This window comes from Testudinibacter aquarius (assembly GCF_004342725.1).
Classification (GTDB): Bacteria; Pseudomonadota; Gammaproteobacteria; order Enterobacterales; family Pasteurellaceae; genus Chelonobacter; species Chelonobacter aquarius.
This window is the reverse complement of sequence record NZ_SMCP01000008.1, coordinates 1-115,343: the sequence shown is the minus strand read 5'-3', so window position 1 is coordinate 115,343 and position 115,343 is coordinate 1. Positions and strand designations below refer to the sequence as shown.

Annotated in this window: 96 protein-coding genes (1 of these 96 running past the window's edge); 52 read left to right on the top strand and 44 right to left on the bottom strand. The window is 44.2% G+C overall.

Translation table 11 applies throughout. The features are described from left to right. Together EDC16_RS09360 and mfd are read right to left on the bottom strand one after the other, a co-directional pair. A protein-coding gene (locus EDC16_RS09360; protein WP_165894232.1) for an exo-alpha-sialidase crosses the window boundary here: on the bottom strand, window positions 1–231 show its start. Its footprint begins 5,814 nt before the window's first position; the window shows 231 of its 6,045 coding nt (coding positions 1–231); its start codon is at window positions 229–231; its stop codon lies beyond the left edge, outside the window. 485 nt (window positions 232–716) lie between these two features. After that, complete coding sequence (mfd, locus tag EDC16_RS09355) at window positions 717–4,157, bottom strand: transcription-repair coupling factor (RefSeq protein ID WP_132967590.1); 3,441 nt, start codon at window positions 4,155–4,157, stop codon at window positions 717–719. A 212-nt stretch (window positions 4,158–4,369) separates the two neighbouring features. Between mfd and smrB the strand changes: the two genes are divergently transcribed. Continuing rightward, a complete protein-coding gene (gene smrB, locus EDC16_RS09350) occupies window positions 4,370–4,921 on the top strand; it encodes an endonuclease SmrB (RefSeq protein ID WP_132967589.1) in 552 nt (183 codons plus the stop codon). Here smrB and minC read toward each other — a convergent pair. After that, entirely contained in the window at window positions 4,914–5,585 is a 672-nt protein-coding gene (minC, locus tag EDC16_RS09345) for a septum site-determining protein MinC (protein ID WP_132967588.1), read from the bottom strand. The two genes, smrB and minC, sit on opposite strands and share 8 nt — an antisense overlap. 101 nt (window positions 5,586–5,686) lie before the next feature. Between minC and EDC16_RS09340 the strand changes: the two genes are divergently transcribed. The 15 genes from EDC16_RS09340 to EDC16_RS09265 all read left to right on the top strand — a co-directional run bounded on the left by EDC16_RS09340 (window position 5,687) and on the right by EDC16_RS09265 (window position 27,060). Further along, window positions 5,687–5,971, top strand: coding sequence for a YcgL domain-containing protein (locus EDC16_RS09340; RefSeq protein WP_132967587.1), 285 nt, complete (start codon window positions 5,687–5,689; stop codon window positions 5,969–5,971). A gap of 29 nt (window positions 5,972–6,000) precedes the next feature. Next, complete coding sequence (locus EDC16_RS09335) at window positions 6,001–7,071, top strand: lytic murein transglycosylase (RefSeq protein ID WP_132967586.1); 1,071 nt, start codon at window positions 6,001–6,003, stop codon at window positions 7,069–7,071. Between the two features lie 87 nt (window positions 7,072–7,158). Next, window positions 7,159–7,815, top strand: coding sequence for a fumarylacetoacetate hydrolase family protein (locus EDC16_RS09330; RefSeq protein ID WP_132967585.1), 657 nt, complete (start codon window positions 7,159–7,161; stop codon window positions 7,813–7,815). 376 nt (window positions 7,816–8,191) lie between these two features. Continuing rightward, the gene (locus EDC16_RS09325) at window positions 8,192–9,907 is read left to right on the top strand and encodes a ShlB/FhaC/HecB family hemolysin secretion/activation protein (RefSeq protein ID WP_232517232.1); all 1,716 of its coding nucleotides are present in this window, start codon (window positions 8,192–8,194) and stop codon (window positions 9,905–9,907) included. 65 nt (window positions 9,908–9,972) lie between these two features. Continuing rightward, the gene (locus tag EDC16_RS09320) at window positions 9,973–19,854 is read left to right on the top strand and encodes a two-partner secretion domain-containing protein (RefSeq protein WP_132967583.1); all 9,882 of its coding nucleotides are present in this window, start codon (window positions 9,973–9,975) and stop codon (window positions 19,852–19,854) included. After that, complete coding sequence (locus EDC16_RS09315) at window positions 19,854–20,420, top strand: ankyrin repeat domain-containing protein (RefSeq protein WP_416069087.1); 567 nt, start codon at window positions 19,854–19,856, stop codon at window positions 20,418–20,420. The genes EDC16_RS09320 and EDC16_RS09315 overlap by 1 nt, the downstream gene beginning before the upstream one ends. A 28-nt stretch (window positions 20,421–20,448) precedes the next feature. Further along, a complete protein-coding gene (locus EDC16_RS09310) occupies window positions 20,449–21,822 on the top strand; it encodes a hypothetical protein (RefSeq protein ID WP_132967581.1) in 1,374 nt (457 codons plus the stop codon). Beyond that, on the top strand, window positions 21,803–22,405 hold the full coding sequence (locus tag EDC16_RS09305; RefSeq protein WP_132967580.1) for a hypothetical protein: 603 nt from the start codon (window positions 21,803–21,805) through the stop codon (window positions 22,403–22,405). Before EDC16_RS09310 ends, EDC16_RS09305 begins: the two co-directional genes overlap by 20 nt. Continuing rightward, entirely contained in the window at window positions 22,406–23,203 is a 798-nt protein-coding gene (locus EDC16_RS12760) for a ribonuclease domain-containing protein (RefSeq protein WP_198362765.1), read from the top strand. Further along, complete coding sequence (locus EDC16_RS09290) at window positions 23,194–23,484, top strand: barstar family protein (protein WP_132967579.1); 291 nt, start codon at window positions 23,194–23,196, stop codon at window positions 23,482–23,484. The genes EDC16_RS12760 and EDC16_RS09290 overlap by 10 nt, the downstream gene beginning before the upstream one ends. A 73-nt stretch (window positions 23,485–23,557) precedes the next feature. Next, on the top strand, window positions 23,558–24,985 hold the full coding sequence (locus EDC16_RS09285; RefSeq protein WP_132967578.1) for a hypothetical protein: 1,428 nt from the start codon (window positions 23,558–23,560) through the stop codon (window positions 24,983–24,985). A 1-nt stretch (window position 24,986) separates the two neighbouring features. Beyond that, window positions 24,987–25,358 (top strand): Imm8 family immunity protein, encoded by a 372-nt coding sequence (locus EDC16_RS09280; protein ID WP_132967577.1) that lies wholly within the window; start codon window positions 24,987–24,989, stop codon window positions 25,356–25,358. Between the two features lie 44 nt (window positions 25,359–25,402). Continuing rightward, entirely contained in the window at window positions 25,403–25,900 is a 498-nt protein-coding gene (locus tag EDC16_RS09275; protein ID WP_132967576.1) for a hypothetical protein, read from the top strand. Window positions 25,901–26,068: 168 nt separating this feature from the next. Continuing rightward, entirely contained in the window at window positions 26,069–26,650 is a 582-nt protein-coding gene (locus tag EDC16_RS09270) for a hypothetical protein (RefSeq protein ID WP_132967575.1), read from the top strand. Between the two features lie 44 nt (window positions 26,651–26,694). Further along, on the top strand, window positions 26,695–27,060 hold the full coding sequence (locus EDC16_RS09265) for a hemagglutinin repeat-containing protein (RefSeq protein WP_157330504.1): 366 nt from the start codon (window positions 26,695–26,697) through the stop codon (window positions 27,058–27,060). Between the two features lie 8 nt (window positions 27,061–27,068). Here EDC16_RS09265 and yfaE read toward each other — a convergent pair whose 3' ends face one another. The 6 genes from yfaE to asnS all read right to left on the bottom strand — a co-directional run bounded on the left by yfaE (window position 27,069) and on the right by asnS (window position 33,968). Next, window positions 27,069–27,326, bottom strand: coding sequence for a class I ribonucleotide reductase maintenance protein YfaE (gene yfaE / locus EDC16_RS09260; protein WP_132967573.1), 258 nt, complete (start codon window positions 27,324–27,326; stop codon window positions 27,069–27,071). A 72-nt stretch (window positions 27,327–27,398) separates the two neighbouring features. Then, window positions 27,399–28,529 carry a class Ia ribonucleoside-diphosphate reductase subunit beta gene (gene nrdB / locus EDC16_RS09255; RefSeq protein ID WP_132967572.1) on the bottom strand — a complete coding sequence of 377 codons (1,131 nt, stop codon included), beginning with the start codon at window positions 28,527–28,529 and terminating at the stop codon, window positions 27,399–27,401. Between the two features lie 46 nt (window positions 28,530–28,575). After that, the gene (gene nrdA / locus EDC16_RS09250) at window positions 28,576–30,846 is read right to left on the bottom strand and encodes a class 1a ribonucleoside-diphosphate reductase subunit alpha (RefSeq protein ID WP_132967571.1); all 2,271 of its coding nucleotides are present in this window, start codon (window positions 30,844–30,846) and stop codon (window positions 28,576–28,578) included. A 336-nt stretch (window positions 30,847–31,182) separates the two neighbouring features. Further along, entirely contained in the window at window positions 31,183–31,974 is a 792-nt protein-coding gene (locus EDC16_RS09245) for an MOSC domain-containing protein (protein WP_132967570.1), read from the bottom strand. Window positions 31,975–31,994: 20 nt separating this feature from the next. Beyond that, complete coding sequence (locus tag EDC16_RS09240; protein WP_132967598.1) at window positions 31,995–32,501, bottom strand: DUF2301 domain-containing membrane protein; 507 nt, start codon at window positions 32,499–32,501, stop codon at window positions 31,995–31,997. 63 nt (window positions 32,502–32,564) lie between these two features. Beyond that, window positions 32,565–33,968: an asparagine--tRNA ligase gene (gene asnS / locus EDC16_RS09235; protein ID WP_132967569.1), complete on the bottom strand. Its 1,404-nt coding sequence runs from the start codon at window positions 33,966–33,968 to the stop codon at window positions 32,565–32,567. Window positions 33,969–34,216: 248 nt separating this feature from the next. Between asnS and EDC16_RS09230 the strand changes: the two genes are divergently transcribed. Both EDC16_RS09230 and bioD read left to right on the top strand, forming a co-directional pair. Continuing rightward, the gene (locus EDC16_RS09230) at window positions 34,217–35,422 is read left to right on the top strand and encodes an ROK family protein (RefSeq protein ID WP_132967568.1); all 1,206 of its coding nucleotides are present in this window, start codon (window positions 34,217–34,219) and stop codon (window positions 35,420–35,422) included. Window positions 35,423–35,521: 99 nt separating this feature from the next. Continuing rightward, on the top strand, window positions 35,522–36,247 hold the full coding sequence (gene bioD, locus EDC16_RS09225; RefSeq protein ID WP_132967567.1) for a dethiobiotin synthase: 726 nt from the start codon (window positions 35,522–35,524) through the stop codon (window positions 36,245–36,247). A gap of 113 nt (window positions 36,248–36,360) precedes the next feature. On the opposite strand, the gene EDC16_RS09220 is transcribed toward bioD, so the two are convergent. Together EDC16_RS09220 and matP are read right to left on the bottom strand one after the other, a co-directional pair. Next, window positions 36,361–37,764, bottom strand: coding sequence for a Do family serine endopeptidase (locus tag EDC16_RS09220; protein WP_132967566.1), 1,404 nt, complete (start codon window positions 37,762–37,764; stop codon window positions 36,361–36,363). A gap of 160 nt (window positions 37,765–37,924) precedes the next feature. Next, window positions 37,925–38,371 (bottom strand): macrodomain Ter protein MatP, encoded by a 447-nt coding sequence (gene matP, locus EDC16_RS09215; RefSeq protein WP_132967565.1) that lies wholly within the window; start codon window positions 38,369–38,371, stop codon window positions 37,925–37,927. A 123-nt stretch (window positions 38,372–38,494) separates the two neighbouring features. Between matP and EDC16_RS09210 the strand changes: the two genes are divergently transcribed. The 7 genes from EDC16_RS09210 to EDC16_RS09180 all read left to right on the top strand — a co-directional run bounded on the left by EDC16_RS09210 (window position 38,495) and on the right by EDC16_RS09180 (window position 46,010). Beyond that, window positions 38,495–40,306: an AAA family ATPase gene (locus EDC16_RS09210; protein ID WP_132967564.1), complete on the top strand. Its 1,812-nt coding sequence runs from the start codon at window positions 38,495–38,497 to the stop codon at window positions 40,304–40,306. A 144-nt stretch (window positions 40,307–40,450) separates the two neighbouring features. Beyond that, a complete protein-coding gene (gene fabA / locus EDC16_RS09205) occupies window positions 40,451–40,978 on the top strand; it encodes a bifunctional 3-hydroxydecanoyl-ACP dehydratase/trans-2-decenoyl-ACP isomerase (protein ID WP_132967563.1) in 528 nt (175 codons plus the stop codon). Between the two features lie 156 nt (window positions 40,979–41,134). Continuing rightward, a complete protein-coding gene (locus EDC16_RS09200) occupies window positions 41,135–41,458 on the top strand; it encodes a hypothetical protein (protein ID WP_132967562.1) in 324 nt (107 codons plus the stop codon). A 243-nt stretch (window positions 41,459–41,701) separates the two neighbouring features. Beyond that, the gene (gene pheS, locus EDC16_RS09195; protein ID WP_132967561.1) at window positions 41,702–42,691 is read left to right on the top strand and encodes a phenylalanine--tRNA ligase subunit alpha; all 990 of its coding nucleotides are present in this window, start codon (window positions 41,702–41,704) and stop codon (window positions 42,689–42,691) included. Between the two features lie 61 nt (window positions 42,692–42,752). After that, window positions 42,753–45,140, top strand: coding sequence for a phenylalanine--tRNA ligase subunit beta (gene pheT, locus EDC16_RS09190; protein WP_132967560.1), 2,388 nt, complete (start codon window positions 42,753–42,755; stop codon window positions 45,138–45,140). Between the two features lie 3 nt (window positions 45,141–45,143). Further along, entirely contained in the window at window positions 45,144–45,437 is a 294-nt protein-coding gene (locus EDC16_RS09185; protein ID WP_132967559.1) for an integration host factor subunit alpha, read from the top strand. A gap of 72 nt (window positions 45,438–45,509) precedes the next feature. Beyond that, window positions 45,510–46,010, top strand: coding sequence for an NlpC/P60 family protein (locus tag EDC16_RS09180; RefSeq protein WP_132967558.1), 501 nt, complete (start codon window positions 45,510–45,512; stop codon window positions 46,008–46,010). A 250-nt stretch (window positions 46,011–46,260) separates the two neighbouring features. On the opposite strand, the gene can is transcribed toward EDC16_RS09180, so the two are convergent. Continuing rightward, window positions 46,261–46,962 (bottom strand): carbonate dehydratase, encoded by a 702-nt coding sequence (can, locus tag EDC16_RS09175; RefSeq protein ID WP_132967557.1) that lies wholly within the window; start codon window positions 46,960–46,962, stop codon window positions 46,261–46,263. Window positions 46,963–47,059: 97 nt separating this feature from the next. On the opposite strand from can, the gene EDC16_RS09170 reads away from it, so the two are divergent. The 3 genes from EDC16_RS09170 (at window position 47,060) to chrA (ending at window position 50,231) form a co-directional block, all read left to right on the top strand. Further along, a complete protein-coding gene (locus EDC16_RS09170) occupies window positions 47,060–47,992 on the top strand; it encodes an ABC transporter ATP-binding protein (RefSeq protein ID WP_132967556.1) in 933 nt (310 codons plus the stop codon). A gap of 2 nt (window positions 47,993–47,994) precedes the next feature. Then, window positions 47,995–48,762 (top strand): ABC transporter permease, encoded by a 768-nt coding sequence (locus tag EDC16_RS09165; protein ID WP_176551960.1) that lies wholly within the window; start codon window positions 47,995–47,997, stop codon window positions 48,760–48,762. Window positions 48,763–49,025: 263 nt separating this feature from the next. Continuing rightward, window positions 49,026–50,231 (top strand): chromate efflux transporter, encoded by a 1,206-nt coding sequence (chrA, locus tag EDC16_RS09160; RefSeq protein WP_132967554.1) that lies wholly within the window; start codon window positions 49,026–49,028, stop codon window positions 50,229–50,231. 37 nt (window positions 50,232–50,268) lie between these two features. Here chrA and ppnN read toward each other — a convergent pair whose 3' ends face one another. Together ppnN and queF are read right to left on the bottom strand one after the other, a co-directional pair. After that, on the bottom strand, window positions 50,269–51,627 hold the full coding sequence (gene ppnN / locus EDC16_RS09155) for a nucleotide 5'-monophosphate nucleosidase PpnN (protein WP_132967553.1): 1,359 nt from the start codon (window positions 51,625–51,627) through the stop codon (window positions 50,269–50,271). A 68-nt stretch (window positions 51,628–51,695) separates the two neighbouring features. Further along, window positions 51,696–52,538 carry an NADPH-dependent 7-cyano-7-deazaguanine reductase QueF gene (queF, locus tag EDC16_RS09150; RefSeq protein ID WP_132967552.1) on the bottom strand — a complete coding sequence of 281 codons (843 nt, stop codon included), beginning with the start codon at window positions 52,536–52,538 and terminating at the stop codon, window positions 51,696–51,698. Between the two features lie 135 nt (window positions 52,539–52,673). Here queF and EDC16_RS09145 point away from each other — a divergent pair, with 135 nt between their 5' ends. The 5 genes from EDC16_RS09145 to EDC16_RS09125 all read left to right on the top strand — a co-directional run bounded on the left by EDC16_RS09145 (window position 52,674) and on the right by EDC16_RS09125 (window position 58,104). Continuing rightward, window positions 52,674–52,997 (top strand): YqcC family protein, encoded by a 324-nt coding sequence (locus tag EDC16_RS09145; protein ID WP_132967597.1) that lies wholly within the window; start codon window positions 52,674–52,676, stop codon window positions 52,995–52,997. Window positions 52,998–53,046: 49 nt separating this feature from the next. Next, entirely contained in the window at window positions 53,047–53,781 is a 735-nt protein-coding gene (gene truC, locus EDC16_RS09140) for a tRNA pseudouridine(65) synthase TruC (RefSeq protein WP_176551961.1), read from the top strand. 182 nt (window positions 53,782–53,963) lie between these two features. Beyond that, window positions 53,964–54,923 (top strand): TAXI family TRAP transporter solute-binding subunit, encoded by a 960-nt coding sequence (locus tag EDC16_RS09135; protein WP_132967550.1) that lies wholly within the window; start codon window positions 53,964–53,966, stop codon window positions 54,921–54,923. An 87-nt stretch (window positions 54,924–55,010) separates the two neighbouring features. Further along, entirely contained in the window at window positions 55,011–57,662 is a 2,652-nt protein-coding gene (locus EDC16_RS09130; RefSeq protein ID WP_132967549.1) for a TRAP transporter permease, read from the top strand. 16 nt (window positions 57,663–57,678) lie between these two features. Continuing rightward, window positions 57,679–58,104 (top strand): universal stress protein, encoded by a 426-nt coding sequence (locus EDC16_RS09125; protein ID WP_132967548.1) that lies wholly within the window; start codon window positions 57,679–57,681, stop codon window positions 58,102–58,104. 363 nt (window positions 58,105–58,467) lie between these two features. On the opposite strand, the gene EDC16_RS09120 is transcribed toward EDC16_RS09125, so the two are convergent. The 7 genes from EDC16_RS09120 to EDC16_RS09090 form a co-directional block, all read right to left on the bottom strand. After that, a complete protein-coding gene (locus EDC16_RS09120; protein ID WP_132967547.1) occupies window positions 58,468–58,938 on the bottom strand; it encodes a Dps family protein in 471 nt (156 codons plus the stop codon). A gap of 251 nt (window positions 58,939–59,189) precedes the next feature. Next, window positions 59,190–60,152: a universal stress protein UspE gene (gene uspE / locus EDC16_RS09115; protein ID WP_132967546.1), complete on the bottom strand. Its 963-nt coding sequence runs from the start codon at window positions 60,150–60,152 to the stop codon at window positions 59,190–59,192. A gap of 94 nt (window positions 60,153–60,246) precedes the next feature. Next, on the bottom strand, window positions 60,247–61,002 hold the full coding sequence (locus tag EDC16_RS09110; RefSeq protein ID WP_132967545.1) for an FNR family transcription factor: 756 nt from the start codon (window positions 61,000–61,002) through the stop codon (window positions 60,247–60,249). A gap of 300 nt (window positions 61,003–61,302) precedes the next feature. After that, window positions 61,303–61,821, bottom strand: a complete 519-nt coding sequence (ftnA, locus tag EDC16_RS09105; RefSeq protein WP_132967544.1) for a non-heme ferritin — start codon at window positions 61,819–61,821, stop codon at window positions 61,303–61,305. Window positions 61,822–61,844: 23 nt separating this feature from the next. Continuing rightward, entirely contained in the window at window positions 61,845–62,330 is a 486-nt protein-coding gene (ftnA, locus tag EDC16_RS09100) for a non-heme ferritin (RefSeq protein WP_132967543.1), read from the bottom strand. A gap of 739 nt (window positions 62,331–63,069) precedes the next feature. Continuing rightward, the gene (locus EDC16_RS09095) at window positions 63,070–63,489 is read right to left on the bottom strand and encodes a hypothetical protein (RefSeq protein WP_132967542.1); all 420 of its coding nucleotides are present in this window, start codon (window positions 63,487–63,489) and stop codon (window positions 63,070–63,072) included. A 51-nt stretch (window positions 63,490–63,540) separates the two neighbouring features. Next, window positions 63,541–64,395, bottom strand: coding sequence for a hypothetical protein (locus tag EDC16_RS09090; RefSeq protein WP_132967541.1), 855 nt, complete (start codon window positions 64,393–64,395; stop codon window positions 63,541–63,543). 217 nt (window positions 64,396–64,612) lie between these two features. On the opposite strand from EDC16_RS09090, the gene EDC16_RS09085 reads away from it, so the two are divergent. After that, a complete protein-coding gene (locus tag EDC16_RS09085) occupies window positions 64,613–65,071 on the top strand; it encodes a flavin reductase (RefSeq protein WP_132967596.1) in 459 nt (152 codons plus the stop codon). A gap of 22 nt (window positions 65,072–65,093) precedes the next feature. Here EDC16_RS09085 and yfbV read toward each other — a convergent pair whose 3' ends face one another. Next, a complete protein-coding gene (yfbV, locus tag EDC16_RS09080; RefSeq protein WP_132967540.1) occupies window positions 65,094–65,522 on the bottom strand; it encodes a terminus macrodomain insulation protein YfbV in 429 nt (142 codons plus the stop codon). Window positions 65,523–65,717: 195 nt separating this feature from the next. On the opposite strand from yfbV, the gene EDC16_RS09075 reads away from it, so the two are divergent. The 3 genes from EDC16_RS09075 (at window position 65,718) to recN (ending at window position 71,016) form a co-directional block, all read left to right on the top strand. Then, a complete protein-coding gene (locus tag EDC16_RS09075; RefSeq protein WP_132967539.1) occupies window positions 65,718–66,923 on the top strand; it encodes an acetate kinase in 1,206 nt (401 codons plus the stop codon). Between the two features lie 59 nt (window positions 66,924–66,982). Then, a complete protein-coding gene (gene pta, locus EDC16_RS09070; protein WP_132967538.1) occupies window positions 66,983–69,121 on the top strand; it encodes a phosphate acetyltransferase in 2,139 nt (712 codons plus the stop codon). 218 nt (window positions 69,122–69,339) lie between these two features. After that, window positions 69,340–71,016: a DNA repair protein RecN gene (gene recN, locus EDC16_RS09065; protein ID WP_132967537.1), complete on the top strand. Its 1,677-nt coding sequence runs from the start codon at window positions 69,340–69,342 to the stop codon at window positions 71,014–71,016. Here recN and pdxR read toward each other — a convergent pair. Beyond that, a complete protein-coding gene (gene pdxR, locus EDC16_RS09060) occupies window positions 71,013–72,461 on the bottom strand; it encodes a MocR-like pyridoxine biosynthesis transcription factor PdxR (protein WP_132967536.1) in 1,449 nt (482 codons plus the stop codon). The genes recN and pdxR overlap by 4 nt on opposite strands. Window positions 72,462–72,622: 161 nt before the next feature. Here pdxR and pdxS point away from each other — a divergent pair, with 161 nt between their 5' ends. Then, entirely contained in the window at window positions 72,623–73,510 is an 888-nt protein-coding gene (pdxS, locus tag EDC16_RS09055; RefSeq protein WP_132967535.1) for a pyridoxal 5'-phosphate synthase lyase subunit PdxS, read from the top strand. After that, window positions 73,510–74,112, top strand: coding sequence for a pyridoxal 5'-phosphate synthase glutaminase subunit PdxT (gene pdxT, locus EDC16_RS09050; protein ID WP_132967534.1), 603 nt, complete (start codon window positions 73,510–73,512; stop codon window positions 74,110–74,112). Before pdxS ends, pdxT begins: the two co-directional genes overlap by 1 nt. Here the strand turns inward: pdxT and EDC16_RS09045 are convergent. Next, on the bottom strand, window positions 74,071–76,848 hold the full coding sequence (locus EDC16_RS09045) for a cation transporter (RefSeq protein WP_132967533.1): 2,778 nt from the start codon (window positions 76,846–76,848) through the stop codon (window positions 74,071–74,073). The genes pdxT and EDC16_RS09045 overlap by 42 nt on opposite strands. 94 nt (window positions 76,849–76,942) lie before the next feature. Here EDC16_RS09045 and cueR point away from each other — a divergent pair, with 94 nt between their 5' ends. Continuing rightward, window positions 76,943–77,347, top strand: coding sequence for a Cu(I)-responsive transcriptional regulator (gene cueR, locus EDC16_RS09040; RefSeq protein WP_132967532.1), 405 nt, complete (start codon window positions 76,943–76,945; stop codon window positions 77,345–77,347). A gap of 81 nt (window positions 77,348–77,428) precedes the next feature. On the opposite strand, the gene EDC16_RS09035 is transcribed toward cueR, so the two are convergent. The 10 genes from EDC16_RS09035 to rlmN form a co-directional block, all read right to left on the bottom strand. Then, a complete protein-coding gene (locus EDC16_RS09035) occupies window positions 77,429–77,905 on the bottom strand; it encodes a ClpXP protease specificity-enhancing factor (protein WP_132967531.1) in 477 nt (158 codons plus the stop codon). Window positions 77,906–77,915: 10 nt separating this feature from the next. Next, complete coding sequence (locus EDC16_RS09030) at window positions 77,916–78,548, bottom strand: glutathione S-transferase N-terminal domain-containing protein (protein WP_132967530.1); 633 nt, start codon at window positions 78,546–78,548, stop codon at window positions 77,916–77,918. A gap of 226 nt (window positions 78,549–78,774) precedes the next feature. Then, a complete protein-coding gene (locus EDC16_RS12755) occupies window positions 78,775–79,431 on the bottom strand; it encodes a hypothetical protein (RefSeq protein WP_176551945.1) in 657 nt (218 codons plus the stop codon). 241 nt (window positions 79,432–79,672) lie between these two features. Continuing rightward, on the bottom strand, window positions 79,673–80,497 hold the full coding sequence (gene dapD / locus EDC16_RS09020; protein WP_132967529.1) for a 2,3,4,5-tetrahydropyridine-2,6-dicarboxylate N-succinyltransferase: 825 nt from the start codon (window positions 80,495–80,497) through the stop codon (window positions 79,673–79,675). Between the two features lie 35 nt (window positions 80,498–80,532). After that, complete coding sequence (locus tag EDC16_RS09015; protein ID WP_132967528.1) at window positions 80,533–81,156, bottom strand: YfgM family protein; 624 nt, start codon at window positions 81,154–81,156, stop codon at window positions 80,533–80,535. Window positions 81,157–81,187: 31 nt separating this feature from the next. After that, on the bottom strand, window positions 81,188–82,468 hold the full coding sequence (gene hisS, locus EDC16_RS09010; RefSeq protein ID WP_132967527.1) for a histidine--tRNA ligase: 1,281 nt from the start codon (window positions 82,466–82,468) through the stop codon (window positions 81,188–81,190). A 33-nt stretch (window positions 82,469–82,501) separates the two neighbouring features. Then, window positions 82,502–83,626, bottom strand: coding sequence for a flavodoxin-dependent (E)-4-hydroxy-3-methylbut-2-enyl-diphosphate synthase (ispG, locus tag EDC16_RS09005; protein WP_132967526.1), 1,125 nt, complete (start codon window positions 83,624–83,626; stop codon window positions 82,502–82,504). A gap of 17 nt (window positions 83,627–83,643) precedes the next feature. Beyond that, window positions 83,644–84,708 carry a RodZ domain-containing protein gene (locus EDC16_RS09000; protein WP_132967525.1) on the bottom strand — a complete coding sequence of 355 codons (1,065 nt, stop codon included), beginning with the start codon at window positions 84,706–84,708 and terminating at the stop codon, window positions 83,644–83,646. A gap of 404 nt (window positions 84,709–85,112) precedes the next feature. Beyond that, window positions 85,113–85,682, bottom strand: a complete 570-nt coding sequence (pilW, locus tag EDC16_RS08995; protein ID WP_132967524.1) for a type IV pilus biogenesis/stability protein PilW — start codon at window positions 85,680–85,682, stop codon at window positions 85,113–85,115. A 50-nt stretch (window positions 85,683–85,732) separates the two neighbouring features. After that, window positions 85,733–86,860, bottom strand: a complete 1,128-nt coding sequence (gene rlmN / locus EDC16_RS08990) for a dual-specificity RNA methyltransferase RlmN (protein WP_132967523.1) — start codon at window positions 86,858–86,860, stop codon at window positions 85,733–85,735. Between the two features lie 316 nt (window positions 86,861–87,176). Here rlmN and htpX point away from each other — a divergent pair, with 316 nt between their 5' ends. Both htpX and EDC16_RS08980 read left to right on the top strand, forming a co-directional pair. Further along, the gene (gene htpX / locus EDC16_RS08985) at window positions 87,177–88,031 is read left to right on the top strand and encodes a protease HtpX (RefSeq protein ID WP_132967522.1); all 855 of its coding nucleotides are present in this window, start codon (window positions 87,177–87,179) and stop codon (window positions 88,029–88,031) included. Between the two features lie 100 nt (window positions 88,032–88,131). Next, window positions 88,132–88,668 (top strand): elongation factor P hydroxylase, encoded by a 537-nt coding sequence (locus EDC16_RS08980; protein WP_132967595.1) that lies wholly within the window; start codon window positions 88,132–88,134, stop codon window positions 88,666–88,668. 278 nt (window positions 88,669–88,946) lie between these two features. Here EDC16_RS08980 and EDC16_RS08975 read toward each other — a convergent pair whose 3' ends face one another. Beyond that, a complete protein-coding gene (locus EDC16_RS08975; protein WP_132967521.1) occupies window positions 88,947–90,368 on the bottom strand; it encodes a cytochrome c peroxidase in 1,422 nt (473 codons plus the stop codon). 214 nt (window positions 90,369–90,582) lie between these two features. On the opposite strand from EDC16_RS08975, the gene EDC16_RS08970 reads away from it, so the two are divergent. Then, window positions 90,583–94,806, top strand: a complete 4,224-nt coding sequence (locus EDC16_RS08970) for a S6 family peptidase (protein ID WP_132967520.1) — start codon at window positions 90,583–90,585, stop codon at window positions 94,804–94,806. 91 nt (window positions 94,807–94,897) lie between these two features. Here EDC16_RS08970 and serS read toward each other — a convergent pair whose 3' ends face one another. Continuing rightward, window positions 94,898–96,187 (bottom strand): serine--tRNA ligase, encoded by a 1,290-nt coding sequence (gene serS / locus EDC16_RS08965; RefSeq protein WP_132967519.1) that lies wholly within the window; start codon window positions 96,185–96,187, stop codon window positions 94,898–94,900. 300 nt (window positions 96,188–96,487) lie between these two features. On the opposite strand from serS, the gene aldA reads away from it, so the two are divergent. The 5 genes from aldA (at window position 96,488) to EDC16_RS08940 (ending at window position 102,759) form a co-directional block, all read left to right on the top strand. Then, complete coding sequence (gene aldA, locus EDC16_RS08960) at window positions 96,488–97,927, top strand: aldehyde dehydrogenase (RefSeq protein WP_132967518.1); 1,440 nt, start codon at window positions 96,488–96,490, stop codon at window positions 97,925–97,927. Window positions 97,928–98,177: 250 nt separating this feature from the next. Beyond that, window positions 98,178–99,758: an L-lactate permease gene (locus EDC16_RS08955; RefSeq protein ID WP_132967517.1), complete on the top strand. Its 1,581-nt coding sequence runs from the start codon at window positions 98,178–98,180 to the stop codon at window positions 99,756–99,758. Between the two features lie 129 nt (window positions 99,759–99,887). Then, window positions 99,888–100,607 (top strand): (Fe-S)-binding protein, encoded by a 720-nt coding sequence (locus EDC16_RS08950; protein WP_132967516.1) that lies wholly within the window; start codon window positions 99,888–99,890, stop codon window positions 100,605–100,607. 9 nt (window positions 100,608–100,616) lie between these two features. After that, window positions 100,617–102,023 (top strand): LutB/LldF family L-lactate oxidation iron-sulfur protein, encoded by a 1,407-nt coding sequence (locus tag EDC16_RS08945; protein WP_132967515.1) that lies wholly within the window; start codon window positions 100,617–100,619, stop codon window positions 102,021–102,023. Between the two features lie 31 nt (window positions 102,024–102,054). Then, complete coding sequence (locus EDC16_RS08940) at window positions 102,055–102,759, top strand: LutC/YkgG family protein (RefSeq protein ID WP_132967514.1); 705 nt, start codon at window positions 102,055–102,057, stop codon at window positions 102,757–102,759. A 45-nt stretch (window positions 102,760–102,804) separates the two neighbouring features. Here the strand turns inward: EDC16_RS08940 and dapB are convergent, their stop codons facing one another. The 4 genes from dapB to EDC16_RS08920 are packed head-to-tail and all read right to left on the bottom strand — an operon-like array spanning window position 102,805 to window position 106,054. After that, window positions 102,805–103,620, bottom strand: coding sequence for a 4-hydroxy-tetrahydrodipicolinate reductase (dapB, locus tag EDC16_RS08935; RefSeq protein ID WP_132967513.1), 816 nt, complete (start codon window positions 103,618–103,620; stop codon window positions 102,805–102,807). After that, window positions 103,602–104,732 (bottom strand): 23S rRNA (cytidine(2498)-2'-O)-methyltransferase RlmM, encoded by a 1,131-nt coding sequence (gene rlmM / locus EDC16_RS08930; RefSeq protein WP_132967512.1) that lies wholly within the window; start codon window positions 104,730–104,732, stop codon window positions 103,602–103,604. Before rlmM ends, dapB begins: the two co-directional genes overlap by 19 nt. A 4-nt stretch (window positions 104,733–104,736) precedes the next feature. After that, a complete protein-coding gene (locus EDC16_RS08925) occupies window positions 104,737–105,147 on the bottom strand; it encodes a DUF423 domain-containing protein (protein ID WP_132967511.1) in 411 nt (136 codons plus the stop codon). 19 nt (window positions 105,148–105,166) lie between these two features. Further along, window positions 105,167–106,054, bottom strand: a complete 888-nt coding sequence (locus EDC16_RS08920; RefSeq protein WP_132967510.1) for a transcriptional regulator GcvA — start codon at window positions 106,052–106,054, stop codon at window positions 105,167–105,169. 366 nt (window positions 106,055–106,420) lie between these two features. Between EDC16_RS08920 and EDC16_RS08915 the strand changes: the two genes are divergently transcribed. The 4 genes from EDC16_RS08915 (at window position 106,421) to EDC16_RS08900 (ending at window position 111,469) form a co-directional block, all read left to right on the top strand. Beyond that, entirely contained in the window at window positions 106,421–106,879 is a 459-nt protein-coding gene (locus EDC16_RS08915; RefSeq protein WP_157330510.1) for a MarR family winged helix-turn-helix transcriptional regulator, read from the top strand. A 48-nt stretch (window positions 106,880–106,927) separates the two neighbouring features. Then, window positions 106,928–107,959 (top strand): branched-chain amino acid aminotransferase, encoded by a 1,032-nt coding sequence (locus EDC16_RS08910; RefSeq protein ID WP_132967508.1) that lies wholly within the window; start codon window positions 106,928–106,930, stop codon window positions 107,957–107,959. A 371-nt stretch (window positions 107,960–108,330) separates the two neighbouring features. Then, a complete protein-coding gene (gene ppc, locus EDC16_RS08905; RefSeq protein ID WP_132967507.1) occupies window positions 108,331–110,973 on the top strand; it encodes a phosphoenolpyruvate carboxylase in 2,643 nt (880 codons plus the stop codon). Between the two features lie 181 nt (window positions 110,974–111,154). Next, window positions 111,155–111,469, top strand: coding sequence for an HI1450 family dsDNA-mimic protein (locus EDC16_RS08900; protein WP_132967506.1), 315 nt, complete (start codon window positions 111,155–111,157; stop codon window positions 111,467–111,469). A 180-nt stretch (window positions 111,470–111,649) separates the two neighbouring features. On the opposite strand, the gene EDC16_RS08895 is transcribed toward EDC16_RS08900, so the two are convergent. The 4 genes from EDC16_RS08895 to dinB form a co-directional block, all read right to left on the bottom strand. Further along, on the bottom strand, window positions 111,650–111,877 hold the full coding sequence (locus tag EDC16_RS08895; RefSeq protein ID WP_132967505.1) for a zinc ribbon domain-containing protein: 228 nt from the start codon (window positions 111,875–111,877) through the stop codon (window positions 111,650–111,652). Window positions 111,878–111,895: 18 nt separating this feature from the next. Beyond that, complete coding sequence (gene ndk, locus EDC16_RS08890) at window positions 111,896–112,318, bottom strand: nucleoside-diphosphate kinase (protein WP_132967504.1); 423 nt, start codon at window positions 112,316–112,318, stop codon at window positions 111,896–111,898. Window positions 112,319–112,493: 175 nt separating this feature from the next. Further along, window positions 112,494–113,798: an aminopeptidase PepB gene (pepB, locus tag EDC16_RS08885; protein WP_198362761.1), complete on the bottom strand. Its 1,305-nt coding sequence runs from the start codon at window positions 113,796–113,798 to the stop codon at window positions 112,494–112,496. Between the two features lie 102 nt (window positions 113,799–113,900). Next, complete coding sequence (gene dinB, locus EDC16_RS08880; RefSeq protein ID WP_132967503.1) at window positions 113,901–114,992, bottom strand: DNA polymerase IV; 1,092 nt, start codon at window positions 114,990–114,992, stop codon at window positions 113,901–113,903. Window positions 114,993–115,343: the final 351 nt, after the last annotated feature.

Sequence of the window (115,343 nt, the reverse complement as noted above, 5' to 3'; positions counted from 1 at the left end):
AGTGAAGGTATCCGTGACATTAACTGGAGAACTAAACGGTGTTAAAGCACTGTAAGTAAAAATGGATGGGATGGTATTGCTTACAGTTGATGATACTAATGTTTCGGTTTTTTGTATTGTGGTTAGGGATTCTGCAAAAGCACCGGTAGCAAAAAAGGAAGAAATTAAAATTGCAAGTGAGGATTTTTGTAGTAAATGAATTGATGAGTTCAAAATAGATGTATTGTTCATAAAACACCTCATAGAGTGAGCTAATAAAGAGAAGTTTATCGAAAAGCAATGGAACTGGCTTTGATTGATAGTAAACATTTATATATCACTCCAAAAACGGAGCGGGTAAGTATGCAGGAATTTGTGAGAGCGATCAGGGATTGCATAACTTTAAAAATAAGAATTGTGATCAAGCTCAAATCGAAAAAGAAGTTTTAGATTGGAATTTGGTGTTGTAATTTAATTAACTAATAAAAATAAAAAGAATGATTTGTTATAATGATAAAAATAAAATGGCGTAATGTATAACTTTGGCGCAATTGATTGAAATCTAACCGTATTTATGCGATTTTTGAGATCTAAATCTCATTTATTTTATTTTAATATTATTATTTTAACCCAAACTAAATTTCTTAGTTAAATAAAAACAAATATAAATTTAAGTAAAAGAGCAGAAATCAATACTCAACCGCACTTTGAGTATTGTTATCTGCTTATTATTTTGTCTAATCTAACAAACTTTTCACCAACTCCTCCACAAAAGCCAACCGCTCTTGTGCGGTTTCGGTGGTTTTGGTGAAACGAAATTTAGTTGGGCCGTCGAAGCGGAAGATGTTCGGCTGTTGTTTGATTAAGGCTAAGAATTTGAGCGGATCCAGTTCGGCGTTGGCTTTGAATTCCAATGCGCCGCCTTGGGCGTGGGCTTCGATTTTTTGCACGGCGAGCGGTTTTGCCAATAAGCGCAGTTCGGCGATTTGCAGTAGGTTTTTGCCGGCTTGCGGCAGTAAACCGAAGCGGTCGATCAGTTCCACTTTCAATTCGTCCAGCTCTTGTTGGCTGGCAGCGCTGGCGATACGTTTGTAGAATGACAGCCGCATATTGACATCGCCCAGATACTCCTCCGGCAGCAGGGCAGGAATCCGCAAGTCGATTTCTACTTGCTGCTGAGTCAGTTCGTCCAATGACGGTTCGCGCCCCTCTTTCAGGGCGTTGACCGCACTTTCGAGCAGTTCCATGTAAAGCGAGAAACCGATCGATTCGATCTGTCCGCTCTGTTCACTGCCAAGCAGTTCGCCGGCGCCACGGATTTCCAAATCGTGGGTTGCCAGCACGAAGCCGGCGCCGAGATTGTCCAGACTTTCCAACGCTTCCAAGCGTTTCAACGCATCTTTGGTCATGCGTTTCGGGTTTGGGGTCAACAGATAGGCATACGCTTGGTGGTGCGAACGCCCGACACGGCCACGCAGTTGATGCAGTTGCGCCAAGCCGAATTTATCGGCACGCTCGATAATAATGGTGTTGGCTGTCGGCACGTCGATACCGGTTTCGATGATCGTAGAACAGACCAACAGATTGTAACGCTGATGATAAAAATCGCTCATCACCCGTTCCAGATCCCGTTCGCGCATCTGCCCGTGTCCGATCACAATGCGTGCTTCCGGTACCAGTTTTGCCAGCTGTTCGGCACAATTTTCAATGGTGGCGACATCGTTATGCAAGTAATAAACTTGTCCACCACGCAGAATTTCTCGCAGCACCGCTTCGCGAATCAGCAGATCATCGTTTTCACGTACAAAGGTTTTAATCGTCAAACGGCGCGCCGGTGGGGTAGAGATAATCGATAAATCGCGCATGCCGCTCATCGCCATATTTAAGGTGCGCGGAATCGGGGTGGCGGTCAGGGTTAGGATATCCACATTGGCACGCAGTTGTTTGATCCGCTCTTTTTGCCGCACGCCGAAACGGTGTTCTTCATCAACCACCAACAAGCCCAAATTTTTAAATTTCACATCGGATTGCAGTAATTTATGCGTGCCGATCAGAATATCGATTGTGCCTTGTTCCAATTGCTGCAAAATCACTTTCTGTTCTTTGGCGGTCTTAAAACGCGACAACATTTCCACATTGACCGCCAAGTTGGCAAAGCGGTCTTTGAAATTGTCGTAATGTTGCTGTGCTAACAGTGTTGTCGGCACGAGAATTGCCACTTGACGGCTGTTGTTCACCGCCAAAAATGCGGCACGGATCGCCACTTCGGTTTTGCCGAAACCCACATCACCGCACACCAGGCGATCCATCGCTTTCGGCAGACACATATCGCTGATCACCGCATTGATCGCCATTTGCTGATCAGCGGTTTCTTCAAAATTAAAGGTGTCGGCAAACTGTTTAAATTCTTCTTTATTATACTGAAAAGCAAAGCCTTTTTGTGTTTCGCGCTTGGCATAGACATCCAGCAATTCCGCTGCCACATCACGGATTTTTTCTGCGGCTTTATGCCGTGCTTTCACCCAGGCATCGCTACCCAGTTTGTGCAACGGTGCAGTTTCTTCATTGCCGCCCACATAGCGGCTTAATAAATAGAGAGATGACACCGGCACATACAGTTTTGCTTGGTTGGCGTAATCTAAAATCAGATATTCGGCAGTGATGCCACCGGTTTCAAGTGTTGTCAAACCACCATAACGCCCCACACCGTGCTCAAGGTGCACCACCGGCTGTCCGGTTTTCAATTCGGCCAGATTGCGGATCAGGGTATCCGGGTTCACGGTTTTACGTTGATCGCGTTTGCGCTGCTGCACCCGTTCGCCCAATAAATTGGTTTCGGTGATCAGTGCCAGCTGGGCGTGACTGTCACAATCTAAAATAAATCCGTCATCCAATCCGCTAATCATCAGGTTATGACGATTTTCAAATGCTTGTGACAGGGTTCGGGTCAAGTGCGGTTTCAGCTTTAATGGACGTAATAATTCGAGTAAGGTTTCACGCCGTCCTTCGCTTTCCACCGAAAACAACAGTTGTCCGTCAAACTGTTCATCAAATTGGCGCAGCAGTTTCAGCGGCTCTTTCTGTTGGGCGTTAATCGTCAATGTTGGCAATGCGCTGACCGGCAAATTGCTCTGGCGAGCCGAATTGCGCAATTTTTCGTTATGCAGCGTTAAGCGCGGGTAGTGTTTCAATTGGCGATTGATGTCGTCAATCCGTAGCCATAACTGATCCGGTGGCAACAGTGGGCGCATCGGATCAACTTTGCGGCTTTCAAAACGTTGCTGAGCATCTTGATAGAAGCGCTCCGCACGCTCAGCGTTGTTGTGATAATCAATAAACAGGCTGTTTTCAGGCAGGTAATCAAACAGCGTTGCCATCTGCTCAAAAAACAGGGTTTGCCAATATTCAATCCCGGAAACCAGCGTGCCTTTGCTGATTTGTTGGTAAATATGCTCCGGATCGCGACGGATTTCAAAACGTTCACGGAATTGTCCACGAAAAAACTCAATCGCTTTGTCGTCAGTCGGAAATTCATGCGCCGGCAGCAGATTAATCTGTTCGATTTTGTTCAGGGTGCGCTGTGTATCCACATCGAAAGTACGGATCGAATCAATTTCATCATCGAAGAAATCCAAGCGAAACGGCTCGTCACTGCCCATCGGAAACAGATCCAGCAATGAACCGCGCACCGCATATTCACCGTGTTCCAGCACTTGCTCCACTGCGCGATAACCTGCGTTCTCCAGTTGTAAGCGCAATTTGTTTAACAACACCTTGTCACCTTGCTTAATCAGCAATACGTTATTGCTTAAAAAGTGCGGTGGGCACAGGCGTTGCATCAAGGTGTTAATCGGCAACACGAAAATGCCTTGTTGTGGTTGTTGCAGGAAAAACAGCGCACTTAAACGAGCGGAAATAATATCTTGGTGCGGTGAAAAACTGTCGTAGGGCAAGGTTTCCCAATCAGGGAAAAAACAGACGTTTTGTGCGCTGAAGCGGCTGAGTTTTTTTTCTAAACTGAGGGCGTAGCGAGTATCGGCGGTCACCACCACGGTTAAACCTTGATGTTGACTTGCGGCTTGGCTGATCGCCAGCACATCGCTATCGGCGATGACATTACCGAGTAATTTGTGATCGGCGGCTTGTTGCGGCAGATTTAAGGTGAATAGTGGATTCATAACTTTTCAGATTGCTTGAAACAAAATAAGCGCTTAGTGTAACCAACATTGCGCCGCTATGCCAGTGGCGGTTGATTATTGTAGGGTCTGTTGATCTTTGTTTATATTTTGTTGGTAAAGACAAAAGTGCGGTTTGAAGGCATTTTCGTGTTATATTAGCGCCGAATTTTAAGCATAAACAGCAAGAGAGTAAGGACCGTCAGGCAAATCCGATGAATTTAGAGCAAGATGATATTCAGCTTTTTCGACGCGAGATCCGTGGGGCGAAAAAGTTGAAGCAAGATACCTATGTGGAACCAAGAATAGTGGAGCCAAGAAAAGTGGCAGCAAGAATAAAAACAGCCGCAGCGAAACAAAAGCAGCAAAATAACGAATTGGTGCAGCAACAGGATATCAGCTTCTATTTTTCCGATCAGTACGAACCGTTATTGGAACAGGACAGCAAAGTGCGGTATCTGCGTGCAGGCGAAGATTCTCATTTGCTGAAACAATTGCGGCGTGGTGATTTTGCGCCCGAGCTGTTTCTGGATCTGCACGGACTAACGCGAGAACAGGCAAAAGCTGAGTTGGCAGCATTGTTGTACGCTTGTGAGAAAGAGAATGTGTTTTGCGCCAGTATTATGACCGGCTACGGCACGTTTGCATTAAAACAACAGATTCCGCGCTGGTTGGTGCAACACCCCAAAGTGCGGGCGTTGCATCAAGCGCCAAAGGCCTGGGGCGGTGATGCGGCATTTTTGATTCTGTTTGAAACGGTCACTTGATGTAATGATAGCTTAATGTATTGGCACCGGCTTCGATGCGCACTGCTTGCAGCAAATAGTCGATCGGAATTTGAGCTTTATACACAAAACGTTTGCAGACCGACAGAAACTCTGCATCCAAATATTGGGTGTAAACGCTGCAATCATTGTGTTCTGAATTAACCCCCGCCATGGCACGCCCCCACAGTTTGCCGTAGATGTGAATATTGCCGTCGGCAGCGACTTCGGCACCTTGTGCCACGTCCCCGTGAATAACCAAATCACAATGTTTGGCATAGATCACCTGTCCGGCAGCAACATTGCCTTGAACCACTTTCGGTTTGACATAACGAAACTGTGGCATAATTTGATCCAAACTGGTGCTTTTGCCCAGCGCCGGCAGGTTATGGCTCAGTACCAGCTCTTTTTCCAGATTATTGTGCCAATTGCTGACTCCGATCAGCTGAATCCCGAACTCTGTCAAGAGTTGCTGCAACTTGAACAGATCCACTTTTTGCAGATGTTGATTAAATTCTAGGATCACCGGTACATTTTGAAAGAAAAGCGGGGATTTTTGCACTTTATTGGTCAGCGCTTTTTTAATTGCCACCAGGCTGGAGCTGTTGATCGTCAGCAAAATCGATGAGAATTGTCCGGTATGTAGTTCAATAATATTATTTGCCATAGCGTGCAAGAGGTCTTTAACATAAATTTAGTATTCTGATTATAGTATAAATTTCGTATAATTACGATGATTGAATCAGATGAATAGAGGAGCAGTGGTTGATGTTATGTGCGATTTATAAAACACGTCGTCATGCCGGAATGTATTTATACCTTGCTAAACGTGATGATTTTTCAGCGGTGCCACAGGTTTTGCTAGCGCGTTTCGGCACCCCGGAATTGTTGATGTTGTTTAATCTGCATGGCGATAAACCGTTGGCATTGGCGGATAATGACAGCGTGAGCCAACAGCTTCAAACCCAGGGATTTTATCTGCAAATGCCACAGCAGGAACCCAATTTATTATTAGCGCTTAAATCTCAAAATGATTTAGCCACTAAGCTGTAATTTTTTAAATGTGTTAACAGGAAAGCAAAATGTTGAAAAGAACTCTCTTAATCACCAGCCTATTGTTGGCAGGTTGTAGCTCGAATCCAACAACCTATCACGGACAGCCGTTCGCCAAACCGAGAACCTTAGATAATTTTAACGATTATATCCGTTATTTAGAGCAAAGAGCGGTTGCCGAAGGAGTAAGCAGCCGAACGATTACACAAAAAGGGCAAAATGTCCGCTATATTGCTAAAGCCGTTGAGTTAGACAACAGCCAAGCAGAACGAGCGCAGCGCAACCGTAATCAGCCGGCGGCGCCGAATCCTAATGGCGTAACCAACTACCTTAACCGCGTCTTAACACCGCAAAAAGTCAACATCGCCGAACAGCGCTATTGGCAGCAACTGCCGGCACTGAATCAAGCCAGCCGCCAGTATGGCGTGCCGAATCACTATATTATGGCGTTGTGGGGCATGGAGAGCAGCTTTGGGTACTATCAAGGCAATTATGATGTGTTGTCGGTCTTGGCGACGCTGGCATTTGACGGACGGCGTGAAACCTTATTTGCGCAAGAATATGTGAACGCACTAAAAATTTTGCAACAAAATGTGATTTCGCGTGAGCGCATGAAAGGCTCTTGGGCGGGGGCAATGGGGCAGTCGCAATTTATGCCGTCTTCATTTTTAAGTTATGCGGTTGATGCCGATGGTGACGGCAGTAAGGATATTTGGAAAACCCAAACGGATGTTTTTTCCTCAATCGCCAACTATCTGTCAACCGTAGGGTGGGACAAACGACTGCCGTGGGGTGTTGAAGTGGTGCTGGATAGCCCGATGTCGTTGGATCTGGCCGGGATCGAAAGTGGCAAAAAACGTTCGTTGGCAACTTGGCAAGCGATGGGCGTGCGCTTGAAGTCATATGACGATGCGGCTTTGCAACGCTGGCAACAGCTTGCCGGTGCCGATTTGTGGCTGGTACGTCCGAATAAAGAAGTCGGCAGGGTGTTTTTGGTGACGAATAACTACCGCACTTTGCTCAATTGGAACAATTCTAACTATTTTGCCTTGAGCATCGGCATGTTTGCCGACCAAATTGCTGCGCGTGTAAATCAATAAAAAACTGCCTATCTTTTAAAAAGGGAATATGTTACAAATGAAGTCACTAGCGGTGATGGTGGGTTAAGCAACGAACGGGAGAAGTGTATGTATCAACATAGAGATATTAAAGGCAGTACCTTGGATTTGCCGGTGAATAAGGTGGTGTGTGTCGGGCGCAATTATGTCGGACACATTAAAGAGATGAACAATCCTGTAATCCAAGAGCCATTACTTTTTCTGAAGCCAAATACCGCACTTTGCCCCTTAAATAAGCCGTTGGATATTCCTAAAAAATGGGGACGGGTGGATCATGAACTTGAAATTGCGGTGCTGATCGGATCAACGCTGTCCAACGCCTCACCGGGACAGGTAAAAAATGCAGTTGTCGGTTTTGCCGTTGCATTGGATCTGACCTTGAGAGATATGCAACAAGAGTGTAAAGAAAAAGGCTGGCCATGGGCAAAAGCCAAAGGCTTTGACAACTCCTGTCCGATTTCACATTTTATCCCGGCGGCCCAATGCCCCGATTGGGATAAAATTCGCTTCAGTTTGAGTGTCAACGGCGAATTACGACAAAAAGGCAAATCCGCTCAAATGATGACCCCGATAGCCCAATTGATCAGCTACGCCAGCCGCTTTTTTACCTTACAAAAAGGCGACATCGTCCTCACCGGCACCCCACAAGGTGTCGCCTCATTACAAGAAGGTGACCGCTTGGAGCTGACATTGGAAGATTATCGAGTGAATACGGTGGTGATTTGATTCTTCATGCGCCAAAAAGGCGTGGCATAACCCAATGATAGTTAAATGGTATAGCCAAATAGCTTAATTAAATGGTTTAACAGGGCTGTGAATATAGGACTGCCTGATCTTATTTGAAACGAATTACGCTCCAATTCGATTGAATTTACACTGGCAAAATTTAACAAATCAACATATACTTCTACCATTCATATTCTGTCAATTTATTTTGTCAATTTTAGCCAGGTACAGTATTTTGCGACTTAAAAGCTCAACACTCTTTTTTAGCCGTGTTCGACTCAATTTTACTTCTTCAACCTTTGCTTTCATAACACTTGCTGTTCCAATGTTGGCTTTTCCGACTAAGGTCTTCGCCGACACAAACAATTCATCAACAGTGAGTGTAAGCGATTTACAATTCGATGCCCAACAGCAACAACGCCAACAACAGCAGAGCCAAGCGCTGCAACGCCAGCAAGTCCACACTCCCGAAGTGCGGTTTCAGACCGAGAGCGATAGTACCGAACAACGCCCCTTGTTAATCCCCGAAGCCCAATGCCTGACCATCTCTCAACTCTATCTGACCGACCTTGACCTGAACACCCCCGATTTAAACGCCTATGCCGCCAAAGACACCCGACCACCGATAAGCCAATTTGATTGGGCGTTGGATGCGGTGTATCAAGCACAGGATTTCTCGTTGCCACATTGTGTCGGCGGGGAGGGGATCGGTATTTTAATTAAACGGGTTCAAAATGCGATTATCGAAAAGGGTTTTGTGACCACACGGGTGTTGGTGCAACCACAGGATTTACGTTCGGGCAAACTGATATTGACAGTGGTGCCGGGGCGAGTGAGTCAGATTCAAATGCGGGATAACAGTGCCTTTCGCAAAGTGACACCGGCAACGGTGTGGTTTGCTTTGCCGATGAGCAGCGGCGAACTGTTGAATATTCGTGATATTGAGCAAGGGTTGGAAAACCTGAAACGACCACCGCATGCGGATGCCAATATTCAAATTGTTCCGGCGGAGGAAGGCGCTAATCCGGGCGACAGCAATTTGCTGATTGATTTTGAGCAGCGCTTTCCTTACCGTTTAACCTTGGGGCTGGATGATGCCGGCAGTAAATCGACCGGTCGGCTGCAAGGCAGTGTCACGGCATCGATTGAAAATATGCTGTCACTCAATGACCTGTTTTACACCTCACTTACCCGCAGTTTTAAGCGTGGTAGTGATGATAACGGACAACGAGGCAGTAAAAATATCAGCCTGTATTACGGCGTGCCGTGGAAAAACTGGATGCTGAGCGTGTCCGGCTCGAAACAGGATTATCACCAGCAGGTATTCGGGGCGTTTACCGACTATCGTTACGCCGGTGAAAGTACCACGATGAACGCCACCCTGTCACGTTTACTCTATCGTGACCAACAGCGCAAAACCACGGCGAGTCTGGGGGTGTGGCACCGACGTTCGGCCAACTACATTGATGATGCCGAAGTAGATGTGCAGCGTCGCCGCATGGCAGGTTGGCAAATCGGTCTCCAGCACAAAGAATATATCGGCAAGGCGACCTTAGATATCAGCCTCAATTACAAACGTGGCACCGGTGCCAACCGCTCGCTGGCAGCACCGGAAGAACAGTATGGCGAAGGCACATCACGCCCAAAAATCATCAATGCGGATATCAGCTTAACCCTGCCGTTTGCACTGGGGCAGCAACCGTGGCGTTATATCACCGCTTGGCGGGCACAATGGAATAAGACCCCGCTGATTCAACAAGACCGCTTCAGTATCGGCGGACGTTACACCGTGCGTGGTTTTGACGGCGAGTTGACACTGTCCGGTGACCGAGGTTGGTTGTGGCGCAATGAATTGGCGTGGAATGTGATGGCAAGCGGGCATGAGCTGTATGTCGCCATCGACAAAGGCGTGATACGAGGACGTGGCACCGAGCAACTGTTAGGGCGTCATTTGGTGGGCAGTGCGCTGGGGCTGCGTGGCAATTTGTGGGGGCTGAATTATGAGTATTTTGTCGGCACCCCGATTCACAAACCACAGGGCTTTCGTACCAGCCATGTGACCACCGGCTTTAATCTGAGTTATCAGTTTTAATTCAATCGCCATAAACAAATTCAAAATAGATTTAAAATAGACACAGAAAGTAAAAGGAATCCCCGATGAACAAGCATCTCTACCGCCTGATTTTCAGCAAAACCCAACAACGTTTGGTGGTGGTCTCTGAAATTGCCACTCGTGAGGGCAAAGCCAAAGGCGAGGGCGGGCAGATGGCTGCGGAAGGGGTGAGCCGTTTTACGTTAGGCAAAGGCTGGCGGCTAAGTGCGGTTAATGTCGGTTTGTTCAGCCTGTTGGGTTTGCTGTTTTGTGCAACGGCGAGTGCCAATGAAATGCAAATTCGTGCCGACCAAAGCGCACCGAAAAATGAACAGGCGATTATTCTGCAAACCGCCAACGGCGTGCCGCAAGTTAATATCCAAACCCCGAGCGCCCAAGGGGTATCTAAAAACAGCTATACCCAATTCGATGTGGCGAATCAGGGCGCTATCCTCAATAACAGCCGCAGCAACACCCCAACCCTACAAGGCGGTTGGGTGCAAGGCAATCCGTATTTGGCGACCGGCGAAGCCAGGGTGATTGTCAATCAGGTCAATTCTGCTGACCCCAGTCGATTGCACGGCTATGTGGAAGTGGCAGGACAACGAGCGGAGGTGATTATCGCCAACCCCTCAGGCATTGAATGCCAAGGCTGTGGCACGATTAATGCCGGTCGCACCACCTTGACTACCGGCAAAGTCGAGATGAGCAATGGCGATGTCAACGGTTTTACCGTAGAAAACGGCAAAGTGGTGGTTAGCGGTCGTGGTATGGATACCTCAAGTTCAGATTACACCGATATTATTGCCCGAGAAGCCGAAGTCAATGCCGGTATTTGGGCGAAAGCGCTGAAGGTGACCACGGGCAAGAATAAAGTTTCTCGTGATAACCGCAGTGTTGAAATTCTGCATACCGGTGGCAACACAGAGCCAAACCCAACGGTGGCGCCACAAAAAATGCGGTATGCGGTGGATGTCTCCGAATTGGGCGGGATGTATGCCGGCAAAATCCATCTGGTTGGCACGGAAGACGGCTTAGGCGTGCGCAATGCCGGACATATCGGTGCCACCCAAGGCAATGTACAGATTGATTCACAAGGGCAGATTGTCAACACCGGTTTTGTCGGCGCACAACAAGACGTCAAAGCCAGCGCCAAACAGCAGCTGGAAAACCGCGGCACGGTGTATGCGCAACAGGGCGATGTCCAATTGCAAAGTCGAACCCAAGGTATTCAACAGCACGGCAGTGTTATTGCCAAGGGGAATGCACAAGGAAAAGGCAAAGTGCGGTTGCAAGCGAACGGCAAGATAGCGCAACAGGGCGAAACCTTCGCTGAGGGCGACATCGGTTATCAAGCCAAACAGATTGACACCGAAAAAACCGCGGTACTTGCCGCCGGCGTGCGGTTTGAGCAAACCGACAACGGCGAACGTAAAACCCTGAATGCCGCCAGCGAAAACGGCAAAAACCTCACCCTGACAGCCGAGCAAAGTGCGGTGGCGCAGGGGCAGAATTTGGCGTCGGGAAAATTGCAGGTTAAGGCAAAAGCAGTCAATTTAAATCATGGCCAAACCAAAGGTTATAATATTGATATTCAAGCAAGCAATGGCAATGTAAACGCAGACAGTGCGGTGTTAAGTGCGGTCAAAAATCTGACGATTAACACACCGACCACACTTTCAACTCAGGGTAGCCAATTAACTGCTGAACGCATTCAAACGACGCAAACCGATTTATTTAACCAAAAAGGCAGTTGGCAACAAACCGGCACTGATGATTTTAACCTGAAGGTTCGTCATATTCAAAATCAAGGCGGTACGTTGAGTACAGGGGGCAATTTTCATCTGAATGCCGATGAGGTAGAGAATACTGAAGGGCGGTTAATTGCCGGTCAAAATTTAGTAATAAATGCCGTCACTAAGTTTAATTCGGCAAGAGGTACGTTATTTGCGAACAACTCTCTTAACCTACAAACTAATCAATTGACGAATACCAATGGTCTAATTAAAAGTCTCGGCAATATGCATATCAATACCAATAAGGGAGACATATCTAATCAGCAAACCAATATTAGTGACAGTACACCAAAAGGCATTATTGCTTTAGGTAATTTAGTCATTAACAGTGCGACATTGAATAATACGCTCGGTTTTATTGCCAGCAATCAAAATATAACGATAAATGCCGATACGCTTCGAAATGATTCAGGGAAACTTTATGCCGCTCAGCAAGCAGAATTACAGTTAAACAATGGCTATTACAGCACACAAGGAAAATTACAAGCTGACTCGTTATCTATCAGCGTGCCGATAATCGAACAACATCAATCGAATATAACGGTGAATAAGCAACTCACTATTGTAGGCGATAGCCTAGTATCAGCGGATAAGAGTACTGTTTCAGCCAACGAAATTAATATCACACTGGCAAAATCGTTAGATCACTCTGAAAGTACTATTTTAGGCAATCAGTCAGTTACCATTGATGTACAAGGTGGATTGCATAATTCAAATTCAACAATTGCCAGCCGATATCATGATTTGATTATAGAAACTAATAACACTACGTTAAATAACGCAAGCGGTACGCTTTTTGCTCAGGAAGATCTTCGTCTTAATAGCGGGAGTCTGAATAATAATGACGGTATCATTCAAGCTAAATTAAATGCTGTCTTGCAAACAACCGAACTCAGTAATCAAAACGGTGTTGTCATGGCGAACAATGCTGATATTATCAGCGGCGGAATTAATAATGTAAATGGTACGCTATTTACCAATACCGCACTTAATATTATTTCAGATGCGCTAAATAATAGTGCAGGAATGATTGATAGCCAAGGCGAGCTGGCTATCAATACGCAGGGAGCTGCATTAAATAATCTTCAAGGTCGAATTTTTTCAAGTAACACTAGATTAAATTCCGGCGCGATTAATAATCAGCAAGGTTTATTGCGTGGAGATAAAACGCTTACTATTGATACTAATAATCAACATCTTGATAATCAGAATACTCAACAAACAAATCAAGGTATTATTGGGTTAGGTTCAGTTGTATTAAATAATATTAATCGACTTAATAATACGCTGGGTAAAGTGGCGGCGGATCAAAACTTAGCTATCAATGCTCAAACACTGACAAATATAAACGGCATTATTAATACACAACAGCAAGCCGTCATACAAGCAGAACAAATTGATAACCAAATGGGTGCGATTTGGGGAACAAATACGCACCTGAATGCGACGACGATTAATAATCAGCAAGGTGGCCAACACGGTTCATTGATTGGTGCAACTGATATATTGAATATTACCGCAACACAGCTTAATAACCAACAAACTGTTGCAACTGGAATCAAACCAACCCAAGGATTGCAAGCTAAAAATATTCAACTCAATATTGCTGAGTTAAATAACCAGCAAGGTGGCGTTTATGCTAATAATATCGTATCTGCCACAATTAAAAATCAGCTCAATAACCAAGCGGGTGAGTTTTTAGCAGGACAAATTGTACAAATTCATGCACTGGACAATAATTTAGTGGTTGATAACCAAGAGGGTACGATTGAAGCCGGACAACAGCTGAATTTGAGTGCTAAAACCTTACAAAATGAAGGTAAAATTAAAACCCAAGGGAATGCCGAAATTGCACTCAGCGACAGTTTTACCCTAAATCAAGCTTTCCAAATAGGAAATAACTTAGTTTTCAGTACACAGGGTGATTTTGTCAATAATGTCAAACAAGTTGTTGGTAATCAAGCTTCATTCGCAGCTAATAATTTGATTAATAATCAAAACTCTGAGATTTCATCAAATCATACATTAATCAATGCCAATACGGTCACCAACTACGGGCTATTAGACGGTACGCAAAATATTATTAAAACCGATATATTAAATAATCTCGGTAGCGCTCGGATTTACGGTGAGCATTTAGCGATTCAAGCAGAGAGCCTGAATAATCTCAATAACGGTGAAAAATCTGCAACGATAGCCGCACGTGAACGTTTAGATTTAGCTGTAGGCACGTTAATTAATCGTGATCACAGTTTGATTTTTAGTGTCGGTGATATTGCTATAGGTGGTCAATTAAATGAGCAAAATCAAGCGACCGGCTATGCCAAATTCGTGGATAACGGCAGTGCAACCATTGAAGCCTTGGGGAATGGTGAAATTAGAACGGAACGATTATTAAACCATGATCTTTATTTAAAATTAGGGGAATATCATACTGATGAGCATATTATTGAATATGCGCCATCAAACAGTTCAACACGTTATGCTTTGCTCAATAAAAACGGGGGTGAAGGTTCATTTGAACTAAAAAATAATGATAAGCATGATTCCAACTCTTATTTTATTTTAAAAGACGGCACCAGAATTGCCTCTCGTTACTGGACAAACTGGGATTATAATCGCCATACCGTCACCAGTACAATTGAATATCGCGATCCGGCTAAAATCCTGATCGGTGGTGATCTATTGCTTTCAGGCTCAGATTTAGAAAATAACGCTTCTACACTATCCATCGGTAAAACATTAGTATTGGGTGATCGTATTTTCACCCGTAATGAAAATAACAGTGATTTAACGGCCGATGGAGTGACCTTAAAAAATATTGATATTCAAGGCACTATAGATATTATGGATACTGGCAGATGGAGCAGTTTTGGAAAAGAATATCGCCGTTATGGATCCCTTGGTAAAAAGCGCTGGGCGGTTTATGGCAACGGCTCAGGTAATGTCAATGAAATACATCCGACACAATATTTTACATTTGATAAAGTTTTAAATGAAATCGGTAGTGAAGTTACCGGTACCAATACCATAATTGATAATCAATCATATGCGGATACTGTTGCATTAAAAACCATTACCACATCAGGATTATCGACATCAGTCGGGCAAGAAAATATTGCAGCGCCTACGGTAAATGTAGTCATATCCGGGCAGACTTCCACGATCTCCCCTGAAAACTTGGGTAATAGTGTGCCACCCGTTATCAAAACTCATGTAGTAGAAATCATCTTGCCGCAAGCCAGTCTGTATCAAATTAATCCAGCTGCACCAAATGGCTATTTAGTCGAAACCGATCCGCAATTTGCCAACCGTCGCCAATGGCTGAGTTCGGATTATATGTTTACAGCCTTGCGCAGTGATCATAACAACATGCATAAGCGTTTGGGTGACGGTTTTTATGAGCAACGCTTGATTAATGAACAGGTTAATCAACTGACCGGACGCCGTTTCTTAAATAATTATCAGTCGGACTATGATCAATACAAAGCCCTGATGGATAGCGGGATCAAATATGCGGCACAGTTTGGCTTGATTCCGGGCGTAGCGCTGAGCGAAGCGCAAATGAAAGAGCTGACGACCGATATGGTTTGGTTGGTCAATCGTGAAGTGCGCTTGGCGGATGGCAGTGTGACCACAGTATTGGTACCGCAAGTGTATATTGTGGCGCGGGATACGGATGTGAGTTCGCGTGGGGCGGTGATTTCAGCCAATCAGATTATTGCCAATACCCGCGGTGATATTGAAAACAGCGGTGTGATTGCCGGGCGGCAGCTGACCGCACTTTCAGCGGAGAATATCCGTAATCTGGGCGGCGTGCTGCAAGGTGAAAATGTCTTGTTACAGGCACAGAATGAACTGCTGAATTTGGGGGGCAGCTGGTCGGCAGATAAAAAATTGGTTGGTGTGGCCAATACCATCCGGATTGAAAGCACCCTGTCTGAAACTGAAGATACCGGTGAGTTTTATAAAAAAGGCTTAAATCAACTGGCCAAAGTGCGGTTAAACGATCGCAATGGCGAACTGATCCTCCGTAGCCAAGACGATATTACCATTAAAGGCGCAAATTTTGATATTGCCGGCAAAACAGCAATCAATGCGGGTAATCATCTGAATTTAGGTACGTTGACGACGGAAAATAAAGAACAATATAACGCTAATCAAGACAATTATTATCGTCTGCATCAAACGGCAGAAGTGGGTAACCAGTTGAATTTTAACGGTGACACGATATTGACCGGGGAAAATGGCGTGGCTATTCGTGGTAATCAGATTCACGGCGACGGGAAACTGCTTGTTACTTCACAAGGTAATATTCAAATTGAGGAAGCTCGCCAAACAGAGCAACTCGCCTCTGCCTCTAAAACCAGCAGCAAGAGTTTGTTGAGCAAAACCACGGAAATCAGAAAACACGATCACGATTATAATTTGGCAGTCGGCTCACAAATTGATGCGAAAGAGATATTGATTCAGTCCAAACAAGGTGATGTCAAAGTTATTGGCAGTGATGTCGTTGCTGAAGAGACGATGTTGATTCAGGGTAAAAATGTGTCGATTGTCGAAGCGGAAAATCGAATGAAAGAGGAGAATTTCAGCCAAACCACGAAAAAGGGACTGATGAGCAGCGGAGGATTTGGTTTTACGATTGGTTCACGCCAAACCACGTTGGAAACGGATAACCGTAAATATTATTCTCGTGGCAGTCAGGTCGGCAGTTTGAATGGCGATATGCTGGTGGTTGCCGAAAATGACTATTTGCAACGTGGCAGCGCCGTGACCTCGCTCGCCGGTGATACTCAGGTTCAAGCCAAACGGATTGATATTACTGCTGCGGATGATCGATATGAAACCGATCAAAAATACACCTTTGAACAAAAAGGCTTGACGGTGGCCGTGAATGTGCCGGCGTTACAAGCCGTACAAAGTGCGGTAGAAACGGTGAAAAATGTCGGTAGCAGCAAAAATGATCGCATTAATGCAATGGGGGCGGCCAATGCGGCTTGGGACAGTTATAAAGCCGGTAAGGATTTAAAAGCATTAGGGGAAGGTCTGGCAAATGGTGATATGTCCGCACAAAATGTCAGTGTCTCCATCACCTATGGCGAACAGAAAAATGTGAATCAAACCCATACAGAAGGCAACACCGCAAACAGCAGTAAGCTGCATGCCGGCGGCAAAGCGTTGTTGATTACAACGGGCGAAAAAGACACCTCGCATATTAACATCAAAGGCTCGGATGTCGCCGGGCTTGAGGGAACGGTGCTGCAAACCGCAGGTAAAATTGCGATTACGGCGGCTGAGCAACATCATCAAGAACGGAGCAAAAACAGTTCGCAAGGTTGGAATGCGGGCGTTGCCGTCAGCTATGGCAGTGATGGTTTTGCTTTTGGTGTGACAGCCGGAGGCAACCTAGGAAGAGGTTACGGCAATGGCGATGAACGCAGTTGGGTCAACAGCCATGTTGGTTTGCAAGAGAGTAACACGACGATAATCAGCGGCGGTGACACGAATATTGTCGGCGGTGTGGTGCGTGGCAAAGGGATTCATACTGACATTGGCGGCGATTTAGCGATTGCCAGCTTACAAGACAGTTTGCAGTATACCGGCAAGCAGCAAAATATCAGAGGTCAAGTCACGGTAGGCTACGGCGTATCAGGCTCAGCGAGTTATAACCAATCGAAGATGAATGCGGATTATGTCAGTGTGCAAGAACAATCCGGACTGTTTGCCGGGGATGACGGTTACCAAGTGACGGTGAAAGGGCATACTGAGTTGGGTGGCGGCTTAATCACTTCAACGGCACAGGCGGAATCAGAGGGGAAAAACCGTTTCCGCACCGGCACAATAGATTATCGAGATATTGAAAATCATGCCAATTACAGCGGAAGTACGCTTGGCGTGAGTAGTGATTTCAGTGTCGGCGGCGGCGAGAGTGCGAAAGAAATCGGCGGTGTGAAGTTAGCATCGCAGGGGCAGAATTATGCCCGGCAAGAGGGTGACCCGAATAGCGGTAAAGGCAAAACTGAAGTCAGTATGGGCATCGGTTTTGGTTCAGACAGCAGCCGTGCTAGCGATGTCACCCGCAGTGGTATCAACACCCGCAATATTGAGATAACCGACAGTGTTGCACAGCAAGCCCGGACGGGAAAAAGTGCAGAAACAGTATTGAGCGGTGTGCAAACGGATATCACCACCGAAAGTGCGGTAGCACACTCAGGCAGGGTGAACAATCAATTTGATAAAGACGCTTTGCAAAAAGAGCTGGATATTCAACGGACGACGACGGAAGGTTTTGGCAAAACCGCAGCACAGGGCGTGGCTTATACTGCTGAAAGATTGGGCGATGTCAAAGCCTATGAGCTGACGGAAGGGGTTAAAGCGCAAGCGGAGCAAGCGCTCAAGCACGAAACTGACCCGAGCAAACGTGCGGCGCTGAAAAACAAGATTGCACAGGCAGATGCCTATCTGGAACAGAACCGAGCGAACTACACCTTATGGAAAGAGGGCGGCGCAGGAAGAACCGCACTTCATGCGCTTGCAGGCGGGATGTTAACCGGCAATGTCAGCGGTGCCGTGGCAAGCGGCACAACCTCGGCTGCCGCCCCGCACTTGAATATATTGGGTCAAGAATTGGGCGATGTGGGCAAAGCGGTATTGGATATCGGTGCGGGCATGGCGATAGGGGCGGCAACCGGTGGCGGCACAGCAGCGGTGAGTGCGGGCGGCAATACCGATTGGTATAACCGTCAGTTGCATCCGAGTGAGTTGGATTGGATTCGGAATAATGCGGAAGCTTTTGCCAAAGAACAAGGTATTAGTGTGGCAGAAGCGGAGCAGCGTTTGATTGAGCGGGCGGCACAACGGGTGGATTATGCCTGGTCGAAGATGATAGACAGCCAAGATGCGGCGGCGGATAGTTTCCTGTCCTCGGCGTCGGCTATGAAAGGCGATGTGCCGTCATCAAGTGCGGTGAGCTTTATCAACAGCGACGGCAAAGCACAGAACCTGTTTAGTGCCTCAGGAGATGAGTATTACTCAATAGGAAAATATTCAAATTTAGCGGCAAAATATAATCGAGAAAACAATCAGTTTTTGACGAATATTCTTGTGCCGAAAGTGAAGAATAACCTTGTTTTTGAGGGGGTGAAAGACGGTGGTAATGCGCTTAGTGAGGCAGCAAGAACAGTGTTAGATTCCCCGATAGAAACCAGCAAAAATGTGGTGAAAACAGTCCAACATAGCCTGTCGGACTGTTTAAAAAATCCGCGGGCTTGCGCAACAGAAAAATGGGCGACCTTTGATACATCTTCGGGCGACTTACTGAGAACGCATTACAACCAGGCTGATGTTAATGCCTTATACGGCAAAGATATGCGTGCCGAAACCGCACTTGTGTCGTTAATCAGAGGCGGAACGGTGGTGGCGGAAGTGCTGCCGGTGGTAAAAGGTGCGAGTGTTGTTGCGAAGACGGTTGATAATATTGCGGGTATAACAGATAAGTTAGCCGCAGCTAGCCAGGTTGCAAAACATAATTTAGAAGAAGTAGTACTGCGTGGGGCTGATGGACGCTTAGAGAAATATAGCTATATTGGTGAAGGTATATTTGAAGCTCCAAGTGGCGGCAAACTGATTGCGACGGGTCAAGTTGACCCTGTCAGCGGTTATCCGGTTTTCCAACGAATAAATTCGGACGGGAAATTATATGAGAGTTATTTGACGGTAAAAACCGATGGTACTCAACTGAATAATATAGGTAAACCGGAAGCGTTAAAGGTACAGCCAACAGTAAGCGATGCGATTGATGGCTTATACGATAGAAGTTATCTACGTTCGGAGACGATGAAAAATATTTTAAGTCATTATGAAGCATTACCGAATGGTGATTATCGTAATATTGCAACTGAGGCTGTTATTAAAGGTCCGATAGATATTGGTCATGCCTATGGTTGGGAGCATCGACGTTTATCGCTAGCAGCTCATGAATTAAATTTTTCCCGACAAGAATTTAATGATTATGTGAATGCCAGACCGGAGAATTTTAGGTTGGAAAATATGTCGATTAACCGTAGTCATGTGGATGAAATGCCGGGTAATGGGAATCTAAATGATATTATTGATGATATGAAAAAGTTTAGAGCAACAGGAGAATAATTATGGCTAAACAAAATAAAAATCAGACCTTTGAAGAAAGATATCAAGAATTATATGAAAAAGACTTTGACTTACAAGCTACAGCAGCAAATAGAGAAGAAGATTTATCATTATTAAAAAAATTATTTTTTGAAGAAAAAAAGTTGGATATCTTGGAAAAAACGCCAAAAGAAAAATGGAATTGGCTACACCGCTGCAACCTTTTATCTGCGGCACCGCTCAGTGTGGTTCAATTTTATATTGATCATGGCGTGGAGGTGAATGCCCAAGATATGTATGGCATGACCCCATTACATTATGCAATGCGTTCAAAGAATGTAGATGGAGCGATTGCGTTATTAAATGCGGGGGCTGCTCCTAATATTCCTAATCGAGACGGGTTAATTCCATTATCAATGATAGGATATATACGTGAACATTTAGATGTTTTAGAACTTATGTTAAAAAATGGTGGAGATGTACATTATGAATATCAAAATGAAGGTTCTGTGTTGGAGCGTTACAAACCTAGAGGTGATGAAACAAGAAATATAGCGATCTATGACATGATGTTGAAATATAGCTAGAGGCACAACCTCGGCTGCCGCCCGGTACTTGAATGCACTGGGTCAAGAATTGGGTGATGTGGGCAAAGCGGTATTGGATATCGGTGCGGGCATGGCGATAGGCGCAGCAACCGGCGGCGGCACGGCAGCGGTGAGTGCAGGCGGCAATACCGACTGGTATAACCGTCAGTTGCATCCGAGTGAGTTGGATTGGATTCGGAATAATGCGGAAGCTTTTGCCAAAGAACAAGGTATTAGTGTGGCAGAAGCGGAGCAGCGTTTAATTGAGCGGGCGGCACAACGGGTGGATTATGCCTGGTCGAAGATGATAGACAGCCAAGATGCGGCGGCGGATAGTTTCCTGTCCTCGGCGTCGGCTATGAAAGGCGATGTGCCGTCATCAAGTGCGGTGAGCTTTATCAACAGCGACGGCAAAGCACAGAACCTGTTTAGTGCCTCAGGTGATGAATATTACTCAATAGGAAAATATTCAAATTTAGCGGCAAAATATAATCGAGAAAACAATCAGTTTTTGACGAATATTCTTGTGCCGAAAGTGAAGAATAACCTTGTTTTTGAGGGTGTGAAAGACGGTGGTAATGCGCTTAGTGAGGCAGCAAGAACAGTGTTAGATTCCCCGATAGAGACCAGCAAAAATATGGTTCAAACAGTTGAACATACCCTATCGGACTGTTTAAAAAATCCTCTGGCTTGCGCAACAGAAAAATGGGCAACTTTTGATAGTGCATCAGGGGATTTACTGAAAACGCATTACAACCAGGCGGATGTTAACGCCCTGTACGGCAAAGATATGACTGCCGAAACCGCACTTGTGCCGTTAATCAGAGGTGGAACAGTGGTGGCGGAAGTGCTGCCGGTGGTAAAAGCCGGGTCAGTTGCGGTTAAATCAGTCGATAATATGCTATCGCCTTTAGTGAAAGGTGTTGATGCGAATGAGAAATTGCCTGTTGTTGGGGAAATTGAAGGATATAATCAAACAACGACTTATTTTAGAGTTGAAGGTGGGGGAGAGGGATACAAAACAAGCGTAAATCGAATTAATGTAAACAATGATGGAACTATTACTATAAATTCTGGTTGTCAAGGGCAGCTATGTGTTAGTGCAAAAAGCCCAAATCACGCATTGTATTATCTAACAGAGAAGCGTAAAAATGGAACAGTAGTAGTATTTGAAGTGGATAAAAGTTTGCACCAAGAAATCCTTGCTACAGCGATTCCACAAAAACCAATACCGGGGATACCTAGAAATCCAAATGCTCCTAAGATTGTTGATGAAGCTAAAGGTAATCCAAGCATTAATTTAGAACTACCAAAAGTATGGGATAGGCTAATTGAGAAACATTCTTCAAAAGCACGTGTTTTAACTGAAAAGGAGTTCAAAAATGAATTTGGTAAAGAGTGAGATAATAAAGAAAATATTTGACGGTGAGTTAGATATTGCTATTTTCACAATAAACTCTAATCAATATTTTATATTTGATGATAAGGAGAATTATACAGTTGATATTAAGCCTTTTTATAATGATTATCTTAATAGGAATATTATTTCACTTGAACAGTATAAATATGCAATTGTTAATTATAGGGGAGGGGTTCATGAATTAACCAAGGAGAACGTTTTTAATTATTTTGATACCCTATTTATTCCACCTAGGGATTCTAAATGGATGAGTTCTTTTTTTATGGATGGATATGATATAGATGAATTAATATCAATCTATAAATATATTGAAAAATATTTATTATCATCATCAGAAAAACAGATTGATCTATTAGATTGGAAGATTTTAGAGGCTAGGTTGCCTAGATTTTATCTTAATTTAGATAGACGAATTTTTATGCATACATGTTGGGATAGATCATTTGAAAAAGATATACCCAATAATTGGAGTGGTGAGGCATCAAGTCGATTCTGGTCATTGATTCCTGATAAAGATAGTTATTGGCTTGTTAATAATATGAATTTTTGGAAGTTATATGGGTAGTTGAATATAATTATTCAACGGACAACGACGGAAGGTTTTGGTAAAACCGCAGCACAGGGCGTGGCTTATACCGCCGAAGATAACCTGTTTGACTGTTTAAAAAATCCGCTGGCTTGCGTAACAGGCAAATGGGCGACCTTTGATAGTGCGTCAGGGGATTTACTGAGAACGCATTACAATCAGGCTGATGTTAATTCCCTATACGGCAAAGATATGACTGCCGAAACCGCACTTGTGCCGTTAATGAGAGGCGGAACGGTAGTTGCAGAAGTGCTGCCGGTGGTAAAAGCCGGGTCAGTTGCGGTTAAATCAGTCGATAATATGCTATCACCTTTAGCGAAAGGTGTTAGTGCGAATGAAAGCTTGCCTGTTGTTGGGAAAACAACGGATTACCCATTAACTGAGTTTAATCATCAAGCACATAATGCCGCAATCTATGAAGCATTAAAATTAGATTTAAAAACTCAGCAAGCGGCTAATCATTTGATTGATAGCTTAAAGAATACTGGGAAATTGCCTGATAATTATGTAACTAAAGATATTGCTGAAAAAGTATATAGTTGGCAATCTGGGAAACCATTTAAACAGGGACAGCTAGGTGGTGATATTTTTGATAATAATCTTAATTTATTACCATCTGCACCAGAAAGAATATGGTATGAGGCAGATATAGGGATAGATAATAATATAGGAAGAAACAAACAGCCTGGCACAAGGTTACTATATTCTAATGATGGTTACTTATATATGACAACAGATCATTATAAAACTTTTAAGGAGATTGGTAAGTGGAAATAGTATTAAATGGGGATAATATTTCTTGTGAAACGGATTTTTATAATGAATTATGTAGTCAGAATCCGGATTTTGGATTCTATTTTGGTAGAAATTTAAGTGCGTTAAAAGACTATATAGGTCTATTGGATGGTTACACGATCAAATGGTTAAATCATAATCGATCTAAAAATAAATTAATGGGTGATTACGATAAGATTATTAATATATTTCTTGATAGAAATGAAAATATATTGAAGAAAGAATTGGGTGAACATAGGATAATTAATTTGATACTTTGCTGATTTAATTTTCCGATACGTCTTATGGAAAGAGGGCGGTGCAGGGCGCACCGCACTTCATGCGCTAGCAGGCGGGATGTTAACCGGTAATGTCAGCGGTGCCGTGGCAAGCGGCACAACCTCGGCTGCCGCCCTGCACTTGAATGCACTGGGTCAAGAACTGGGCGATGTGGGCAAAGCGGTATTGGATATCGGTGCGGGTATGGCGATAGGGGCAGCCACTGGTGGCGGCACGGCTGCGGTCAGCGCAGGCGGCAATACCGATTGGTATAACCGCCAGTTGCATCCGAGTGAGTTGGATTGGATTCGGAATAATGCGGAAGCTTTTGCCAAAGAACAAGGTATTAGTGTGGCAGAAGCGGAGCAGCGTTTAATTGAGCGGGCGGCACAACGGGTGGATTATGCCTGGTCGAAGATGATAGACAGCCAAGATGCGGCGGCGGATAGTTTCCTGTCCTCGGCGTCGGCTATGAAAGGCGATGTGCCGTCATCAAGTGCGGTGAGCTTTATCAACAGCGACGGCAAAGCACAGAACCTGTTTAGTACCTCAGGCGATGAGTATTACTCAACAGGAAAATATTCAAATTTAGCGGCAAAATATAATCGAGAAAACAATCAGTTTTTGACGAATATTCTTGTGCCGAAAGTGAAGAATAACCTTGTTTTTGAGGGGGTGAAAGACGGTGGTAATGCGCTTAGTGAGGCAGCAAGAGCAGCGTTGGATTCTCCGATAGAAACCACAAAAAATGTGGTGAAAACGGTTGAACATAGCCTGTCAGACTGTTTAAAAAATCCGGCAACATGTGCAACAGAAAAATGGACGACCTTTGATACATCTTCGGGCGACTTACTGAGAACGCATTACAACCAGGCGGATGTTAATGCCCTCTACGGCAAAGATATGACTGCCGAAACCGCACTTGTGCCGTTGATGAGAGGCGGAACAGTGGTGGCGGAAGTGCTGCCGGTGGTAAAAGCCGGGTCAGTTGCGGTTAAATCAGTCGATAATATGCTATCACCTTTAGCGAAAGGTGTTGATGCGAATGAAAAGTTGCCTGTTGTTGGAAAAACAGAAGGGTATGAGAATCAGACTAGTAAAATTTCAAGCAGTGCAGAAAATATTGCTCTTTATCCAAAATTAAAAGAGCAATTACAGGCAGAAAACTTACAAAATATTGCTAAATTAGATCCTGTATTAGGGGAGATAGTGAATTCTTTGGGTAAAGAATTAAATTATGGTATTTCTAAGTTAATGTCTGCTAAAGAAGCTGAAAGATTGGGAAGATTGTGGGTAGGATATAATTTTACTGAGGTAAAAGTGAAGAATACTGTAATAGGTTGGAATAGTGTAGATAGATTGAGAGGATATAGATTTCCTAGTGTAAAAGAATCTGACTATGCTGAAACTGGAGTTCAAGCCAACTTTGAAACATATAAAATAAATCCTGTTACAAATCAAAAAGAAAAAGTTGGAAATGCGCATTTAAATATTATAGAGAATTAGTATGAAAGCTGAATTAAAATTAATAACTGATTTATTTGGTGAGTTCTCACCAGCAGAATATATTCCTGTTAATGATGATGTTTTTCATATAACATTGTTATTAGGTATTGGTGGGGTTGATAGTGAGGCAATGGATTATTTTGATGTGTCTATATGTACATTGGAGTGGGTAAGGTTAAATAATGTTAAACCAGTTATTTTAAATAATACCATTTTAGTTGATAATTATGATTTTAACGAAATCTTGAAATACATAAACGAATGCATTAATCTTTGTGATGGAAAAAACTGGCATGAGGTTGCTAATAATTTATCTAAATTTTTCCTCTGGGAATATGATAGGTATAAGACTTTGTCCGCAGTTAAGGAATAGTATCGATAGAATATTTATCAACAGCTTTTTTCAAGTAAAAAAATGTGGTGAAAACAGTTGAACATACCCTATCGGACTGTTTAAAAAATCCAGTGGCTTGCGCAACAGAAAAATGGACGGCTTTTGATACATCTTCGGGCGACTTACTGAGAACGCATTATAATCAGGCGGATGTTAATGCCCTGTACGGCAAAGATATGACTGCCGAAACCGCACTTGTGCCGTTAATCAGAGGCGGAACAGTGGTGGCGGAAGTGCTGCCGGTGGTAAAAGCCGGGTCAGTTGTGGTTAAATCAGCCGATAATATGCTATCACCTTTAGCGAAAGGTGTTGATGCGAATGAGAAGTTGCCTGTTGTTGGAGATTCTACAGGATATTTGCTTAATGAGGTTAAAGTAAACGGCAAAAATATTACGTTAGGCAACTTTAAAGGTTCAACAGCAAATTCATTGGAAAGATTTAATAATTATTTAAGCGATGCGATTGATACTACGGCTGGCAGCGGTGTAAAAATGCCAAGAAACCAGCAGGCGTATCAATAGAAAAAGATTGGGAAAATTTAACTAAAGATGCCAAAATCACATATTCTAATGATAGACGAATTGCAGTTTTTCCATCAGGAGAAAGGGCTATTTTTAGACCTAGTAAAACAGGTCCTATGACAATTGAGTTGCAGCGTCCAGATAGAAAGAAAATTATTGAGGTCCGTTATGAAAATAATTAGAGTTGAACCTTGGTATGAATATTGCGATCCTTATCTGGATTTAAATGAAAAAGATTTTAATTTGAATGAATTTGAGCTTAATAATATAGTGTCATTTTATAAAAAAATTATAAACTTTGAATGTGAAGAATATAACACTGAATTTATTCTAAGGGATTTTAATTTTATTGATTTTCTAAATTTTGATTATGATGACGAAGCAATTATGAAAAATTATATGGAGGACATAATTTCTCGATTTAAATTTTTTTATGCTATCCCATTGATTTTTGATGAAAGTGAATTTAATATTATATTAAATTATTTTAAACCAAGCGCGATAGCTAAATTAAAGTCAAGTATTTTCAATTATAATAGAGTTTTTGGTTCAATGATCTCGGATTACTCTGGAGAATTTTTTGTTATATTTAATGATTTTAAAGCTTTTTGCATTGTAAAAAATGGACATTATTTAATGAGATTCCATAATATTGAAGAAATATATATTGATAATTGGTCAAAATTAGAATCAAAAGAAATTGAACTATATGATTATGACAGAAGGGTTATAACTCAATTTCAAGCCTAAATTCAAGAATTAATTGTAGGAAAGTAAAAAGGAAAAAATTAAATTTGAACAAAACAAACCACCGTATCATATTCAGCCAATCCCAACAACAATTTATTATTGTATCGGAGTTGGCAAAATCTAAAACGCCTTCTGAGCGTAGAAGTGCGGTAGGAGATTGTATTCGGTTCAGTGATGGTGTGAATATCAACCTGGAATCGGTGCAAGACACCTATTCCAACCGCAGCGACAATAAAAACAGCGGTTGGAGTGCGGGTGGTTTTATCGGGGTTAGCGGCAACAGCTCCGGCATCGGGCTGGAGGCGTCGGCGAATAAAGGCAAGGGGCATGAAAACAGCGACAGCGTGACCCAGAAAAACACGGTGCTGAACACCGACAACCTGACGATTAGCAATTGCGATGTGGAATAAAACATGAGCTAAAACTCAATCTCCAAATCGCTTTCCACTGTACAACAACATAATAAAATCTCATTGGCAGATAAAAACGCCAATGGCGTTTCTGCATAACTCACTTTGCCATTCAGCAACTTCACCCGACATGAGCCGCAGTAGCCGGAGCGGCACTGGTATTCATGCAAAATTCCGTGATTTTCTAAGGTTTCCAGCAGGGAAGTGCGGTTGTCGTGTTCGACGGTGCGCTGTTGCTGCGGTAGGGTGATTTTATGGATTTTCATAGTGAAACAAAACCGCTCTTTTGCTGTTAACCATTGGATTCAACATAACAAAAGAGCGGTATTGAAAAGAGATTACAAGTTGAAATCGCCGAAATCGTCAGCGTCGATTTTGGAATCGATTTGACCGACCAGATACGAGCTGACTTCCACTTCTTGTGGCGCGACCTGCACGTTGTCGGACACCAGCCAAGCGTTAATCCACGGAATCGGGTTGGAACGGGCTTGGAACGGGAGTGGTAAACCGACTGCCTGCATCCGGATATTGGTGATGTATTCGACGTATTGGCACAGAATATCTTTGTTCAAGCCAATCATTGAGCCATCTTTGAACAGGTAATCCGCCCACTCTTTCTCTTGCTCCGCCGCCGCCACGAACAGATCATAAGCCTCTTGTTTGCACTCTTCGATGATTTCGCCCATTTCCGGATCGTCTTGTCCTGATGCCATAATGTTCAAAATATGCTGGGTGCCGGTCAAATGCAGGGCTTCGTCACGGGCGATAAATTTGATGATTTTGGCATTGCCTTCCATCAGGTTGCGCTCGGCAAAGGCAAACGAGCAGGCGAACGAAACATAAAAACGAATTGCTTCCAACGCATTAACGCTCATCAGGCACAGATACAGTTGCTTTTTCAAACTGCGCAAGCTGACTACGCATTCTTTGCCGTCCACGGTGTAAGTGCCTTCGCCATACAAGGTGTAAAGCTGGGTATCACGGATAAAGTCATCATAATAGATAGAAATGTCTTTAGCGCGTTTGATGATCTCTTCGTTGGTGACGATGTCATCGAATACCACCGACGGATCGTTGACGATATTACGGATAATATGCGTATAAGAGCGTGAATGAATCGTTTCTGAAAACGTCCAAGTTTCAATCCAGGTTTCCAGTTCCGGCAACGAAACCACCGGCAGCAAAGCCACGTTCGGGCTGCGGCCTTGAATTGAGTCCAACAAAGTTTGATATTTTAAGTTACTGATAAAAATATGTTTTTCATGTTCAGGCAAGGCTTGATAGTCGATGCGGTCTTGCGATACGTCGATCTCTTCCGGTCGCCAGAAAAACGACAGTTGTTTTTCAATCAGTTTTTCAAACGTTTCATATTTTTGTTGATCGTAGCGTGCTACGTTCACGTTTTGACCGAAAAACATCGGCTCTTTCAGTTGATCATTTTTAGTTTGCGAAAACGTGGTATATGCCATGTTGACCTCTATTGATTAAATTATGCTAAAAGGATTATTAGCTGAATTAAATTTTGCACGCACCACCGGAGCAGCTGTCGTCAATATCATCTTGATTGTCGTCAGCACCGTCGCGCGTGTTTTGATAATACAGGGTTTTTAATCCGTATTTATATGCCGTCAATAAATCGCCCAACAAACGTTTCATCGGCACTTTTCCGTCTTCAAAGCGTTTCGGGTCGTAGTTGGTGTTAGCTGAAATCGCTTGATCGACAAATTTCTGCATAATACCGACTAATTGTAAATAACCGTCATTGCTTGGAATATCCCACAATAATTCGTAATTTTCACTTAAATTTTCATAATCCGGCACCACCTGGCGCAAGATTCCGTCTTTGGAGGCCTTGATACTGACATGGCCGCGCGGTGGCTCGATACCGTTGGTCGCATTGGAAATCTGCGACGAAGTTTCCGACGGCATCAGTGCGGTCAGGGTAGAGTTGCGCAAACCGTGGGTTTTAATCTCTTGACGCAAACTTTCCCAGTCGTAATGCAGCGGCTCTTGGGTTAAACCGTCGATGTCTTTTTTATAGGTATCGATCGGTAAAACTCCTTGTGCGTAGGTGGTTTCGTTAAAATAGCGGCAAGGTCCGAGCTCTTTTGCCAATTTGTTTGAGGCTTTCAATAAGTAGTATTGAATCGCTTCAAAAGTGCGGTGCGTCAGATCGTTGGCGCTGCCGTCGGAATAACGCACGCCGTGTTTCGCCAGATAATAGGCGTAGTTGATCACGCCGATACCCAGTGAACGGCGCCCCATTGAGCCGATTTCGGCGGCTTTGATCGGGTAATCTTGATAATCCAACAACGCATCTAATGCGCGCACTGCCAGCTCTGACAACGCTTCCAATTCGTCTAAATGCTCGATTTTGCCTAAGTTGAACGCCGACAGGGTACACAGTGCAATTTCGCCGTTTTCATCATGGAAATGTTGTAACGGTTTGGTCGGTAGGGCAATCTCCAAACACAGATTGGATTGACGCACCGGTGCAACTGCCGGATCAAACGGTGAGTGGGTGTTGCTGTGATCGACGTTATGGATATAAATCCGTCCGGTTGAGGCACGCTCTTGCATCAGCAGCGAAAACAGCTCACTGGCTTTAACAGTGCGTTTGCGAATTGAATCGTCCGCTTCATATTTTTCATACAGTTCGTCGAAACGATCTTGATCGGCAAAAAACGCTTCATACAAGCCCGGCACATCAGACGGGCTGAACAGGGTGATATTGCCGTTTTTGATCAAACGTTGATACATCAATTTGTTCAGTTGTACCCCGTAATCCATGTGACGCACTCGGTTGTCTTCCACGCCGCGGTTGTTTTTCAACACCAACAGGCTTTCAACTTCCAAATGCCAGAACGGGTAATACACCGTTGCCGCACCGCCGCGTACTCCGCCTTGCGAGCAGGATTTGACTGCGGTTTGGAAATGTTTGTAAAACGGAATACAACCGGTGTGAAATGCTTCACCGCCGCGAATCGGGCTGCCCAGCGCACGAATAGCGCCGGCGTTGATGCCGATGCCGGCACGCTGCGAAACATATTTAACGATAGAAGCAGCGGTCGCATTAATCGAATCCAAGCTGTCGCTGCACTCGATCAACACACAAGAGCTGAATTGACGGGTCGGTGTGCGCACGCCGGACATAATCGGGGTTGGCAGTGAAATTTTAAAGGTGGAGGTCGCATCATAGAAGCGGCGCACAAAATCCAGACGGGTCTCTTGCGGATATTGGCTGAATAGACAAGCCGCAACCAACAAATACAAAAATTGCGCCGACTCATAAATTTCGCCGGTGACACGGTTTTGTACCAAATATTTGCCTTCCAACTGTTTCACAGCAGCATACGAGAAGTTCATATCACGCCAGTGGTCGAGGAAGCTGTCCATTTCGTCCCATTCTTCGCGACTGTAATCTGTCAGCAGCGCTTCATCATATTTACCCATCCGCACCAATTTTTTGACGTGATCATACAGACGCGGCGGATCGAAATGGCCATAGGCTTTTTTACGTAAATGAAATACCGCCAGACGTGCCGCCAGATATTGGTAATCCGGAGAATCTTTGGTGATTAAATCGGCAGCCGCTTTGATAATGGTTTCATGAATATCCGAAGTGCGGATACCTTCGTAAAATTGAATATGTGAACGCAATTCTACTTGTGAGACCGATACATTATCCAAACCTTCGGCTGCCCATGTAATAACGCGGTGGATTTTATCTAAATCAATCGGCTCCAAACGCCCGTCACGTTTGGTGACCATCAATGCTTTATTCATTTGATTACCTATATCCCATCAATTTTTGAGTCTATTGAAATAAGTGTATTGAAAGTAGTTGAAGATGATTATTTGAACACTATATGTGGTGTTCAGTTAAAAACGAAATACAAGATAATGTGTCCAATAGGAAATATCAAGTATAAAATTTGCAGCAGAAAAGGATAAAAAAGATTGACATTGAGCGAGTGACCGAAAACTCAAGGGTCGCGCGATCCTAGCTTTTTAGATAAGCCAAATTTATTTAAAAAATTGTGAGCGACAGCACAAAATAACAGCGAAGATAATCTACACGGCACTTAAAAAATAAAGTGCGGTTGGCAACCGCACTTGAAGCTATTCCAAGATTTGCAGTGAATCACCAATTCTGATCATCCCGCAATTTAGCGGCACCAGATTGATGCCGAATACCGGCTGTCCCTGCGAATCGGCAAAATGTTTTTTGAGGGTACGAAACGGTTCCATGTTACGTTGTAACTCTGCGGTTTGCGGATCGCGCGTGGTCAGAATACAGCGAATGCAAGGCTTGGCATTGATAAATTCCACTTCGCCAATGCGAATTTTCTGCCATTGGTTTTCACTGAATGCCGCTGCGTTGTCGATCACCAGATTGGCTCGGAATTGTGCCATGCTGATCTCGACGGAGCAGTGTTGTTGCACGCTGGCGAGCGATTGTAAATTGGTCATCAATAACGGATAACCGTCGGCAAAAGACAGTGCTTGTTCGGGATAGCGTTTGATGCGGCGTTGCGGCTCAAAACCGAGCCAGCGCAGTTGAACCGCTCTTTGCAGCTTTTCGCTGAACCAGTTATTGATGTTGTCGTTGGCAAGCAACGAATCAAAATGGTTGCCCCAGACTTGGCATTCAGCTTGCCGGCTGAAATCATGATAAAGTGCGGTTACACTGCTGCCGTCTTGATGGTGAATGTGTAATCCTTGTGCGCTCGGTACGGCGCTAAAGGCAAACAGTTCACCGTCTTTGCGGGCGCTGATAAAACTGCCGTCCGGTTCGGTCAACATAAAAGTGCGGTCAAATTCTAAACCGTAGGGCTGTACCAACGCTTTGGAAACCGTGATGGGCTGGGTGGATTTGATCGGATAAAGATTGATTTGGGTAATATGACTCATATTCTTTGCCTTTTCTTGCCTTAAATCTGATATTTGGTTTTATCGCCGATATCAAAATGCAGCGGCATCCGCCATTTTTGAATACTTAAAATCAGCAATAACAGCGTGGCGATTCCGGAAAGCATCTGTGCCGCTAGCGTGGCTTGCATGACTAAACTCAACCACAACAAGGCTAAAAACAGGGGTTGTAAATTTAAGCCGAACACTCGAAAACAAAAGTACTCTTTGAAACACAAACCGCCAAGGGTAAAAAATGCCGCACCCAGCCCCAGCCACTGCCAATCCAGCACAAAACAGAGTGCCGCCACCCAAGTGGCAAATTGTAGTAATAACCGAAAATGTTTCAGGTAGATATGCAGTGAAGAGGCACAAAGCACTGCCGCCAGTAAGATGCCCTTTGTCGCCCAATCGAAATGATAGGGTAGTAATGCCACTGACGGCACGGCAAGCACAAAGCCACAGCGATACAGAATCACTGTTAAGTAATCCCAAAAATCCATTGGCGATTGAATATGTGGATCTGCCATCATGACCTCTCTTTGTTGGTAGGAAATAAAAAACAAAACCCCGCCGCAGCGGGGATTGAATACTTAGAATGAGGCGTTGCGCGGATAGCGCGGGAACGGAATTACGTCACGAATGTTTTGTACCCCGGTGACATAAACGATCAAGCGTTCAAAGCCGAGACCGAAGCCGGAATGTGGCACGGTGCCGTAACGGCGCAAATCACGATACCAGCTGTAATCTTCTTGGTTCAAGCCCATTTCAGCCAAACGTTGATCCAACACGTCCAACCGCTCTTCCCGTTGTGAACCACCGATGATTTCGCCGATGCCCGGCGCCAAGACGTCCATTGCCGCCACAGTTTTGCCGTCGTCATTAAGGCGCATATAGAACGCTTTGATGTCTTTCGGATAGTTTTTCACCACCACCGGCGAGTTGAAATACTCCTCAGCCAGATAGCGCTCATGTTCCGAAGACAAATCAATGCCCCATTCCACCGGGAATTCAAATTGTTTACCGGATTTCAGTAACACTTCAATCGCATCGGTATAGTCGATTTGGGCAAAATCAGAGGCGATGAATTTTTGCAGACGGCTGATCACGTCTTTATCAACCCGCTCTTCAAAGAATTTGAGATCGTCGGCACGCTCTTGTAAAACGGCTTTAAACACATATTTCAATATCGCTTCGGCAAGTGCGGCATTGTCGGCTAAATCAGCAAAGGCGACTTCCGGTTCAACCATCCAGAATTCCGCCAAATGACGGGTAGTATTGGAATTTTCTGCACGGAAAGTCGGACCAAAGGTATAAATTTTACTCAGCGCACAGGCGTAAGTTTCACCGTTTAACTGCCCGGAAACAGTCAAAAAGGCTTCTTTGCCAAAGAAATCTTGTTTGAAATCGACCAAGCCATTGTCACCACGCGGCAAGTTTTCTAAATCCAGCGTCGAAACCCGAAACATTTCACCGGCGCCTTCGGTATCGGACGCTGTGATGACCGGTGTAGCCACCCAATAAAAACCTTGTTCATGGAAAAAGCGGTGAATCGCTTGTGCTAAACAGTGGCGTACTCGCGCCACCGCACCGATTAAATTGGTGCGTGGGCGCAGATGTGCCACCTCACGCAAGTATTCAACGCTGTGGCGTTTCGCTGCCATCGGATAGGTTTCAGGATCGTCGACCCAACCACAAACCGTGACATCGTCGGCTTGCAGTTCAACCGCTTGTCCTTGCCCTTGTGAGGCAGTGATTTTTCCGCGCACAATCACTGAACAACCTGCGGTAAGATTCAACACCTCGTCCTGATAGTTCTTCAGTTGGTTGCTGACCACGGCTTGAATCGGGTCAAAACAAGAACCGTCATACACCGCTAAGAATGAAAATCCCGCTTTGGAGTCGCGGCGGGTTCTGACCCAACCACGAACTGTAACCTGTTCGCCAACGGCGATTTTACCTTGCAAAACATCACTGATTGATGAAATTTTAGCCATTTTTTCCTCAAATTATTCAGATATAAAAGTATCGCTTTAGTTTACTGATTCTTATCTAAAATACAACGATTTGAACTGAAATAAGCCGTCGGATGAGTAAATATTTGTTTGTGATTAAATTATTGTAGAATCGTGAGCTGATTAGCAGAATTGAGATTATCTTATTGTAAATCAATAAATAAATGCGTATAAAGAACAATTGATTAAAAACGTTATTGACCTTTACCATAAAATATAAAAGAAAAATTATGCCTAAGATAAAACAAGATGGCGCCAACCGCGTAAATTTACAGCATTTAGGTTCAGTCTACCGCTTGATTGAACAGTTTGAGTTGATTTCCAGAATCGATTTGTCAAAAATCTCCGGCTTTGCACCGGCGAGCATCACTAATTTAACCAGAGAATTGATTCATTCCCACTTTGTGATCGAAAGAGCGGTACAAAATACAATCGTACGCGGACGCCCGGCAGTGGGGATCTGCCTGTCACCATTTTATTGGCAGTATTTGGCGGTGACTTTAAGCGAAAAAAGCTTGGATATCAGCCTATGTGAACTTAACGGTAAACAGTTGCGTCAGCAACTTTATAGTCTGGATAAAACGCTGCCGTTAGAAAGCTTTATCAGTCGCGGAATAAGCTATTTTTTACAGCAAAACAGCGATATCACTCAGCATATTTTAGCTTGTTCCTTATGTATTTTAGGGCGGATCGATAAATTTGAAAAACGGGTTTATCTGGGGGCGGAAGAGCTGAATCCGGACTTGCAGGAAGTGCTGCAAAGTGAGTTTAAATTCCCGATTATTGTCGCTGAACACTTTGCGATGTGGACTTTTGCCGAGAGCCATTTGGGCAACGCCATCAATAGTAACAACGTTATTTTCTTGCAGTTTGACGACGCAATCAATATCAGTGTGTTAAGTGAAGGCAAGATGATCAAAAATGAAAAGCAGAAACGCATGAATATTGATAATGTCACGTTGCCGAAACTCAGCGAGTTGAGTGATAAAATTGCCCAAGATGTGCCGGAAATGGAACGCCACTATCTGTATAATCAGGTTAGTAATAAAGCGATTTATCAATTGGTCGATCTGTTATTGCCGAATCAACTACCGAATGACGAGAGTAAAATTCAATTCTTGTGCGAACAGGCACAGCAAAACCAGCCGGATGCAATTACCATCATCCACCACTTGGCGGATAATGTCTCTTATCTGTTGATGTATTTGACGAATATTTTTGCTTCTGAAAAAATCATGATCAATACCCGTTTGCTGTCGGTGAAAGAGATTTTTCTGCAACGTTTGGCGGACAAATTGCAAGACGCCTTGCTGTCGGATGAACAACAGGTGGAGATTATCACCTCTAAATTTAGTTGGAATGACCCAACAATAGCTTCCTCTGCCATCAAGCAACAGCTCTATAATGGTGAATTATTTAGCGAACATATCCGTTGACGGAAGCGTTAATTGATAAAAACTTGTGTTAGCTCAATAAATTGATTTCTGTTTTTGCTTACAATCCCTCTCGTGCAGTTTATATGTAGAGGGAAGATTATGAGTTGTTTTTTTGTTACCGGCACAGATACCGGTGTGGGCAAAACCGTTGCCAGCCGAGCTATAATTCAGGCATTGCGCAAGCAATCATGTCAAATTGTCGGTTATAAGCCGATAGCCTGTGGCGACGGTGGATATCATCCCTATTTGGAAGCGACACCGGAGCCACAAAATCAGCAGAATATTGACGTATTGACCCTGCTGGAGAGCAGTGGCGAGTCGTTGCAATATCAGGATATTAACAGTTATACCATGCCGTTAGAGCAAGAGCCGGGGCTGAATGATTTTTTGGAACAGCCGCAATTAATTAATATTGATAAGCTGAATCACGATCTAAAACGTTTATCATTGCGCTATCAAACCGTGCTGGTCGAAGGTACGTTCGGCTGGCTAACCCCGATCAATCGCGAGCTGGATTTTTCTGATTGGGTCAGTCAACACCAAATGCCGGTGGTATTGGTGGTCGGGATTAAAGAAGGCTGCATCAACCACGCCCTGCTGACGGTGCAGGCCATTGCCAAGAGCGGTGTGCCGTTAATCGGCTGGGTTGCCAATCGGATTAATCCCGGCTTGAGTAATTACAGCGCAATTATCGAGTTGCTTTCCAGCAAAATTGAAGCCCCGTTGCTAGGGCAGATTCCGTATTTATATCATCCTGAAAAACAAGATTTGTCCGGTTTTATGAATAATATTGACCGTTTGAGCTATTTGCAGACTATCCGTTGACATCCCCCGCTGTGCCAAAGTAAAGCCGGGGGAATACCCACCCGGCTCACCTCGCAAAAATCCCGAATAATATCGGGATTTTGGGCGCAAATTATTTGCAATTAAAGTGCGGTTTATGGAATCAATAAATAAAAGTTATTATTGCCGCGCGTGATATTCAGCGCTACGGCTGATGGTTTATTATCCAAAATTTTACGCAATTCACCGATGTTACTAATTGCTTGGCGGTTGACGCCGACAATCACATCGCCGGCTTGCAAACCAAGCTGTTCGGCAGAAGATTTGGCTTCTACTTTTAAGATTTCAACACCTTTACGCCCGTCTTTGTCATAGTTGCCCAAATCAGCCCCATTTAAACCCGGAATCAGGCTATTAGCACTGGTTTGCGCTTGATCGTCAGATTGCAGTACCACATCGGCTTTTTCCGTTTTGCCTTCACGCAGATAGGTTAAATTAACGGTTTTTCCGGCGCCGGTGGTGGCAATTTTGGCACGCAGTTCAGCAAAGCTGTTGATGGGTTGCCCATTAATTTCAGTGATTACATCACCGGCTTTTAAGCCCGCTTTGGCAGCGGCAGAATTGGGTAGCACTTCACTGACAAAGGCGCCTTTTTTGGAGTCAATACCAAAGGCTTTTGCCAGATCTGCGCTCAATTCACCGCCTTTGATACCCAAAATACCGCGACGAACCTCGCCAAATTCCACAATTTGATGTACTAGGCTGTTTGCCATGTTACTTGGAATCGCAAAAGCAATACCGACATTGCCGCCGCTTGGGGCAATAATCGCCGTATTGATTCCAATCAGCTCACCACGCAGGTTGATTAAAGCGCCGCCGGAATTGCCTCGATTGACTGCGGCATCGGTTTGAATGTAGTTTTCATAGCTTCCGCCATCCATACCGGTCGAGCGTCCTAATGCGGAAATAATACCGGACGTCACTGTTTGTCCTAAACCAAACGGATTACCGATGGCAACGGTGTAGTCGCCAACGCGGATTTTATCTGAATCCGCCAGTTTAATTGCGGTTAAATTCTTTGGCTCTTCGATTTGCAGCAACGCCACATCAGATTGAGCGTCGGTGCCTAATAATTTGGCTTTCACTTCTCGTCCGTCTTGCAGTGAAAGGGTGATATTATCAGCGTTATCGATCACATGATTGTTGGTTAATACATAACCTTTTTCTGCATCGATAATCACGCCGGAACCTAATCCTTTGAATTCGCGTGGTGCGCTGTTGCCGAACATATCACGCCCGAAAAAGAACTTAAACTCTTCCGGAATCATCGAATCTTGTTGGCTTTGCGTGCCGGTAACATTCACCGTCACCACACTTGGCAGCACTTTTTCTAACATCGGCGCCAAACTTGGGGTTTGTTGGTTGAGGTAGGATGGTGCTTGCAGCAAGGTCTCGGTTAAGGTTGTACTTGGGGTGCTTTCCGTTTGCGCCATTGCCGGCAAATTAAATAAACTCAAGCCCAGAATTGCGGCTGATAAAATAAATTGACTCTTTTTCATCTTCATTAAATCTCATAAAAATATTGTGTTGAACATGACATACAGGGAAACAATACAACCTGTTTGCCTGAGGTAGTATTAAGCTTAATCTTTACAGTAAGACAGATATTTTGTGCAAATGTTCCGTAATCTGTAGCAAATAGATGGTATTGTTCAAATGTTATTCAAGGAGTTCCTGCAAATTTTTTTTCATCAGGTCAACCTGACTAGCATACAAATCTTTGTTTTCGGCTTCGTCAATCATGTACATAATCGTTTCGGACAGGGTCATCCGCATTTTGCGCGAATGCTTGGAGAGTCTTGACCAAACAGCGTATTCTAAATCAATTGATTTCTTTTTGGTGGCGCGTTTTTCTGCATTGAAAAAGCGTTTGCGTCTGGCTCGAATGGCTTGATCTAACTTAATCACCAATGTATTGGCTAAATGTTGGCGAATCCAATCTTCAATTAATGCCGGATAATGTTGCAGTTGCAGCAGTTCATTGGCTTTTTCGTCTTCCAGACTGCGTTCCTGATAACGGCTGATCGTTTCGCCGTTGCGGACTTTTTTTGCTAGGTATAGCCATTTCCAATGCGCTTCCTGATTTTCTAATTTCTGGTATTTCATCTGGTTTTCCCTCGCAATTTGCTCAGTATGCTCAAGTTATGTTCACACATAATGTTACATTGTCACGTTTGAGTGTACTCTTTTTTCCGCGCAAAGTGAACAACTTGTTTAAATCAGGGTATAATGCGGTTTAATACGATAATAAGAGAGAAAAATGTGAAGGTAGATAGCTTAAACTGGCGACAATTGACGCCGCAGCTCAATTTTGACGGCTGGCATAAAAAAACGGTGACGCCACTGGCGTTACAAGATAGAGCTTTGACGGCGCTTACCACCTTTCTGAATGCAGAAAGTGGCTCGGTACTGGTGTTAAAAACCGATGAGCAGCGTGATTATGCCGATATTTTGCAAGATTATATCCGCCATCACAGCCTGCCAAATCATTCGATCAGTGGCGTCAACTATATAATCGAGCAAGCGGACTCCTTTTCGTTCCCTGTCATTGAAGCCTGTCCGGCAATGACGCTTGACGATAATTTTGCTGCTAAAAGTGCGGTGGAATACGCCTTGTATTTTGATTCGGCACGTTTATTCGGGCAGGTGTTACAACATCCGATATCCCATGATTTGAAACTACAGCCGGGATTAGTACATCAGGTCTGCAATGGTGTACTGATTTTGGCGGTTAGTCCACTGTTGAGCAACCCGACATTGTGGCAGCGATTAAAACATCTTTTATCCAGCGGCTATTTTGAATGGTTATCGCCTAATCCGTTGAAACCGATGAATTATCAGATTCCGGGTTATCAACTGCCGTTGAAAGTGATTCTGCTTGGCGATCGCGAAACGCTGGCGGAATTTTCCCTGCTAGAGCCTAATTTATACGACATTGCCCAATATGCAGAAGTTGACAGCTATTTTCTTACCGACAGTGTTGAAGCACAGCAATTATGGATTAACCATCTGTATTGGCAGATTGAGCGCTTGGGTTTGCCGGAGTTCAGCCATGGTGCGCTGACTGCACTTTTCCGTCAGGCGGTGCGCGAAAGTGAAGACGGCTTACGCCAAACGATTAATCCGTTGCAATTAAAAAATTGGTTGACTGCCATTGCCAAAACGAAGCCAGCAGCAGAGCAACTGCAAGCGCAAGATGTGGAACACTATTTTCAACAGTTAGATTATCAACGTGCCGCTTTGCAAGCATATAGCCGGCATGAAATTTTACGCGAACAGATTTATATTTGCAGTGAAGGGCAGTTTGTCGGCGAAATCAACGGCTTATCGGTGATTGAATATGTCGGCACTCCGGTCAGCTATGGAGAGCCAAGCCGGATTACCTGTACTGTACAATTTGGTGATGGCGAAATTATTGATGTTGAACGTAAAAGTGAGCTGGCAGGCAATATTCACGGCAAAGGCACACTGTTAGCGCAAGCTTGTTTGAGTAATCTGCTGGATCTGCCGGCACAATTGCCGTTTTCGGCGTCGATTGCCTTTGAACAATCGTATGCGGATATTGATGGTGACAGCGCTTCGTTGGCGCAGTTTTGCGTGTTGGTCAGTGCGTTGGCGAATGTTGCCATTGAACAGGGGATTGCGATCACCGGTGCGATTGATCAAGGGGGTTTGGTGCATTCGGTCGGCGGGGTTAATCTCAAAATTGAAGGATTTTATGCGATTTGTCAGGCACGCGGCTTAAATGGCAAGCAAGGCGTGATTATTCCGGCAACCGCGGTCGAGAACCTGAGTTTGCAGTCTGCTGTGGTGGAAGCCGTAAAGTGCGGTCAGTTCCATATTTGGGCGGTAGAAAATGTGCAACAGGCCGTTTATCTGCTGACCGGCAAACAGTTGTTGCCTGAAAAGGAGTCCGATGAGGGAGAACAGAGTCTTGCCGAGATTATTTCACAACGTATCGAAAATAAGATTGAAACACTGGTAGTACCGCCATTCAGCAAGTTTTTGGCTTGGGTCAAATCGATGAGAAATGGCAAATAAATTCCAGCTTACAGTTGTTAGCTATTTTATTCTTCGATTAACTTTGTTAGAATCCGTTAACTTTTTTGGCTGCACGTTATTGCTATCTTTAGCTATGTTTTAAATAACAACGTTTTTCAATAGTAAAATGGAGAGAAAGAAAATATGAGCACTGTTCCCAATAAAAAACCGTCTTACAGCTATGAAGATCTATTGGCATCCGGGCGTGGCGAATTATTTGGACCGACCGGGCCACAATTGCCGGCACCGACGATGCTGATGATGGATCGAGTGAATCTGATGACTGAGGATGGCGGAAATTTCGGTAAAGGTTACATTGAAGCAGAACTGGATATTCATCCTGATCTCCCGTTTTTCGGTTGCCATTTTATTGGTGATCCGGTGATGCCGGGCTGTCTGGGATTGGACGCGATGTGGCAATTGGTTGGATTTTTCCTTGGTTGGATTGGTGGCGAAGGAAAAGGACGTGCGTTGGGCGTAGGCGAAGTGAAATTCACCGGACAAATTCTGCCGACAGCAAAAAAAGTCACCTATCGTTTGCACATGAAACGGGTGATTAACCGTAAGTTAGTGATGGGCGTTGCCGACGGCGAAGTTGAAGTCGATGGTCGGGTGATTTATACGGCTACCGATCTGAAAGTGGGGCTGTTCCAAGATACTGCGGCATTCTAAAACGTTTCTTATCAGCTCTTCAACCGCACTTTAAAAGTAAAAAGTGATATAAAAGTGCGGTTTTGCTTTCTTTATTTTTCTGCTGTTCCTATAATTCTAATCAATGAACCCAGATCGGGTTGCTGTCACAGTTAAGCAATAAGTAAGGAAATAAGTATGCAAAAAATATTAAATAGCAGACTAATCAAAGCGTTATTACTATCAACCGCGATATTGGGCTTATCGGCGTGCAGCAGCCGTCCGGCTCCACAAACCGTATCAGTGTATCCTAATCCACATATGACACCACCGACGCAACCGGTGCCGTCGCCGCCGGAGCAGGACGTTCGGAATGCCAGCGATAATCGGCAAAAAATCGATTACAATCAGCGAAATATCCCTATTCGCCCTGCAGTATCGGTCGGTTATGGCTATCATCGCGGTTGGGGTTCGCATCGACAGCACCATGTTGGCGCTGGTTTTTATCCCGGCTATTGGTAAGAAAACACAATAAGCAGGTGATTTTTAAGGGCGAATGTATTATCATGGCTCTGTTTTTGAATAACCGTTATTGATATGCGAACACAACTGTTTTTTGACCGATTTTTTCGCTTTAATGTTACCGCCAAACGATCTGGACGGGCTTTTAAGTTTGCTAAAAATCGGCAATAAATCCTGAAAGCCTCCGTTCGGAGGTTTTTTTGTATAGTCGCTATCTGTGAGACGTCCTAATTGGAGATAAAAATGCAACAGCTACAAAACATCACGGCACAGGCATTACAGGCCGTGGAACAAGCAAATGATATCACGACACTGGAAGCCGTTCGGGTCGAATATTTTGGTAAAAAGGGGCATTTCACTGCCTTAATGCAAGGTTTGCGTGATGTCTCACCGGAAGAGCGTCCGGCGGTCGGACAGCGGATCAATGAGGCTAAACAACAGGCGCAAACCGCACTTAATGCTAAAAAAACCGAATTGGAAAGTGCTAAATTAAACGCGCAATTGGCTCAAGAGAAAATTGATGTCAGCCTGCCGGGGCGCAGAATAGAAAGTGGTGGTTTGCATCCGGTGACCATCACCATTAATCGAGTGACCAAATTCTTTGCTGAATTGGGATTCAGTGTAGAAACCGGACCGGAAATCGAAAGTGATTATTATAACTTCGATGCCTTGAATATTCCGGCACACCACCCGGCAAGAGCTGACCACGATACGTTTTGGTTTGATGTCAATCGTTTGCTACGAACCCAAACCTCAGGTGTACAGATTCGTACCATGGAAAAACAGCAACCACCCATTCGGATTATGGCGCCGGGCAGAGTGTATCGTAATGATTATGATCAAACCCATACGCCAATGTTTCACCAGATTGAATTGCTGTTTGTCGATAAAAAAGCGAATTTCACCGAACTGAAAGGCTTGCTGCATGATTTCTTGCGTAACTTTTTTGAAGAAGATTTACAAGTGCGGTTCCGCCCATCTTACTTCCCGTTTACTGAACCGTCTGCCGAAGTCGATGTGATGGGTAAAAACGGAAAATGGTTGGAAGTGTTGGGTTGTGGCATGGTGCATCCGAATGTCTTACGCAATGTTGGAATTGACCCGAATGAGTATTCCGGTTTTGCGGTCGGCATGGGCGTTGAGCGCTTGACAATGCTGCGTTACAACGTCACTGATTTACGGTCATTCTTTGAGAATGATCTGCGTTTTCTGAAACAATTTAAGTCACTATAAACTACTGTAGCTCTTAAGCAGATTGAGCAAATTAAGCAGAATAAGCGGAGAAAATAACGAGATGAAATTTAATGAATCATGGCTACGGGAATGGGTTAATCCGGCCATCAGCACTGAACAATTAGCAGAACAAATCACGATGTTGGGCTTGGAAGTGGACGGCATCGAAGCGGTTGCCGGACAGTTTGACGGGGTCGTGGTCGGCGAAGTCGTCGAATGCGGACAGCACCCGAATGCCGATAAATTGCGTGTGACCAAAGTCAACGTTGGCAGCGAACAGTTGTTGGATATTGTTTGTGGTGCGCCAAATTGCCGTCAAGGCTTAAAAGTGGCGTGTGCTGTTGTCGGCGCGACCTTGCCGGGCGATTTTAAAATCAAAAAAGCCAAATTACGTGGCGAACCGTCAGAAGGGATGTTGTGTTCTTTCAGTGAACTGGGAATAACTTCCGACGCCGACGGTATTATCGAATTACCTGCTGATGCGCCGATCGGTATGGATATTCGCGAGTATCTAAAACTCAATGACCAGATTGTTGAAATTAGTTTAACCCCTAACCGTGCCGACTGTTTGAGTATTCGCGGTGTGGCGCGTGAAGTCGGTGTGGTTAATAAAGCGGAAGTCGTTGAGCCTGAGATAACACCGGTAGCGGTCAGTATTGCCGACAAAGTCGAAATCAAACTGTCGGCGCCTGAGGCTTGCCCACGCTATTTGTTACGGGTGATCAAAGGGCTGAATGTGCAAGCAGCGTCACCGCTCTGGCTGCAAGAGAAATTGCGCCGCTGTGGGATTCGTTCTATCGATCCGATTGTCGATGTCACCAACTATATTTTGTTGGAATTGGGACAGCCGATGCACGCCTTTGATAGCGCAAAAGTGGCACAACCGATCGAAGTGCGAATGGCGAAAAACGGCGAAGAATTGGTTTTATTAGACGGTACGACAGCAACATTGCGCGATAATACCTTAGTCATTGCCGATCAAAACGGTCCGTTGGCTATGGCGGGTATTTTCGGTGGAGAAAACAGCGGTGTCAACAGTGAAACAACCGATGTAATTTTGGAATCCGCTTTTTTTGCGCCACTCGCGATTGCCGGGCGCGCTCGTCAATATGGTTTACATACGGATTCTTCACACCGCTTCGAACGCGGAGTGGATTTTGAGTTACAACGTCACGCAATCGAGCGGGCGACCGCACTTTTAATTGAAATTTGTGGTGGCCAAGCTGGTGAAATTTGTGAAGTCGTCAGTAAGCAAAATTTGCCGCAAATTCAAACCGTTACTTTACGTCGTAGCAAATTGGATTCATTGTTAGGTCACCACATTGCCGACGAAACCGTCACCGATATTTTAAATCGTTTAGGCTTCAGTGTGACTTTTGCCGATGAGGTGTGGACAGTGACGCCGACCAGCTGGCGTTTTGACATTGAAATCGAAGAAGATCTCATTGAAGAGGTCGCACGGATTTACGGTTATAACAGCATTCCAAACAATGCACCGTTGGCGCATTTGAATATGCGTGTACATAAAGAAACGGATGTCGAATTGGCACGGATTAAAACCGCACTTGTTGATCGCGATTACCAAGAAGCGATTACCTATAGCTTTGTTGATCCAAAGCTGCAAGCCTTGTTGCACCCAGAGCAGCAGGCGTTGGTTCTGCCAAATCCGATTTCTGTAGAAATGTCGGCAATGCGTTTATCACTCATTCCGGGGCTGTTGGGAGCCTTACTTTATAATCAAAACCGTCAACAAACCCGTGTGCGTTTGTTTGAAACGGGGTTGCGTTTTATTCCGGATACCAGTGCGGAATCGGGTGTTAAGCAGCAATTTGTGCTAAGTGCGGTCATCAACGGCAGCCGAAAAAACGAGAGTTGGGCTGAAAAAACGGAAGTTGTTGACTTTTTTGATCTAAAAGGTGATCTAGAAGACATTTTATCGCTAACAAGTGCTGGAAATAAACTCAATTTTGTAGCAAAATCATATACAGCATTACATCCGGGACAATCTGCGGCGATTATGGCGGAAGATCAAGAAGTTGGCTTTATCGGCACATTACATCCGCAAATTGCACAAAAACTGGGGTTGAGCGGAAAAACGGTAGTCTTCGAAATCTATTGGGATGCCATTGCAACTCGTAACATGGTGCAAGCCAAAGCAATTTCGCGTTTCCCGGCAAACCGCCGTGATATTGCGGTTGTGGTTAGCAACGATGTCGCTGCTGCGGATGTAATTAGGGCCTGTCGTGCAGTTGCCGGGGAAGTATTGACCCATGTGAACTTGTTTGATGTTTATCAAGGTAACGGGGTTGCAGACGGTTATAAGAGTCTGGCTATCGGTTTGACACTTCAGGATAATCAAAAAACGCTTGAAGAGGAAGATATCACTAAGGTGATATCAAATGTAGTATCTGAATTAAAGCGGAATTTCAATGCTTATTTGAGAGATTAGACTATGACATTAACGAAAGTAGAAATTGCAGACAGTCTCATTCAGAAATTCGAACTGACCAAGCGTGAAGCAAAAGATTTGGTCGAAAGCTTTTTTGAGGAAATTCGGGTTGCTTTAGAAAGTGGAGAAGACGTTAAACTGTCCGGTTTCGGCAATTTCCAACTGCGTGACAAAAAATCTCGCCCTGGCCGAAATCCAAAAACCGGCGAAAGCGTAGCCGTTTCTGCACGTCGGGTGGTGGTTTTCAAACCCGGTCAAAAATTGCGTGCACGTGTCGGACAGAATCTTAAAAAATAATGCGCTGTTTCTGTGTTGAACAGATTCAGCCAAGAGGGTTGAAAACAGATAAAATTGGATAGCTGGATTTTGATGGTAAGAACAAAAAATTTGTTCGGTTTCAAACCGGGCATAGGATTATTGATTTGCTTGGCAGCATTTGTACTGTCGGGGTGTTCTTCTTCGTCCTCTTCCCGTTACCAAGGTCGTTTGCCTGATCCGCTGTATACTATGGCGCAATTGAGTGAACAGCAGTACCAGTGGGGCGGTACGCCGTATATTCTGGGTGGTAACAGCCGACGAGGCGTTGATTGTTCCGGCTTTGTTATGCGTACTTTTGCTGATCGTTTTGATATTTCGTTGCCGAGAACGACTGCAGCACAAGCGAAAGAAGGGGTCTATATCGAACGTGGTGACTTGCAGACTGGCGATTTGGTGTTTTTTAAAACAGGGCGCGGTCCCAATGGCTATCATGTCGGAATTTATGTTAAAGATGATCAATTTTTACATGCGTCAACCAAAGGCGGGGTAATTTACTCTTCATTAAATTCTGCCTATTGGAAAAAAGCGTATTGGCAAGCCAGACGTGTTTAATCACACCATCGGGTGTTGGTTATACAGTGAATAAATTTTTATTAAACCGAGTTAATTTAACTTGGCCATTTACTAACTTGGAGGTTGAATATGAGTGATTTCAGTTATGCAATGTTGACGGTCGTTTTCTCATTAGCAATGATTGTTTATTTAGCTTTTTTGATTTTTTGATTTTTTAACCTAGCACTTAAACAGTAAAAAACCATGTTTCATTGAGGTGATCGGTGAGACATGGTTTTTTAATTTCAATTTATTCTTTACTTTTTAGATTAATCGGCTTTTCAGTTTCCAGAAATCGACGTTCATTCGATGACACCAAACGGGCAATGGCATTCAAATAGGTGATCTCTAAGGTTTCTCGACTAGTGGCAATCACGCCTAAATCATTTAAAAAGCCGTCATTGACATCATATACCCAACCATGAATCGACAGTTTTTTGCCACGAGCCCAAGCAGAACGAACTATCGACGATGACCCTAAATTATACACTTGCTCAACCACATTGATTTTAGTCAACATATCTGCTCGTTTTTCCAATGGCAGCGTGCCAAATAGGTTGCTATGTTTCAGCCAAATATCACGAATGTGCAGCAGCCAGTTATCAATCAAGCCTAACGTATTATTTTCCATTGCAGCCTTGATGCCACCGCAATTGGTATGACCACAAATAATAATATGTTCAATATCCAACGCATCGATGGCGTATTGCACCACAGACAGACAATTTAAATCAGTATGAATCACTTGGTTGGCAACATTACGGTGTACAAACAGTTCCCCCGGACCCAGATTCGTGAGCTTTTCTGCCGGCACTCGGCTGTCTGAGCAGCCAATCCAGAGGTAGCTTGGTTTTTGTTGACCCGCCAACTCTTTAAAATAATTAGAATTTTCCTGTTGCATTCGAACTGCCCAACTATGGTTGTTGGCGATCAATTGCTCTATTTTTTTCATAGCTTATCCTTGTTATATGTTTGCCTTTGCTCTGTTATAATACGCCAAATTGTTTTTTTTTATTATTCATTTTTAAAATAAATAGAGTGATTATCTTATGTATGCACTTGAAATAAAGGACTTAACCAAGTCATATCCCAATGGTTTTAAAGCATTGCACGGTATCAATTTGAATGTGCAAGAGGGAGATTTTTATGCACTGCTCGGTCATAACGGCGCAGGAAAATCAACGACAATCGGCATTGTCAGCTCGTTGGTCAATAAAAGTAACGGTAGCGTCAAGGTATTCGGCTATGATTTAGACAGCCAACTGAGTGAAGTGAAAAAGCAGATTGGCATTGTTCCGCAAGAGTTTAATTTTAACCAGTTTGAAAAAGTATTAGATATTTTGGTTAATCAAGCGGGTTATTATGGTGTAGAACGCAAAGAAGCAGTGCAACGAGCTGAAAAATGGCTGAAAAAATTGGATTTATGGGATAAGCGCGATCAGAAATCAATGCGCCTCTCAGGAGGGATGAAGCGCCGTTTGATGATTGCTCGTGCTTTAATGCACCGTCCACGCCTGCTGATTTTGGATGAACCAACCGCCGGCGTTGATATTGAATTGCGCCGCTCGATGTGGCAGTTTTTGCAAGAACTGAATTTGCAAGGCACGACGATTATTCTGACCACGCACTATTTGGAAGAAGCGGAGTTACTCTGTCGCCATATCGGCATCATTCAGCAGGGCAGATTGGTGATAGACACGTCAATGAAAGATTTGTTGAGTAAGCTTGAATCGGAAACCTTTGTACTAGATCTTGCCAAATACAGCGCCGTGCCACAAATTGAGCATTACGCAAGTCAGTTAATTGATACGAATACATTGGAAGTGGAAGTGCGGCGTGAACAAGGTCTGAACAACCTATTTCATCAGCTCTCCGAACAAGGCATTCAAGTATTGAGCCTGCGCAATAAAACCAATCGACTGGAAGAGTTGTTTGTACGCATGGCGTTAAATAAACCGCATGATGAAACACAAGGAGAGTAGTGATGTCACTGTCTTGGATTGCATTTAAAACTATTTTAAACAAAGAGATTCACCGTTTTATGCGGATTTGGGTACAAACATTAGTACCGCCGGTCATCACCATGACGCTCTATTTCGTGATTTTTGGGCAGCTGATCGGCAACCGCATCGGTGAAATGGGCGGCTACAGCTATATGCAGTTTATCGTGCCGGGCTTAATCATGATGTCGGTGATCACCAATTCATTTTCCAATGTCGCCTCTTCGTTTTACAGCACTAAATTTGCACGCAATGTTGAAGAACTATTGGTTTCACCAACCTCAACTCATATTATTATCTGGGGCTACGTTGCCGGCGGTATGACGCGCGGTATCTTAGTCGGCAGTTTAGTCACTATCGTTTCGTTGCTGTTTATTCCGTTGGAACTTCATTCTTGGCCGGTTGTGATTGTAACACTGCTGATGACCAGTGCTGCCTTTGCCCTTGGCGGACTGATCAATGCGGTGTTTGCCCGCTCGTTTGACGATATCAGCATTATCCCAACGTTTGTGTTGACACCGTTGACCTATCTGGGAGGCATCTTCTATTCGATTTCACTGCTGCCGGCATTTTGGCAAGGCGTATCGAAACTGAACCCGATTGTGTATATGATCAACGGTTTCCGTTATGGCTTTTTGGGTGTCAGCGATATTGCGTTGTACTACACCTTTTCGGTATTAATTTTGTTTATCTCCTTACTTTACGGGTTTGCCTATTATTTGATTAACCGAGGTATCGGTTTGAGAAACTAACCATACCAAGTGCGGTTTGACTGAAAAGTTGACCGCACTTTTTTGTATTACTGATTTATAGAAACGGCAGATTGTAGCAAACACTTTTGTTTGTTAGCATCAAACAAAAGTGTTCGATGGTATCAAACAAAACTCAATTAACACATCAGAGCAAGGGAAGGTAAAATACTTATCAATCAGAAAATTATTGAGATAATTCCATTTCACCTTTTTTTCGCCTCATAAATTAAGAGCGTTAATCCTAATAAAATAAGGTTATGATCATGTTTAAGAGAAAACAAGATTCCAAATCTAGCATCAAAACCATTTTTTTGACATTTTTAGTTCTAGGCTTAACCTCATTCGGCGGACCGATTGCGCATTTAGGCTATTTTCGCGAGGCATTTGTCACGCGTCAAAAGTGGTTAAGTGAAAAAGATTATGCGGATTTAGTTGCCTTATGTCAGTTTTTACCCGGCCCAGCCAGCAGTCAGGTTGGTTTTGCGATTGGCTTGTTAAAAGGCGGATATCCAGGTGCTATTGCGGCTTGGCTTGCTTTTACCTTGCCGTCGGCTACCGCGTTAATGCTCTTTGCCGTCGGCATCAATCATTATGGTAATCTGTTGCCGAGCGGGGTTTTACACGGCTTGAAAATTGCTGCGGTAGCGATTGTGGCGCACGCCATTTGGGGTATGGGAAAAAATTTGGTAACCGATCGAATTCGAGCCACAATCATGATATTGTCTGCCATCGCGGTATTGTTATTAGCGAATGCATGGGGGCAAGTCGCTGTGATTATCGTTGCCGCCGTTATTGGCAGCCGTTTTCTGCCAACTGTAACAGATAATGCAGTTCAAGCACTGCCACAAGTGCGGTCAACACAGCAACATACCGCACTTGTGATCTTTAGTGTATTTTTACTGCTGTTAATTGGCTTACCGTTATTGGCAGCGTGGAGCGCGAATCCTTGGCTGCAAATGGCAGATTCGTTTTACCGCGCCGGTTCATTGGTATTTGGCGGCGGGCATGTTGTATTACCTTTACTACAAGCTGAAATGTTGGGCAATGGTTGGCTGAGTGATGATACCTTTTTAGCCGGTTACGGTGCGACGCAAGCGGTTCCCGGTCCGTTATTCACCTTCGCTGCCTTTTTGGGCAGCGCTATCGGTGCAGACGGTTCACCTTGGTTAAGCGGTTTGTTTTGTCTGGTGATGATTTTTATCCCGTCATTTTTACTGTTAATTGCCGCCTTACCGTTTTGGGAAAAACTTCGTCACCAGGCGCAAGCCCAAGCCGCACTTGCGGCGGTGAACGCTGCAGTAGTCGGCATTTTATTGGCGGCGTTTTACCAACCGATCTGGCAGAAAGCCATTTTTGATGCGATGGATTTCAGTATTGCGTTGTTGGCATTTTTATTGCTGAACTCTTGGAAACTGCCGGCTTGGGCGTTGGTGCTAGGGTGTGGCGTGATTGGTGGGATTGTGTTGTAACCGCACTTTCATGGTAAAAGTGCGGTCAGCGAGAAAGCTATTTAATAATGCGATAACAAGGCTGATAGGCCTCGCCGCCCGGCAGTTTCATGCGGTGCTGATCGACGAAATCTTGTAGCACTCGATCTATTTTCTCCATTAAAATCGGGTCGCCGTGCAGTTCAAACTCACCATGTTTTTCAATCAGCTCTATGGTATCCGGTTTGATATTGCCTGCTACAATCCCCGAAAATACACGACGCAGATTGGCGGCAAGGCTTTCTTTGCTTTGTTCCAAATGCAAATCCAGATTGCTCATATTCTCATGGGTCGGCTCAAACGGATTTTGGAAATCCGCTGGAATCGTCAATGTCCAGTTGAAACCGTAAGAATCGTTGGTTTGCGCCCGCACTTTTTTGATGGTTTTCATGTGCGCACTGACTTTGCGCGCAATTTGTTCCGGATCGTCGATAATAATTTCATACAAGGCTTGCGCTTCGGCACCAAAGACTTCGCCGATAAAGCGATCAATGGTGTTGAAGTAATCCGCGCTTTCTTTCGGGCCGGTTAAAAACAGCGGCAGTTGCGCGTCTTTATTTGCCGGATTGAGCTTGATCCCGATTAAATAGAGCAGTTCTTCAAATGTGCCCGGGCCGCCCGGAAAAACCAGAATACAGTGTCCCATGCGCACAAAGGCTTCAAGCCGTTTTTCAATGTCCGGCATGATAATCAGCTCATTCACAATCGGATTTGGCGGCTCAGAGGCGATAATCGACGGTTCGGTGATGCCGATAAAACGGCTGTTTTTGAAACGTTGGTTGGCATGTCCGATTGCCGCGCCTTTCATTGGCGCTTCCATCACGCCCGGTCCGCAACCGGTGATGATATTGAGTTCACGCAGCCCCAATTGCAAACCGACTGCGCGGCAATAGCGGTATTCAATCTCATTAATCGAGTGCCCGCCCCAGCAGACCACCAATGACGGATATTCGCCGACAATCAGCGCTTTGGCATTACGCAGAATGGTAAAAATATAATTGGTAATGTTATTTGAATTTTCAGCTTGTTGAAACGAATGTTGTTTAGTGATGACATTGACAAATAAAATATCCCGCAGTACCGCAAACAGATGATACTGAATATTGCGGATCACCTTATCATCCACAAAAGCCGATTCTGGCGGATTGTGCAACAATAACGAAACTCCGCGCTCTTTAGCGATCAATTCAATTTCAAAGTCTTCGTACATTCCCAACAGAACACGGCTGTCGTCGGTAATTGCACCGGAATTCAGCACTGCCAAAGAGCAGTTACGATAGAGTTGATAGAGATTACAAACACCATTTTTCAGCAATTCAACTTCAAGATGGGAAAGTTGATCCATGCTGCCTTTCGGGTTCACAATGTGTGAGCTCATGTTTTCTCCTTTTGTATTCACATTATTTATTGTTGGGTTTTTTATGTTTGAAACGCCTATTAAGACGATTATTGACGTGCTAACCGCTGATTTTGCAGCTCAAGCGGGTAGTTTGCCCGATAAGGATTGATGTCCAATCCACCACGTCGGGTATAACGGGCATACACTTTCAGCTTCGTGGGTTTGGCATAGTGCACCAGATCACAAAAAATCCGTTCGACGCACTGCTCGTGAAACTCATTGTGCTGGCGGAACGATACCAAATAACGCAGCAACGCCTCGCGATTGATTTTAGCACCTTGATATTCAATTTGTACGCTGCCCCAATCCGGCTGATTGGTAATCAAGCAGTTGGATTTCAGCAGATGGCTGACCAACACTTCATCAACCTGTTCTGCTGTCGTACAATGTTGCAACAACTGCGGTTGGAATTCATAGCTGTCAATCTCAATATCTTGATAATCAATACATTCGCCTTGAAAATAATCGATGGTTTGATTTTGATAGGCATCTAATGGGCGTAACCGCACTTGGACTTCACCTTGGGCACAAACGGCTAAATCTTGTTGAATCAGACTTTCTACCTGTTGCAGGCTGTCAAAACGGCTTTGATTGAAGCTGTTTAAATAGAGCTTAAAACTTTTCGATTCGATAAGATTTTTACTTTGAAAATTCAAATAAATATCACCGATTGCCACTTGTGGTAAGCCTTTGGCATTCAGCCACGAAATTTCATAGGCAGTCCAAATATCAGCACCACAATTAAACGGCTGCTGCGAACTGATCCCCAAACTATCTCGGTTTAAACTACGGGGTACCGCTTGTAGTAAACGCGGATCATATTCACTGTGATAATCGGTTTGTTTGCCGAGTGTTAGTTGATCTAAACTGCTGTGGTGATAGGTTGCCATCTGATTCCTTGTTGACGTTTCTGATTGAAATTGGACGAAATTGTAACATAAAGTTTGGCTTGGCTCTCTTTTTTTGCAGAACTTGCGCAATAGTTGAATTACAATAGGCATACCAAATTTTAAGGAGAAAGCATGATGTCGCAAGAGGATAAAGTACGCCAACATTTGCAGCAGTTGCAACATAATTTACAGCAATTGGCTTTATGGCAAAGCTCACCACCGGAACAAGAGCGGTTGCAGAGCGAGCAACCGTTCCATTTAGATACTTTGGAGCCGTATGAGTGGCTGCAATGGATTTTTATTCCGCGTATGCACGCGTTGTTGGATGCTGAGGCGCCACTGCCTAGCAAAATTGCCATTACGCCTTATCTGGAAGAGGCAATGAACGATATTGCCCAACTTGAGTTGTTGTTATCCCCATTAATCGACATAGAAAGTCTGCTAAATGAGCCAGCATAAACCGCACTTTGACTTTGACAGTGGAGAGCAGACAACAGCACCGTCGCCGATTTTGCAAATTTTGTATTGTGACGAGGACATTATTGCTGTCAATAAACCGGCAGGCATGCTAGTACATCGCAGCTGGCTGGATAAGCATGAAACCCGTTTTTTGATGCAGACCTTGCGTGATCAAATCGGGCAACACGTTTATACGGTTCATCGTTTAGATCGTCCGACATCCGGTGTATTGGTGTTGGCGCTGAATCAAGAGTCTGCTCGTTGTCTCAGCCGACAATTCGAACAAAAACAAATTGAAAAAAGCTATTTGGCGGTGGTGCGGGGTTTTTTGTGCGGGCAGGGCAGAATTGATTATCCGTTAAAAGAGCAGTTGGATAAAATTGCCGATAAATTCAGTCAGCCGGAAAAAGCGGCTCAAAGTGCGGTCACCGATTACCAAACTTTAGCGCAAATCGAAATGCCGTATCCTGCCGGACGCTATGCCAGCGCCCGTTATAGTCTGGTGAAATTGTTGCCGCAAACCGGTCGTAAACATCAATTAAGGCGTCATATGAAGCACTTGCATCATCCGATCATCGGCGATTCGGCTTATGGGGATTTACGCCAAAACCGCACTTTTAGTGAGCATCTGGGGTGCAGTGGCTTAATGCTGCATGCGCATAAAATCTGCTTTGAACACCCGATAAGCGGGCAGAAAATAACAATTTGTGCCGAGGTTGATCAAAATTGGCAACGGATGCTAAATATTTTTAAATGGAAAATTAATGATCACGATATTTATTAAATTATGACTAAATAAATAGCAAATTCATTGTTAAAACAAATCCTGTTTTGCAATTGTAGTTGCAATTTATATAACCTTTGTATATGTTAGCAGGCAAGTCGCACTGCCGCTGACTTAATGCTATGCAATTACACTTATAAATCTGTATTTTGACAGATCACAATTTAGAAGGAGTGCTATACATGAAACAACTTTTTAAATTATCGTTCGTTGCCGGATTAATGGCGTCATCTACCGCTGTTATGGCTGCTGAACAATTTGTTACCATCGGAACCGGCGGACAAACCGGTGTTTATTATGTCGTGGGACAATCCATTTGCCAGTTGGTTAACCGTGATTCAGCGAAAAGCGGCATCAAATGTAATGCTCCTTCCACCGGCGCCTCAGTTGCTAATTTAAATGCGATTGCCGGAAAGCAATTAGATATGGGGATTGCTCAATCAGACTGGCAATATCATGCCTATAACGGCACCAGCTCGTTTGAAGGCAAGAAAAATGATAAGTTAAGAGCGGTGTTCTCGATTCACCCAGAGCCGTTTACGGTGATGGCGCGTGACGACTCCGGTATTCAATCCTTTGATGATCTGAAAGGAAAACGTGTCAATGTGGGTGATCCGGGTTCCGGCACGCGGGCAACCATGAACGTAATTTTAGCTGCTAAAGGCTGGGACGATTCTGCATTTAAAGTCGCTTCCGAATTGAAGCCGGCAGAAATGGCATCAGTGATGTGTGATAACAATCTCGATGCAATCACTTATAACGTTGGCCACCCGAACGGGGCACTGAAAGAGGCTGCGGCATCTTGTGCGGCGCATTTAGTGCCGGTTGAAGGCGAAGCGATTGACAAATTGGTTGCCGATCACAGTTATTATGCTAAAGCAGTGATTCCGGGCGGTTTGTATGCGGGCTCGGATAACCCGACCAATACCTTTGGGGTTTATGCGACGTTGGTGACGTCTACCGATGTGAGTGATGATCAGGTTTATGCGGTCGTGAAAGCGGTGTTCGATAATTTTGATCGCTTTAAACGTTTACACCCGGCATTTGCAAACCTGAAAGAAGATGAAATGATTAAAAATGCACTGTCTGCGCCATTACACGATGGTGCGGTGCGTTATTATAAAGAAAGAGGCTGGATGTAATTTTTCTTAGCTTGCTTCATTTTATTAAAGGCAGGGGATTTCCCTGCCTTTGCTGTTTAAACCTACAACTTAACAGGGAAAAGGACTATGTTAGACAAAACCAATAAAACCTTTGACCAAGACGATCTGCAAGACATGGTGGCGGCAAACGACTCCGGCGGTCGCAATCCCTATGGCTTTACAAAAAAATTGATTTTTGCGGTTGCCATTCTTTGGTCGTTATTTCAAATTTATTATGCTTCCCCTTTGCCGTTTGTGTTTCAAGAAATGCTACGTTCAGTAGGATTGGGTTCGATCAACGTGGTGTTTGATGATACTAAAGCTCGCTCAATCCATCTGGCATTTGCGCTGTTTCTAGCCTATCTCTCCTATCCGGCGTTTAAATCTTCACCAATCCACCATGTACCGATTTTAGATTGGATTTTTGCTTTTGCTGCCACCTTCTGTGCCTCCTATTACCTGTTTTTTTATGGTGAACTGGTGACACGTTTTGGCTCGCCGAATACGCAAGATATTATTGTCGGGATTGTCGGGATTTTATTATTGTTGGAAGCCTGTCGTCGTAGTTTAGGCTTGCCATTGGTGATTATTGCCAGTGTATTTTTGCTGTATAACTATTTTGGACAATACTTTCCGTCCAGCTGGATTGTCAGCCACAGAACCGGCAGTTTGTCGCATATCATCAATCAACAATGGATCACCACGGAAGGAGTATTTGGCGTAGCACTTGGTGTTTCCACCAAGTATGTGTTCCTGTTTGTATTATTTGGTGCGTTGTTGGATAAAGCCGGGGCAGGAAACTATTTTATCAAAACCGCCTTTGCCTTTTTAGGGCATTTTCGTGGTGGACCGGCAAAGGCGGCGGTGGTAGCCTCCGGCTTGACCGGCTTGATCTCCGGTTCTTCAATTGCAAATGTGGTAACCACGGGAACCTTTACCATTCCCATGATGAAACGGGTCGGTTTTTCTGCAGAAAAAGCGGGGGCAGTAGAGGTGGCATCTTCGGTCAATGGGCAAATCATGCCGCCGGTGATGGGCGCTGCTGCATTTTTGATGATTGAATATGTCAATATGCCGTACAGTCAGCTGATTACCCACGCTTTCCTGCCAGCGATTATTTCTTATATTGCCTTAGTGTATATTGTACATTTGGAAGCCTGCAAAATGGATCTGAAAGGTTTGGAAAGAGCGGATGCCGCCAAACCTTGGGTGATTAGCGTATTACGCGGATTAGGCAGCTTTATTACTATCTGTGTCGTGTATTTTATCATTGAGTATGGCTTGTCATGGATAAAAACGCTATCGCCAGATCACGCTTTAGCCATTGTATCAACCTTAGTGGGGCTGGTTTATCTCCTGTTATTAAAACGGGTGGCTAAATTTGACGATTTGGAAATTGATGATCCGAATTCGCCGGTAGTGAAATTGCCTTCGGTTAAACCTACCGTGAACGCCGGACTGCATTTTTTATTGCCGGTGGTGATTTTGATCTGGTGTTTGATGGTTGAAAGAATGTCACCGGGGCTGTCGGCGTTTTGGGGCAGCTTAGCGCTCTGTTTTATTCTATTGACACAAAGACCGATTTTACAGTTATATCGCCGCCAAGGTGAAATTGCGGCGGCAACCAAACAGGGATTGAATGATTTGATCACCGGTTTGGAAAGTGGTGCTCGCAATATGATCGGTATCGGGATTGCGACCGCAACCGCCGGGATTATCGTTGGGGTGGTGGCATTAACCGGTTTTGGCGTACAGCTATCCAGCATTATCGAATTTTTATCCATGGGTAATATTCTGTTAATGTTGGTTTTGGTCGCGATGTTCAGCTTGATTCTGGGGATGGGCTTGCCGACAACCGCCAACTATATTGTGGTATCGTCCTTAATGGCAACCGTGATTGTGGAAGTTGGGCGTCAAAACGGTTTAATAGTGCCATTGGTCGCAGTGCATCTCTTTGTTTTCTACTTCGGAATTATGGCGGATGTGACCCCGCCGGTCGGTTTAGCTTCTTTTGCGGCGGCAGCGGTATCCGGTGGTAATCCGATCAAGACCGGTTTGGTGGCATTCGGTTACAGTTTGCGTACCGCTATTTTACCGTTCTTGTTTATTTTCAATACGGATTTGTTATTGATTGATGTTGGTTTTACCAAAGGTATGATGGTGTTTATTATCGCCACAATAGCCATATTGGCATTTACCGCAGCTTCAATGCGCTACTTCTTTGATCATACCAAGTGGTGGGAAACTGTATTATTGCTGCTAATCACCTTTATGCTGTTCCGCCCTGGGTTCTTCATGAATTATATTTCGCCAACTGAACGTCATATTGAGCCAATCAACATTGCGCAGGAAATTGCCCATGCGCCAGTAGGGGAGTCGATGACCTTAAAAGTCGCAGGCATCAACCAATATGGTACACCGATTGAGTTTTTCGCAAAATTGAATGTTCCACAGGGCAATAGCGGAGAAGAGCGGATCCAGAATCTGGGCTTAACCTTATTAGATACGGGAGAGCAGATTGAAGTTGATGGCGAAATGACGCATAAAATCATCATTGATGAGGCACAAATGGATTCAGCAGCAGAAAAAGCCGGCTTAAGCTGGGATCAAACTATTTTGTATGTTGCGTTACCGCGTCACAATACACTCGCCAAAGAATGGATGTTTATTCCGGCATTATTGTTATTATTCGGCTTAGGATTCAATCAAATCCGACGCCGTCGTAAAATCGAATCGTAAAAGGGAGAGTGAATTGATGTTTAAGAATATCTTAATTGTGATTGATCTGGGGTATATTCCGCTAGCCAAAAAATTGGCGGAAACCGCACTTGAAATGACGAGGAATAATCCAGATACTATTTATCGTGTTGCCGGTATTGTGTCGGCACCGAGTAACAGTATTGTTTCCTCGTTTTTACCTACTAATTTTGATAAAGAAGTGCTGGCGGAAGCCAATAAAAAATTGCATGAATTTACCCGAGATGTGTTCCCACAAGAGAGTAAAGTGCAACATATCGTGGCTTACGGTACAATTTATGAAGAAGTGAATCGAGTTGCTGAAGAAAAAAATGTCGATCTTATTATTATGATGGCATCGAAAGATGATAATAAAGAAGGGCTAAGTTCAAACACGGTTAAAGTGGCACGTTACAGCCGCAAACCGATCTTGATTCTGCGTTAATTTAGCCATAAACATTAGGGTCTGTTGATCTTTGTTTATAATTTGAGCTATAGACTATTTTTCGCCACTATTTTCGCCAATAATAAGGCAAAAGTTGTGAAGTTTAGTGATTCTAAACGAACGGCTTTTAACGCCGTAGTGGCGAAAAAGCGTCATAGTCCTGCGGATTGTGTTTAAAATAAGCACACTCGTCGTTGTAACCCTCATCAATAGTCCCGCTATTGATTTCGGCTTACGCCTAGATTGTGCTTATTTTAAACGACAACTCAAAATATAAACAAAGATCAACAGACCCTATTAGTCAAAAAAAGAGGCGTAGTGATATCACCACGCCTCTTTTTTAGTTATATTATCTTGTTTAAATTAGCGTACAGAAACTGCATTCAACATCCAAATAAGTTTTTCCTGCTCTTTGATATAGTCACTCATTTGTGAAGCTGTCCCCTCATCATCCGCTTCACCGGCTAAAAACAAAATATCCCGCTGTAGCACTAATAATGCTTTAAAACCGTCCAACGTACCTTGCAAGGTTTGCGTGTCGGTAACCGCATTGGTGTGAGACTGAATGCCGGAGATTGCCAAGTAGTCTTGGAAAGAGTGCAACGGACGTTGCCCCAGCGTTAAAATCCGCTCAGCGATTTCATCAATTTTGATCACCAAGTTATCATAAATCTCTTCAAATTTAACATGCAATTCGAAAAAGTTAGGACCGGTAATATTCCAGTGATAGCCACGTACATTCATGTAAAAAACTTGATAATTTGCCAGTAAAACGTTTAATTTTTCGGCGAGGGCTTGTGACTTTCCCACATCTAATCCAATATTTGTTGTCATAATATTTCTCCTTAATAAATAGTAATATGTTATTCACGCATAAAGTATAGGTGTTAGCTTCTTTTGATGCTAATCGCAATTATGGATAGCTATGATAGGCGTTGACTAATAAATAATCAGTTATTGATAATTATTAGCAATCAAAGTGCGGTTGCGGCAAAATACATTAGAACACAGACCCTAGAATAGTCTTGAATTTAAGCAGAAATACAAAAGCTTCCGGGAAAGGAAGCTTTTGCAGAAATATCGAATTAATCCTGACTATTGTTCATCTGTTCCAATTCATAAGGATCGGGTTTTATCGCCAGCACATCACAATTCAAACGACCAATAACATGCTCAGCAGTATTGCCCAAAAACGCAGCCGATAAACCGGTACGTCCAATCGTGCCCAAAACCACTAATTCTGCTTTAATTTTTTCAGCAACTTGCGGAATAACCTCTTCCGGTAGCCCTTCTTCCACATGCGTATGATCTTCGTTAATGCAATAATGCTGACGTAATGCTTTCATGTTAATCAAATGCTGACCACGGATGCTGTCTGTATAGGCATTCGGATTAAATTCAGGCAGATCGATCGCCATATTGACCGGTGTAGTAGGGTAGGCAGTCGCCAGATGAATATTGCCTGCCGCCAATACCTTAGCCAAATCAAGGCTGGCATCAACCAATTTTTTATTCAGGATATCATGGTATTCTTCGTCATCAGCAACGTTCACTGCAACCAGAATCCGACCTTCGGGTTGCCATTCATGTTCTTTGACAATCAGAATAGGGCAAGGGCATTTACGCAATAGTTGCCAGTCGGTTGGCGTGAAGATCAGCGCATCCAAACCTTCAGCCGGTTTTGCCACTTTAACCACCAAATCGTGATTTTTCAGTTTAACCTGTTCAAGAATCGCTTCATAATCGCGGCTTTTCCATACTACCGTAGTGTCAATTTCAATGCCTGAATCTGCCGGGATAGTTTGTTGAATTAGTTCTTCCAGCCACTCTTTTTTCTGACTGATAATACCTTCGTGCATGCTTTCCCGCTCTTCAGCAGATAGCATGGCACTCATTTCAAACGAAAAATCGTAGAGAGATAAGAACAGTGTTAATTTAGCGCGGATATCGGCTTTTTTCAGCTGTTTTGCCAAATGTAATGCACGCAAAAGGCTAGGCTGGGTTTCCAGCATCGGATCGATAACCACTAAGATATTATTGAAACGCATACAAATCACCTCCGAGTTCTAATGGGAGAACACTAAGGAGGATATTTTACTACACTTTTAGCACACAACAATGTATATCGGGTAATTTTTTCGATTATGAGCCTTTACATTTGGTAGAATCGGCTAACGCACGAAGCTTTTCAAGGTCAGTAATCGTAATAAATTTCCCCTGTACTGAAAGGATACCGTTCTTTTTAAAACGTCCTAATAAACGGCTGATGGTTTCGACAGTCAGTCCCAAATAGTTGGCAATATCACCGCGGGTCATCGTCAGCCCGAATTCTTTAGACGAAAAGCCGCGTGCAGAGTAGCGCTGAGATAAATTATTGATGAAGGCGGCTAATCGTTCTTCGGCATTCATTTTTGATAACAACAGAATCATCGCCTGATCGCTTTTGATTTCGCTGCTCATTAAACGCATGATTTGTTGTCTCAATTTTGGCATTTTTCCGGCGAGATCATCTAGAATATCAAACGGAATTTCGCATACCATCGCGGTTTCCAATGCTTGAGCAAAACTTGGATGCCGCATATCGGTAATGGCGTCAAAGCCGACTAAATCGCCGGGCAAGTGAAACGAGGTGATTTGCTCTTCACCTGTTTCGCTGATGGTATAGGTTTTGATGGTACCGGAGCGAATCGCATATAGTGAACGCAATGGATCACCGGCTTTAAACATGATTTGCGATTTTTGAATCGGTTTTTTGCGCTCAATAATATTATCCAGTTGATCCAGCTCTTGATTATTCAGAGTGAACGGAATGCAAAGTGTGCTGATACTACAGTCCTGACAATGAATAGCACAGCCACCGGATTGAATACGTACCGCAGAAATATTGGTTGAGGGCATTTTTATTACACCTTTATTGAGAAATAAATTGATCTATCTCAATAATTCTAGCATTATTCAATCTATATAAGAAGTATTAAAATAGAGAGTTTGTGGAGATAAAATGGCGGCGGAGAAATTAACCAAAAAAAGACTGTTCCAACTACTGATTGCACTGGCAATTTTGTTGGCTGCGTTTTTATACCGCACTTATTGTTATCAGTAGGTTATTATCAATACTATTTTGAATAAATAGGCATAATAAAAGGGTAGTGCCTGACGGTTCTACCCTTTTTAGTACGTATTATTGTGACAACGTCACTATTGTGTCACTTCGCTAGCCGTAGTTTCTACCGCTAATCCAGCCAAATCAGCATCAATGTGATATAAACCGCGTCCATCAGTGCCGACTAGGTTAAATTTATCTAAAATGCCGCTAAATAATTTTTCTTCTTCGTGCTGTTCTGCTACATACCATTGTAAGAAATTGAAAGAAGAGAAGTCTTTTTCTTTAAATGTGGTATCGACCAATTCATTAATTTTCGAGGTGACTAGTTTTTCATGTTCGTAGGTCAATTCGAAAACTTCTTTCAGAGAAGAAAACTGTTGTTGTGGTGCTTCAATTTTACCAATTACCGCCAAGGCGCCTGTTTCGGTTAAATAAGTGAATAAACGACGCATATGTTGCATTTCTTCATCAGCATGCGCCAATAAAAACTGAGCGGCACCAGGAAAGCCTTTCTTTTCACACCATGCGCTCATTTGTAGGTATAAATTGGAAGAAAAGAATTCCAAATTAAGCTGTGCGTTCAGATCATCAATAATTTTTTTCGATAACATAATATAATCTCCAAGGTTCAGTTTTACAGGGCTGCCAATTCTTTATCCAAGAAATACAGGGATAAGCCTGAATCACCTAATAAATTGAATTTATCTAAAATACTGTTGAACAGTTTCTCTTCTTCATGTTGTTCTGCTACATACCATTGCAAGAAATTAAAACTGGACTGATCACCGCATTCAAAGGTGACTTCCACCAGTTTATTAATTTTTTTAGTCACTAACTTTTCATGTTCGAGTGTTAATTCGAAAATTTCGCGCAAAGAGGAGAAGTCGGCAGGTGGTGCATCCAATTCGCCTAACACAGGCATGATGCCAGTGTCATTCAGGTATTGAAACAGCTTTTGCATGTGTTGCATCTCTTCATCGGCATGTCTCAACAAAAATTGAGCTGCACCTTCGAATCCTTTTTGAGAGCACCATGCGCTCATCTGTAGATATAAATTGGAAGAGTAGAATTCCAAATTTATCTGTTCATTTAGCTTATTGATTACTTTTTTCTCTAGCATATTGATGTCCTTTTGAAAAATTTATTTTGAATCAATTATTTAAATAAAACTATCAAATTTATGTAATGTGATAGTAGGAACTTTATTGATGATACGCCAAAAAAAAGTAAAAAGATAGCAGTTTAAGGGTAAGTAATTAATATATAAAGAAATCATAACTATTCTTATTTTATTAAAATCGAACAATGGCATTTTATATTTTTAGGCTGAATTGAGGGCATATCGTAATAGCGGATAAAACGGTACTCGGATTTTATTTTGGGCAGTTTTAGTTATCAACATAACTTCATAATCCGTTGTTTTAGCTAACGCATATTTCATCTTGATCCAGTCTGATTTGGATTCGATATCAAACCGTTATTTTTGCGAATAACAGCGGTTATCCAATTACGGCATCAACAGGGCAATCGATGTGACATAAAAGTGACTTACTGTTTTATTAAATTTAACATAATATACATTATACGAAATGAGTTATACGGTTAGTAACCGCTACGGATTAAATAAATCACAGAGTTACACACAAGCATAAAAATCAACAAAAGGCACTTTGGAAAGGCGCCCTAAGCGATTTTTGGGATGAAAATAATAGATGGTTATTAAACGGAGATAATGGTTGTAAGGAAGGCTTAAAGATGTTTTTCACTACCGCGCTTGCTTTATTGAACGCTAAAAAATACGCCTTTTTTTGGCGTATCTTTTTATTCTAAGTTTTTAATTCTACGGTTTTTATCAAATCCTATAAATAACCTTGCATGCTAAAGTTATATTGCTTAATTTGTTCTGCTGTCAGTAACCCTTGTTTACCTAATTCTTCCGATACCCATTTCCAATCTACGCAAGGTCGATTAAAGTGACAGTGTAATTTTTTAATTCCTAACGAGATGTCATCAATGAGCAAATCTCCATAGGCTTTAGGTGAACGGGTAAACTTATGCTGTTCTGGATTCACATTGATTCCATAAAGTTTAATTTTGTTTTTCTGAAACCAATCCAAGGCCTCATCCAGATAGCAATCTTCTGCTCGCATGGTAAATAAAATCAAATTATGCCCGTTTTTTACTAAATCTCGTAAAACTTGCGCTGCACCAACTTCTTCGCCTATTTGCGGAAATTGGTGAGTCACACAGGTTCCGTCAAAATCAATAAGGATATTCATATTTTTCTCTCATTTTAAACATAATCCGCAGGACTATGACTCTTTTTCGCACTACGGCGTTAAACTAGTTTTTAAATATTCCATACCATTTAAACGCATTTCGGCACCTACAGGCGCACCAATGGCATTGCATAAATGATGTTTTAGCGAATGGGCAAAATTACCGGTATACAGCTTTATGCCTTGATGGCTCAAATTGGATTGGCAATCAATATAAACTTTGCCGCCCATCTGTCGCCACAGATAGCAAAAACCGTAATCTTCCGATAAATATCGCCGACTTTCCGGTTCAACCATCACATCAAATAAGCGGTAGTGAAAACCGTTATCCTCTACCCCGATAGAATCAGGCACATATTTTAGCGCCGGATAAAATGCCATCATTTGCTCAAAAACCGAACGCTTAATCGACATAAACCCCGTCGGTGCTTCAGCCATTTCAAGAAAACCACTCGGAAGAATATTCAAATTCACTTGATTGTTTTCATCTGCTTTATCGATATTGATGGTATAGCGAGTGCTGGCGCTTTCAAATTGTTGGCGGCTCATTTCTGGAAAAATATGGCTAGGAAACTGTTCGTGCTTTAACGGATAAACACCGGCAGCAATCTCATAATCGGATAATAACAAACGGAAAAAAGCATTGGGTTCAAAACCAATATCGGAATCAATCCAGCACAAATGCGTCCATGTCGGATTTGCCATAAATTCCGCAACGGCATTATTGCGCGCTCGAGTGATTAAACTCTCACCGCGCTGCATTAAAACCTGAAATCGAAGTCCGACAGAATGTGCATGTTCGGTTAAATTGAGTAATGAGGTGACATAATTATGAAAATATTTACCATCATGGCTTGGCGTGACGATAAGCGGGTACATCTGTGTTAATGCACTGTGATCTAACATTTTTTACCATCATAATGAATTTATAACATGCTATAATCATACTTCATGTTCAAAAAATACACCAATTAAAAAAGCCGTTTCTTTGGTTGTATTTTTGTTATAATTTGGTTAATTTTAAACGACAACTCAAAATATAAACAAACATCAACAGCCCCTAAAATTGGTGGATTTTACTTTGGATAGATTGAATTCAGAACAACAACATTTTCGCAATGCCATGGCAAACCTAGCTTCGGCAGTCAGCATTTTAACCAGCGCCGGAACGGCCGGTACGGTAGGATTGACGGTTTCTTCCGTCTCTTCTGTCACAGACTCCCCCGCTACGCTGTTGGTTTGTATCAATCAAGGCAGTGAGCTACATGACATCGTTAGGCAAAATCGGAAGGTGGCAATTAATATTCTCAACGCCTCACAGCAGGAATTGGCACTACATTTTGCAGCAATGGGTGATAGCAGTATGCAAGAGCGGTTAGCCTGGGAGGTGTGGCAACATTCTGAGCACGGTGCTCCCATTTTAAAACAAGCCCTCGCAATTTTAGAAGGAGAAATTGTAGAAGAAAATCAAATCGGTACGCACAGCGTTTTTTTTGTGCGAATTGAGCGGATTAAAGTTACACAAGGCGATGCCTTGATCTATTTTAACCGCACTTTTCATCGACTGCCTTTCAGGCTATAACATCAGAGCCTGTTTTTTATAGCTATAACGTATCCCAAAAATCAGCCGATAAATATTTGTCGGCTTTCTTCAGACATTGTGCTAAATCCATAAAAGTCGGTTGTGATACGGCCTGATATTGAGTATGCGCTGCCAGTTGTTTAACTATTTTTTGATAGGCTTGCTGCGTGCTGTCAGGCAGTGGTTGTGCTGAGCGTTTTCCAAGCCACCACAATCCTTGTAAAGGAATACTCAACGCGAAAAGTGCGGTTAAAACCGCAGCGGCAAGCGCCATTTGACTACTTGGCAGAGTTATTTGTTGCCACACGACCGTTAATACCGCAACGGCCGGCATCGCTTTTTGTGCAAAACGCACAGCACGTATAACCCGATTCTCAGGGAAAATGCTACCTAATTTCGCTTGCATCGGCCAGCTTTCCAGATAACGCTGCCCTCGTTTTAATGTTCTCATTTTGTCTTCTTAAAAATACCTGCTTTGGTCGTATTAATGTGGTTAAAGTGCGGTTAAACGGTATAAAATCAAGTTTTGCTCGGTTTTCTCCGAATTGCAATTTATTTTATTCTATCAAAAGTGTATCCTATTAAAGATAATTTTCTTGCGCTTCACGCGCCTTTCTTTAATCAACATGAAAATAGGTTAATCATTATGTCACAAAACTTGATCCTGGTGCTCAATTGCGGCAGCTCATCTTTAAAATTTGCGATTTTGGATCCTCAATCCGGCGATGAAAAATTGTCTGGTTTGGCGGAAGCGTTTCATTTGGATGATGCGCGTATCAAATGGAAACTGAACGGTGAAAAAGGGAATGCCGATTTGGGCGCCGGCGCAGCACATAGCGAAGCGCTGGACTTTATCGTGAACCAGATTTTACCACAAGACGCAGGATTAAAAGAAAGTATTGTTGCGATCGGACACCGTATTGTCCACGGTGGCGAGCAGTTTACCCGCTCTACGTTGATCAATGACAGCGTTATCGAAGGTATCCGTAATGCCGCACAATTTGCACCACTGCATAATCCGGCACATTTAATCGGTATTGAAGAAGCTTTTAAAGCTTTCCCGGAATTGAAAACAAAAAATGTCGCTGTTTTCGACACCGCTTTCCACCAAACGATGCCGCAAGAGGCTTACTTATATGCCCTGCCTTATTCTCTATATAAAGAACACGGCGTTCGTCGCTACGGCGCACACGGTACCAGCCATTACTATGTCAGTCGCGAAGTAGCGAAAGAATTGAATATTCCGGCGGACAAAGTCAATGTGATCACCTGCCATTTAGGCAACGGCGGCTCGGTTGCTGCGATTCGTCACGGTGAATGTATCGACACCTCCATGGGTCTTACCCCGTTGGAAGGTTTGGTAATGGGAACGCGTTCCGGCGACATCGATCCTGCAATCATTTTCTATCTATACAATACGCTAGGGATGAAAATGGAAGAGATCGAAACCACATTAACCAAAAAATCCGGTTTATTGGGCTTGACCGAAGTCACCAGCGATTGTCGTTATGCGGAAGATAACTACCAAGCCAAAGAGGATGCGAAGCGTGCGATTGATGTTTACAGCTACCGTCTTGCCAAATATATCGGTTCTTATATGGCGGTTATTGGTGAGCGTTTGGATGCAGTGGTATTTACCGGCGGCATTGGTGAAAACTCTGCGTTGATCCGCGAGTTAACCTTAGCGCACTTGAAACTGTTTGGCTATGAATTGGATCAAGAACGCAACTTAGCGGCACGTTTCGGCAAATCCGGTAAAATCACCAGCGACAACTCCCCTGTTTCTTTGGTGATTCCAACCAATGAAGAATTGGTTATTGCCCAAGATACTGCCCGTTTAGCAGTAAAATAAAATATCTCTACTGCCGACCTAGTCGGCAGTTTTCATTCGATCATTTAAAAGGCTTTATTATGTCCCGTACTATCATTTTAATCCCAGTCAGTGCCGGCGTCGGTTTAACCAGTGTCAGCTTGGGTCTGGTGCATGCACTAGAACAAAAAGGCGCCAAAATTGGGTTTATGAAACCGATTTCGCAACCGAGCAGCGGAGAAGATAAAATTGACCGTACTACCTCAATTTTACGCAGTAGCTCAACTTTGGATATCGCCGAACCGATTATGCTGAGTGAAGCGGAATACCTGATTGGTCAAAATCAATCGGATATTCTGTTAGAAAAAATTGTGGCACGTCATCAGCAATTAAGTGCTAAAAACGAACTGATCATTGTCGAAGGTTTAATTCCAACTAGTAAAAGTGCGTATGCCACTGGGGTAAACTATGAAATTTCACAAGCGTTAGATGCTGAAATTATATTAGTTGCCGCACCGGGCACCGATACTCCGAGTCAGCTGATTGAACGTCTTGAAGCGACAGCAAGCAGTTTTGGTGGGCGCAACAATCCGAATTTATTAGGGGTTGTAGTCAATAAATTTAATGCGCCGGTCGACCAAAGTGGACGCACCCGTCCAGATCTCAGCGAAATATTTGAGTCTTTCAAAGAGAACGAAAGTTCAATTAACGAAGTTCGTCACCTGTTCTCCAAAAGTCCATTGTCACTCATTGCCAGCATTCCTTGGAATGCGGAGCTGATCGCAACACGTGCGATTGATATTGCTAAGCATTTGAATGCGCATGTGATTTATGAAGGGGAAATCAAAACCCGTCGTATCAACGGCATCACCTTCTGCGCTCGCAGCTTGCCAAATATGGTGGAACATTTCCGTGCGGGTAGCTTGTTGGTGACTTCAGCCGACCGTCCGGATGTTTTGGTGGCAGCTGCGTTGGCGGCTATGAACGGGGTGAAAATCGGGGCATTAGTACTGACGGGTGGTTATAAAATCGATAATCAAATCAGTAAGTTATGTCAGCAAGCCTTTGAAACCGGCCTGCCGGTCATCCGCGTAGAAGGCAACACTTGGCAAACTTCACTCAATTTGCAAAGTTTTAATTTGGAAGTACCACCGGACGATGCAGAACGGATTGAAACCATTAAACAGTTCACCAGTGAGCAATATAATGCCCAGTTCATCGACAGCTTGGTCGGTACTTCGCCTCGTTTACGTCGTCTGTCACCGCCGGCATTCCGCTATCAATTGACTGAATTGGCGCGCAGTGCCAAAAAACGGATTGTGTTGCCGGAGGGCGATGAGCCACGTACGGTTAGAGCTGCCGCTATTTGTGCCGAGCGCGGAATTGCGGAATGTATTTTACTGGCAAGCCCAGAAGAGGTAAACCGTGTTGCTGAATCACAAGGGGTGCAGTTAGGCAAAGGCATCACCATTATTGACCCTAAAATGGTGCGTCAAAACTATGTTGCACGCTTAGTTGAACTGCGTAAAAACAAAGGCATGACCGAAGTGGTTGCCGAAGAGCAATTGCAAGATAACGTAGTCCTGGGCACGATGATGTTGGAATCTGGCGAAGTTGACGGCTTGGTTTCTGGTGCGGTTCACACCACAGCAAACACTATTCGTCCACCAATGCAGATTATTAAAACTGCACCGGGCAACTCAATTGTATCTTCAATTTTCTTTATGTTACTGCCGGATCAAGTCTTGGTTTATGGTGACTGTGCGGTCAATCCGGATCCAACTGCAGAACAATTGGCTGAAATTGCGATTCAATCTGCCGATTCAGCCAAAGCCTTTGGCATTGCGCCGAAAGTCGCGATGATCTCCTACTCTACCGGTTCTTCCGGTCAAGGTTCTGATGTGGATAAAGTGCGTGAAGCTACCCGCTTGGCACAAGAAAAACGGCCTGATCTGATTATCGATGGTCCGTTACAATATGATGCGGCGGTGATGGAAGATGTGGCTCGCTCCAAAGCGCCGAACTCACCGGTTGCCGGTAAAGCCACTGTGTTTATCTTCCCGGATTTGAACACCGGAAACACCACCTATAAAGCAGTACAACGCTCTGCCGACTTAGTTTCTATCGGCCCAATGCTGCAAGGTATGCGTAAACCAGTCAACGATCTGTCACGTGGTGCGTTGGTTGATGACATTGTTTACACCATTGCCTTAACTGCTATTCAAGCAACACAACAGTAACTGTCTAACCGCACTTTGATTAAAGTGCGGTATCATTCCAGCAGATCTCGTCACCCAAGTGGCGGGATTTTTTTATTATTAGCCTTAGAGCCTGTTGTTCTCCCCCTCTCAAGTGCGGTTTTATCAAATAACCTAAAAAAAGTACTTTACTGTATAAAAAAACAGTATTATATTTACTGTATGAATAACCAGTATTATCTTGAAGTCTGAGGCTTGCCATGTTGACCCATCTAAATATTAATAATTTTGCTATCGTTAATCAGCTCGATTTGGCGCTGCAGGCCGGAATGAGTGTGATCACGGGTGAAACCGGGGCTGGAAAATCCATTGCAATGGATGCGCTAGGACTGTGTCTGGGGGAGCGAGTCGAGAGCAGTATGATCCGTCATGGGCAAGAGCGTGGCGAGATCAGAGCCACTTTTCAGCTCAGTAATAATTCTCCTGCTTTAACATGGCTACAGCAACATGAACTGGAAGATATGGATACACCGAAATGTTGTACGTTGCGTCGTGTGATCCGCAATGATGGTCGCTCGAAAGCGTTTATCAATAACTGTCCGGTTCCAGCGGCACAACTGCGTGAGTTGGGGGCGTTGCTGATTCAAATCAACGGGCAACACAGTTCACAGCGCTTATTAAAAAGTGAAGAGCAGTTGCTACTGTTGGATCAGTTTTGCCATAACCAAGCATCATTGCAGCAGATGGCGCAAGCATATCAGCACTGGAAACAGGCAAAACAGCAACTGAAACAATTTCAGCAGCAATTAGCGGAAAATGAAGCCAAAAAACAACTCTTGCAATACCAAGTGGAAGAACTGAATGAATTTAATTTGCAACCTGATGAATATTTGCAGTTAGAGCAACAACAGCGTTGTCTGGCAAACGCAGAACAGATTACCCAACTGTCACAGTCAATCGGTATGCTGCTCAGCGACAATGAAACAGTAAATATTGAAGCGATGTTAAATAAAGCAGAGCGTTACTGTGAAGAGTTATCACAGTTGAACGGACAATATCATAATTTAGCAAGTCTGTTGCAAGAGGCACTGATCCAAGTACAGGAGGCTTCCTCCGAATTGCAAACCCTGACTTCAGAAATCGAGCAGGATCCCTATTTGTTGGCTGAAGTGGAACAACGGTTAGGCACTGCATTACAATTAGCTAAAAAACACCATATCAGCCCCGAACAATTACACCGGCATCACGCTGAATTAAAACAGCAATTGGCAAATTTAACAGACATCAGTGCCGAAGAGCAACAACTGCAGCAACAGCTTGAAAGTGCGGTATCAGAGTTAACTCAGATCAGCCAGACGCTACACCAATCCCGTTTACAGGGTGCACAAAAACTATCTGAACAAATCACTGCATTGATTAAACAATTGGCGATGGAAAATGCTGAATTTGAAGTGGTGGTTAAACATAATCCGGACAGTATCAGTGTATTGGGTGCCGACGAGATCGTGTTTATGTTACGCAGCAACTTGGGACAGTTATCGCAACCGTTGGCTAAAATTGCCTCCGGTGGCGAACTTTCGCGCATTGCATTAGCGATTCAGGTGCTGACTGCCGATAAATTGGCGACCCCTACTCTCGTTTTCGATGAAGTTGATGTCGGCATCAGCGGCGCAACCGCCACGGTTGTCGGTAAACTGATGCGCCAGCTGGCACAAAAATGCCAAATTTTGTGTGTCACCCATTTACCACAAGTTGCCGCTTACGGACATCAGCATTTCAGCGTACAAAAATCAACCCAAGACGGCACAACAATAACCGAAATGGCCGCACTTGATAACAAAGAGCGGGTTTATGCTCTTTCTCGATTGCTTAGCGGCAGTGAGGTAACTACTACCACATTGGCGAATGCTAAAGAGTTACTGAAACTGGCCAGCTAAACATCAACGTAGCCCCATGTGTGCATTAACAAAGGAATAGCTTGTTGCAGTTGCTGCTGACTTAAATTACCAAAACCTAACGAAAAGTATTTTTTATCGCTATCGGGCAGCGGATACAGCTTGATCCCCACGTTGGCAGCTAAAGTCTGTAATTGTGCAAGCGAACGGGTTTCGGTATATAAATCTAATAGCAGATAAAACCCAGACTGTTCGCCATAATAACGGATATAATTGGTATAAGGTTGCAACAGCTGACACAGCAGTTCCATTTTTTTGCGATAATGCGTTCGCATTCGATGAATATGTTTCTCAAACTCACCGGATTGCATAAATTGGGCGATCAAATATTGGTTTAAGCGCGGCACAGTAGAGTTGAACAAACCACAAGTGCGGTTATAAATCGGTAAGAGTTGCTGTGGAAGCACCATAAACGTCATTCGCAACGATGGCATTAATAATTTGGAAAACGACCCCAAATAGATCACTTTGCCCTGCTCTGTCATAAGGTTATCCAACTGCTGTAAAGCCGGAATCGGTTTGCCTTTATAACGAAACTCACTATCGTAATCATCTTCAATAATATAGCGATCCGCTTGCTGGTTCGCCCATTGTAACAGTTGCAAACGTTCGTTGATGGATAACACCGAACCATAGGGATATTGATGTGACGGCGTCACATAAAAAACATTGACCGCACTTTGTAGTAAGCGTTGAAAATCCACTTTGAGGTTCTCATCAGTCAGTGGCAATCGTATCAGATTTTTATTAAACACCCGCAGCAATTGCGCCACCATCGGATAGCCATATTGCTCCATCGCATAGTTTACGCATTGCTCGGGATAAAGGTGATCGAACAACAAAATCAGTTGGCTAATACAGGTTTCTACCCCCGCACCGATAATAATCTGATCAATGCTGCAACTTACCCCTCTGGAAGCATAAAGATAGTCACGAATCTGCTCGCGTAAAACAATTTCGCCCGGTTTTTCACTTTGGCTGGACAAAATTCGGCTGGCTTGATCCCATAGTTTCTTGACCTGTTTCTTCATGCGTGCAAAAGGAAAGTGCGCCATATCCACTTGATCCGGATTAAAATCATAGCGGAAATGTTGCGAGGCCTTGCTTGCTGTTTGAGGCTGAGTTGCTTGATTGCTCAATGCAAACTGCTCGGCTTGAAAACTGACAAAAAAACCACAGCGTGCTTTGGCTTCAATATAGCCTTCTGCCAACAGCTGACCATAGGCATTTTCGACCGTACTTTGACTGATGTTCAGATAATCGGCAATTTTGCGTTTTGACGGTAATTTTTCACCATACACCAAGCGCCCACAACTGATTTGCTGTTTAATTTGTTGATATAGCTGTGAATATAAAGGCTCTTTTTCCGCTTTATTCAATGCAAAAGCCATATGTTGAAATGCGTTTTGCTGTAATGTTGGCATCATTATTCTTCTTATGGTTGTTTTTACAGTTATTCTGAATGTTGAAACTGACCTCATTAATATTAACAAAACTGATACTTTTAATCATATCTAAATTACAGAAAATAGGGGCTGTTAATATTTGGCTGAAGAATCGTTTTTATATAAACAGGAGAAATTTCAAAATGAATAAAGTATTAGGCAGTGATGTGGTGAAACGTGGTATGGCTCAAATGCAAAAAGGCGGTGTGATCATGGATGTAGTCAATGCGGAGCAAGCGCGGATTGCCGAGGCGGCTGGTGCGGTTGCTGTGATGGCTTTGGAGCGAGTGCCGTCCGATATTCGTGCGGCTGGCGGTGTTGCTCGGATGGCAAATCCAAAAATCGTGAAAGAGGTGATGGCTGCGGTTTCAATTCCAGTGATGGCCAAAGCGCGTATTGGACATATTACCGAAGCACGCATTTTGGAAGCAATGGGCGTTGATTATATTGATGAAAGTGAAGTGCTGACCCCTGCAGATGAAGAGTTTCATTTGCTGAAAAGTGACTATACCGTGCCGTTTGTTTGTGGCTGTCGTGATCTGGGTGAAGCATTGCGTCGGATTGGTGAAGGGGCGGCGATGTTGCGCACCAAAGGCGAACCGGGTACCGGCAATATTGTGGAAGCGGTGCGGCATATGCGAAAAGTTAATGCACAACTGCGCAAAGTCGTGGCGATGAATCATGACGAGCTGATGACCGAAGCCAAACTGTTAGGCGCACCGTTTGAACTGTTATTGCAAATTAAACAATTAGGCAAATTACCGGTGGTTAATTTTGCTGCCGGCGGTGTTGCTACGCCAGCTGATGCTGCATTGATGATGGAGCTGGGTGCTGACGGTGTTTTTGTCGGTTCCGGTATTTTTAAATCAGAAAATCCGGAAAAATTTGCGCAGGCAATTGTGCAAGCAACAACCTATTATCAAGATTATGATCGTATTGCTCGCTTATCCGAAGAGCTGGGCAGTGCGATGAAAGGGCTGGATATTGCCAAATTGTTACCGACGGAAAGAATGCAAGAGCGAGGTTGGTAATGACAGATTACAGCGGATGTCGTATCGGCGTTTTGGCGCTGCAAGGTGCAGTCAGTGAACATATGGCGCAACTGGCTGCTTTGGGCGCAACTGCGGTTGCAGTGAAGCATGTTGCACAATTGGAGCAGCTTGACGGTTTGATCTTACCCGGTGGTGAAAGCACCACAATCGGTAAGTTGATGCGGCACTACGGTTTTATTGAGGCGATCCGCCAATTTGCGGCCGAAGGAAAACCGCTGTTTGGTACTTGCGCCGGTATGATCCTCTTGGCAAAAGCCATTGAAGGCGATGAACCGGCGCATTTGGGGTTGATGGATATTCAAGTGCGGCGGAATGCCTTTGGGCGACAAAAACAAAGCTTTCAAACCGCACTTTACATCAACGGATTGTCTACCCCGTTCCCAGCGGTTTTTATTCGTGCGCCTTACATCAGTAAACTGTTGTCGGATAACGTACAAATATTGGCCGAGATCAACGGCAGTCCAGTATTGGCACGGCAAGATAATCTGCTGGTCTGCGCTTTCCATCCGGAGTTAAGCACAGACCCGCGTATTACCGCACTATTTCTGGATGGGGTGCGAAACCGGCTTGAAGCGCAATAAACGGTTGGCATTGGTCACGACGGTAATTGACGACAGTGCCATTGCCGCACCGGCAACTACCGGATTGAGCAGAATCCCGAACAGCGGATACAGCAACCCAGCGGCAATCGGAATGCCTAAACTGTTATAGATAAACGCTCCTAACAGATTTTGTTTGATATTGCGCATTCCGGCTTGTGATAGTGCCAGTACATCAGAAACTGCATCGATACCATGCCGCATCAAGGTTAAATCTGCGGTTTCAATCGCAATGTCGCTACCACTGGCGATGGCAATGCTGACATCGGCTTGTGCCAGTGCCGGCGCATCATTGATACCATCGCCGACCATTGCCACTTTGTACCCTTGCTGCTGCAAGGTTTGGATTGCCTCTGCTTTACCTTGCGGCAAGACCCCGGCAATCACTTGATCAATCCCCAATTGCTCTGCAACTGCCGTTGCTGTCTGCATTTGATCGCCGGTCAACATAATGGTGCGATAACCATTATTGCGCAGCGTCTGCACCGCACTTTGACTCTCTTGGCGCAATTGATCTTTCACCACAAGAAAACCAATAAAAGTAGTGTCATTTGCCAAATAGATCACCGTACCGCCTGCCCGACTCTCCTGCTCTGCTTGGCTTTGTAACCCTGATGGTATAGCAATATTTTGCTGTGCCAACAGTTTTTCATTGCCTAAATAGAATCTTTGGTCAGCAATTTTAGCGGCGACACCCATGCCTTTATGCGTAATAAAGTCACTAACCTCAGCCAGATTCGCCACATCAATTTGCGGCGATTCTAATAGCGCTTTGGCTAGTGGATGATTTGCCTGTTGTTCCAAACTGGCCGCGTAATAGAGTAGATCTTGCTGTTGTTGCCCTACTGCCGGATAAAGTGCGGTCAGCTTCGGTTTGCCTTCGGTTAGCGTGCCGGTTTTATCAAACACCACTACATTCACATTAGCGGCTTTTTGCAACGCATCGGCGTCACGCACCAAAATGCCTAATTCCGCCGCCCGCGATACAGAGGCAATCACCGACATCGGTGTCGCCAACCCTAACGCACAAGGGCAAGCAATAATCAACACGGTGGTCAAAACGACCAAGGCGTGTGCTAGTTTTGGTTCGGGCCCAAACAATGCCCAAACGATTGCGGCTAAAATGGCAATCACCACCACCACCGGCACAAATACCGCGGCAACTTTATCGACCAGCATCGCAATTTTGGGTTTACTACCCTGCGCCTGCCTCACTAATTTAATGATATTGGCAAGCACGGTTTGTTCACCGACTTGTGTCGCTTCAATCCGCAAACTGCCATTATCGACAAGGGTACCGGCTCGGACAAAGTCTCCTATAGTTTTGTTGACTGCCAACGGTTCTCCGCTCAACATCGATTCGTCCAACCAGCCTTGCCCTTGTACTACCATGCCGTCCACCGCAACACGATCACCGGTTTTCAGGCTCAACAACATACCGCACTTTACCTGTTGTAACGGCAATTGTTGTTCCTGCCCGGCTTCGATCACGCTGACTTTAGCCGGCGTTAAATCCAGTAATTTTTCCAACGCACGGGAAGAACGCTGTTTGGCTTTGGTTTCCAACATTTTGCCTAAGTTTACCAACCCGATAATCATCATACCGGCTTCAAAATACAAATGACGGGCATTTTCTGGGAAAAAGTGCGGAAACAGCACAATCGCCATCGAAAACAGCCATGCTACCCCCGTGCCGAGTGCCACCAATGTGTCCATTGTTGCACTGCCGTGTTTTAAATTACGCCATGCGCTGACAAAAAAATGCCCGCCACTGAACGTCATCACCAGCGCACTGACAACCCCCACAGCCAACCAAGCAGATTGTGAATCTTGCGTTACGCTCATACCGTAAAGCATGCCCCAGAGCATTAGTGCAAAACCGAATACCAGCGCTATCAGTGCCTGCCATTTGCGTTGGAGAATCTCTTTTGTAATATTTTGCTGCTGCTTTTCTCGCCGAAGGTGCTGCTCGGCAACGATTTCTGCAACATAACCGGCTTGTTCAACCGCACTTACCAGCGCTTGTTGCGATGCAGTGCCATAGATGATTGCGCTGTTATCAGCCAGATTGACATTGACTTTTTCAACCTGAGGCACCGCAGCCAGCGCTTTTTCGACTTTTAATACACAACTGGCACAGGTCATTCCACTTAATAATAGCTGGGTAGTTTGCTGCTGTTCCGCCATCGACTGTGGGGCGATTTCGTTGTTATTGACCGTTTTGTTTACAACTGTTTTTTCGACTACCGCCGCTGAATCAGGCTCGGATTTTATCTGATTGCGTGCAGACGGTAGTTCAGTTTTTGGGCAAGAAGCGCTCTCAGCGGATAATTGTGCCTGATAACCGACATCTTCAACCAGTTTAATCAATACTTCCGGCTTAACCGCTTCGACATAAACCGTCAACGTGGTCAGGCTCAATTGGTAAATCAAATTGGGATCAAACTCGGTTAAAGCTTTGTCCAGGGTTTTGACGCAATGCTGGCAAGACAAGCCGGACAGTATCAATTCAAATGTCGCAGCAGGATTGGCTTGCGCCTGATAACCGGCCTCTTGTACTGCTTGGATTAAAGCAGAAACTGACACGTCGCCTTCAATTTTTGCATAGTGCAAATTGACTTTAACCGCACTTGCGCCTGTCACGTTCTGCAAAGCTTCGCGCACATGGCGTACACAATTTTGGCAGGATAATTGTGCTAACCCTAAAATAGTTGACATAAATAGGCTCTCTTCTGTGATATCGTTTAGTTGAATCTTTTATAAAACGTCATTAGAATAAAGCTTCCACTAACTGTAGAGTCAAGCATTTTTTATGAATATTAAACAAGTGGCTGCCCTGACCGACTTAAGTGATAAAACTATTCGATTTTATGAAGAAAAAGGCATTATTACCCCACCCCAGCGCAGCAGTAACGGATATCGACAATATGATTTGCAGCACGTTGATCAACTACGATTTGTGCAGCGTACCCGTAGTGCCGGATTTTCCCTGCCTGAATCTAAAGAGTTGCTCGAGCTTTATCTGAACCCACAGCGCCACAGCCGTGAAATTAAACAGCGGACATTGGATAAAATTGAGCATCTTGAGCGACAAATTACGCAACTGCAAGAGATGAAACGGCAATTGACCGCATTAGCAGACGAGTGTCCCGGTGATGATCAAAGCCAATGTCCGATTATTGATTCACTGAGTGGTAAGGGCTGCTGCCACAAATAACAAAACCGCACTTTTATCTTTTGTTAAATTACTTTTGTTAAAACAAAAGAAAAGTGCGGTCTGCTTACAGCTGTTGCTAGGTTATTTTAAAATTTTTAAATGACTGACAGAACGTTTCGCTTTAGGTTTGTCACTTGCTGTGGTTTTTATCGTTTGCGGCTTATCGACAATTTCGACAAAACTCGCTGGTTGTTCGACTAAATCACCTAAACTACGTTCAACTTCGCGTTCATATGTTTCTTCCAACTCGAACATCACACCATCACCGTTTTCACGGGCATAAATTGCCAATGCAGCGCCCATTGGTACGATAATATCACGCGGAATCCCTTTGAAGCGGGCGTTAAACACAATTTTATCATTGCCCAACTGTAAATTTCCGCAGGCATTTGGCGAAATATTTAATACAATCTGCCCATCTTTAACAAAATCATCCGGCACGACGGTGTGCGGATAAAATGCATCAACAACCAGATATGGCGTCAAATCATTGTCTAACAGCCAATCATAATAGGCTCTGAGCAAGTAAGGGCGTTTTGCAGTGGTTGATCCGGTCATATTCAGCCTATTATTTTTCCACGATCACTTTTTGCGGTGAATTTTTTAATGAAGTGACAAAGCAAGGACGCTCGAAAACCAAATCCATATAGTTTTTAATCGCTTTGCTGCCCGCACCGTTAAATTTAATATCATAGCTTTGCAAACGATGAAGAATTGGCGCAATATAGCAATCCACTAAGCTGAATACTTCACTTAAAAAGTACTGTTTTTGCGCAAAAATAGGACCAAAAGACAGCAACTCATCTTTTAAATCGTTCAGCATTTTCATTTTTTCTGCTTCAGCTAAACGCTCTGCTTGTTCGATGACAGAAAACCAGTCTTGTTCGATGCGATGCATTAACAGCCGCGATTTGGCACGATCAACCGGATAAACCGGCATTAATGGCGGATGCGGAAAACGTTCGTCCAGATATTCTAATATAATTCGCGGTTTAAACAACACTAAATCACGGTCGACCAACGTCGGCAATTCGCCATTGGTGCCTAACTCTAAAAAATCTTCATTGATAATATCCGGCTGGATCAACTCTTGTTCATGAGGAACCTCTTTTTCTGCCAAAACCATTTTGACCTGATGTGAACCCAAGCTGGACTCGTCATAAAAAAGAGTAATAATGGAACGTTTATTAGCTGCTATCATTGTTATTCTCCGCACTAATTTATCCGCTCAAAGCGGATTGTGCTTATTTATTTTTTACTGTTCATACGTCATGTCGCATGATTAAAATTTGAGGTGGTTATTATAGCATAAACAGTTATAAGATTTCTAAAAAAACCTCAATGCTATTTATAACCAATTGAATAATAAAATAAAAAACCCCCACTCAAAGAATGGAGGCTTAGATTTTACTATATTATCGCTAAAATTATTTAGTGGTTTCAGTATTGCCGATTAATTTATTGATATCTTTTTTCGCTTCTTCTGCTTTCTCAGCAACGGCTTCTTTAGTTTCGGTTACTGTTGTTGTAACACTCTCTTTAGCCGCTTCAGTTTTTTCTGCAATCGCTTGTTTTGCATCGGTTGCTACCGCCGCAGCGCTTTGTTGTGCCGCTGTAGCTTGCTCAGTTGCAGACTCTACTGCTTGACTAGTGGCTTGTTGAGCATTTTGTTGTGCTTGTTCAACAGCTTGGGTTGCTTCAGCCTGTGTTTTTTCGACAGATTCAGTTGCATTAGCTACTGCATTGTTAAGTGATTCTTTAGCTTCAGCTGCTTTAGTTTCAACAGCATCTTTTACTTCAGAAGCTTTTTCAGCTACAGCTTCTTTCACCTCTGCTGCTTTTTCAACCACAGCATCTTTGGCTTCAGTGGCTTTTTCAGTTACAGCTTCTTTCACTTCCGCTGCTTTTTCAACTACAGCGTCTTTGGCTTCAGTGGCTTTTTCAACGACTGCATCTTTGGTTTCAGTTGCTGTGGCTACTGCACTGTTTTTTGCGTCGGTTGCCGCATTCTTCGCATCATCACACCCCATCACGGTTAATGCAGTTGCGCCTAAAAGTGCGGTAGTTAATAGTAATTTTTTCATGTGAAACTCCTATCCTTAATAACGGGTATTGGTAATTTATCGATTAAGTTGTTCAGATTATATAAAGTAACATTTATATAGCTTACTGACTTTAGCGGGGCAAGTGTCTAATATTTTTTCCGTTACGACAACCTTTTTTTATCGTAATTGCTCAAATAATCAGCGCTGCGCGCTAAAAAACAGCAACTATTCACAATTAAGCCTATCTTTAACAAAAAATAGGCTTAATTCATTCGATGGCTTAGTCAATGCTCCGTAATAATTCATTAATGCCAACTTTTCCACGGGTTTTGGCATCCACTTTTTTCACAATCACTGCTGCGTACAAGCTGTATTTACCGCACTTCGACGGCAAACTGCCGGAAACCACGACCGATCCTGCCGGTACACGACCGTAGTGAATTTCGCCGGTTTCGCGATCGTAAATTTTGGTGCTTTGACCAATGAAAACTCCCATAGAAATCACTGAACCTTCTTCGACGATCACGCCTTCCACCACTTCTGAACGTGCACCGATAAAGCAGTTATCTTCAATAATCGTCGGATTCGCTTGTAACGGTTCCAATACGCCACCGATGCCGACACCGCCGGACAAATGCACATTTTTACCGATTTGAGCGCAAGAACCGACTGTCGCCCAAGTGTCGACCATAGTGCCCTCATCGACATAAGCGCCAAGGTTGACATAAGATGGCATTAATACCGTGTTGCGCGCAATAAATGCGCCTTGACGCACGCTTGCCGGTGGCACCACGCGAAAGCCTTCACGCTCAAAACGCGCTTGATCGTAATTAGCAAATTTCATCGGGACTTTATCGAAATAATGAGTTTCTGCACCCGGCATCAGCTGGTTGTCGTTAATCCGGAAAGAGAGCAACACCGCTTTTTTCAACCATTGATGCGTCACCCAGTCACCGTTAATTTTCTCAGCAACACGCCATTTGCCACTGTCCAAACCGGCGATCACTTCTTCGATTGCCGCTTTCGTTGTCGCATCAACCGTTTTTGGCGTGATTTCTGCACGTTTTTCAAATGCGTTTTCAATAATTGTTTGTAAATCAGACATTATTTTTCCTATTTTTTGTGAGTATAAAGAACGGGTTATTCCGCTAAGCTATCGACTTTTAATTGTAATAGCTGTCTATCCAAATTGTTTAAATTCTGATTGCTTAATGCTTGTTGATAGGCTTGGCGTGCTGCATTGTTGTCGCCTTTCGCCAATAAAATATCCCCTTGCAGCTGTGCTTTAGCGCCTTCCCAAGCTTTATCATTGATATTTTTTAAGCTGACTTCAGCTTGGTCGTATTGCTGTTGCTGCACTTGCAGTGCGGCTAGTCTGAGAGCAGAAATGGATTTCAATTCATCATTACGACTGAATTCCAGCGCCTGTTTCAAACTACTTTCCGCTAAGGCTAAATTATTCTGCTCTACCGCACTTTTGGCTTGAGCAAACAATGCCAATACTGCATAGTTAGAGTTTTGATTGTCAGTGACAAATTTCTGTAACAATTCCGTATTTGCCTGCGGATTTTGTAAATAGGCTTGTGTCACTTGTTCATAACTATTTGAGGTGGCTCGTTGACTATCGAGTTGATGCGTTTGCCAATAGCGCCAGCCCAGTACACCGCCAACCACCAAAATAAACGTGGCGATGATGACTTTGCTGTTCTCTTTCCACCAACTTTTCAGCTCTTCAACCTGTTGTTCTTCGGTAATATACGACACTTAATGCTACTCCTTTTTTATTGATTCCGATTTATTTATTCCAATGGCTTGCCAAAAATGCAAACGCTTGTTCGATTGGTAGTTGCTGTTGTTGGTGATGCCCCTGTAAATCTTTGATCACCAGCTGCTGATTCTGCACCTCTTCTTCGCCGATCACAATGGCAAAGCGTGCCCCGCTTTTATCAGCTCGTTTAAATTGTTTTTTAAAATTGCCGGCACTGCAATGCAACATCACATTTTTTTGCGGGTAAGTGGAACGCAGCTGCTCGGCGACATCGAAGGCTAACAACGTTGCTGCTTCACCGCTGTGTACGATATATACGTCCACCGCTTGTGGCAGCAACAAATCTTGATTAACTTCTTGCACCAATAAAATCAGGCGCTCTACGCCCATTGCAAAACCGACACCGCTGGTGGCATGTCCACCCAACTGTTCGACTAAGCCGTCGTAGCGTCCGCCGCCACATACCGTGCCTTGTGCTCCAAGTGCGGTGGTAACCCATTCAAATACGGTTTTGTTGTAGTAATCCAAGCCACGCACCAATTTTTGGTTGATCTCATAGCGGATTCCCATTTGATCTAAAATTTGGCATAAGCGGGCAAAATGTTGCTTTGAATCTTCATCGAGATAATCATGCAATTTCGGCGCATGATTTAACACCGCTTGAATTTTTTCATTTTTACTGTCTAAAATTCGTAGTGGATTGGTGGTGAGACGGCGCTTACTATCTTCATCTAAAATATCCAGATGGTTTTGCAGAAAATCCACTAATGCTTGACGATAATGGTTACGTGCCTCCAATGAGCCGATCGAATTTAGTTGTAGGCTGACATGTTCGGCAATGCCCAATGCTTTCCATAAGCGTGCAGTCAATAAAATCAGTTCTGCATCAATTTCCGCTTGCGCAATGCCAAAGACTTCCACACCGATTTGGTGGAATTGGCGATAACGCCCTTTTTGCGGACGTTCATAACGGAACATCGGTCCCATATACCACAAGCGTTGCTCTTGGTTATACAATAAACCGTGTTCAATACCGGCACGTACGCAACCTGCGGTGCCTTCCGGACGCAGTGTCAGGCTTTCGTCATCCCGATCATCAAAAGTAAACATCTCTTTTTCGACCACATCGGTCACTTCACCGATTGCACGTTTGAACAGCGGTGTCGATTCCACAATCGGCATTCTGATCTCTTGGTAGCCGTAACTAGCTAACACCCGTCTGACAGTGGCTTCCAGCCACTGCCATAATGGCGTGTCTTGCGGCAGACAGTCGTTCATTCCACGAATTGCTTGAATGGTTTTCGCCACGTTTCTTTTCCTTTTTATTCTATTTTTAGTTGACTAATCGTTATGTGTATTCAGCAAATCAATCCGTTTAGACGGATCCTGCATTGCAATTTTGGCACGAATTTTAGCTTCTAATTGATCGATCAAATCATGGTTGTCAAACCGCTCTTTTTGTCGCACACCATCCAGGTAAAAACCGCTCTTGTTATTACCGCCGGTGACACCTAAATCGGAAATCAAGGCTTCACCCGGTCCATTAACCACACAGCCGATGATAGAAACATCCATCGGGGTCACAATATCTTCCAAACGCTGTTCCAGCGCATTGACAGTGCCGATCACATCAAATTCCTGACGTGAGCAGGTTGGGCAAGCGATAAAGTTGATCCCGCGCGAACGAATCCGCAACGATTTTAAAATATCAAAGCCGACTTTGATTTCTTCGACCGGATCGGCAGCAAGCGATATGCGTAAGGTATCACCAATGCCTTCAGACAGTAACATACCTAAGCCGACCGCTGATTTTACAGCCCCTGCTCGTGCGCCACCGGCTTCGGTGATCCCCAGATGCAACGGTTGTTTAATCGCTTTTGCCAGCAAACGGTAGGATTCCACCGCTAAAAAAACATCAGAGGCTTTTACGCTGACTTTAAATTGATCAAAGTTCAGTCGATCTAAAATTTCCACATGGCGCAGCGCTGATTCCAATAACGCTTCCGGCGTTGGCTCGCCGTATTTTTCCTGTAGATCTTTTTCCAATGAACCGGCATTCACGCCGATCCGAATCGGAATATTGTTATCACGCGCACAATCCACCACTGCACGAATCCGATCTTCACGCCCGATATTACCCGGATTAATTCGCAAGCAATCTACACCATATTCTGCGACTTTTAGTGCAATGCGGTAATCAAAATGGATATCCGCCACTAACGGCACATTAACTTGTTGTTTAATCAATTTGAATGCTTCCGCTGCATCCATTGTCGGCACTGAAACCCGCACAATATCCGCCCCGACTTTTTCCAGTGCTTTTATTTGTGCGACAGTTGCTGCCACATCGGTGGTACGGGTATTCGTCATCGACTGTACCGCAATCGGGGCATCGCCACCGACCGGAACGTTGCCGACATAAATTTTTGTTGATTCACGACGCTTGATTGGCGTTTGTTTTAACATAGTCTTTTCCGGCTTAATTAATTAGGCAAGGTGATTCTGGCAACACGGCCATCAATAGTCAATGGTACTTCTTGCCCTTGGAAGGTAATTCGTACGTTTTGCGGTGCGCCGATCACCAAGGCATAAGGTTCACCGTCACTAAAAGTCAGTACTTCGCCCTGCTTATACTCTTTTTGTGCCAATACTTTGCGGTTTGCATCACGCACACTGAGCCAGCAGCTGTTGCCGACAATTTCGATCACCAGACCATTGCTGTTAGGCAGTACCGCACTTTCACTATTCGTATTACTACCCGCGGCACTGTTGCTGTCCGCTGAAGCAACAACCGTAGTTCCGTCCAACTGTTCCATCACATTGCTCAACACTTGTCCTGAGGTTTGTGCTTGAGCTGTAGTACTTGCATTTTCATTACTTAACGGCAACACGTTGTCCGCTAACATATTGTCCGCCGGTGGCGTTAGCACTACATTATTCTCGGTCGCTGAAGTCGCGGCCTTATCACTGCCAGTGTTTGATAAATCAAGATTACTCGCCGTTTCTGTGGGAGAGTTGCCCACTGTCATTGTCGGATTATCGAGCTGAACGCTATTGCTGCTGTTTGGTGTCGTCGCTGTTTCATCCTGAGAGTTACTCAAAAAACTTTCGACGAGTGAGGTTCTTTCGTTTTGTGACTGTTGATAGTTTTGCCACCACCAATACGCAGTCATGCCGATCATTGCGACCGCAATTAACCAAGTTAACCGCCCGATCCAATTAGAATAAGAGGCGTAGTGGTTCACTTGATGCTTATTGCGCATATTCTTTTGCAAATCATTTTGGATTGGTTCGCCAAAGGAAATTGATGGATTATTCCAAACTGACTCCGGGACTTTAAGAAATTTAGCATAATTACGCACATAGCCTTTCATAAATGCCGGTGGGCAAGAAGGAATAATAAGCTCATTATTTTCAATGTGCTTGATAACGGCGGTTTTAAGCAGAGTTTTCTCTGCGGCTTCTTCAACGCTAAAGCCCAGTTTTTCGCGCGCTTGGCGCAGTGTGTCGCCAAGATTAAAGGTAGTTTGCTGTTGCTGATTTTCCATGACAATTAGGGTCTATTGATATTTGTTTGTAATTTGAGCTATAGACGCTTTTTGGCCACTCTTTTCGCCACTCTTTTCGTCAATATAAAGTCGTGAGGTTTAGTCATTCTAAACCAACGGCTTTTAACGTCATAGTGGCAAAAAATAGTTGCGAAAAAGCGTCATAGTCCTGCGGATTGTGTTTAAAATTAGCACACTCGTCGTTGTAACCCTCATCAATAGTCCCGCTATTGATTTCGGCTTACGCCTAGATTGTGCTAATTTTAAACGACAACTCAAAATATAAACAAATATCAACAAACCCTAACATAAAATAAAGTTCAGGCGCAAAGTTTAAAATTCTCCCTTTGCTTTTGCAACAGTTAATCATCAATCTGCCACATTAATCCGCCAAATCAAGCAATTTATTTCAAAATACGCTGCAACTGCTCTGCTTGTTGCTGATCGATTTTAGCCAGTTTTTGCAATGCGATGTTTTTTCGTGTTTGATCGTGGGCCTGGTGAGCACAAAGTGCGGTATTTTCATAGGTTTGTGCCAAACGATAATAATCCGGGCTGGCAAGTGCGGTTTCAAAATGGCTAAAGGCATCGTTAAACCGACCTTGTTGACATAAAAATGCGCCATAATTGTTGTGAGCATCACCCTGTTTGGAATCTTTTTGCAGCGCAATTTGATAGTAGTTTTCTGCTTGGCTGAGATTGCCGATTAACTGATAGTAATGTGCCGACACCAGATACGGCAAATAGTAATCCGGACTGTGTTGCAATGCTTTGTCCAAGCTCTGTTTTGCCGCTTCATACTGATGCTGTTGCAAATAGCCCAACGCAACCTGCACCCGTGCATATGCCGCCCGCTGACTTTCGCTGTTTTGCGGCGGTGTGGCACAGCCGCTCAATACGCAACTGAATAAAAGTGCGGTCATCAGGGATAAAAATGTTATTTTCTTCGCTACATTTTGTTTAAAGCCGCTCATGTTTTCTCCCTTGATGATTGTCTTTGATGATTGTCTTTGATGATAGTCGGCTAAGCCTGTTTAATTGAAATCGCCTCGCCAAACGCTTTTTTATTCATTGCCTGCTTCATTGTCCGCTTAGTGCGGTCAATCACCTCGCCCGCCAATTGTCCGCATGCAGCATCAATATCATCACCACGGGTTTTGCGCACAATTACGGTTAAACCATATTCCATCAGTACTTTTTGGAAACGGTCAATCCGAGTGTTGGAGCTCTTGCTATAGGGCGCTTCCGGGAATGGATTCCACGGAATCAAATTCACTTTGCACGGGATATTTTCCAGCACCTTCGCCAATTGATGCGCATGTTCCGTGCCGTCATTAACATGATCGAGCATCACATATTCAATCGTCACTTTGCCGTGGTTGGCTTTTGAACCGGCTAAATAACGACTGACCGAATCCATCAGCATTTTTATATTGTATTTTTTGTTAATCGGCACGATCTCATCGCGCAACTCATCATTCGGTGCGTGCAACGACACTGCCAACGCCACATCGATCATTTCCGGTAATTTATCCAATGCCGGCACCACACCGGAAGTGGACAACGTCACACGGCGTTTGGATAGACCATAGCCAAAATCGTCCAACATAATTTCCATTGCCGGAATCACATTGCTGACATTCAACAAAGGTTCGCCCATGCCCATCATCACCACGTTGGTAATCGGGCGTTCACCGGTCACGCCGAAATTACCGATAATTTTAGAGGCACGCCACACCTGACCGATAATTTCCGACACGGTCAAATTGCGGTTAAAGCCCTGTTGTGCGGTGGAGCAAAAAGTGCATGCCAAAGCACAACCCACTTGCGACGAGACGCATAACGTTGCGCGATCATTTTCCGGGATATACACCGTTTCAACCTGTTGATCACCAACCTGCATCGCCCATTTGATGGTGCCGTCGGAGGAGCGCTGTTCTTCCGATACCTCCGGTGCTTTAATTTCAGCAACCGCTTTTAATTTCTCACGCAGCACTTTATTAATATTGGTCATATTATCAAAGTTATCTTCGCCAAAGTGGTAAATCCACTTCATCAGTTGATCGGCTCGGAACGGTTTCTCACCCAAATTTTGTAAGAATTCGCGCAAGTTTTTGCGGTTTAGATCCAGTAAATTGGTTTTGTTTGTCATGATGATTCACGCCTCGTTATTACACATTACGGCTTGTCGGTAGAATACCGAAAAGGTGCTGTTTAAGAAGTCGGCGATTTTACTGGCTTCGTGCAAATTAATCTAGTGTTTTTAGGCAAATTTTGCCAGCAACCGCTCTTTTTTTCTCGAGCGGGATCGCAAAATTGAATCGCCATAGCATGGTTAACTAAAAAGGTGGTGTTCGACTATAAATTCGCTTAAACTTTCGGCTAAACCTTGAAATTAACATTTTGATAACCATCTTTGTGTTACTGTATTTTACTATTCTGTTTCTCGCTATAGGAGTGTTTTGATTATGATGCGAATAATTCTGTTCTTGTTGACCAACATGGCCGTGTTGTTTGTTTTTAATATTATTTTGACCCTGACCGGCATTCAAGCGCAAGATGCTACAGGGCTATTGATTCTAGCGGCATTGTTTGGCTTCGGCGGCTCGTTGGTTTCACTGTTTATGTCAAAATCGATGGCAAAAAGAGCGGTCGGCGCACAAGTGATCACCCAACCGCGCAATGAACAAGAGCAATGGCTGCTCTACACAGTGCAAGCGCAAGCGCGCAAAGCCGGTTTGCCGATGCCGGAAGTGGCGATTTATCACTCCGGTGATGTAAATGCCTTTGCGACCGGAGCCAGCAAAAAGAACTCGCTGGTTGCAGTCAGCACCGGCTTATTGAACACCATGACCCGCGATGAAGCGGAAGCGGTGTTGGCACACGAAGTCAGCCACATCGCCAACGGTGATATGGTTACGATGACGCTGCTACAAGGTGTGCTGAATACCTTCGTCATTTTCGTATCACGCATGATCGCCAAAGTGGTTGCCAGCAACCGTGACGGACAAACCAGCAGTGGCATGTATTTTATGGTAGCGATGGTGTTGGAAATAGTATTTGGTTTCCTTGCCAGCATTATTGCGATGTGGTTTTCACGCTATCGTGAATTTCATGCCGACGCCGGTTCAGCCGAATTAGTCGGCAAACAAAAAATGATTGCGGCCTTAAAACGCTTACAAAGTCTGCATGAACCGCAACAATTGGAAGGTGAATTGGCGGCATTTGCGATTAACGGTAAACGTGGCGGTTCTTTAGCTTCGCTGTTTATGAGCCACCCTCCGCTGGAAAAACGGATTGAAGCGCTACAAAAACTGAATTAAGATAACCGCACTTTGTGCATACTTATTGATTGAGGGGCTGATTTCAGCCCCTTTTTTGCTTCTTTAACTTTCACTTTTTAGCGATATTTGGACATTAATGATGGAACATGACTACCACGATCTGATCAACATCTTCAACCGCTGTTTTTATGCCGACTATAATACAAAACTAGAAAAAGGCGGTGACGAACCGATTTATCTGCCCGCCGATGCCAACCGCACTTACCATTCGATTCAATTTGCCCACGGTTACTACAGCAGTGCCCTGCATGAAATTGCTCACTGGTTGGTTGCCGGGCGTTCACGCTGGCATTTAGAGGATTTTGGTTATTGGTATCAGCCGGATGGACGCAGCGAACAACAACAGCGCCTGTTTGAGCAAGTCGAAGTCAAACCGCAAGCGATTGAATGGATCCTCTCCGTTGCTGCCGGCAAACGCTTTTTCGCCAGTGCCGACAACCTCAACGGAGAAGCGGGCGACAGTAGACCGTTTAAACGTGCGGTTTACGCTCAAGTTTGCCATTATGCCGAAAACGGATTGCCAAAGCGTGCTGAAACCCTACGCCAAGCATTGTGCCAATTTTACGGCACAGAAAACCGAATTGATTTATCGTACTTTGATCCGGACAGAATCTAAACAATAAAGGCGGGGATAAACCAGGCTGGGATAAACCCGCCTCAGATTATTGACAAAGATATTTGATGAGGCAAGGTAGGGGCGGATTATATATCCGCCCGTTTGCGAAGTGTGGCATAAGCACTTAATCAATAAAGGAAAAATGCAAAGTTCGGTTCGGGCGGATATATAATCCGCCCCTACTTTTACAATATTAATCGTATATTTTAACCTTTGCCAGCAGTCTAGGGCGGGGATAAACCCGCCTTTATTTGCTGATAAATGACACCGTCACCCTGTTACTGTTTTTCGTTGACTTTTTCGTTTACTAAAGTCTTGCCGTTCAATTCACCGGTTAAGCTGTGCAAGAAATCAACCATATCACTGACATCTTGCTGTGGTAATGTTACGCCGCTTTGATATTTCAGCATCATTTCCACCGCCTGCTGCAAATTCTCGGCGTTGGCATCATGGAAATAAGGTCCGGTCAGCGCAATATTTCTCAAGCCTGGTACTTTAAAACGGTGTTTATCGCGCGGATCCTGAGTTTGGGAGAAGCGCCCATTGTCATCCGCCGTTAACGGAGTACCTCGATCGGCAAAATAATTGGCTTTGGTTCCCATTAATTCATAAGAGTTCCCGCCCATATTGATACCACTGTGGCAGGTGTCACATTTATACTGCTGGAACAGCGCATAGCCGTGCTGCTGACTGGCGGTCAGGGCGCTTGCATCGCCTTTTAAATAGCGGTCAAACGGGCTGTTTGGCGTAATCAAAGTTTTTTCAAACTCAGCGATCGCATTGGTAATATTGTCGCCGCTGAAACCATTCGGATAGACTTGTAAAAATGCGGCTTTCAGTTCAGCATCCTGCTCTAATTTAGCAATGATTTCCGCCCAATCTTTTGAACCCATCTCAACCGGATTAAATGGAGGCCCTCCGGCTTGATCCGCCAGCGTTGCTGCCCGACCATCCCAGAACTGTACAAAGTTAAATGCTGAGTTATACAACGTTGGTGCATTAATGCCGCCTTTTTGTCCGTGAATTCCGGTGGATGTCGCCAAATTATCGACTCCGCCGGTGTTCAAACCATGACAACTGGCGCAGGAGATCGTGTCATCACCTGAAAGTGCGGTGCTGTGAAACAGAAGGTTACCCAATGCCACTTTTGCCGGCTCAGTTTTCAAACTGTCCGGGATTGGTTGGATAAAGCTCGTTGCCGAAGCGCCTTCAGTATTCGCTGGTAATAAATGATCTTGGCGCTGTTTGCGAATCCAATCCAGTAACACTTTTTGTTCTTCTGCATTCAAGGATGAACCCCAATGCAGATGCACAAACGATTTAGTCGGCATTTCATCATTAATCACTACCCTCTCCAATTTAGCCAGTGCGGTGGCAGAAATTTGCTGCGGGTTATCCAGATGATCCACAATTTCGCGCAACAGAAAATGATCGAGCGCCTTGTTAATATCGTCTTGCATAATGCTGTTAACAATCGGTAAGTTGATGTAAAACGGCACTTCGGCATTTGGGGTGTGACAATATTGGCATTGATTATCGTACAGCACTTGCTCAACCAATTTTGCTGACGGATTTTGAACTGCACTTTGCGCCAATAATTTTTCTTTTTGTTGATTATCGAAATGATTAACATATGCCACTGTCGCTAAAAAGCCGGCAACACCTAGTCCGACCAACGACAAGATCCCTTTTTTCTTCATAAAATAGCACTCCTTATTTTGGTAAAATAACAAAACTACAACTTAAGAGGTAGTTTGTCCTATTTGTGCTATTGTTTTATTGATTAATATCAATAGATTTAATTTGTATAACCTATCATTCTAATAGCTATAATTTTTGTATGGATTTAATGGTATACTTTTTATTATACTATTGAAATTTAATTTATTATTCCTGAATATATAGGTTATTGCTATGCAATTTAAACTAAATCCACTTTCTGCCATTATCATCACCTGTTTTATCCACACTTATGCTTCCGCCTCGGTTGTCCGCTCTGATATTCCTTATCAAACTTATCGTGATTTTGGCGAAAATAAAGGGCAATTTGCGCCTGGTGCCACTAATTTACCGATTTATGGCAAAAATGGCGAGTTGATCGGCACTTTAGACAAAGCACCGATGATCGATTTTAGTGCTTCCAGCAAAGACGGCGTAGGTACATTGGTTGCGCCGCAATATGCAGGCAGTGTTAAACATAATGTCGGCTATACCGGATTGCAGTTTGGTGGCTCCGGTAATAATCCGGACTATCTGCGTCATACTTACCAAATGGTAGATCGCAATAACCACAGTAGTCTGGATTATCATACGCCGCGCTTGCATAAATACGTGACTGAAGTCGCACCCGCTAATATTCTCGGACTTAATAGAGACGCTTATTTGGATCAAAGCCGCTTCCCGTTACTATATCGTACCGGCAGTGGTACTCAGTATGTGCGTGATCCGGAGTGGAATGTCACTTGGTTAGCTTATCCCTATGATTATTTAACAGGTGGAACTGTCAATGAACTGTATAAGCCGGGTGCTTCACAGGAAGTGTGGGCTACTTCAGGGCTTTTATATAACCTCAAAAACAGCCCGTTGACCAGTTATGCCGCTTCAGGCGACAGTGGTTCAGGCTTATATGCCTGGGACACTCAAACCCAACAATGGATCCTGGTCGGTTTTCAAATGGGAAGCTGGGGTGAAAAAGCCACTGCCACAAATCCGGTTACCAACTGGGTGGTTTATCAAACTGCATATAATCAAGGATTGTATGATGAAGATACCGATCCGACAGTAAATAATACTCAAAATCTAGTTTGGGCCAATAACAGTGATGGCAAAACCAGCCGTTTTAGCCAAACTGATAACAAAAGCTGGACATTACATGTCAAAGATTCCACCGCGTCAGATAGCTATAGTGGTGGCTATAATGTTGCCATGAATGCCGGTAAAAATATTACGTTAAACGGCAACGGTGGCAACATTTTACTGCAAACCAGCATTAATCAGGGCGCCGGTGGCTTAACGTTCAATAATAATTATCGGGTAACCCCGCAAAGCAACCAAACTTGGCAAGGTGCAGGAATTATTGTCAATCCGGGGAACACCGTAGAATGGCAAGTCAACGGTGTAGAAAACGACTTTTTGCACAAATTAGGCGCAGGCACTCTGCGAATTAGTGGTAAAGGCAAGAATCTTGGTAGCCTGAGCGCTGGCGATGGCACGACAGTATTAGCACAACAAGCGGACGAAAAAGGCGATCTGCAAGCATTTGATAAAGTGCGCTTGGCAAGTGGTCGCCCAACCGTAGTATTACAGGATGACAAGCAGGTTAACCCCAACAATATCTATTTTGGTTATCGCGGTGGGCGTCTCGATCTCAACGGTAATAACCTGAGTTTTATTCAAATTCATAACGTGGATAATGGCGCACAACTGGTCAATCATAATTTGGAAAAAGCAGCTAGCATCAGTGTGACCGGTGAAACTGAAATAGTATACCATACTATCAGCACCAGCCAACGCGGCACGCCCAATACCCTGTATAAGCATATCAACCGCAGTGGCAAAGCAGAATATTGGTATCTAAAATCCAGCGTCTACACCTTCTACCCTGGTGCGGCAGGTAACTGGGCTTGGGATTATTTGGGTAATGATGAAACGCAAGCCATTGAACGTTATTTCGCCCGTAGAAATGCATCACTGTCGCCAATGTTCCAAGGTATGTTGGGTGAAACCGATCCAAATAAAAGCAATGGTCAGTTAAATTTCAATTATAGTGCCTCATCTACTGACTCGATTTATACGCTATCCGGTGGCAGCAACCTCAACGGAGAAATCAAGGTTGATAAAGGTACCCTGCTATTATCCGGCTACCCAACGCTACATGCCGAAGATGTCACCGGAGACAAAGCCGGTTATGTTTGGCGTAAGGATGTGGTAATTGACAATGATTGGGTGACCAGTCACTTTAAAGCTGATTCCTTCAAAGCAACCGCTGGCGCTACTTTGCAATTGGGTAACTATGCGAATTTAGAAGGGAATATTATCGCAGACAACAACAGTAACGTCAGTTTAGGCTACAGCAAAGGAGATAACGGATGGAACAACAGTTGGAAGTGTACCCGCAGTGACAGTAGCGGTGTCGTCAGCTGTAGCCAAACCGCACTTAGCGATGCGTTGTACGCAGATCTCCCTTATGCCAATGTGAAAGGCAATATTACCTTAGGTGAGAACACTAATTTAAATTTTGGCAAAACCCAATATCAAGGACAGATTCAAGCAGCAGCAAACAGCAACACGCATCTGATGCACGATGCCATCTGGACCATGAGCGGCAATAGTACCCTTGGGAATTTATCACTAGACGCAGGATCACAGGTAAAACTGAATGGTAATCTGCAAAGCGGCAATTTTAACACCCTAACCGTCAATAGTAATTTAAGCGGTGATGGCCGTTTTGAATTGAACAGTACTTTTGCCGATCTAAAAAGTGACAGGGTCATTGTCAATGGTTTAGCCAGCGGCAACTATACTCTTGCCTTACATGACAGCCTGAAAGATCCCACCACGAAAGTTAATCTGCTACCCTTACTGACGTTAAATAACGCCACACAAAATTGGGCAAATGTGACGGCTATGCTTGAAAACGGCCACCTCGATCTCGGTGCTTACCGTTATACGTTACAGCACGTCGACAACCATTTTGCCCTTTACAATGCGCTACTGCCGGATATTATCGCTAAAGAAAAGGCAGAAGCGGAAGCCGCAGAACAAGCTCGTTTAGAAGCCGAAGCCAAAGCTGCTGCTGAAGCAGCAGAAAAAGCCCGTTTAGAAGCAGAAGCCAAAGCGGCTGCTGAAGCAGCAGAAAAAGCCCGCTTAGAAGCAGAAGCTAAAGCGGCAGCCGAAGCAGCAGAAAAAGCCCGCTTAGAAGCAGAAGCTAAAGCGGCAGCCGAAGCAGCAGAAAAAGCCAGCTTAGAAGCAGAAGCTAAAGCGGCAGCCGAAGCAGCAGAAAAAGCCCGCTTAGAAGCAGAAGCCAAAGCAGCAGCTGAAGCCGCAGAAAAAGCCCGTTTAGAAGCAGAAGCTAAAGCGGCTGCTGAAATCGCTGCACAAGCTGCTGCTGATGCCGTAGAAAAAGAGAGTCTTGCCGCAAAAGCCAAGGCTGAGGCACAAGCCGCAGCGATTGCTGCTGCCGAGGCGGCTGAAAAAGCCCGCATTGAAGCCGCTGCCCAAGCAGAAGCTGCTGCACAGCAAAATACACAACACAATTGGATTAGCCAAGAAGCGAATATTGCACTGTCGTCTCAAGCGGCCAACATCAGCCAAATAAATAAAAATCAGACATTGTTGAATCAATACGTTAATCGATTAACACCAGATAACAGCGGGTTATGGAGCAATGTTGATCGTGAGCGCATGAACTACCACAGCGACAACTACCGTCACTACAAACAAGATCTCTACAGCCAACAACTTGGTGTTGATAACACTATTGACTTTGATGGCGGTGACTGGTTGGTTGGTTTAGCATTTGGACACAGCAATGCACATAATCAATTTGCTGAGAATCAAAGTGGTAAAACCAGCAACCATAGCCTAAGCTTATATAATAAAGTGATTTTAGACAATCAATTGTACCTCAGTGCCGTGATTAGCTATAACCGCTTAAAAACGACGTTGAACGGGTTTGATCAAGATGTCAAACAACATGCTTGGGTCAGCTCCGTTGCTCTTGGTAAGCGCTGGCAGTTTGGTACTATTGGAGTACAACCATCGGTTGATATCACCTACTACCGTTTAGGCAGCATGGATTATCGTATCAACAACGTAGCGATACAGCAGCAAACACTTAACTTCTGGCAAGCACGTAGCGGTATCATGTTAGATAAGCACTTTGGTTTGTCACCAAGTGACGGTGTAACGTTATATACCGCACTTTACTACACAGCCAATCTAAACCATAAGGCGCAGTTGCAGGTCAGCAACAGCACATTGAATGCCGCCCTGTTTAAAAACCGCTTGGAAAGTGAAGTTGGAGCTGTATTCCGCTTAGGGAAACATTTCAATCTTACCCTAAAAGGTGGTTATGCCGAAGGTGATGTGATCGAGTCACAATTTAATGCCGGACTTGAATTGAAATATCTTTGGTAACATCACCCCTCCCTAAAAATCACCATGAAAAATCCCTTTTGTGTAAGCAAAAGGGATTTTTTGATTTGATATTGAAAAGTGCGGTCAGAATCTATTTTTCAATAAACGCCAAACCACCCATATAGGGTTGCAGCACGCTTGGGATCGCAATAGAACCGTCGGCTTGCTGATAGTTTTCCAACACCGCAACCAATGTGCGCCCCACGGCTAAACCAGAGCCATTCAAGGTGTGAACCAAACGAGTTTTCTTATCGCCTTTACTGCGGCAACGCGCCTGCATGCGACGCGCTTGGAAATCCCACATATTGGAGCAAGAAGAGATCTCACGGTAGGTATTTTGTGCTGGCAGCCAAACCTCTAAATCATAGGTTTTGGTCGAACCAAAGCCCATATCACCACTGCATAACAACACCTTACGGTATGGCAAACCTAACAGTTGCAGCACTTTTTCGGCATGTCCGGTCAGTTCTTCCAAAGCTTGCATTGATTTTTCCGGCGCGACAATTTGCACCATCTCCACTTTGTCAAACTGGTGCATCCGAATTAAGCCGCGCGTATCACGTCCGTACGATCCCGCTTCTGAACGGAAACATGGCGTATGCGCCGTCATTTTAAGCGGCAAGCTCTCTTCATCTAAAATCTCACCACGTACTAAATTGGTCACCGGCACTTCGGCGGTCGGAATCAAGGCATAAGGCTGCTCGCCTTCCAGCGCATTGGTATGAAACAAATCTTCACCGAATTTTGGCAGCTGCCCTGTGCCGTACAATGTTTCATGGTTGACCAGATACGGCACATAGGTTTCCAGATAGCCGTGCTGTTCGGTGTGCAGATCCAGCATAAATTGGCTCAAGGCACGGTGTAATTTGGCGATCTGCCCTTTCATCACCACAAAGCGCGCACCGGCTAGTTTCACCCCGGCAGCAAAATCCAAACCTGCAATGTCTTCACCTAAAGTAACGTGGTCTTGTACCGTAAAATCATACTGTTTCGGCTCACCCCAGCGCAGCACCTCTAAGTTTTCACTGTCATCTTTGCCCAACGGTACTTCGTCTGCCGGAATATTCGGGATATTCAGCGCAATCTGTTGCAGTTCACTCTGTACTGCTTCCAGTGCGGTTTTGGTCTCGTCCAACTCACAACCCATCGAATCCACTTCTGCCAGTAATGCCTGAATGTCTTCACCACGCGCTTTCGCTTGCCCAATACTTTTAGAACGGGCATTGCGTTCGGCTTGCAAGGTTTCGGTTTTCACCTGCAACACTTTACGCTGCTCTTCTAACTCACTGATTTTGGCAGTATCCAGTATAAAATTTCGTCTGATTTTTAATTTCTCGGCGGTTTCCGCCAGATTGTTACGCAGTAAATTTGGATCAATCATCTTATTTGCCTGTTTTGTTGATGGTGGCGGATAACCGCACTTTGCTTGAAAAATGCTTGATATTTTAGCCTTTATTCGCCGCAGTGACTAGTACAGAATCGAGATTCTCAGCCAACATTTCAGAAAAATCGTGTTAACGCTTATTTTTCTAAAATGCTAATAAATTGTTAATTTTGTGAAGCCGAACACGCCATTTATCTGAAATTTAAGCTATATTTATACAGATCATTTTTGTTGTACTATCCAATCGAGTCATTTGATCCAGTTCTGCAACTTCCACTAAAACAGCAAGAGGTCTCTATGAAAACATTAGCAATGTACATTGACGGTCAATTTATTAGCCATTCCGGCGACTATCGTGAAGTACTGAATCCTGCCACTGAAGAAGTGATCGCCAAAGAACCGAAAGGCGGTACTGCTGAAGTCGATTTAGCGGTGGCGGCGGCGAAAAAAGCCCAAACCGGCTGGGAACAACTGCCGGCAGTACAACGTGGTGCTTACCTACGCAAAATTGCACAGGGTATTCGTGAGCGTGCACAACAATTGACCGATACCATTGTTGCCGAAGGCGGCAAAACCAAAGAGTTGGCAGAAGTTGAAGTATTGTTCACTGCCGATTATCTGGATTATCAAGCGGAATGGGCACGCCGCTATGAAGGCGAAATTATTCAAAGCGATCGCCCGAATGAAAATATTTTCCTGTTCAAACGTCCGCACGGTGTGGTTGCCGGAATTTTGCCGTGGAACTTCCCGTTCTTCCTGATCGCACGCAAAATGGGACCAGCGCTACTGACCGGAAATACCATTGTAATCAAACCGTCCAGCGTCACCCCGATTAATGCGCATATTTTTGCTGAAATCGTTCACGCTGCGGGTTTGCCAAAAGGCGTATTCAATGTTGTTAATGGTGCGGGAGCAGAAATCGGCAATCACTTAGCACAACACCCACAAGTGGATTTGGTTAGTCTGACCGGTTCGGTGGAAGCCGGACGGCAAGTGATGATCGCGGCGGCACAGAATATTACCAAAGTGTCATTGGAGTTGGGTGGCAAAGCACCGGCAATTGTATTGAAAGATGCGGATTTGGATCTTGCCGTCAAATCAATTGTTGCCTCACGCGTCATTAATACCGGGCAAGTATGTAACTGTGCTGAACGGGTTTATGTACATCAATCAGTACACGACAGCTTTGTGGCAAAATTAACTGAAGCGATGAAAGCGGTGCGTTTCGGCAATCCGGCGACAGCTACCAGTGAAACATTGGATATGGGACCGTTGGTGGAGAAAAGAGCGGTTGAAGCCGTCGCGGCGAAAGTCGAAAAAGCGCTCAAACAAGGGGCTACTCTGCATTTGGGCGGCAAACGCCCAGAACAAAAAGGCTTTTTCTTTGAACCGACCATTTTAACCCATGTCAAAAACGACATGGATATTATGCACGAAGAAACGTTTGGACCGGTGCTGCCAATTGTCACATTTGAAAGTTTAGACGAAGTGATTGCAATGGCAAATAACAGTATTTTTGGTTTAACCAGCTCGGTTTACACACAAAATTTGAATGACGCATTTTACGTTACCCGCCGTTTGCAGTTTGGTGAAACCTATATCAATCGTGAAAATTTTGAAGCAATGCAAGGTTTCCATGCCGGCTGGAAACAATCCGGTATCGGCGGTGCCGATGGCAAACACGGGTTGGAGGAATATCTGCAAACCCAAGTGGTTTACCTACAGACCACAAACTAATTGATTCTGCTTTAGTGTTTAAACCGCACTTTGATTTATTTCGAATTTTTGTTGAATGTAATTAAAGTGCGGTTTCCTCATCTGCTTTAAGTTATCTTCAAATAGTTAAAATTATTTTCAATTGAAGACTAAAAACCAAATTTTGCGAATTCCGTCACAAAAAATTTTTTTTTATTACATTATGATAACAACTTTAATAACAATGTATAATTTGTGGTTACTTATTTATCTTTTAACTAAGGATCTTTAAATGGCTTTAACGCTTAGTCTTTTTCCAATTGTTTTACTCATCTACTTAATGGTAAAACGCAACAGTATGCCCTCTTTTATTGCACTGCCCCTGATCGCATTATTGGTTTATGTGTTGCAATTGACCTATTTTGATCAAGATTTCATGCTGATCAACGCCAACGTGATTTCCGGTATTATCGCCACACAAACCCCGGTTACCATTATTTTTGGTGCGATTTTATTTAACCGCATGATGGAAATTTCCGGCTCAACCAATGTGTTGCGCCAATGGCTGTCGAATATCAACCCTAACCCGGTTGCACAGTTAATGATTATCGGTTGGGCATTTGCCTTTATGATCGAAGGCGCTTCGGGTTTTGGTACACCGGCGGCGATTGCTGCGCCGATTTTGGTCGGTTTGGGCTTCAATCCGATTAAAGTAGCGATATTTGCGTTGGTGATGAACTCGGTACCGGTCTCTTTCGGCGCCGTCGGCACTCCAACTTGGTTTGGCTTTGCTCCATTGAAGTTAGGCGAGGAAACCTTGCTTCAAATCGGCTACCAAAGTGCGATTATCCACTTTTTTGCGGCTTTTGTGATTCCACTGATTGCGTTGCGTTTTATCACCAATTGGACAGCAATCCGCAACAATATTGTATTTATCTACCTTAGCATATTGTCTTGTACTATTCCGTATCTGTTGCTGGCAAAAGTCAACTATGAATTTCCGTCATTGGTCGGTGGCGCAATCGGACTATTTATCTCTATTTTGTTGGCAAATAAAGGCATTGGCCTAGTCAAAACCAGCGACAACAGTGAAAAATCTCCGCTGCCGCTTGCCACCATTGTGAAAGCCATGACCCCGACAATGCTGTTAATTCTGATTTTAATCGTGACCCGTATTCATCAACTGGGGATTAAAGCGTTATTGAATGATGCCACCACCTGGTTCAGTCTGTCATTGGGACAATTTGGGCAATTTGAAGTCAGCCGCGCCCTGATCTTATCTTTGAAAGATATTTTAGGGCAAGGCGTCAGTGACAGTTATAAAACCCTGTATGTGCCGTCATTGATTCCGTTTATTATTACAGTGTTAATCTCATTAGTGCTGTTTAAAGTCAATAAAAACAACACTAAAGCCATTTTTTCCAGTACTTTTCAACAAACTAAAAAACCGTTTTTTGCATTAATCGGCGCGTTGATTATGGTGAAGTTGATGTTATTGGGGGGAGAAAATTCAATGGTACAAACCATCGGACGCGATTTTGCCGCCGCCACCGGCGCTAATTGGACCTATTTTTCCGCCTATTTGGGTGCGATCGGGGCATTTTTCTCCGGTTCAAACACGGTTTCCAACTTAACTTTCGGCGGTATTCAATATTCCATTGCACAAACTACCGCACTTTCCGTACCTTTAGTGCTGGCATTGCAATCGGTTGGCGGCGCAATGGGAAATATGGTGTGTATCAATAATGTGATTGCCGTATGTTCAGTGTTGGATGTAAAAAATCAGGAAGGCGCAATTATCAAGAAAACGGTGATCCCAATGCTGGTTTATGGTGTCATTGCGGCATTGGTTGCCACCTTGATTTTATCGTGATCTGTTTTTTAAGTGATCTGCTTATTAAAACAATCACAAACAATTTTGGCAGAGATAACACTGCTTCTTTCAAGGGTGGAATCAACCACCCTATTTTTACCTGATTAAATTCATCTGTTGGAGTAAACAATGAACGTCAATTTTTATGTCACCTGTATTGCCGACGCGCTCAAAGCCAATGTCGCAAAACAAAGCGTGCTGCTGTTGGAGCAGCTGGGGTGTAAGCTCACTTTTTTAGAAAAACAGGGCTGCTGCGGGCAGCCTGCGCTAAACAGCGGCTATAACCAACAAGCAATTCCTGCGATCAAAAACTTAATTACCACTTTTGAAGCAAACGACTACCCGATTGTCGCCCCTGCCGGTTCTTGTGTGCATGCAATTAAAACCTATGCCTCTTATTTTCCTGACGAACCGAAATGGGCGGAGCGCGCCGATAGATTGGCTGAGCGTTTTTACGATCTCACCGATTTTATTGTCAATCAGCTTAAGGTCACTCAGGTTGGTGCCAAATTGAACGGCACCGCAGTTTATCACCCCTCTTGCAGCCTGTTTCGTAAACTCGGGGTTGTACACGAACCGGTGACGCTGTTGCAAAATGTCGAAGGATTAAAACTGATACCGATTCAAAATCAAACGACCTGCTGCGGCTTCGGCGGCACTTTCTCGGTCAAAATGGCGGAAATTTCCGGCGAAATGGTGATAGAAAAAGCCGAACATATCAAAGAAGTACAGCCGGATTATCTGATCGGTGCCGATGTCAGTTGTTTAATCAACATTGGCGGGCGCTTACAGCGTGAAGGCAGCCCGATTAAAGTGTTGCACATCGCCGAAGTCTTAATGAGCCGCTAGGAGGAAAGTATGTCATTAAAAACCAGTGAAATATCATTTAAAGCACGCCTGCATGACGAAATTCATAATGACGTGATGCGAAAAGCAGTGGTGATGGCGCAAGAGCGGATCGGCGCCAATCGGCAGAAAATGGTGGACGAACTCGGCCATTGGGAAGAGTGGCGTGAACAGGCAAAACAGATTCGTGAGCATATTTTGCAAAATTTAGATGCGTATTTGTATCAACTGTCGGAAAAAGTAACCCAAAATGGCGGCAATGTTTACTTTGCCAACACGGCTGAGGATGCCACGGATTACATCAAAAAAATTGCACAACAAAAGCAAGCCAAAAAAGTGGTTAAATCCAAGTCGATGGTCACCGAAGAGATCGGCTTGAACAAGGTGCTGGAAGCGGAAGGCATTCAGGTAATCGAAAGTGATTTGGGCGAATATATTTTGCAACTTGCCGGCGATAAACCGTCCCATATTGTGGTGCCGGCAATTCACAAAGATCGCCATCAAATTCGCAAGGTGCTGCAAGACAAATTAGGCTATCAAGGCGAAGCCACGCCGGAAGAGATGACCCTGTTTATCCGTGGCAAAATTCGACAAGATTTCTTAGAAGCGGACATCGGGATCAGTGGCTGCAACTTTGCGGTTGCCGAAACCGGCAGTGTTTGTCTGGTTACCAATGAGGGCAATTTGCGGCTGGCAACCACGCTACCGAAAACCCATATTGCGGTGATGGGAATGGATCGTTTGGCGCCAACGTTTAAAGAAGTGGATATTCTGATTACGCTATTGGCACGAAGTGCGGTCGGCGCACGCTTGACCAGTTATAACACTTGGCTGACCGGTCCACGTTTAGTGGGAGAAACCGACGGCCCGGAAGATTTCCATTTAGTCATTGTCGATAACGGCCGTTCCAAGGCATTGGGTGGTGAATTTAACGATATTCTGCGTTGTATCCGTTGCGGCGCTTGTCTGAACGTCTGCCCGGCTTACCGCCAAATTGGCGGACACAGTTACGGATCAATCTATCCCGGCCCGATCGGTTCAGTGCTGTCGCCAATTTTAGGCGGCTATGAAGACTTTAAAGATCTGCCGTATGCCTGCTCGCTGTGCACTGCGTGTAACCAAGTTTGCCCGGTCAAAATTCCATTGGCCAGTCTGTTGCTGAAACATCGTAGCAAAATGGTGGAGCTCGGCATCACGCCAACATTGGAAAAATTGTCGGTCAAAATGTTCACTTTGGCGAACAACCATCCGACCCTGTGGAAAGTCGGTATGAATATTGGTGCCAAACTGAGTAGTAAGATGATCAAAAACGGCAAAGCCCCAATCAACATCGGTGCTGTATCAGAATGGACTAAAGCGCGCGATCTGCCGAGTTCCGAAGGTGAAAGCTTCCGCAACTGGTTTAAAAACCGCACTTGATCATCAAAGACGACAGAATAAGGATAACAACATGTTAGATCAACAAAACAGACAACAATTTTTAGATCATTTAGCGGCACAATTAGGTCGTCCGCCACGAAAAACCGTGGCAGGGCACTATTCTAGCGTGACAGCACAGCCGACTACTCGCTTGACTGATTTAACGGCAGATCAGCGCTGTGAGGAGTTTGTGAAAGTCGCGCAGGAAGTGATGGCGGTGGAATGCAGCGTTACAACGCCGAGTGAAGCCGCAACAGCACTGCTTGCATTATGCGAGCAACAGCACGGCGGCGATGTGATTTTAAATGACGATCCGCGTTTGAATCAATACGGCTTAACCCAAGCAGTGCAGGCACACTACCCTACCCATATCTGGTCAGCTCAAAGTGCGGTTGAAAACCGCACTTTTGCCGAAAAAGCCAATATCGGCATCGTGTTTGCCGAATACGGTTTAGTTGAATCCGGCGGGGTGGTGCTTTACAGCGCCGCAGAAAGAGGTCGCTCCAGCAGCTTATTGCCACAAGTGTCGATTGTGGTGCTAAACAAAAGTAGTATCCAGCCTCGTGTGGCGCAAGTCGCTGAGATTTTGCATCAACAAGCCGCTCAAGGCATGCGGATGCCGTCTTGTATCAATATCATTTCCGGTCCAAGCTCCACCGCCGATATTGAGTTGGTGAAGGTCATCGGTGTGCATGGTCCGATTAAGCAGATTTATTTGATTATCGACGACCTATAACTTTAGTCAACCCAGATAGAAAACCGCACATCCTACCTACTGCTGTTACAGGTTATTCAAGTCCAACACATCGGTCATATCAAATAGGCCGTTGTGTTTGGTTTGCAACCATTTGGCAGCACGGACGGCGCCGTTGGCGAAAGTCATGCGACTGGAGGCTTTATGTGCGATTTCAACCCGCTCCCCTTCGTCGGCAAACCAAACGCTGTGTTCGCCGACAACGTCCCCGGCACGAATGGTAGCAAAACCGATTTCGTCACGTTTGCGCTCACCGGTGATGCCTTCACGGGCAAATACGCCGTGGGTTTTGAGATCACGCCCCAACGTTTTAGCAATATGCTCACCCATCGAAAGTGCGGTGCCGGACGGCGCATCGACTTTGTGCCGATGGTGTGCCTCAATCACTTCAATATCGCAATAATCACCCATCACTTTAGCGGCTTTTTCCAACAGTTTAAACACCAGATTGACACCGACGCTGTAATTGGAAGCAAACACAATGCCCGTTTTTTCAGCGGCTTGGGCGATGGCTTGTTTGCCTGCATCATCAAAACCGGTGGTGCCGATCACCATTTTTTTGTTATTGGCAACACAAAAATCAAGGTAGCCCCGGGTCGCCTCCGGACGAGTAAAATCAATCAGTAAATCAAACTGATCTTTCACGGTTTCCAAATTATCACTGAGCGCCACGCCGAGGTTACCGATACCGGCTAATTCGCCGGCATCTGCACCGACCAAACTTGAACCGGTACGTTCTAGGGCAACACCTAAAACTACGCCGTCAGCGTTATTCACTGCTTGAATCAATTGTCGCCCCATTCTTCCACCTGCGCCGGCAACGGCTACGCGCAAATCTGCCATGTTGTACCTCTATCTTGTTTATTTAATGACTTAATTCTCACATGCAGCGTGATCTCTTCACGGTCATGATATAAATGTTTAGCTTGGATTTCAAACCCCAAGCCAGCTTTGCTTAAATCTTCGTGCAGTTTTTGCTGGCATAACCGCACTTCCTGATAGCGTTTTTTCATCGGCAGTTTCAAGTTGAAAATCATCTCGCCACACCAACCGTTGGTCAGCCACTTACTCATCAAACTGGTGATTCGCATCGGCTGTTCCACCATATCGCACACCAGCCAATCAATTTTAGTGCGCTTTGGCGGCTGAAATTTAAAACCGTCTTCCGGGCAGTGATCGACTCGTCCGGTTTCCATTAACGATGGTGCAATTTTACCGTGATCGACCGCATAGACAAACATGCCGCGTTTGACCAATTGATAGCTCCAACCGCCGGGACAAGCCCCCAAATCCACCGCTTTGGTTTCACTGTTCATGCGCTGCTTCTCTTCTTTTTCGCTCAAAAAAGTCAGAATCGCTTCTTCCAGTTTCAACGTAGAACGACTTGGCGCATCGTTGGGAAATTTCAAGCGTGGAATTCCCATAAAGTGTGGGGCATGGTTGTTATTGTAAGAGTAGCCGACATAGCAACTGTCATTGCTGATAAACAGAATATGCAAGGTGACACCGCTGCCATAGATTTCACGGTAGTTCAACCAACCGCACTTGCGTAGCTGTTGGCGCAGCGGCACGGTGAATTTACGGCAAAACGTAGATAAGGATTTGGCTTCGTTGGTGTCGGCGGTTTCAACCCACAGTTCGGTGCTTTGTTTAAAATCCACTCGGCTGTTTTGTTGATATTGTGCAACGATCGGACTGATCCGATCGTCGGTTGCTAAATCTTGCAATAAATCAGACACCACCACCAGCTGTCGGGCAAAAATCAGTTGTTTGAACTGGATTTCTTGCGCTAAGCGGTCGGCTTCATTTTCCTGATAACATTCAAAAATCACATAACCGCTGTTGTCCACCACTCTGGCAAAACCATAAATCCCTACCTCTGCGGCTTTTTCAGTGATCTCCGCCGCCAGCTCTTTTTCAAAACCGGCACGACAATATAAGGCTAATTTATTCAAAATATTACCCTCTGGCTTTTAAGCTGTTGGCAAGACTGATAAAAACCAGTGCGCCCCAACCGATTAAAAAGGCGATGCCGCCAACAGGCGTGAGCCACACCAACGCTTTGATACCGGTCAATGCCAAGCCATACAAACTGAAGCTAAAGCAAAGAATTCCGATTGCCCAACTGTAGCCGATCCAGTTTAAACCACGGTTGCGGCACGCCGGCACAGCTTGATTTTGCGTGGCGCTGACAAACAGCCCCAATGCGAATAGCGCTAACGTATGAAAAAATTGATATTTTAAGCCTTTGTCAATCCAGTCCAACTGTAAAAAACTCAAGTGCGGTTCCAGTCCGTGTGCTGCGAATGCGCCGAATGCCACACAGAAAAAGCCGCTGATGGCAGCAAAAATTAAAAAACGGTTGCCCATATACAGGTCCTTAATTTGGTCAGTGATGTTGTTGGATATGTTCAACAATCCAATTGATAAAAGAAACGGTCTGCATTTTATCCGAATAATTGGGATGGTACACCACATAAAACGATTTTGGATCGACAACATCGGTTGAAAAAACCTCCGTCAGCGCACCATCATTAATATATTGTTGTGCCAAAATTTTATTCGCCAACACCACACCTTGCCCGTGCAACGCAGCCTGCAACGCCATAAAGGTATGACTGAAAATCGCGCCGTGGTGCAGGTTGATGCCGTCCAATTTCAAATAGGCAATCATGCGTTGCCAATTTTCACGAGTGTGAATATGCAATAAATTGTGCTGCGCCAAATCTGCCAATTGATTCAGCGGTTTTTGCTGTAACAGTTTTGGTGAGGCAAAAATAGACAACCGCTCTTCTAATAACCGCTGGCTTTTCAGCCCCTTCCAATCGCCCTTACCGTAGAAAATCGCCACATCGGCATCAGCGAGAATATCACTTTCATCATAATCGAAGCCTTGAATATTCACCTCAATATCCGGATAAAGCCGATTAAATTCACTCAGCTGTGGAACCAACCACGCAAGCCCAAAGGTTTGTGGCACTTTGATAGTCAGTGCCAACCCCTGTTGGTCGTGACGCAATTTTTGAGTCACTTCGACCAAACGTCGCAAAATAATATTAATATCGTAAAAATAGGCACTGCCCTGTTCTGTTAACGCTAACGCGCGGTTTTTACGAATAAAAAGTGCGGTGCCCAAAAATTCTTCTAATAATTTGATTTGGTGGCTGACCGCAGCTTGGGTGACAAACAGTTCGTCCGCTGCCTTGGTGAAACTTAAATGTCGGGCGGCGGATTCAAAGACTTTGAGTGCATTTAACGGTGGTAAACGTTTATACATGGCATGTCCTATGAATAACTCAAAAAATAAATAATTTCAGAAATCGCATAAGTTTTATTTATGCGAATGATAAAAAAATATAAATTGTAGCGCTGAGCGGCAAAAACTAGAATAGCTACATTGCTTTAATAGCAGACTCGGTATTTACCGTGTTGTTGTTAAGTATGATGTTGTGTTTTATCCGGTTCGCTGGATTTGAGTTTACTTCCTGTATATGTTGAAACCGATTTGGTTTAATAAGCCGCCTCATTATTTGGGCGGCTTTTTTTCGGGCTATTCTAACACAAACCCTTTGCTTCCCCTATGCTAGAACCTTCAATTATGCTAAATTCTCACTTAATGCGCTATTTTTCGAGAGTTTATGTTATGGATTTAGATAAACAACCACAAAATCCTATGCCGCCTTCCGCACAGAAGTTAACATTTTGGCAACTGAAAAATCTGACCTTAAATATCAATAAAGCGTTGGATCATCTATTACAGCAAGAAGGATTGACACTGTCACAAGCACGAGTGCTGCTGTTGTTGTTTGATGAAAACGGGCAAAATCAAACCAGTTTGATGAAACAGCTACAAATTGAATCCTCTTCCATGACCAAAATTTTGGATTTATTGGAACGCAAAGGACTGTTACAACGCAAAGATAATCCGCGTGATGCGCGACAAAAAAATGTTTTTTTGACTAAAAAAGGACATCATGCCGAAGTCGGTATCGTTCACTTGCTGCAACAATTTGAACATAATCTGCTGGCTGAACTTTCAAAAGCTGAAATCCAACAATTACATCACTTATTACACAAAATACAATTTGAACCCGATTACTAGGGTCTGTTGATCTTTGTTTATATTTTATCAATATATTGAGGAAACCCTATGAACCAACCTGTATCCGACACTTTATTTGACTGGTCCAATTTAGGTTTTAGTTACATTAAAACTGATTTTCGTTATATTGCCCATTGGAAAGACGATCAATGGAGTCAAGGCGAATTAACTACTGACAACACCTTGCACATCAGCGAAGGCTCGACCGCACTTCACTACGGACAACAGTGTTTTGAGGGTTTGAAAGCCTATCGTTGTAAAGACGGCAGTATTAACCTGTTCCGACCGGATGAAAATGCCAAACGCATGCAGCGCAGTTGTCAACGTTTGCTGATGCCGCAAGTGCCGGTGGAGATGTTTGTTGATGCCTGTAAACAAGTGGTGAAAGCGAATGAGAAATTTGTCGGCCCTTACGGCAGTGGCGCTACCCTGTATTTACGTCCGTTTTTAATCGGCGTTGGCGACAATATTGGCGTGCATGCTGCGCCGGAATATATTTTTTCGATCTTCTGCTGTCCGGTCGGGGCTTATTTCAAAGGCGGTATGAAGCCGACCAATTTCATCATTTCCGATTATGATCGCGCCGCGCCACAAGGCACCGGTGCCGCCAAAGTCGGGGGTAATTATGCCGCCAGTCTGCTGCCGGGTACTGAAGCCAAAGCACGCAATTTTGGTGATTGTATCTATTTGGATCCAAAAACGCATACTAAAATTGAAGAGGTCGGCTCGGCTAACTTTTTCGGTATCAGCAAAAACAATGAATTTGTCACCCCGCTCTCTCCGTCGATTCTGCCGAGTATTACCAAATATTCGCTGCTCTATTTAGCAGAACAGCGTTTGGGCTTAAAAGCGGTGGAAGGTGATGTGTATATTGATCAATTGGATCAATTCACTGAAGCTGGCGCCTGCGGTACAGCAGCGGTGATCACCCCGATTGGCGGCATTCAAAACGGTGAGCATTTTCATGTGTTTTATTCTGAAACCGAAGTCGGACCGATCACCCAAAAGCTGTATCAAGAACTGACCGGAATCCAATTTGGCGATGTAATTGCTCCGGACGGTTGGATCGTCAAGGTTTAATTTTTTGATCACCTCTTTTCGAACCGCACTTCAATGGAAACGAATCCAAGTGCGGTTTGATTTTCACCGTACTTTTCTCTTGCCGAAACGAACCCATTTCCCAAGGTTCGGGCTAATTTTTTTAAATTAAAAAATAAATATATTATGAGGTTATAAAATAGACTCTTTTTGTTTCAAAGATGTTTAATTATCATGTAATTTTATCAGTTCATTCTCAGTAAATTTTACTTTTTATTAAAAATTCCTCAGCATTTTGCTAAATTTATCAAATATATCTTAATTTCAGTTGACCCGCTTTCCTGTTTTTTGTTATATCTATCACAGTTTTTAAAATTAACCATTTACACAACGCAATATACAAGGACAAAAGTATGATTCAGCAATATAGTGAAATGCGGAATAACATCAGTATGCTAGGGCGTTTTCTAGGCGAAACCATCAGCGATGCGCAAGGGAGTGATATTCTTGATTTAATTGAAAACATTCGAGTACTTTCCCGTAATTCCCGTGCCGGAGACGATCAAGCCCGTCAAGCACTGCTGGATACACTGGCGACCATCTCCAATGACAATATCATTCCGGTTGCCCGAGCCTTCAGCCACTTCCTGAATTTAACCAATATTGCCGAGCAATACCAAACCATTTCACGCCATCATGATGATTTAAATGCGAGCCAGCGTTCTATCGGTCATTTGTTTGATAAATTAAAAACCCAAAAAGCCAAACCGGAAGCGATCCTTGCTTCGCTGGATAATTTATTGATTGAACTGGTATTAACCGCACATCCTACCGAAGTCACCCGCCGCTCTTTAACGCATAAACACGTTGAAATCAACAAATGTCTCAGCAATTTAGAACATTCAGATTTAACGCTAAAAGAACGTACCGCCATTCAGCGTCGCTTGTTGCAACTGATTGCTGAAGCGTGGCATACCAACGAAATCCGTACCCAACGCCCAACCCCATTTGAAGAAGCAAAATGGGGCTACTCGGTGATTGAGAATAGTCTGTGGACAGCGGTGCCGACCTTCTTACGCCAACTCAACGACAGCGCCGAAGAACATTTGAATTTCAGTTTGCCGGTGGAATTCACACCGGTCAAATTTTCCTCTTGGATGGGCGGTGATCGCGACGGCAATCCGTTTGTCACCAGTGTCGTCACTCGTCGTGTGTTGAATTTAGCGCGAGCCAAAGCTGCCGAACTGTTTTTAGAAGACATTAAATTGCTGTCTGATGAACTTTCTATGGTGGAGGCTACCGACGAATTCAAAGCAACATACGGCGAACATCAAGAACCGTATCGCTATATTGTCAAAAATTTGCGTACCAAACTGAAATTAACCCAGAATCACTACAATGATCTCTTAGCAGACAGACAGCCGCGCACCACGACCGAACAAATCATTACTAAAAATGAGCAACTGTGGCAACCGCTGTTTGATTGCTACACTTCACTGTCCAAGTGCGGTATGCGGATTATCGCTAACGGCTTGCTGCTCGATACATTACGCCGTATCCGCTGCTTTGGTGTTACCCTGTCACAACTGGATATTCGCCAAGAAAGCACCCGTCATGCCATGGCCATTGCCGAAGTGACCCGTTATATCGGTTTGGGCGACTATGCACAGTGGAATGAAGCAGACAAACAAGCCTTCTTGATTCGCGAACTGAATTCACGTCGGCCATTGATTCCGATTGAATGGTCACCAAGCGAAGAAACCAAGGAGATTTTAGACACTTGCCGGGTAGTTGCTGAACAAAATGAGGGGGTGATCTCGGCGTATGTGATCTCGATGGCAAAATCGGCCTCTGATGTTTTGGCAGTGCACTTATTGTTGAAAGAAGCCGGTTGCAGCAAGCATATTCCGGTGGTACCGCTGTTTGAAACACTAGAAGATTTAGATAATGCCGAAGCTGTGATGCAAGAGCTGTTTAATGTCGGTTGGTATCGTGGTTTTATCAACAACAAACAGATGGTGATGATCGGTTATTCCGACTCGGCTAAAGATGCCGGTATGATGGCAGCGTCATGGGCGCAATATCGTGCGCAAGAAGCGTTGGTCAACTTATGCGAAAAACTGCATATTGAGCTGACCTTGTTCCACGGCCGTGGCGGTACTATCGGCCGTGGTGGTGCGCCGGCGCATGCAGCACTGCTGTCTCAACCACCAAAATCCTTGAAAAACGGCTTGCGCGTGACCGAACAAGGCGAAATGATCCGCTTTAAATTGGGGCTCCCACAAGTGGCGGTCAACAGTTTAGAACTCTACGCCAGTGCCATTTTGGAAGCCAATCTGTTACCACCGCCGGAGCCGAAAACCATGTGGCGCAATATTATGGACGAACTATCCGATATCTCTTGTGATATTTATCGTGGTATTGTACGCGAACAGCCGGATTTTGTGCCGTACTTCCGCTCTGCCACGCCGGAACAAGAGCTTTCTCGTTTGCCGTTGGGATCTCGTCCGGCAAAACGTAATCCAAAAGGTGGCGTAGAAAGTCTGCGTGCAATCCCGTGGATTTTTGCTTGGATGCAAAACCGCTTGATGCTGCCGGCATGGCTCGGTGCTGGGGCTGCGATTCAAACCTTGCTGAATAATGGCAAAAGTGCGGTAGTGGAAGAAATGTGCCAAAGTTGGCCGTTCTTCTCCACTCGAATCGGTATGTTGGAGATGGTGTTCAGTAAAACCGATTTATGGCTGGCGGAATATTACGATCAGCGTTTAGTCGAGCCAAGCCTTTGGGAATTAGGCAAAACCTTACGCCAACAGCTGCAAGCCGATATCAAAACACTCCTGAAACTGTCGCATAAAGATCAGTTGATGGACGATCTGCCTTGGGTGGCACAATCGATTGCGCTGCGTAATGTTTATACCGATCCGTTGAACTTGTTGCAAGTCGAATTGTTACACCGCCTGCGCCAACAGCCTGAAGAGCAACAAGATTCTCACTTGAATCAAGCATTGATGATCACCATCACCGGCATTGCTGCCGGTATGCGTAATACCGGTTAATCTTTGTCTTATCTTCACACAAAGGGCTGGTTTTTTTATCAGCCTTTTTATTTTATTAAAGTGCGGTTTTAACAGTTAAAACAGTTGGTTTTAGCAACTGAAAGCGATATGCTAACCGCACTTTGCTAGCCATACATTACAATGACCGCTTTTACTTTTTAAGAACAACAAGGAATTTGCTATGCCGCATCAATTAGATCCCGACAATGCCATTGATATTGCTTACGATATTTTTCTGGAGATGGCAGAAGAAAATCTCGACCCTGCTGATATTTTGCTGTTTAACTTGCAATTTGAAGAGCGTGGCGCCGTAGAAATGGTGGAAACGGCGGAAAATTGGGACGAAGAGATCGGGGTATTAATCGATCCGCAAGCCTATGCCGAAGTGTGGGTTGGTTTGGTCAACGCACAGGATCAAATGGATGATATTTTTGCCAAGGTACTGATTTCACACGATCAAGAAAACCCTGAATATCATATTGTATGGAAAAAATAGTGTTTAGGAAAAATACTAATCCCAATTCCAGATAAAATTATGGCTAACAGCTCAACATTGCCGAGAAAACGTGAAAAAGCCTGTCAGCCATTTCACGTTTTCTCGATTAATTCGGGAAATCACTTAAACAGCCCAACTTCCCTATTTTTCAAATTTATAACCAACATTTTTGTTGTTTACTCAGCTAGTCACCCAAGTCGCAACAGCAATAAACACCACAAAAATCAGTAACCAAATCAACTGTAATTTTGCACTTTTTCGGTTCACTTCTTTTTTATGCTCGCGTAAGCGTTCCAGCTGTCGTTTATAGCGCTCCAAGTCTTGCGGATCAAACGAAAAGCCACAAGACGGGCAACTTTTGGCGCTGTCACTGACTTTATGACGGCATTCGGGGCAACGGGTTAACATATTATTCTCTACTGGCAATTACGAACGTGGGAAAATTTCATTCTCACTGAAAAAATATTCGATTTCACGTTTAGCCGACGCCTCCGAATCTGAGCCATGCACCGCATTGATGCTTTTGTTGGTGGCATAATCAAAACGAAGCGTGCCTGCAACCGCAGTTTGCGGATCGGTTGCACCGATAAGCTCACGATGCAGTTTGATCACATTTTCACCTTGCAAAACCGAAACCACCACCGGTCCGGAAGTCATAAATTCCACCAGTTTGTCATAGAACGGCTTGCCTTTATGTTCTGCATAAAATCCCGCTGCTTGCTCTTGGTTCAGGTGCAACATTTTGCTGGCGACAATAGTAAAGCGAGCGCTCTCAAAACGGGAAAAAATTGCGCCAATCAGATTCTGTTTGACTGCATCAGGTTTGATAATCGAAAGTGTTTGTTGCATAGAAGCTCCTTTGGTTTAAGGTAAAGTGCGGTCTGACCGCACTTCAGGGTTGTTCTATCAGGGATGTTCTATTCTGTTCAAATTTATGTAATGTAGTGGTTGTCTGCCGATTTTACTGATCGGGTAGCATTACCCGACCAATCTAATGTTAAGTCCAACCTTAATCACCCGTTCGCTAGTCACCATAGCTCAATAATAGATTCGCCAAGCTATTGACACCGATGCCGGTTGCCCCGGTCGCCCATAACGGACTGGCAGATTTTCGGAAAGTCGCAGAACAGTCAATATGCAGCCAGTTGGTTTGATATGATTTTACAAAATACGACAGAAATGCCGTCGCAGTACTCGCCCCAGCGCCGGTTCCGGCAGGAACCGATGCGGTATTGCAAATATCGGCAAACGAAGAGCTGACTTGGCTGCGGTGGAAAGGCTCGAACGGCAGGCGCCAGAAAGGTTCGCTCTCCTCTTTTGCCGCCTTAAACAGCGCCTCCACCAATTTATCGTCCATCGACAACACCGAATGGTAGTCATTGCCGACTGCCATTTTCGCCGCACCGGTCAAGGTGGCGCAATCAATGATAAACTGAGGATCTTGCGCATCCGCTTCGATCAAACCGTCTGCCAACACCAAGCGCCCTTCGGCATCGGTGTTCAACACTTCAACGGTAACGCCGTTGCGATATTCAATGATATCGCCCAGTTTAAACGCTCGGCTGCTGACCATATTTTCGGCACAGCACAGATATAATTTAACTCGCTGATTCAAACCACAGGCAATTGCTAATCCCAACGCGCCGGTCAGCAACGCTGCGCCTCCCATATCAGAACGCATTGAATCCATCGAACTGCTTGGTTTCAAGCTGTAGCCGCCAGTATCAAAAGTGATCCCCTTACCCACCAGACAAGCCATCACCGGCTCATCCGGATTACCGCTCGGATTAAAATCCAACTGCAACATTGCCGGCAAATTGGCTGAGCCTTTGCCGACCGTCCAAATGCCGTTATAACCACGCTCTTTCAGCTCTTCACGGGCGATAATATGATACGACACCGCTTTTTCCACTTCGGCATGCTGTGCCTGCTGCAAAATAAAGTCGGCGGCGCGATGTGCCAATGCTTGTGGCGTGATTTCATCCGACGGTAAGTTAATCAACTCACGTACAAAATCGCCACACTCGATCAAGCGGAATAGCTGCTGTTGATCGGCGTCACTCAAATCAGACGGGAATTCAATCGCAAAATCCTGTTTGGCACTGTAAAAACCTTGGTAAAACGCCCAACAGGTTGGCAACGTCCAATATTTGCCTTCAAGTTCGACATCATCAATTCCTTGGGTGCGTAATTTACGTGCCGCTCGCTGAATCTTGCCAAGTGGATCATCACCACCGAAATGCACTTTTGCTACTCCGTTATCAAAACTCAATAACGCTTTTTTTCCCCATACTTCATCAGCTTGTTTTTTGCTTAAATTAATCTTCATACTCATCATGACACTCTCCGTGTTAAAATTGCCATTGTTTATAACATAAACCGATTTTTAGTAAATCCTAAATGTTATTTTTTTGTCATAATTTGAATCAAATCACCATAAACTGAGCTGTTGTGGATTATTTTTAGCCAACAATGCCACATTCAAGCCGATCAAGCGTATGCTTCTGCCGTTTGCCCGCTGCCAAATTTGCTGCAACAACTGCCGGAAAGCGTTAAGGTTTAAACAATAACCACTGCTCTCCAAGGTGGTAGTTTGAAAATCGTTAAATTTCAGTTTCACCCCGATTTTTCGATATTGACTCAATGGGGTTTCCGGATCTGCCCGCTGCAAACGCACAATCAGTTTTTGGTAGAGCGACTGTAAAATATCTTCCGCCTGTACTACTTGCCAGATATCTTGTGACAGGGTAACTTCAACCCCTACTGACTTACGTTCCCGTTCTGATTGCACCGCTCTTTCATCAATTGCATGGCTGAATTGCCAAATCCGTTGTCCCAATTTGCCAAATTGATCGAGCAAAATATGCTGTTTTAATTGGCGAACATCAGCACAGGTCGTCAAATCCATTGCAGACAATTTTTGCGCCGTGACCGGACCGACACCCGGAATTTTTTTCAATGCCAATCCGAGTACAAATTGATCAACCTGCTCAGGGGTCAGTACAAATTGTCCGTTGGGTTTATTGATTTCGGAAGCAATTTTTGCCAAAAACTTCAATGGCGCAACGCCGGCGGAGGCAGTTAATTGCAGTTCAGTAAAAATAGCACGTCGAATTTCAGCGGCAATCCAAGTTGCCGAGCCATTGCAGGCGGTGCAATCGGTCACGTCCAAATAGGCCTCATCTAAAGATAGCGGTTCGATTATTGTGGTATAACGCCGAAAAATAGCCTGCACCTGCTCTGAGACATGTTTATACAACGCCATGTTGCCACGCAATAATACCAGATTCGGGCATTTTTTTAATGCAAGTGCGGTTGGCATTGCACTGTGCAAACCATATTGACGAGCTTCGTAATTACAGGTAGAAAGCACACCACGGCTGTCCGCCGCACCGCCGACCGCCACTGGCTTGCCTGCTAAGCTCGGCTGCTCACGAATTTCAACCGCCGCAAAAAAGCAGTCCATATCAATATGGATAATTTTACGTTCAAAATTCGCTTTATTCGATGATATTGCCAGCATAACGGAAGCAAAAATAAGAAATGATACTGCAATTATAAATTAAATAACTGTATAAATAAACAGTATTTTTGCTTTATTCGCTTTTATCTTAAATGAGACATCGGATTTGGCTTGAACGGTGACTATAGTTTTTTAGACTGCTGACAAAGGTTAAAATCCACGATTAATATTGTAAAAGTAGGGGCCGATTATATATCCGCCCGAACCGCACTTTGCATTTTTCCTTTATTGATTAAGTGCTTATACCGCACTTCGTAAACGGGCGGATATATAATCCGCCCCTTGTATATTCAAAATAAAGTATACTAGCAACACAGCACCGAATCGTTATCCACAGCTTGACCGCCCCTA

Coding starts and splice junctions, on each gene's coding strand:
- mfd (WP_132967590.1), bottom strand. CDS start 4,157: ATGAATCCACTATTCACCTTAAATCTGCCGCAACAAGCCGCCGATCAC.
- smrB (WP_132967589.1), top strand. CDS start 4,370: ATGAATTTAGAGCAAGATGATATTCAGCTTTTTCGACGCGAGATCCGT.
- minC (WP_132967588.1), bottom strand. CDS start 5,585: ATGGCAAATAATATTATTGAACTACATACCGGACAATTCTCATCGATT.
- EDC16_RS09340 (WP_132967587.1), top strand. CDS start 5,687: ATGTTATGTGCGATTTATAAAACACGTCGTCATGCCGGAATGTATTTA.
- EDC16_RS09335 (WP_132967586.1), top strand. CDS start 6,001: ATGTTGAAAAGAACTCTCTTAATCACCAGCCTATTGTTGGCAGGTTGT.
- EDC16_RS09330 (WP_132967585.1), top strand. CDS start 7,159: ATGTATCAACATAGAGATATTAAAGGCAGTACCTTGGATTTGCCGGTG.
- EDC16_RS09320 (WP_132967583.1), top strand. CDS start 9,973: ATGAACAAGCATCTCTACCGCCTGATTTTCAGCAAAACCCAACAACGT.
- EDC16_RS09305 (WP_132967580.1), top strand. CDS start 21,803: ATGAATTTGGTAAAGAGTGAGATAATAAAGAAAATATTTGACGGTGAG.
- EDC16_RS09285 (WP_132967578.1), top strand. CDS start 23,558: ATGTTAACCGGTAATGTCAGCGGTGCCGTGGCAAGCGGCACAACCTCG.
- EDC16_RS09280 (WP_132967577.1), top strand. CDS start 24,987: ATGAAAGCTGAATTAAAATTAATAACTGATTTATTTGGTGAGTTCTCA.
- EDC16_RS09270 (WP_132967575.1), top strand. CDS start 26,069: ATGAAAATAATTAGAGTTGAACCTTGGTATGAATATTGCGATCCTTAT.
- yfaE (WP_132967573.1), bottom strand. CDS start 27,326: ATGAAAATCCATAAAATCACCCTACCGCAGCAACAGCGCACCGTCGAA.
- nrdB (WP_132967572.1), bottom strand. CDS start 28,529: ATGGCATATACCACGTTTTCGCAAACTAAAAATGATCAACTGAAAGAG.
- nrdA (WP_132967571.1), bottom strand. CDS start 30,846: ATGAATAAAGCATTGATGGTCACCAAACGTGACGGGCGTTTGGAGCCG.
- EDC16_RS09245 (WP_132967570.1), bottom strand. CDS start 31,974: ATGAGTCATATTACCCAAATCAATCTTTATCCGATCAAATCCACCCAG.
- EDC16_RS09240 (WP_132967598.1), bottom strand. CDS start 32,501: ATGGCAGATCCACATATTCAATCGCCAATGGATTTTTGGGATTACTTA.
- asnS (WP_132967569.1), bottom strand. CDS start 33,968: ATGGCTAAAATTTCATCAATCAGTGATGTTTTGCAAGGTAAAATCGCC.
- EDC16_RS09230 (WP_132967568.1), top strand. CDS start 34,217: ATGCCTAAGATAAAACAAGATGGCGCCAACCGCGTAAATTTACAGCAT.
- bioD (WP_132967567.1), top strand. CDS start 35,522: ATGAGTTGTTTTTTTGTTACCGGCACAGATACCGGTGTGGGCAAAACC.
- EDC16_RS09220 (WP_132967566.1), bottom strand. CDS start 37,764: ATGAAAAAGAGTCAATTTATTTTATCAGCCGCAATTCTGGGCTTGAGT.
- matP (WP_132967565.1), bottom strand. CDS start 38,371: ATGAAATACCAGAAATTAGAAAATCAGGAAGCGCATTGGAAATGGCTA.
- EDC16_RS09210 (WP_132967564.1), top strand. CDS start 38,495: ATGCGGTTTAATACGATAATAAGAGAGAAAAATGTGAAGGTAGATAGC.
- fabA (WP_132967563.1), top strand. CDS start 40,451: ATGAGCACTGTTCCCAATAAAAAACCGTCTTACAGCTATGAAGATCTA.
- EDC16_RS09200 (WP_132967562.1), top strand. CDS start 41,135: ATGCAAAAAATATTAAATAGCAGACTAATCAAAGCGTTATTACTATCA.
- pheS (WP_132967561.1), top strand. CDS start 41,702: ATGCAACAGCTACAAAACATCACGGCACAGGCATTACAGGCCGTGGAA.
- pheT (WP_132967560.1), top strand. CDS start 42,753: ATGAAATTTAATGAATCATGGCTACGGGAATGGGTTAATCCGGCCATC.
- EDC16_RS09185 (WP_132967559.1), top strand. CDS start 45,144: ATGACATTAACGAAAGTAGAAATTGCAGACAGTCTCATTCAGAAATTC.
- EDC16_RS09180 (WP_132967558.1), top strand. CDS start 45,510: ATGGTAAGAACAAAAAATTTGTTCGGTTTCAAACCGGGCATAGGATTA.
- can (WP_132967557.1), bottom strand. CDS start 46,962: ATGAAAAAAATAGAGCAATTGATCGCCAACAACCATAGTTGGGCAGTT.
- EDC16_RS09170 (WP_132967556.1), top strand. CDS start 47,060: ATGTATGCACTTGAAATAAAGGACTTAACCAAGTCATATCCCAATGGT.
- EDC16_RS09165 (WP_176551960.1), top strand. CDS start 47,995: ATGTCACTGTCTTGGATTGCATTTAAAACTATTTTAAACAAAGAGATT.
- chrA (WP_132967554.1), top strand. CDS start 49,026: ATGTTTAAGAGAAAACAAGATTCCAAATCTAGCATCAAAACCATTTTT.
- ppnN (WP_132967553.1), bottom strand. CDS start 51,627: ATGAGCTCACACATTGTGAACCCGAAAGGCAGCATGGATCAACTTTCC.
- queF (WP_132967552.1), bottom strand. CDS start 52,538: ATGGCAACCTATCACCACAGCAGTTTAGATCAACTAACACTCGGCAAA.
- EDC16_RS09145 (WP_132967597.1), top strand. CDS start 52,674: ATGTCGCAAGAGGATAAAGTACGCCAACATTTGCAGCAGTTGCAACAT.
- EDC16_RS09135 (WP_132967550.1), top strand. CDS start 53,964: ATGAAACAACTTTTTAAATTATCGTTCGTTGCCGGATTAATGGCGTCA.
- EDC16_RS09130 (WP_132967549.1), top strand. CDS start 55,011: ATGTTAGACAAAACCAATAAAACCTTTGACCAAGACGATCTGCAAGAC.
- EDC16_RS09125 (WP_132967548.1), top strand. CDS start 57,679: ATGTTTAAGAATATCTTAATTGTGATTGATCTGGGGTATATTCCGCTA.
- EDC16_RS09120 (WP_132967547.1), bottom strand. CDS start 58,938: ATGACAACAAATATTGGATTAGATGTGGGAAAGTCACAAGCCCTCGCC.
- uspE (WP_132967546.1), bottom strand. CDS start 60,152: ATGCGTTTCAATAATATCTTAGTGGTTATCGATCCGATGCTGGAAACC.
- EDC16_RS09110 (WP_132967545.1), bottom strand. CDS start 61,002: ATGCCCTCAACCAATATTTCTGCGGTACGTATTCAATCCGGTGGCTGT.
- ftnA (WP_132967544.1), bottom strand. CDS start 61,821: ATGTTATCGAAAAAAATTATTGATGATCTGAACGCACAGCTTAATTTG.
- ftnA (WP_132967543.1), bottom strand. CDS start 62,330: ATGCTAGAGAAAAAAGTAATCAATAAGCTAAATGAACAGATAAATTTG.
- EDC16_RS09095 (WP_132967542.1), bottom strand. CDS start 63,489: ATGAATATCCTTATTGATTTTGACGGAACCTGTGTGACTCACCAATTT.
- EDC16_RS09090 (WP_132967541.1), bottom strand. CDS start 64,395: ATGTTAGATCACAGTGCATTAACACAGATGTACCCGCTTATCGTCACG.
- EDC16_RS09085 (WP_132967596.1), top strand. CDS start 64,613: ATGGCAAACCTAGCTTCGGCAGTCAGCATTTTAACCAGCGCCGGAACG.
- yfbV (WP_132967540.1), bottom strand. CDS start 65,522: ATGAGAACATTAAAACGAGGGCAGCGTTATCTGGAAAGCTGGCCGATG.
- EDC16_RS09075 (WP_132967539.1), top strand. CDS start 65,718: ATGTCACAAAACTTGATCCTGGTGCTCAATTGCGGCAGCTCATCTTTA.
- pta (WP_132967538.1), top strand. CDS start 66,983: ATGTCCCGTACTATCATTTTAATCCCAGTCAGTGCCGGCGTCGGTTTA.
- recN (WP_132967537.1), top strand. CDS start 69,340: ATGTTGACCCATCTAAATATTAATAATTTTGCTATCGTTAATCAGCTC.
- pdxR (WP_132967536.1), bottom strand. CDS start 72,461: ATGATGCCAACATTACAGCAAAACGCATTTCAACATATGGCTTTTGCA.
- pdxS (WP_132967535.1), top strand. CDS start 72,623: ATGAATAAAGTATTAGGCAGTGATGTGGTGAAACGTGGTATGGCTCAA.
- pdxT (WP_132967534.1), top strand. CDS start 73,510: ATGACAGATTACAGCGGATGTCGTATCGGCGTTTTGGCGCTGCAAGGT.
- EDC16_RS09045 (WP_132967533.1), bottom strand. CDS start 76,848: ATGTCAACTATTTTAGGGTTAGCACAATTATCCTGCCAAAATTGTGTA.
- cueR (WP_132967532.1), top strand. CDS start 76,943: ATGAATATTAAACAAGTGGCTGCCCTGACCGACTTAAGTGATAAAACT.
- EDC16_RS09035 (WP_132967531.1), bottom strand. CDS start 77,905: ATGACCGGATCAACCACTGCAAAACGCCCTTACTTGCTCAGAGCCTAT.
- EDC16_RS09030 (WP_132967530.1), bottom strand. CDS start 78,548: ATGATAGCAGCTAATAAACGTTCCATTATTACTCTTTTTTATGACGAG.
- EDC16_RS12755 (WP_176551945.1), bottom strand. CDS start 79,431: ATGAAAAAATTACTATTAACTACCGCACTTTTAGGCGCAACTGCATTA.
- dapD (WP_132967529.1), bottom strand. CDS start 80,497: ATGTCTGATTTACAAACAATTATTGAAAACGCATTTGAAAAACGTGCA.
- ispG (WP_132967526.1), bottom strand. CDS start 83,626: ATGTTAAAACAAACGCCAATCAAGCGTCGTGAATCAACAAAAATTTAT.
- EDC16_RS09000 (WP_132967525.1), bottom strand. CDS start 84,708: ATGGAAAATCAGCAACAGCAAACTACCTTTAATCTTGGCGACACACTG.
- pilW (WP_132967524.1), bottom strand. CDS start 85,682: ATGAGCGGCTTTAAACAAAATGTAGCGAAGAAAATAACATTTTTATCC.
- rlmN (WP_132967523.1), bottom strand. CDS start 86,860: ATGACAAACAAAACCAATTTACTGGATCTAAACCGCAAAAACTTGCGC.
- htpX (WP_132967522.1), top strand. CDS start 87,177: ATGATGCGAATAATTCTGTTCTTGTTGACCAACATGGCCGTGTTGTTT.
- EDC16_RS08980 (WP_132967595.1), top strand. CDS start 88,132: ATGGAACATGACTACCACGATCTGATCAACATCTTCAACCGCTGTTTT.
- EDC16_RS08975 (WP_132967521.1), bottom strand. CDS start 90,368: ATGAAGAAAAAAGGGATCTTGTCGTTGGTCGGACTAGGTGTTGCCGGC.
- EDC16_RS08970 (WP_132967520.1), top strand. CDS start 90,583: ATGCAATTTAAACTAAATCCACTTTCTGCCATTATCATCACCTGTTTT.
- serS (WP_132967519.1), bottom strand. CDS start 96,187: ATGATTGATCCAAATTTACTGCGTAACAATCTGGCGGAAACCGCCGAG.
- aldA (WP_132967518.1), top strand. CDS start 96,488: ATGAAAACATTAGCAATGTACATTGACGGTCAATTTATTAGCCATTCC.
- EDC16_RS08955 (WP_132967517.1), top strand. CDS start 98,178: ATGGCTTTAACGCTTAGTCTTTTTCCAATTGTTTTACTCATCTACTTA.
- EDC16_RS08950 (WP_132967516.1), top strand. CDS start 99,888: ATGAACGTCAATTTTTATGTCACCTGTATTGCCGACGCGCTCAAAGCC.
- EDC16_RS08945 (WP_132967515.1), top strand. CDS start 100,617: ATGTCATTAAAAACCAGTGAAATATCATTTAAAGCACGCCTGCATGAC.
- EDC16_RS08940 (WP_132967514.1), top strand. CDS start 102,055: ATGTTAGATCAACAAAACAGACAACAATTTTTAGATCATTTAGCGGCA.
- dapB (WP_132967513.1), bottom strand. CDS start 103,620: ATGGCAGATTTGCGCGTAGCCGTTGCCGGCGCAGGTGGAAGAATGGGG.
- EDC16_RS08925 (WP_132967511.1), bottom strand. CDS start 105,147: ATGGGCAACCGTTTTTTAATTTTTGCTGCCATCAGCGGCTTTTTCTGT.
- EDC16_RS08920 (WP_132967510.1), bottom strand. CDS start 106,054: ATGTATAAACGTTTACCACCGTTAAATGCACTCAAAGTCTTTGAATCC.
- EDC16_RS08915 (WP_157330510.1), top strand. CDS start 106,421: ATGGATTTAGATAAACAACCACAAAATCCTATGCCGCCTTCCGCACAG.
- EDC16_RS08910 (WP_132967508.1), top strand. CDS start 106,928: ATGAACCAACCTGTATCCGACACTTTATTTGACTGGTCCAATTTAGGT.
- ppc (WP_132967507.1), top strand. CDS start 108,331: ATGATTCAGCAATATAGTGAAATGCGGAATAACATCAGTATGCTAGGG.
- EDC16_RS08900 (WP_132967506.1), top strand. CDS start 111,155: ATGCCGCATCAATTAGATCCCGACAATGCCATTGATATTGCTTACGAT.
- EDC16_RS08895 (WP_132967505.1), bottom strand. CDS start 111,877: ATGTTAACCCGTTGCCCCGAATGCCGTCATAAAGTCAGTGACAGCGCC.
- ndk (WP_132967504.1), bottom strand. CDS start 112,318: ATGCAACAAACACTTTCGATTATCAAACCTGATGCAGTCAAACAGAAT.
- pepB (WP_198362761.1), bottom strand. CDS start 113,798: ATGAAGATTAATTTAAGCAAAAAACAAGCTGATGAAGTATGGGGAAAA.
- dinB (WP_132967503.1), bottom strand. CDS start 114,992: ATGCTGGCAATATCATCGAATAAAGCGAATTTTGAACGTAAAATTATC.